The sequence below is a fragment of the Streptococcus sp. IMAU 99161 genome, assembly GCF_014435245.1.
GTDB classification, from domain to species: Bacteria; Bacillota; Bacilli; order Lactobacillales; family Streptococcaceae; genus Streptococcus; species Streptococcus lactarius.
Map to the genome: position 1 here is coordinate 121,169 of NZ_JAAPAW010000011.1, position 91,364 is coordinate 212,532.

The window sequence follows — 91,364 nt, forward strand, 5'->3', positions numbered from 1 at the left end:
TCTTCTCTTGGTGGGATTATCCTCGCCTTGATCATTGGTAGTATCTATGCCTTTAGCATGATCTTTCAGTCGACTGAGGTCGTTATGCGGATGAACGGGGCGCGTGAGGTAACTGAGGATCAAGCTCCTCAACTCTACCACATTGTCCAAGACATGGCCATGGTAGCTCAGATCCCCATGCCTCGTGTCTATATTGTAGAGGATCCGTCCATGAATGCTTTTGCGACGGGTTCCAACCCTCAAAATGCTGCCGTTGCAGCCACGACAGGGCTTCTAGCGGTCATGAACCGTGAGGAACTCGAAGCGGTCATTGGACATGAAGTCAGTCATATCCGTAATTACGATATTCGTATCTCCACGATTGCAGTTGCCTTGGCCAGCGCTATCACGATGCTCTCTAGTATTGGTGGCCGGATGATGTGGTGGGGCGGTGGCCGTAGACGGGATGATGATCGAGAAGGTGGTAGTGGATTGGAAATTATTATCCTGATCCTTTCCATACTAGCGATTATCTTGGCTCCTTTAGCAGCAACCTTGGTGCAGTTAGCCATTTCTCGTCAGCGAGAGTTCTTGGCAGACGCCTCAAGTGTCGAATTGACACGGAATCCTCAAGGGATGATCAATGCTCTTTTGAAACTGGATCATAGTGAGCCCATGCAGCGACATGTTGATGAGGCAAGTAGTGCCCTCTTTATCAATGATCCAAAAAAAGAATCAGGCTTTCAAAAGCTCTTTTATACCCACCCACCAATTGCAGAGCGGGTGGCACGTTTAAGAAAAATGTAAAAAAAGGCTGGGCAGTTTTTGCCCAGCCTTTGATGCTTGATAGAGATAACTATAGGACGCAGTGGTTGCTTTGTCCAAGCACTACTTTGAGATGGGGGATAAGATTTTCCAAGAAAATTTCCTAAGTCTTTGTTTCCTTTATCAGTAACCTCTAATAGTCTCACTGGTAATTTCAATTACGTCCACTTTTTTCTCTCATTAATTGGACATAACCCTTTGTTTCTATTTTTGAATTTAAAAACGAGAACTCTCCGCACATTTTATCATAAAAATGATTATAATCTTCTTGAGAAAAATCTCCTAAAATCTCTATTTCAAGATAAAATCCAAGACCATCAATTTTATCTAGATTAATCGTTTTATTTTCTAGAGCGTTATGATAAGTCTTTCTATATTTACTTATTGTGAAGACATTTGAAAAACCAGTTTGCAACATCTTCCTTACAAATTCTAATTTTTCAGACTCCAACTCTATTTCGCTTTCATTCCACATTCCTTGTTTTATCGTATCTTTTCTTGTGAAAATACATGATACATTGTCATCTTCTTGACGAATCCTGTATATAAAACTTCCTACCTCATCATTTTCAAATTCTCTTCCTTTTGCTTTAAAATATTCATCAACTTGTTTATTTTCACACTTAAATTTATATTGTTTTTCTAAGTATGAGATAGCCTTATTATAATCTCCCTCATCATTGAGTGAGAATCTAACTTCTAATTCATTCATTTATTTTACCTCTCAATTCTTCAATGGATGGAATCTCTTTAAATCCACTCAGTCTATAGTAAGCTTCTAGAGATGTTTTATAAACACAAAGCCTAATGTTGTAATTATCAAGCAAATTTTTTAATTGTATTCCATAAAAACATATACTTCATCTGCATTTTTCCTAATTATACAATATATAAATATATCATACAAGTGTTTTTAAATCTATCTTACTAATTTATTTGCTAGACAAAAGGACGGTGCCGAAACCGAGAATGGCAAACATTCCCCAGGCAATAGGAAGGCTCCAGATAGCGAGACCAGAGAAGAGGGCTGTTCCAAGTGGCATAGCAAAGCTGACCATCAGTCCCAAAAAGCTAGAGGTAGAGGCTAATTTTTCAGCTGGCAATTTGCTCATTAAAAGACTGGAAACTTTTGGATTGATTTTTGCAACAAGATAACCGAGGAAAGTGACAAGTAGAAGGCAAAGGATATCCCAGCGAACCAGAATATTTGTGAGCCCAAGCGTGGTTAGGCCACCTGCAATCCATAGGAGGATATGATGGAGCGATTGCTTGGAAAAATAGTCATGGGGTGTCAGGCTAGCCCAGACCATACTGAGGATAGTGACAACTTCAAGGACGAGGAGGGACTGGCTATAACTGAAGTGAAAGAAGGGATGATGGAGAAATTGAAGATTGTAAATCCCAGAAATGGATCCGCCTAAAGCATTGATGAAAACTAAGGATAGGAGAAGTCTTCCAAAGTTGTGAACCTCTTCATCTGCAAAAATAGTGGTAACATTGCGATACATGTCTCGACATTCTTGAAGAAAAGAAACTTTCTGACGAGCATCCACTTGAATCGGTTCGTGGGTCAGTTGACTGCGTCGGATGAAAAGACAAGTGGAAGACAGAAGAAATGCCAGGGCATTGATCGAAGCCACAAGTGCAAAATTTTGGTGACTGATAGCTAAAAGCCAGACTCCCAACGCTTGACCTGAAATAGAACAAACCATACTAAGCAGTTGATTGAAGGAATAGGCTTCCATCAGATCCTCACTAGGGATGTTCTTCTGCATAATGGGAAGTTGCAAGCCTCCGCGGTAATCACTTAAACTATCTGACACAATATTCAAGAAGCAAACGATCGAAAAGGCCAAGTAACCCGGAATCTTCGTCATCAGTGCAATGAAGACGAAAAGGATAGCTTGCAGAAAGCCCATTCGGATCAGCCAGTCAGCTTTTTTAGCGGTGTGATCGGCCTTCATTCCAATGAAAATGGTGAAAAGGCTTGGGATAAAAACAATGAGATTGGCGATCCCAACTGCCAGACTAGGGTGAGGCATGCTAGCCGCAAAGACCACAAAGACTAGGTTGTAAATCGCAGCACCAAGGGTATTCAAAAAACGTGAAAGACTCAGTAAAGCAAAGATGTGATTGCGAAATAAGAGTTTCATAAGCTTTTCTCCTTCTGTTTAGCAGAAACAATAACTTCTCTTAAACGGTGCACCACCTGCTTGAGAAGAAACAGTTTCTCTTCTTCCGTCAGTTCTAATTTTTCCTCTTTAACATAAAAACTAGTCTGTTTAAGGAAATAATGAAGGAGATAATTTTTTAGTCTGGTGATCATGCGGGGACTTCTTTCTTTTTTTGATGATCCTATTGTAACCCCTAAAAGCAAGAAAATTTACATGTTGCATATTTTCAACAAAAAACTCATAGAATAAATCTGTGAGTTTTTCAGGATTCCTTGATAAGTTCTTGCATGCCCTGTTTGTAGTAGTTGGCACTAACCTTGCAATCAAGGATGGATAGAACCTGAATGGCCTGCTCCATCTTTTCTAGACCAGTTTCTTTTTCTCCCTTTCGATAAAGAAGTTCCCCTTTGGCATAGAGATAAACCGTCCGAAGGTAGGCTTCGTTTTCAGAGTAAAAGTGGTCCTTGATCAGCTGATCAAAATAGGTTGCATCTTCAAATTCTTTTGAACTAATGGCCAGAAAAAAGCCATTGAGAAAAATAGAGTTGAGGGCAGGCAGAGAAGAGTCTAGGAGAAGCTTGAAGTCCTCCCGTTGGACCAATTCCTCTGTGTATTGTCGATAGAGCTGACTAGAGAAAAGAGGAGAGGTCAGTGAAAATAGGCTTAACTCAAAATTTCCCCAGATCATGACAGAGAAGAGATAGTCATAGAGGAAATCTAGTTCCTCTTGGCTAGCGGCCAACTCTACCTCAGGATAGTTGCCAAGCATTTGGGCCTTGAGAATAATGCTGGCTAAGAAGTCTTCTTTTTTGTGATCTTTCTGATAGGCTAGCTGATAGCGTTGGTACAAGGCTTGATTATGTTCCAAGCTCATGTTTTCATAGTGCTCTTTCAACAAGTTGGGAATAAAGGAGTGCTGATCAATCCCTGCTAGATGGGAGAACTCACTGAGGCTGGTTTTGATCTGTTGAAGGGCCCGAAAAAACCGTTGCGTGGTTAGGTCATTTTCTCCTCTTTCAAATCGAGACAGCATGGAGCGTGAAAATTCCCCACCTGTAGCTTCTTCTAATGAAATATGGCGACTTTCCCGTATTTGCCTAAAAACAGCTCCGATATCTTTCATCTTTTCTCCTCGTTTCAGCCCTAGTATAGTTCATCTCCAGCAACGATTTCCGGTCAGAGAGCTTGTATTTTCTCTCTTTCGTTCTACATTTTTAGAATAGGATTTGCTGGCTTATTCATGATTATATCAAATTTTTAAAGAGACTTCTTGGTTGGAGGACATCTTCATGATATACTAGTAGTATCTAGAAAAATCGAGGACAAATGAATGAATTTATCTACACAAGAAATCCGTAAAAATCCTGAAGGTCTTGCTTTCGACCAAGAATTGCTGCTGTTAGAGGAATTGCAAAAGCGTAATCCAGAAATTCTTGATTTAAAAGATGTCAAAGCGACAGGTCAAGTAACTTACGATACTGGTCTCTATGTCTTGGATTACCAATTGACCTACACCATCGTTCTGGCATCTAGCCGGAGCATGGAACCTGTTGAGATCAACGAAAGCTATCCTGTGACAGAAGTGTTCGCTGAGAATGTAGAGTCTGATGCAGATATCGAAGCCTTAGAAGAGGATTTGATCCTGCCAATCGAAGGGGGCAAGATTGACCTGAGTGAGAGTGTAGCAGATAATATCCTGCTCAATATTCCTCTCAAAGTCTTGACGCCTGAAGAAGAAAAAGGCCAAGGATTTCTGACTGGACATGATTGGCAAATCTTATCAGAAGAAGAATACCAAGCTGCACAAGCTGTCAAAAAAGAAGAGAATAGTCCTTTTGCAGGTCTAAATGGCTTGTTTGACGAATAATGGGACAAAAAAGAAGGAACATCCGTAAGAAGAATATCTTTTCATCTTCCGGAGTGTTTCTTTTTTGCTATCCCCAGCATCAAAAGGAAGCTAGAGGAGTGTCCAATCGTTATTTTCTACTTTCAATTGGAGCCAAAAAATGATAGAATATAGGCAAACTATAAAGAGGAGTGTCACATGACTAAAGCAAACTTTGGTGTTGTTGGTATGGCCGTAATGGGTCGTAACCTTGCCCTTAATATTGAATCTCGTGGCTATACAGTTGCCATTTTTAACCGTAGTAAAGAAAAAACGGAAGACGTGATTGCTTGCCATCCAGATAAAAACTTCGTGCCAAGCTATGATATCGAAAGCTTCGTAAACTCTATTGAAAAACCACGTCGGATCATGCTTATGGTTCAAGCTGGACCTGGTACAGACGCAACGATCCAAGCCCTTCTTCCACACTTGGATAAAGGGGATATCTTGATCGACGGAGGAAATACTTTCTACAAAGATACCATCCGTCGAAACGAAGAATTGGCGAACTCAGGGATCAACTTTATCGGTACTGGTGTCTCTGGTGGGGAAAAAGGTGCCCTTGAAGGACCATCTATCATGCCTGGTGGACAAAAAGAAGCCTATGACTTGGTAGCGGATGTTCTTGAAGAAATCTCAGCTAAAGCGCCAGAAGATGGCAAACCATGTGTGACTTACATCGGTCCTAATGGAGCTGGTCACTATGTGAAAATGGTCCATAACGGTATCGAATACGGTGATATGCAATTGATTGCTGAAAGCTATGACTTAATGCAACACTTACTTGGTCTTTCTGCAGAAGACATGGCTGAAATCTTCACTGAGTGGAACAAGGGTGAGTTGGACAGCTACTTGATCCAAATCACAGCAGATATCTTGAAACGTAAAGACGACGAAGGTCAAGACGGACCAATTGTAGACTACATCTTAGATGCTGCAGGTAACAAAGGAACTGGTAAATGGACGAGCCAATCAGCACTTGACCTTGGTGTTCCATTGTCACTGATTACAGAGTCTGTATTTGCCCGTTATATTTCTGCCTACAAAGAAGAACGCGTTCACGCTAGCAAGGTGCTTCCAAAACCAGCTGCCTTCAAATTTGAAGGCGACAAGGCTGAATTGATTGAAAAGATTCGTCAAGCTCTTTACTTCTCAAAAATCATCTCATATGCACAAGGTTTTGCCCAATTGCGTGTCGCTTCTAAAGAAAACAACTGGAACTTGCCATTTGCGGACATCGCATCTATCTGGCGTGATGGATGTATCATCCGTTCTCGTTTCTTGCAAAAGATCACAGATGCTTACAACCGTGATGCAGATCTTGCTAACCTTCTTTTGGATGAGTACTTCTTGGATGTAACAGCTAAGTACCAACAATCTGTTCGTGATATTGTAGCTCTTGCTGTTCAAGCTGGTGTACCCGTACCAACCTTCTCAGCAGCTATTACTTACTTTGATAGCTACCGTTCAGCGGATCTTCCAGCGAACTTGATCCAAGCACAACGTGACTACTTTGGTGCTCATACATACAAACGTAAGGATAAAGAAGGCGTCTTCCACTATTCTTGGTATGACGAAAAATAATCTTGCTTTATGGTCAAACGAGTCCTACTAGTAGAAAATGAGAAGCAAATCGCTCGCTTTATCGATTTGGAATTGCAAAAACAAGGCTACCAAGTGGATCTCGCCGAGGATGGCAAGACCGGTTTAGCCTTGGTGACTGCAACCAAATACGATCTGATCTTGTTTAATTACGAGCTATCTGATATGTCTGGTGAAGCGTTCGCCCAAGAGATCGGTCGGATTCGGCCTGCCTCTGTTTTGATTGTGTTGGATAGACGCGAAAAAATTGCTGAGCACAAAGAGAGCATTCAGCAGTTTGCTGTTTCCTATATGGTCAAACCTTTTGTGATCAGTGACTTGGTGGATAAGATCACAGCTATCTTTAGAGGTCGTGATTATATTGACCAACACTGCAGTCAGATGAAAATTCCAACTGCTTACCGCAATCTGCGGATTGATGTAGAGCACCATACGGTCTATCGCGGAAAAGAGCTGATTAGCTTAACACGAAGAGAATACGACCTCCTAGCAACTCTGATGGGAAGCAAAGGAGCGGTGACACGCGAGCAGATATTGGAAAGCGTTTGGAAATATGAGAGTACGGGTGAAACCAATATTGTTGATGTGTATATTCGCTACCTCCGTGGGAAAATAGATCTCCCAGGACAAAAAAGCTATATCAAAACCGTTCGTGGGATTGGCTATGCCATGCAAGATGAATTGGATTAAATCTAAATTGATCTAAACATGTTCCTTGTGTGAGCACGGCAGGTAGTTGAAATAATCCAGTGGATGAGTTCAATCAGTCCAAGTGCCTGAAACTAAAAGTTTTCAGGCACTTTTTTATGGTTGAGAGTTTTAACTAATCTCCTAAGGATAGAGAATTGTGATTGTTACAGAATCGCTTAGCGTAGTTCATCTCATGACAAAACAGTCGACGGACTTCTAATTCGGACCCGTTAGAGGTCTGAATTTTATGTATGTAGAGAAAACGTTTGCGTTAGTTTGCTAAGATCCTGACACCCAAATTTCCTCAAAAAATGCGGTATCTTTTAAAGAAATTTAGAAAAAGTTAGTTGAAAGTGTTTACAATTTCAAAAAATATGGTATACTAGTAAGTAATTAAGCGCAAACGTTTTCTCAAACCAAAGCCTTAAACAATATAAGGAGGTTGAATGATGAACAAAGGATCATTCAAAAGTTTATTTAGCTTTGAATTCTGGCAAAAGTTCGGTAAGGCCTTGATGGTTGTTATCGCTGTAATGCCAGCAGCCGGATTGATGATTTCTATCGGGAAATCTATCCCAATGATCAATCCAAATTTCTCTCCACTTGTCATTACAGGTGGAATCTTAGAACAAATTGGTTGGGGGGTTATCGGGAACCTTCACATCCTCTTTGCCCTCGCTATCGGTGGAAGTTGGGCTAAGGAACGTGCAGGCGGTGCCTTTGCAGCTGGTCTCTCTTTCATTTTGATTAACCGTATTACTGGTGCCGTTTTTGGAGTGACATCTGCTTTATTGACTCAAAAAGGTGCTACCGTTCATACACTTTTTGGTGGTTCAATTAAAGTTGCAGATTATTTCATTAGCGTTCTTGAAGCACCTGCTCTAAATATGGGGGTATTCGTAGGGATTATCTCTGGTTTTGTAGGAGCGACTGCTTTCAACAAATACTACAACTACCGCAAACTTCCTGAAGCTCTTTCTTTCTTTAATGGGAAACGCTTTGTACCATTTGTCGTTATCGTTCGTTCTATTATTACAGCTTTGCTTTTAGCAATCATTTGGCCAGTCATTCAATCAGGAATTAATGGTTTTGGTGTTTGGATTGCCAACTCGCAATCAACTGCTCCAGTCTTGGCGCCATTCTTGTTTGGTACCTTGGAACGTCTTCTCTTGCCGTTTGGACTTCACCATATGTTGACTATTCCAATCAACTATACTCAATTGGGTGGTACATACCATGTATTGACAGGTGCTGCCAAAGGAACAACTGTATTTGGACAAGACCCACTTTGGTTGGCTTGGGTAAATGACCTTGTTAACTTGAAAAAGGCTGATCCTAGCCAATATCACCACTTGCTTCAAGCTTACACACCAGCTCGTTTCAAAGTTGGTCAAATGATCGGATCATTTGGTATCTTGATGGGGATCGTGGTTGCGATCTACCGCAATGTTGATTCAGATAAAAAAGAAAAATACAAAGGGATGCTCTTTGCAACAGCCCTTGCAACCTTCCTTACAGGTGTAACAGAACCAATTGAATACATGTTCATGTTTATTGCAACACCGTTGTATATCATCTATGCCTTTGTACAAGGGGCAGCCTTTGCAATGGCGGACTTGGTTCACCTTCGGGTTCACTCATTTGGTTCCATCGAATTCTTGACACGTACTCCAATGGCGCTCAATGCTGGATTGGCAATCGATATCTTTAACTTTGCATGGGTAACGGTCCTCTTTGGATTTATCATGTACTTCATTGCCAACTTCATGATCAAGAAATTCAACTATGCAACTCCAGGACGTAACGGAAACTATGAGCAAAATGATGATGCAGCTTCAGGAGACGGTGCAGCAGCAGGTGCTACTACAAGCTCAGCAAGCTCACAAGTGATCAACATCATCAACCTTCTTGGTGGACGTGCCAATATTGTCGACGTGGATGCATGTATGACGCGTCTTCGTGTAACCGTTAAAGATGCTGAAAAAGTCGGTAATGAAGAACAATGGAAAGCAGAAGGGGCTATGGGGCTTGTCATGAAAGGACAAGGTGTCCAAGCTATCTACGGACCAAAAGCTGACGTCTTGAAATCAGATATCCAAGATGTACTCGATTCAGGTGAAGTCATTCCTGAAACACTACCTAGCCAAATGACTGCCGTTCAAAAAGCGGAAGCAACATTTAAGGGTGTGACAGATGAAGTGCACTCAGTGGCAGATGGTCAAGTCATCACTATTGAAAATGTAAAAGATCCAGTCTTTTCACAAAAAATGATGGGAGATGGATTTGCAGTTGAGCCTGAAAATGGACATATCGTCTCTCCAGTCGCTGGTAAGATTACCAGTATCTTCCCAACCAAACATGCCCTTGGTTTAGTAACCGAAAATGGTTTGGAAGTTTTGGTTCACATCGGTTTAGATACTGTTAGTCTAGAAGGAAAACCATTTGAGGTCAAAGTGTCTGAAGGCCAAACAGTGGCTGCAGGTGACCTTTTAGTAGAAGCAGACTTGGATGCGATCCATGAAGCAGGTCGTGAAACTACAACAGTTGTTGTCTTCACCAATGCGGATGCCATCAAGTCAGTCTCAGTCCAACATACTGGTCAATTGGCAGCAAACGCGCCAGTCGCAACAGTAGAATTATAAGAGATTTTGGCAAAGAAAATGAGGTTGGGACAGTGTTCCCGGCCTCTTGCCGTTTCTCGTTTTTGAAAAAGGAGAAATCAGGGAATGAAATTTTTAACCTTAAATTCCCATAGTTGGATGGAAGAGAATGCCCAAGAAAAATTTGAGATTCTCAAGGAGCAAATTTTAAAAGCTGAATATGATGTGATTTGCTTTCAAGAAGTCAATCAAGAGATGGCCTCTGAGGAAGTTGAAACAGATGGGTATTATCAGGCTTTACCGTCAGCTGTAGCCATTCATAAGGATCATTTTGTACGGGTTTTGGTTGAGGAGTTGGCTGCTCAAGGGCTCCACTATTACTGGACTTGGGCTTACAACCATATTGGCTATGACCACCTAAATGAAGGAGTAGCGGTTCTTTCGCGTCAACCATTGAGAGCCGAGGAGATCTTAGTATCCAATATGGATGATCCTAAGGACTACCATACCCGTCGAGTAGCAGTAGCTCATACGACGGTCGATGGGAAAGAAATTGCGGTTGCCAGTGTCCATCTTTCATGGTGGGACAAAGGATTCCAGTTTGAGTGGCCACGCATTGAGAACTATTTCAGCCAAGTGGGAAAACCGTTTATTTTAGCTGGTGATTTTAATAATCCCGCAGGTCAAGAGGGCTACGAAACGATTTTGTCCAGTCCGTTTGTCCTTCAGGATAGTTTTATCGAGGCCAAAGAAACGAGAGGAACCTATACTGTAGGTCCAGGAATCGATGGTTGGACGGACAATCAAGTGCCTTTGCGAATTGATTATGTATTTGCCAGCCAAGAATGGGACATTCAGAACTTACACGTGATCTTTGATGGCCAAAACCTACCACTGGTGAGTGACCACTATGGTCTAGAAGCCGTCTTATCTTTGTAATTCAAAAGGAGAGTCGATAGAAGCCGTTTTGTTTGAACACCTTCTATTCGAACTCTTTTTTGCTGTATTTTAGGAGTTTTCGAGGCGAACCTTTGCTCCTCTTCTGCTTTCTTTACGATTCAATTTATGGTAAAATGAAGTGTTAAAACAGTTTAAGGAGGTAGCAAATGCGTTGTCCAAAATGTGGTGGAAGTAAGTCCAGTGTGGTAGATAGTCGACAAGCTGAGGATGGAAAAACCATTCGCCGTCGTCGGGAATGCGAAGAGTGCCACTATCGCTTTACTACCTACGAACGAGTAGAAGAACGAACCCTGGTCGTTGTCAAAAAAGATGGAACGCGTGAGCAATTTTCTCGTGATAAGATCTTTAATGGGATCATTCGCTCGGCTCAAAAACGACCGGTTTCAAGTGATGAAATCGAGGAGATTGTGAACCAAATCGAACAAAAGGTTCGCAGCCAAAGTGAAAATGAAATTAATAGTGAGTACATTGGTTCCTTAGTGATGGATGAATTAGCAGACCTAGATGAGATTACCTATGTGCGTTTTGCTAGTGTTTACAGGAGTTTCAAGGATGTCGGTGAATTGGAGACTCTCTTGAAGCAAATTACCAAGGGAAGCAAGAAGAAAAAGGAAAAATAAATGAAGCCCAATACTCCTTTCGCATTTTTAAAAAATCAATCTCTGCCACCAGCAGGGCCTGCGCTGGAGCTGTATTATTTGCCGATTTTGGGGCTGGAAACCGTTTCGGTTTATCGCTACCTAGTGGCCAGTTATGATCAAGGTGAAAAGCAACACCTCTTGGCACAGATTCTCAATCATATAGATCTTGGCTTTCCTCAACTGCTACTAGCTTTTGACCGTTTGATTGCGATGGGCTTGATGGATATTTTTGAGGAAGAAGATGCACTCACTATTCAGTTGCATGCTCCTCTTGAGAGTCCGTCTTTCTTTTCAAATGCTGTTTACAAACGCTTGCTTGAAAAAAAGATTGGAGAGAAAGCTCTAGAAGAGTTACTTCCAGAGCATTCACTAGGAACCAAGCGCCAGGTGTCCTTCTCACAAATTTTCGGTCTGGGAGAAGGAGAGAGTGCGGTTGTACCAAGTAAGAAACAAGCATTTGATATGGAAATGTTCAAACGCATGATGCGTCGAGATGGCCTTCGCTTTGAAGATGAAGGAGAGGCAACCTTGGCTCTCTTTGCAATAGCTGAAGAACAACATTGGACCTGGTATGAAACTTATCTCCTTGCCAAAGAAACTCTTGTGGATCGGACCATTTCACCTAAACGAATGCGGCAAAAATTGGCCCAAGGAAACCAAGAAAATCCACGTCTGTCCTATAGTCGTCAGGAAGAGACAATCCTGAAGGAAGCCAAGCAAAAAACAAGCCTGCAATTTTTGGCTGAGATCAAGAAGGCCCGCAAGGCAACCATTACACAGAGCGAGCGCAAAACCTTGACTAAACTAGCTGAACTGGGCTTGCTGGATGAAGTCATCAATATTATTTTATTGCTGACCTTTAACAAAACCCAGTCGGCGAATCTCAATGAGAAGTATGCCTTAAAGGTGGGCAATGATTTTTCTTACCAAAAGGTCAATAGTGCAGAAATGGCGATTCTCAAGGTTCGAGAGCGCCAAGAGCAGGCGAAGAATCAAGGGAATAAAGGTGGAAAGGCGACATCTCCAAAAGATAGACCAACCAATGTTCCTAAGTGGAGCCAGCCAAACTACCAAAATCAAACCAGTCAAGAAGAAAAAGTGGATCTTGCAAAAGAGAAACAACGTCTATTAGAAAAATTAAATCAAGGAGGTGAGTAGATGGAAAGTGTCGGTCAAACCATGTCTCACATGAACCGTGCTCGTCAATTCAACTATGAGGATTTGGTGGCACAAATTTTAGCGGATCAGGAAGTTGCGGCTTTTATCAAGGAACGTTCCTTGTCTGAGCAAGAAATTCGTCGCAGTATTTCAAAATTTAATCAATACATTAGTGAGCGCAACCGCTTTTTGCTGGGAGATCCCGATTATATTGCCAAAGGATATAAGCCTGTCTTAACCATGAATGAGGGCTATGCGGATGTGGCCTATGAAGAGACCCCTGAATTGATTGAAGCCCAAAAACGAGCTGCGATTAACCAACGTCTGAACCTGATCAATCTACCATCAACCTTGAAAGAGGCAAGTCTCGCTAAGGTTGACCTTGATGACAAGGGACGCTTTGTGGCCTTTGAAGAATTAGCCAATTTTGTGGCCAAGTATCCCGACTACCAAAAAGGGATCTACCTTTATGGTGATTTTGGGGTAGGAAAGAGCTACATGATGGCGGCCTTGGCCCATGATTTGTCTGAAAAGCGTCAAGCCTCTACCACTCTTCTTCATTTTCCTAGCTTTGTGATTGATGTCAAAAATGCTATTAGCTCAGGCTTGGTCAAGGAAATGGTCGACCAGGTCAAGAAAGCTGAAATTTTAATTCTTGATGATGTCGGCGCAGAACAGATGTCGGCCTGGGTGAGAGATGAAGTGCTGCAAGTGATCTTGCAACACCGGATGCAGGAAAATCTCCCTACCTTCTTTACCTCTAACTTTAATTTGAAAGAGCTAGAAGCTCACTTTTCGGCCTCGCGCAATGGTGATGAAACCTGGCAGGCCAAACGCCTGATGGAGCGCGTGAAATTCTTAGCTAAGGAAATCCATTTGGAAGGAGTAAACCGCCGATGAATGAAACCATCCGTTTAATGAAGTCTCATTTTTCTGTTCGTCGTTTTAAGGATGAAGCCATCAAGGAAGAAGATCTCAACGAAATTCTGACGGCTGGCCAGATGGCTTCTAGCTGGAAAAATTTTCAGTCTTATTCTGTGATTGTGGTCAAGAGCAAAGAGAAAAAAGAGGCTCTCTACGACTTGCTTCCTCAAGAAGCCATTCGTCAAGCAGCGGCCTTCCTTCTATTTGTTGGAGATTTAAATCGAGCTGAAAAAGCTGTCCATCTGCATGAGAAGGACTTCCATCCGGAAGGTGTGGACAATTTGCTGATCACTTCAGTGGATGCTGCCTTAGCTGCTCAAAATACGCTTTTAGCAGCAGAAAGTCTGGGCTACGGAGGTGTCATTATTGGCATGTTACGCTACTGTGCAGAAGAAGTCGCAACACTTTTTCATCTGCCAGATTATACCTATCCTGTTTTTGGGATTGCGCTAGGAGTCCCGAATCAAGACCATCCTGTGAAACCACGCTTGCCGTTGGAACAAGTCGTATTTCAGGAAGACTATCAAGAGCAGGATCCGTCTTTTGTATCTGCTTTTGATCAGGTGCAGGCTGATTATGCTGGCGCGCGTGCAACGGATAGTTGGAGCGAGCGGGTGGCAACTCAGTTTGGTCAACCTGAAGAAGCAACGACCAAAGCCTTGTTAGAAAAACACAAACTATTATAAACATTTCGTTAGAAGAAAAGAGGAAATCATGGCCCTACCAACTATTGCGATTGTAGGCCGTCCCAATGTCGGAAAATCAACGCTTTTCAACCGGATTGCCGGTGAGCGGATCTCCATCGTTGAGGATGTGGAAGGAGTCACTCGGGACCGCATTTATGCAACAGCTGAGTGGCTAAACCGAAAATTTAGTATCATTGATACTGGAGGAATTGATGATGTGGATGCCCCATTTATGGAGCAAATCAAACATCAGGCAGAAATTGCCATGGATGAAGCAGATGTGATCGTCTTTGTCGTTTCTGGTAAAGAAGGGATCACAGATGCCGATGAATATGTCACTCGTATTCTCTACAAGACTCATAAACCTATTATCTTGGCAGTAAATAAAGTCGATAATCCAGAGATGCGCAATGACATCTATGATTTTTATGCCTTGGGACTGGGTGAGCCCCTTCCAGTATCCTCTGTTCATGGGATTGGAACCGGTGATGTACTTGATGCCATCATCGAAAATCTTCCAATTGAAACAGAAAAAGAAAACCCAGATTTGATTAAATTTAGCTTGATTGGCCGTCCAAATGTCGGGAAATCTAGCTTGATTAATGCGATTCTTGGTGAAGACCGGGTGATTGCAAGCCCAGTAGCTGGTACAACTCGGGATGCCATTGATACCCATTTTACGGATGCCGAAGGCCAAGAATTTACCATGATCGACACGGCCGGTATGCGTAAGTCTGGAAAAGTCTATGAAAACACCGAAAAATACTCCGTTATGCGTGCCATGCGTGCCATCGATCGTTCCGATGTCGTCTTGATGGTGCTCAATGCCGAAGAAGGAATTCGCGAGTACGACAAGCGGATTGCCGGTTTCGCCCATGAAGCTGGTAAAGGCATGATCATCGTGGTCAATAAGTGGGACACCATTGAAAAAGACAACCATACCATGAAGCAGTGGGAAGAGGATATTCGCGATCAATTCCAGTACCTTTCCTATGCTCCGATTGTCTTTGTGTCCGCTCTTACCAAACAACGTTTACAAAAATTACCAGAGATGATCAAACAGATTAGTGAAAGCCAAAACACTCGAATTCCATCAGCGGTCTTGAATGATGTCATTATGGATGCCATTGCCATCAACCCAACACCTACTGATAAAGGAAAACGTCTCAAGATCTTTTATGCAACACAGGTTTCCACCAAACCACCGACTTTTGTCGTCTTTGTCAATGAAGAAGAACTCATGCATTTCTCTTACTTGCGTTTCTTAGAAAATCAAATTCGCAAGGCCTTTGTCTTTGAAGGCACTCCGATCCATTTGATTGCTCGTAAACGAAAGTAGGTAAAATGCGAAAAACAAATCGTTTTGTAAGATGAATTTTTGCCAGCTTTGTCTTTATTTTATTAACAGCTTGCCAGTCAATACGCCAAGAGAAGTATCAGGGGTCCTAGGGTAATGGGGATGAATCCGTTATTCTAACTATAAAAAATAAGGAAATCCTTAAAACGGAGTTCTGGAAAGAATTACCCGATATTGATGCTTCTGATTCATTATCATTTCATTCAGCGAAAGATAGTTTGCTTGAACATTATGGTCATATAAAGGGAATGGACTATTCTGTTGAAAAATCCAAGTCAGGCCATTTACAGATACATATCGTGACAGATTTTTCGAAATTGGATCTTAAAGCTTGGAACAAAGCCTTTAAAACAGATAGAAAATTAAAGGATGTAACCGACTATAGAAAAACGAAAAAAATATTAGAAGATAATGGAATGGTCAAAGTCCGGTGAAAGAATAGGATTGAAAATAACCAAAGAGGACTCCTTGTCAACTTCAACAGGTAGAAAAAGGGTCCTTTTTTCTATGAAAATTTGATATACTAAAACGTTAGAGGAAAAAGTAGGATATTTTTTTATTAAAAGAAAAGAAGGGGAAGCAATGTCTGGTACAGAATTACTATTGTTTGTTTCTTTGTTATGCTTATTGGCACTTGTACGTGTCATGAGAGGAGTTTTTAATAATGCTTTGGTCTTTTGGGGGTTGGCCATCCTTTATGGAACTTCACTGATACTAATCATTTGGGAATGGGTGATCATGACATCATCCATGACATTTTATGGAGAGATTGTCAAAGAAAGTTATGACTCTCTATTCGTTAAAGGATTAGCTGTCCTTCAAATTCTCTGGTCCTTCATTAAATTGTTATGTTTGGGCAAATTGTACATGATAATCGGGAATGCCTTAATGAAAAACAATTCACAAGATCAAGTGGCTGACTAATGGAAAAGGATTTGGAAAAAGGAATAGGGAACAGCACGTGAAAAAGCAGTTTCATGTAGTCTTTTACCAGTAGTCAGAAAGATGAGCACATCTGCCTAGCTCCAAGAGCCTGAGAATTGTTGGGGTAGGTAAAGGAAACATGGTTTCGTCACCAGAGGTTTTCGTTAGAGCACAAAAGCGAGCAAAGACTTAGGAGACTTGCTTCTCAAGTCCTATCCACCACCTCAATGCAGTTCGTTTAGCAATCAACCACTGGATCATATAGTTGTTTCTATTAAACCTCAAAGAGGCTGGGACAAAAGTCCTAGCCTCTCAATTGTCTTTGGATTGTCGAGCAAGACGCAGTGGTTGAGTGGGCTCTACTACGCTGATTTCATCAGCTTCAACAGCCCTACTCAAAACTGTGCGGAGGTGGGACAACGAAATCGAATTCTAACGAATGACTGATTTCTGTCCCACTCTCTCTTTTTAGAATCGAAAAACAAGAGATAGGTTTACAAGGAGACCTTTCTTGTTACGAAATCAGTTGAAAAGCTGGGACAATCTGGTCTCAGCTTTTTTTATCTAAAATGGGCTAAAATCCTTTCAAGATGATGACTATCTTTTCCTATTTTTCTATGGATATGGTATAATAAAGGGATGAATATAAGGTGGTAAACATGGCAAAATTAATTCCTGGGAAGGTTCGTTCACAAGGGAGCCTTCTCTATGAAGCAGGGAAAGTTTCCCTTCAGGAAGTGAAAGATAAGTACCTCTATTTTCGAGTAGAAGACGAAAATTTGCGCTACAGTTTAGATGACGAGGCGATCTTTTGTAGTTGTGCCTTCTTTCAAAAGAAAAAATTCTGTACGCATTTGGCAGCTGTTGAGGCCTACTTGAAAAATGACGACAAGGGGAAAACAGCTCTTACCAGTCTGGAAGAAGATGCGAGCGCGACCGAAGAGACCCAAGAAAAAGTCTCTTTTGGCCGTTTATTTTTAGATCAAGTCCTTCCAAAAATTGAAAAAAAAGAAACTCGCTATGTCTTATCAACCGTTGGACATGAGGATGATTTTTCTGGTCAATTTTTATGGAGTCTTCGTATCCGTCGTCTGCCAGACGAACGTTCTTACGTGATTCGTGATATCTTAGCTTTCTTGCAGACCCTTCAAAAAGAAGGACATTTTGCGATTGGTAAAAGCTACTATGAACCGATTTCTTACTTGGAATTTGATGAAGCCAGCCAAGATCTGATTCGTTTTCTACAGGGCTTGGTCATTGATCGTACGACCAAAGAGCAAGATTTTTTCCCCAATGCAGGACGTCATCTTTATTTTCCGCCTAGTCTCTTTGAAGAAGCTGTGGACTTACTAATGAGCCTAGACTCTTTTCTCCTACAATACAGCTTGTATGATTTTCAAGAAGTCTTTTTTCAAGATATCCATGGTGACGAAGCTCTCTTTAACTTTCAAGTAGAGGATCATGGAGAATATTATGAATTGATGATTACGGAGCCTCAGGTTAAGGTGGTTGAAGCGGGGGATTATCTTTTTCAAAATGGAATTTTTTACCATTTGACTCCGCAACAAAGGACACTCTGGAAGGCGATCCAAGACTTACCAATGGATCAGGATCAAAAGAAACGCCTGCATTTTGATCCGGCGGACCAGACAAAGCTGGCCTATAGTTTAAAAGAGTTTAAAAAACTGGGTCCTATTCAGGCGCCGACCAGCTTTTTGATCCATGATTTTACGCCGGAATTCTATTTTGATTTGGCTCAGGATCGGACCATTTTATTGGATATGGTTTTTCGCTTTAAGGATCGTAGGGTGAGTTCGCGTGAAGAACTGCTAAACCTCCCTTATTCTAGTGATTTTGATAAGGAGCAAGAGGTCTTTTCAACTATGCTGGCTGCAGGCTTTACAGATGATTTTTCTTCCCAAAGAGGTTCGTTGTCGAGTGAGCAAATCTACCCCTTCTTTCACCAGCAAATTCCATCCTTTGAAGCGATTGGCGAGGTGACACTATCGGATCGCCTCTTGGAGCTCTATCAAGTCGAACGTCCTAAAATTGATGTCCAGACCAATGGTCGCTTGCTTGAAATTGGTTTTGATTTTGCAAGTATTGATCCGGCTGAGGTAGACCAGGTCCTAAAAGCTTTAGTGGGCCAAGAAGACTACTTTGTCAGCCATACGGGAAAGGTACTTGTCTTTGATGAAGAGACGAAAAAGATCAGTCGTTCCTTAGTCGAGTTACGGGCAAAAATGACCAAGGGTGGCAAACTGCAGACGCAACGAATTGCGGCCTATGAACTAACAGGATTATTAGAAAACCAAGCGAATGTCCATTTTTCTGAGGAATTCCAACACCTAGCTCATGATTTAACACATCCTGAAGACTACTCGCTCCCTCAGATGGCTATAACAGCCACTCTTAGAGATTACCAAGAAACGGGAATCAAATGGTTCTCTATGCTGAATCATTACGGTTTTGGCGGTATTTTAGCGGATGATATGGGGCTTGGGAAAACCCTCCAAACCATTTCTTTTTTGACGAGCATTGTTCAAAAAGATACCAAGATTTTGATTTTAGCGCCGTCTAGTCTCATCTATAACTGGAAGCAAGAATTCTCAAAATTTGCTCCTCAATTGGAGGTTGCGGTTGTTTATGGCCTGAAGCAGCATCGTGATGAAATCATTGCGACGAATCCACAGGTCGTCATCACCAGTTATGCTTCATTCCGCCAAGATGTGGAAGAATACCAAAAGAATCAGTATGAATACCTGATTTTGGATGAAGCTCAGGTCATGAAAAATGCCCAAACAAAAATTGCTCAACACCTCCGAGGCTTTGATGTAGCGCATGTTTTTGCCTTGTCTGGGACACCAATTGAAAATCACGTAGGAGAACTTTGGTCCATCTTTCAGATTGTCCTCCCAGGCCTATTTCCAGCGAGAAAAGAATTCCAAAAATTAAGTCCTGAGACCATTGCCCGCTTTGTCAAACCATTTGTGATGCGGCGGAAAAAAGAAGAGGTGCTGAAGGAACTACCTGATTTGATTGAAACCACTTATCACAATGAGTTGGATGAAGCGCAAAAAACGATCTATTTGGCCCAATTAAAGCAGATTCAAGATCGAGTAAGAACGTCAAGTGATGAAGAATTAAACAGAAGCAAGGTAGAAATTCTGTCTGGTCTCATGCGTTTGCGCCAAATTTGTGATACACCGGCCCTCTTTATGGAGGACTACCAAGGTGAAAGTGGTAAATTAGAAAGTCTTCGAGACCTGCTGGCGCAAATCCAGGATAGCAATCATCGCGTCCTTATCTTCTCCCAATTTAGAGGTATGTTGGACATTTTAGAAAAAGAAATCGTGAAATTGGGGATGACCTCCTTTAAAATTACAGGATCGACTCCTGCTAAAGAACGTCAGGAAATGACCAATGCCTTTAATAGTGGAGAACGCACTGCCTTTCTCATTTCTCTAAAAGCTGGAGGGGTTGGGCTCAATCTAACAGGTGCTGATACCGTTATTTTAGTTGATTTGTGGTGGAATCCTGCCGTGGAAGATCAGGCGATCGGCCGTGCCCACCGAATGGGGCAAGACCAAAATGTAGAAGTCTATCGAATGATTACCAGAGGGACCATTGAAGAAAAAATCCAAGAGCTTCAAGCTTCTAAAAGACACTTGGTCTCAACAATTCTGGACGGAACGGAAACACGTTCCAGTCTATCTGTGGAAGAAATTCGTGAGATTCTTGGAATTCAATCAGAATAGCTTGAAAAATTCTGTGAATAGTTTATAATAAATGGAGTGTCGAAAGGAAGAAAGCATGACAGAAAAATATTTTCCTCAGGTAGGGGATAATGAGGTAATGTTAACAGAGATGCCCCACATGAACCTCTATGATGAGACGGACTTGATCAGTAACATCACGGGAGAGTACGTGGATAAAAATTATTTGGAGTGGCAGCCAATTGCCCAAAATACCAAGCCTAAGCATCCCTATCATCAACCGCTAGAGGAGCCTCTACCAAAAAGACGTCCTGTTAGAAAACCGGATTTTAAAGAACCGATAGATAAGAAAAGCCCAGCCAATCGCTATGCAGAAGAAGCAAGAGAGCGGGCGCGTGAGGATCTGAAAAAGAAACGCACGGCACCTTATCTGACTACAGATCCATCCTCTACAACGGCCAATCGAAAAAAACCGTTCATTTCAGAGCGCAAATCTACTCAACCAACGGCTCCTTTTCAAAAAGAAAACCCTGGTGAATTATTGAAGTACAGTAAACGGTTGCGACAAGACCAGCTGATCCTTGCCAATATTGAACCAGCCAAGGAAGAGGAAGTAGTAGATCCTACTGATAAGAAAAAAAATAATTACGACTTCTTAAAAACCAGTCAGATCTACAATCACGATCAAAAGAAGCTAAAACCTCAGCCAATCAAACAAGAATTGGATCTGACGCATCTAGATGAAGAATAAGGAGAGAACATGTCTAAAACATACCATTTTATTGGAATTAAAGGAGCTGGTATGAGTGCTTTGGCGCTCATGCTTCACCAAATGGGACATACTGTTCAAGGGTCAGACGTTGACAAGTATTACTTTACACAACGTGGCTTGGAACAGGCAGGAATTCAAATCTACCCATTTGATGTGAAAAACCTAGAGGGAGACAAGATTCTCATTGCCGGAAATGCTTTCCGTCCGGACAACAATGTTGAGATTGCTTATGCGGATGAACACGGTTTGACCTATAAACGTTACCATGAATTCCTTGGAGAGTTTATGCGTGACTTTGTTAGTATGGGGGTTGCAGGTGCACACGGCAAAACTTCAACGACGGGGATGCTCTCACACGTTCTATCGAACATTACAGACACCAGCTACTTGATCGGAGATGGGACTGGTCGTGGTTCTGCCGCAGCCAAATACTTTGTCTTCGAATCAGATGAGTACGAACGTCACTTTATGCCTTACCATCCAGAGTACAGCATTATCACCAATATTGACTTTGACCACCCAGACTACTTCACGAGCTTAGAAGATGTCTTTAATGCCTTTAACGATTATGCCAAACAAATCAGTAAGGGTCTCTTCATCTACGGAGAAGACAAGGAGTTGCGTCGGATTACCTCTGAAGCACCGATCTATTACTATGGTTTTGACAAGGGAAACAACGATTTTGTAGCGAGCAACCTTCTTCGTTCCACAACCGGATCAACCTTTAGCGTGCATTACCATGGGGAAGATTTGGGTCAATTCCATATTCCAACCTTTGGTCGCCACAATATCATGAATGCAACAGCTGTCATTGCCTTGTTGTACATTGCTGGCTTTGACTTGAACCTTGTTCGCGAACATTTGAAGACCTTCGCGGGAGTGAAACGCCGTTTCACTGAAAAGGTGGTCAATGGAACCGTTATTATTGATGACTTTGCGCATCATCCAACAGAAATTATTGCAACCTTAGATGCGGCCCGTCAAAAATACCCAAGCAAGGAAATTGTAGCCATTTTCCAACCACACACCTTTACACGGACCATTGCCCTCTTAGATGAGTTCGCAGATGCCTTGAACCAAGCAGACGCGGTTTATTTGGCTCAGATCTATGGTTCTGCGCGTGAAGTAGACCATGGTGATGTCAAGGTGGAAGATCTGGAAGCCAAGATTGTGAAACGCTCAGCCGTTATCACAGCTGAGAATGTCTCTCCTTTGCTGGATCATGACAATGCAGTCTATGTCTTTATGGGAGCCGGGGATATTCAAACCTATGAATACTCATTCGAGCGTCTCTTATCAAGCTTGACACATAGTGTACAATAAAAAAAGTGAGTCTGGAATCGCGTGATTTCAGGCTCACATTGCTGTCGGACACAAAAAATGAATCCAGCATTTTCTGGTATTTGCTAGGGATTAAAAGGAAAAGAAATTGAAAGAAAACTTGACCATTCGACAAGCTCGACTAGATGATTTGGATGCTATTGAGCGTATTGAACAGGAGAATTTTTCTGCAGAAGAAGCAATAGCACGTGAGATTTTACGAGATCACATTGAAACCATTCGCTCGACTTTTCTAGTAGCAGAGAGCAAAGGCCAGATTTTAGGCTATCTAGAAGGTCCTGTTAGACCAGAGCGCTATTTGATCGATTCCTCCTTTTCAGAGGTAGAAGATCTGAGCCATATCGAAAAAGGCTTTATTTCTATTACCAGTCTGTCCATTGCCAAAGAAGCCCAAGGATTGGGTCTTGGTGGGGCCTTGCTTGAGGCGATGAAGGAGATTGCTATCAAGGATGACCGTCAAGGGATCAATCTAACCTGTCATGATTATTTGATTCCTTATTATGAGAAACACGGTTTTACAAATGAAGGACTGTCTGACTCTCAGTATGCGGGAGAAGTATGGTACAATCTGGTTTGGGAAAGGAAAAACCTTGATTAACTAGGTGTTTTCAAGAAGAAGGGCGATTTGTATTGCTTTTCTAAATCTTTTAAGATATAATATTAAGGATTATGATGAGGGAGGTCAATTATTTGACTGATAAATCACAAGATAGTGAGAAGGGATTAAGCTTCAAAGAGCAGATCCTCAGAGATTTAGAAGAGGCCAACGAGCAGATTTTAAAGATTGAAAAAGAGTATGATCTACCAGATAGAAGTATTGAAACCCCTTCTTCACCGAAAGAAGATGAAGCATCCACACCGCCTCCAAAAAGAGAAGAAGTGGAACAACAGCCTGAGGCTAGTCCTGCTGTGGCTGATGAAAAAGGGAGCGAGCCGTCAAAAACGACTCTTAAAGAACCAAGTCAAAAGCCAGTAGAAGACAAACTATCACGCTCAACACGTCATCAAAAGAAAAAGAAACAAAATAAGATTGCCAAACGCATTGTCCGGACGGTGGTCACCATCTTATTGGTTGTGATCGTTGCGACGGGGATCTTTGCTGCGACTTATGTCAATTCAGCTTTGAAACCTATGGATAAGAATGCAACAGAGTTTGTGACGGTTGAGATCCCAGCTGGTTCTAGTAATCGTGAGATTGGAAGCATCTTAGAGAAAAAAGGTCTCGTGAAAAACGGCCAGTTCTTCAACTACTACACCAAGTTTAAGAACTACAGCAATTTCAAATCTGGATATTTCAATTTGCAAAAGAGTATGGATTTAGAAACCATCATTCAAAAATTGCAGGAAGAAGGGACCAAAACCCCTCAACCTCCAGTTCTTGGTAAGGTGACGGTTCCTGAAGGTTACTCAATCGATCAGATTGCGGAAGCCATCACTACGGATGTCTCCACGAAGAAGAAAGGCAAGACACCATACAAGAAAGACGATTTCTTGAAGGCAGTCCAAGACGAAGCTTTTATTGAGAAGATGGTAGCGAAGTATCCTAAGCTCTTGGCCAATCTTCCAAGTAAGGATTCAGGTGTTCGTTACCGCTTAGAAGGTTATCTGTTCCCAGCTACATACAATTATGGGAAAGATACCAAAGTGGAAGATATGATCGAGCAGATGCTTGCAGCGATGGATCAAAAATTAAGTTCCTATTATGATACACTTGAAAGCAAGAACCTCACCGTCAATGAAGTCTTGACTCTTGCTTCCTTAGTTGAAAAAGAAGGAGCAAACGACCAGGACCGCAAAGATATCGCAAGTGTCTTCTATAACCGCTTAAACCAAGATATGCCACTGCAAAGTAACATTGCCATTCTTTATGCGCAAGGCAAACTTGGTCAAAAAACGACCCTAAAAGAAGATGCAACGATTGACACAGAACTTGATTCTCCATTCAATATTTACAAAAATACTGGATTGATGCCTGGACCTGTTGACAGTCCAGGGGTATCAGCGATTGAAGCAACGGTGAACCCAAGTAAAACAGATTACTTGTACTTTGTCGCAAATGTTGAGACAGGTGAGGTCTTCTTTGCAAAGACTTATGAAGAACACAATAAAAATGTAGAAGAACACGTCAATAGTAAATTGACGCAAGCAAGTTCAAACTAGGAAAAGCATGTGGCGCGTCCACAGCTTTTTCATTCAAATATAGAAAGAGAAGAAACATGGCAGAAAAAACATACCCTATGACCTTAGCAGAAAAAGAAAAATTGGAACAAGAATTAGAAGAGTTGAAATTGGTTCGTCGTCCAGAAGTGGTCGAACGGATCAAGGTAGCTCGTTCTTATGGAGACCTCTCAGAAAACTCTGAGTACGAAGCAGCCAAGGATGAACAGGCTTTTGTTGAAGGACAAATTTCTAGCTTGGAAACAAAAATTCGTTATGCTGAAATCGTTGATAGTGACGCTGTAGCGGTAGATGAAGTCGCTATTGGTAAAACCGTAACGGTTCAAGAAGTTGGAGAATCCGATCAAGAAGTCTACAGTATCGTAGGATCAGCAGGAGCGGATGCTTTTGCTGGGAAGATCTCAAATGAAAGCCCTATTGGACATGCCTTAATTGGTAAGAAAACAGGCGACGTAGTCACAGTTGAGACACCGGTTGGAAGTTACCAAGTGAAAATTTTGAACGTAGAAAAAACGGTGTAAGATAAAAAAGTAGGTTCTCGAGGAGAGCCTTCTTTTTTGGCTTTAAAAGAGAAGGGTCTCTTTGTGAGAGTGAGGATTCTTGTGACTGGCTGAACGGTATCAAAAAAGAGAGTGGGACAGAAAATGGTCATTCGTTAGAATTCGATTTCGTCGTCCCACCTCCGCATAGTTGAGTAGGGCTGTATAAGCTGATGAAATCAGCGTAGTAGAGCCCACTCAACCACTGCGTCTTGCTCGACAATCCAAAAATAATTAAGAGGCTAGGACTTTTGTCCCAGCCTCCTTTGTATGCTACTAGAATTTAGTATGTTTTCTATTTTCGATTGCGTTGTTTTCCTGCGTTGCGGTTGCTTTTTGGCTTGTGTTGGAGTTGTGTTGTCGCAGTTGGGGTAACGTCTTTTTTCACACGGTGACTGGTTGCTTTTGGAGGATTATTTTTGTATTCCTCAGCGACACGTTTGCGAAGATTTGGACGAATCAGGTAATTAACGACAAATTGTTGGATGATTTGGATGACCCCACCGACTACCCAATAAAGGGTCACTCCAGCAGTATTTAGAACAGAGAAGACAGCGATCATAATTGGACTCATCAGCGATGCTTTGCGCATGCTTTCTTTTTGGGTTTCATCTTCGATCCCATGAAGTGAGAGCACACTTTGAATGTAGTAGAGGACCGCAACGATCGCTGTCAAAAGCAAGCTGGGCTTACCAAGAGGAATTCCAAGGAAGGTCTGTCCAGCAATCCCTTTGGTGTGTTGAGCCGCAAAGAAGAGAGCTGAGAAAAATGGCATTTGGATCAATAGTGGCAAACAACCAATGCCTCCAAACATGCTGACTCCATTCTCCCGTTGGGCCATCATCAATTCTTGTTGAGCTAACAATTTTTCTTCTTGAGTTTTAGCTGTTTTCATCCGATCTTGGATAGGACCAAGGATCGGCTTTAAGTAGTTCATCTTTTCAGATTGGTAAGTTGCCTTCCACGATTGGTACAAGCCAAGTGGCAAGATAATCAAGCGGACAATCAAGGTCACAATAATAATGCCAAGTCCAAAGCCTAAGCCGAGGTTGTTGGCAAAGAATTTAATGGCTTCCCCCATTGGACGTCCAAGGACATTCCAGATGAATCCAGTTGGATTGCCAGTTTTACGATCGATGCCGACACACCCTGACAAAAAGACCAGGGAAGTGAGAGCCATCGTTGCCAGTAATACGAATTTATTTTTTTTCACAAATAGTTCCTCTTTTAAAAAATAATACTTCTCTATTCTACTGTTTTTTTTGAAAATACACAATAGGTCGATCGTCTTAATTTGTAATTTTGAAATTGGAGAAGTTTTCAAAATTTGCCAAATTGACATCCAAATAGGACACCTTTGAAAAAGGAGTTGGCCCTTTGCGGATTTCTTGAATGAATTTGGCCATTTGTTGACTGGTTTCAGCCTGAGCTAATATGCCAACCGTTCCATCATCGTTGTTCCAGACACGCCCTGTGATGCCACCGATCTCAAGAGCAAGAGCATAGACACCCCAACGAAAGCCAACCCCTTGAACACGCCCTTGGGCAATCATTTTTACCTTTTGCATTTCTTTCCTCCTAGGCACAAAGAAATCCATCTGAAGCAGATTTCTTTGTGATATAATAGTCCTATGAATATTATAACGTCTAAATCCAATAATGGGATCAAAAATGCAAAAAAATTACATCAAAAAAAATATCGAACCGATTCCTACCTGATTGAGGGCTGGCATCTCTTTGAAGAAGCAGTGAACTATCAAGCCCCTATCCGGCAGATCTTTGTTTTAGAAGCGTTTTTGGATCTGGTAGAGGGGATGGATCAGGTAACAGTAGTGACACCCGAGATTTTGGAACTGTTAGCTGATTCCAAGACCCCTCAAGGGATTGTGGCAGAGATTGCTCTTGAGCAACCCGTCCTTCCTGATCAGCTACAAGGACGCTTCCTCTATTTGGAGGATGTACAAGACCCTGGAAATGTGGGAACCATGATTCGTACAGCAGATGCTGCAGGCTTTGATGGTGTCATTCTATCAAAAGCTTCCGCTGATATATACAGTCTCAAGGTCCTTCGCTCCATGCAAGGAAGTCACTTTCATCTTCCTATCTGGAAAATGGACCGAGCTGAGCTGTTTGAGCGTGCTTCCAAATCCAATACTCCGGTCCTTGCGACGACCTTATCGAAATCGTCAATCGATTACCGTCAGCTTCCTCAGATGGACCTGTTTATCCTGGTCATGGGCAATGAAGGACAGGGCATCAGTTCGGAAATGGCGGCTCAAGCAGACCAGCTCGTACATATCACGATGCCAGGTCTGGCCGAGAGTTTAAATGTTGCGGTGGCTGCTGGAATTTTGATGTTTTATTTAAGGTTTTTTTGAGAAAAAGCAGTATACTGAAACTGTAAGGAAAAGTTGTTGGAGATCTGATTGGGAGAACTCATCGATGAAAGGTGGTTAGCTAATGCATTATGATCACGACAAAGAATATATGACCTACGTGGGACACTTGATCCAGCACCCGAAGGTTCAAAAATTATCCACTATTCCCCACCATATTCATTCCAACCGCTTGGAGCATTCCATTCACGTCAGCTACACCAGCTACAAGGTGGCCAAAAGATTTGGTTGGGATGCCAAAAGCGCGGCTCGGGGTGGTCTCTTACATGACCTATTTTATTACGATTGGCGTGAGACCAAGTTTACAAAGAGCCACGCCTGGGTTCATCCACGCATTGCTGTAAGAAATGCGCGAAAGATTACAGAACTCAATGCTAGGGAAGAAGATATCATCGTTAAACACATGTGGGGGGCTACCCTTGCTCCGCCTCGTTACAAAGAGTCCTTCGTGGTGACTATGGTGGATAAATACTGGGCGATCAAGGAAGCCTCCAAGCCGTTACGACATAAGATGGCTAAAAAGAGATTTTTTCACCGAAAAATGTTAAAATCGTAGTAAATAAATTTGAAAGGAAGTTTATTAGATGTATAATGACTCTATAATCCAGGAACAAAGTGGATTGAATGCTTTTTATAATAAAATCTATTCCTTAGTAGGGATTGGTGTTGGGATTTCGGCCCTTGTGTCTGGTCTTATGATGACCGTTTTTCAAGACTTTTTCGTTCAAATCCTGACAACTGCGCCAATGGTTTATTACATTGCTATTGCGGCAGAATTGATCTTGGTCTTTGTTGCAAGTGGGAAGGCTGTTAAAAACAGTCCGTCTGCCCTTCCAATTTTCCTGATCTACTCAGCTTTGAATGGATTTACTCTCAGCTTTATCATTGCCCAATACATGCAAGCGACTGTCTATAAGGCTTTCTTGGTCAGCGCCTTGATGTTTGTTGTCATGGGAGCTATTGGACGCGTTGTGAAAAAAGACCTTTCAGGTATGGGACGTGCCTTGATGGGCGTCTTGATCGGTGTGATCATCGCATCTGTCGTCAATATTTTCTTGAGAAGCTCTGGAATGGATTATATCTTGAGCATTATCTCCGTCTTCCTCTTTGCAGGATTGACAGCTTGGGATAATCAAAAGATCCGCTATGTTTATGATCAATCGAATGGTCAACCTGCAACAGGCTGGGCTGTTGCCATGGCTTTGGAACTGTATCTTGATTTTATCAACCTCTTTATCAGTTTGGTTCGAATTTTTGGAAGAAACGACTAATGAAGATGGATGAAGCTGGGGCAGTTGCCTCGGCTTTTTTTGTTCCCAAACTTGTGCTATACTAGTATGGACTAAAGAATAGAAATGAGTGCTTATGAAAACACCCTTTGTAACCCGTGAACAATTAGACCAGTTGATCCAAGAATTTCCAACGCCTTTTCATCTCTATGATGAAGCAGGGATTCGTGAAACAGCACGAGCGCTTCACAAGGCTTTTGCATGGAATGAAGGCTTTAAAGAATACTTTGCGATCAAAGCCACACCCAATCCATCTATTCTAAAAATTTTGCAAGAAGAGGGCTGTGGAGTCGATACTGCCAGCTACGTTGAATTGTTAATGGCGGATAAGTTGGGTTTTAGTGGAAAAGAGATCATGTTTTCTTCGAACAACACCCCAGCCAATGAATTCGTCTACGCTCGGGAATTGGGAGCAACCATCAATCTGGATGCCTACGAAGACATTGCCTTCTTAAAATCAGTTGCCAGCATTCCAAAGGTGATTTCCTGCCGCTACAATCCTGGTGGAGTCTTTGAACTGGGAACCGATATTATGGACAACCCAGAAGAAGCGAAGTTTGGGATGACCAAGGAGCAATTGATCCAATCCTTTAAGGAGTTAAAGGAGTTGGGTGTGGAAGAGTTCGGGATTCATGCCCTCTTGGCCTCGAATACCGTATCGAACGATTACTATCCTGAGTTGGCACGTCAGCTCTTTGAATTGGCAGTAGAAGTCGTCGAAAAAACAGGGGTTCACTTGGGCTTCATCAACCTATCTGGTGGTGTCGGGATTAACTATAAACCGGAACAACGTCCCAATGATATTGCTGTAATTGGCGAAGGGGTGCACCGTGTGTTTGATGCCATTCTTAAACCTGCAGGTCTGGGTCATGTCAAAATCTATACGGAGCTTGGCCGCTTTATGCTGGCTTCTAACGGTCTTTTAGTGACGACCGTGACCCATAAAAAGAAGACCTATCGGACCTATGTTGGTGTTGATGCTTCAGCTGTCAATCTTCTTAGACCAGCTATGTACGGAGCCTACCACCATATCACCAATATGGACCGTCCGGATGGACCAACAGAAGTGGTCGATATTGTTGGAAGCCTTTGTGAAAACAACGATAAATTTGCCAAACAACGAGAACTCCCAGTGACGGAGATTGGAGATGTCTTGGTCATTCATGATACGGGAGCTCACGGCTTTTCAATGGGCTATCAATACAATGCCAAGTTGCGTTCAGCAGAAGTCTTGCTTCAAGAAAATGGGCAAGCACGCTTGATTCGACGGGCAGAAAAACCAGAGGATTATCTGGCAACTCTCTATGGCTTTGACATTGAAAAATAAGCGATTGTCTGCTATAATAATAGTTATGTAAAAATAATGGATCGGAGAAAAATGTATGAATCTCTTTTTAGGAATTTTGTTGATTATTTTGGCTTTCTTTGGTGGAATGGTTGCAGGTATGTTCTTGCTTCGTCGTCAATTTGAAAAAGAATTTGCATCAAACCCCCGTTTGAATGTTGAAGCAGTTCGGACGCTTTTAGGTGCTAGTGGCCAACGTCCAAGTGAAGCAAAAGTTCAACAAGTCTATCGCCAAATTATCAACCAACAAAAATCTGCAATGGCGAAAAATAAGAAAAAATAAAGAGTGGGACAATCTCACGAGAATAAATGAGAGGGGCTTGGAGGAATTTCTTAGTCCCTCCTTTTGGAAGGAAGAGATATGGATAACCGACCGATTGGTTTTTTAGATTCTGGAGTAGGTGGCCTGACGGTGGTTCGCGAACTGCTCCGTCAACTGCCTCATGAAGATGTTGTCTATATTGGGGATTCGGCGCGTGCCCCTTATGGTCCTAGACCAGCAGAACAAATTCGCGACTATACTTGGCAGATGGTAAACTTCCTTTTGACAAAAAATGTGAAGATGATTGTCTTAGCCTGTAATACTGCAACGGCTGTTGTCTGGGAAGAAGTCAAGGCCAAACTCGATATCCCCGTTTTGGGAGTGATCTTGCCGGGAGCTTCTGCAGCCATCAAATCAACGACCCATCAAAAAGTTGGAGTGATTGGGACACCGATGACAGTCTCGTCTGGAATCTACCAAGAAAAAATCCAACACTTAGCTCCAGATATGGAAGTCACCAGTCTAGCTTGTCCCAAATTTGTCCCCTTGGTGGAGTCGAATGAATTAACCTCCAGCGTTAGTAAAAAGGTGGTCTATGAGACCCTAAAACCACTAGTTGGAAAGGTTGATACCCTTGTTTTGGGATGTACCCATTATCCACTCTTGAAACCCATTATCCAAAATGTGATGGGACCATCTGTTAAATTGATTGATAGTGGGGCAGAGTGTGTTCGGGATATTTCCGTATTGTTAAATTATTTTGAGTTGAACAAAAGCCGTGAACTAGCGGGGCAAAACCATCGTTTTTATACAACGGCAAATGCCAATAGCTTTGCAGCGATTGCTGAAAAGTGGCTAGAGCGTTCGGTGAATGTGGAGCATGTGAATTTATGAGTGACAAACTATTTGAATACAAAGATTCCCAAGATTGGTATATTGCCCAATGGGGAGAAGATGCAGACTACAACCAATTTAGTCAAGTTCCTGCGGAAGCTTCCACTCTGTTAGACCAGCTGGAACTTCTCTTTGAAAAAGATTCCCAAGGTTTCCCCCTTAATCTATCGGTGATGCGCTATGGATCAGCTTTTCGTTTCCTGACTTTTTTGACGGAAGTCTTAAATGAGGTCAAGGGAAGAGCTTTTGAGATTGTCCAACGTCAAGGGGCCTTGCTCTTGGTAGAGAAGGGCAGCTTACTTTATGTGCATCTACCAAGTGAGGGTGTGAACTTAGAAGCTTTTTTAGGGCAAGATAAGGTGAAAGATACCATCCTTATTGCGACTCGTAATGAAGGAAAAACCAAGGAATTCCGCAATATGTTTGAAAAATTAGGCTTTGAAGTGGAAAACCTCAATCAACATCCAGAGCTTCCAGAAGTGGAAGAAACAGGGATGACCTTTGAAGAAAATGCCCGCCTCAAGGCTGAAACAATCGCTGAATTAACCGGCAAAACGGTCTTGGCAGATGATTCAGGCTTGAAGGTGGATGTCTTAGGTGGCTTACCTGGAGTTTGGTCTGCTCGCTTTGCGGGAGTTGGCGCGACGGATGCGGAAAACAATGCCAAGTTGTTGCATGAGTTGGCCATGGTCTTTGAGTTGAAGGATCGTTCAGCCCAATTCCATACGACCTTGGTGGTTGCAAAACCTGGTAAGGAAAGCCTAGTAGTAGAAGCGGATTGGCCAGGCTATATTAATTTTGAGCCTAAGGGTGAAAACGGCTTTGGCTATGATCCTCTCTTTTTGGTTGGGGAAACTGGCCGTGCTGCTGCGGAATTAACCCTTGAAGAAAAAAATACACAATCGCATCGTGCTTTAGCTGTTAAAAAATTATTGGAGGTATTTCCATCATGGCAAAGCAAACAATCATCGTAATGAGTGACTCGCATGGAGACCGTTCCATCGTAGAAGCAATTAAAGACAAATACCTAGGTCAGGTCGATGGTATCTTTCACAATGGGGATTCTGAACTAAAAAGTGATGATCCTGTCTGGGAAGGGATTCACGTTGTCAAAGGAAACATGGATTTTTATGATGGCTATCCAGAACGCTTGGTGACCCAACTAGGGCCAACACGAATCATCCAGACCCATGGGCATCTCTTCCAGATCAATTTTAGTTTTCAAAAATTGGATCTGTGGGCCCAAGAGGAAGAAGCAGATATCTGTCTTTACGGCCACCTTCATATCCCAGATGCTTGGAAGGAAGGTCGGACCCTCTTTGTGAATCCTGGTTCGATCAGTCAGCCACGTGGTCCTATTCGAGAGTGCCTCTATGCTAAAATTGAGATAGATGATTCCAATTACAAGGTAGAGTACTACACGAGAGACCATGTATTGTATCCGGAATTAACAAAGGAGTTTAGCAGATGATCGCAAAGGAATTTGAGCACTTCTTGCTGGCGCAAGAAGAAACATTCCTAACCCCTGCCACAAACTTGGCGGTCTTAATTGACACCCATAATGTGGACCACGCCGTCTTGCTCTTAAGTCAGATTAGTTATAGTCGGATTCCAGTGGTTACTGCTGAGCGCAAGTTTGTAGGGACCATTTCTCTAACGGATATTCTATCGTATCAACTCCAACACAACATTCCTGAGGAGACTTTTGCTTCTATGGATATTGTGGATATCGCAAAAAAAGAGGTTGGGATCATCGGAGTAGATTTTAATCTGACAGAAGTCCTCCATAAACTGGTGGATGATTCCTTCTTATCGGTGGTGGACCAAGCAGGGATTTTCCAAGGAATTATCACACGAAAATCCATTCTCAAAGCCATCAATTCGCTCATGCATAATTTTTCAAATGAATACGAGATGATTCCAAAATGAAAGAATTTATTGCAAGTTTTATTGATCAAAAAGAGCTGAGTGAAAATTCTCAGTCGGCTTATTTCTATGACTTGGACCAATTTATTGAGTCCATCCATGGAAAAGTGACACCGACAAATTTGAGAATTTACCAAGCTTCTATTAAGGATTTTAAGCCGGCTGTCCAAAAACGGAAGTTATCAGCCGTCAACCAATTCCTTTACTATCTATATCAAGAACATCATATTTCAGAGTACCATCGCCTTGTCTTGCCTAAAATTCATGTCGTCAAGACCCATGATCGAGAGTTGATGGATTTGACCCATTTTTGGGACGCATCAACCAACCCACAGGGACGTTTGATGGCCTTATTGATTCTGGAGATGGGCTTATTGCCAAGTGAAATTCTTCAAGTCAAGGTTGCAGATATTCAGATGGACTTTCATGTCATTCGAGTGGGCAAGGATGGTCAAAAACGGGTCTTAAAAGTACCAGAACCTCTACTGGATGAGTTGCAAGTCTTCTTAGATGGGGTTTATCTCTTTGATAATAAAGGCAAATCCTACTCACGGCAGTGGGGATTTCGACAATTAGAGGCTTTCTTGATCGAAAAAGGCCACCAAGATTTATCCGCACAATCGATTCGCGAACAATATATTTTGAAGCAAAGAGAACTGGGTGTAGATCTCTTTAGTATTGCGCGTGAGCTGGGTTTAAAGACCATGGTGACATTAGAAAAATATAAATAATGGATATTAAAATTAAAGATTTTGAAGGGCCCTTGGACCTCTTGCTCCACTTGGTCTCCAAGTACCAGATGGATATCTATGAGGTTCCTCTGATTGAGGTGATTGAACAATATCTGGCCTATCTTGCGACTCTGAAGGCCTTAAAGCTAGAGGTAGCAGGGGAATATATGCTCATGGCTAGTCAGCTGACTTTGATCAAGAGCCGCAGACTCCTGCCAAAGGTCGCAGAGGAGCTGGAGGAAGCAGAAGACCTGGAGCAAGACCTCCTTTCTCAATTGGAAGAGTACCGGACCTACAAACAATTAGGGGAATTGATGGCCTCTCAACACGAAGAACGGGCCCTCTATTATTCAAAACCCAAATTGGAATTGGTCTATGATGATACGGAATTGCTTCACGATCGCACTACAGTGGACCTTTTCTTGGCCTTTTCAAAACTATTAACCAAGAAAAAGGAAGAATTCCGTCAGAACCATACGACCATTGTCAAAGATGAATACAAGATTGAAGATCTGATGGACCAGCTGCGCCAACAATTACAGAATCAATCGCAAATTCTCTTGCAAGATTTGTTTAACAAAGCAGCTAATCTCCAAGAGGTGATCACCTTATTTCTTGCAACGCTTGAGCTGATTAAGATCCAAGAGGTGACAGTGGTACAAGATACTGCTTTTGGAGAAATTTACGTAAATAGGATGGAAGATGAGCAAACTAGCTGAAATTGAAGCACTTTTATTTGTAGCAGGCGAAGAAGGAATTACTGCTAGGCAAATCGCCGATATTCTGTCTTTGCCTCCTACGGGCGTGGTGCAAAGTTTAGATAAATTAAGCCAAAAATACCAGAACGATGAAGAGACTAGTCTTTGCTTGATGGAGACGGCCTCTCATTATAAATTGGTAACAAAGGCAGACTATGCAACGGTTCTACGTGACTATTCTAAAACGCCCATGAACCAAAGTTTGTCCAGAGCTGCTCTTGAAACCTTGTCAATCATTGCTTATAAACAGCCGATCACTCGTGTCGAGGTCGATGATATTCGGGGGGTCAATTCTAGTGGTGCTATTGCCAAGCTTCTATCATTTGACCTGATTCGTGAGGATGGGAAAAAAGAAGTCCTCGGGCGCCCCAATTTGTATGTGACAACGGACTATTTTTTGGATTACATGGGTGTCAATCATTTGGAGGAATTGCCAAAGGTTGAGGATATAGAACTAGATCCAGTAGAAGGTCAATTATTTTCAGAGAGAACAGAGGAACTAGATGAGAATTAATAAATACATTGCCCATGCAGGTGTAGCGAGTCGTCGCAAGGCTGAGGAGTTGATCAAGCAAGGCTTGGTAACGGTCAATGGTCAGGTTGTACGAGAACTAGCAACCATCATTCAATCAGGGGATAAGGTTGAAGTTGAAGGAACTCCAATCTATAACGAAGAGAAGGTCTACTATCTTTTAAATAAGCCGCGAGGGGTGATCTCCAGTGTATCGGATGATAAAGGCCGAACGACTGTGATTGATCTCTTGTCTCAAGTTCCAGAGCGAATCTACCCTGTGGGGCGTCTAGACTGGGATACATCTGGTGTCTTGATTTTGACCAATGATGGTGACTTTACAGATGAGATGATTCACCCACGTAATGAGATTGATAAGGTCTATGTGGCGCGTGTCAAAGGCATTGCCAACAAGGAAAACTTGCGTCCCTTAACACGTGGAGTGACCATTGATGGGAAGAAAACCAAGCCAGCGACTTATGAGATTTTAAAAGTAGATGCGGATAAAAATCGTTCGGTGGTGCAGTTGACCATCCACGAAGGGCGCAATCACCAGGTCAAGAAGATGTTTGAAGCCGTGGGGCTCTTGGTGGATAAGCTCTCTCGGACCCGATTTGGAACACTGGATGTGACTGGACTTCGTCCAGGTGAATACCGCCGCTTGAATAAAAAAGAAATCAGCCAACTGCACAATCTAGCAGTGACCCGGTCGAAAAAAGCATGAAGAAAATCTTGATCGCCATGGTGAGGGGCTATCAAAAGTGGATTTCCCCCCTTTTTCCGCCGTCTTGCCGCTTTCAGCCAACCTGTTCTAATTATATGATCCAAGCGATTGAACGCTTTGGAGCAAAAGGGGTCCTGATGGGGATTGCGAGGATTTTGCGATGCCATCCAGGGACTAAAGCGGGACCAGACCCCTTGCCAGACCATTTTAGCCTGAGACGAAATGCTAAGTCAGAACAGAACGATAAAAATCAATAAAAATGAGAGTGGGACCGAAATCGGTCATTCGTTAGAATTCGATTTCGTCGTCCCACCTCCGCACAGTTGAGTAGGGCTGTAAAAGCTGATGAAATCAGCGTAGTAGAGCCCACTCAACCACTGCGTCTTGCTCGACAATCCAAAGACAATTGAGAGGCTAGGACAAAAAGATTTTGATTTTAGGAATTCTTTATTATAAATTTTTAAAATCGATAGATTAGACAAAAAGCGAACAAAAAGAGTATTCTGAATGTCAGAAAACTCTTTTTGTTCGCTTTTTATATTTAAGGTTATACTCCTGTCCCACTCTCATTTTTTTTGTATTCCTTGCTATTCATCAGCGCTTGGACCATGTTCTAGGGAGGAAGAGTAGAATCATTGGGTAGATTTCAAGGCGTCCTGCAATCATGGCCAAGGAAAGTAAGAATTTGGAAATGGGACTAAAGATGGAGAAGGTTTGACCGGTTCCAATCATCGGTCCGATGTTGTTAAAACAGCTAAAGACAGCACTGACGACAGTCATGAAGTTATTATTGTCCAGGCTAACGACAAATAGTAAAGCGATCGTGATAAAACTATAAATCGTAAAGTATTTGAGAATCTTGTGCTGGGTGTCTTTATCTAGTACCGTATCATTAACGTGCAAGGTCACGACCCGATTAGGAGATAAGGTGGATAGGACCTGATTTTTTGCAATCCGCCATAAGGTCAAGCAACGGATGACTTTGAGACCTCCTGCTGTAGAGCCGGCGGACCCTCCAATAACCATTAGCATTAAGAGGATAAACTGTGAGAAGAGAGGCCATTGTTCCGTCGTGCCATAACCAAAACCAGTTGTAGTGATGATATTGGACACTTGAAAGAAAGAGATCTCGAAGCTCTTGGCTACATTGGCATAGAGATGGAGGACATTGTAGGCAATGAGAACACTTGAGACCAGAACGATGGTGATATAGGTCCGCAATTCCTCATCTTTAAAGAAGGCCTTGAATTTTCGGATCATGAGGTAGTAGTAGAGGTTGAAGTTCACCCCAAAGACCAAAACCCCGACACTAACTAAATAGGTGATCAAGCTACTGTTGTAGTGGGCAATTCCATCGTTAAAGACGGTAAATCCTCCGGTACCGGCTGTCCCCATGGCAATAACAAAACTATCAAAAAGGGGCATTCCAGCAAGGAAATAAAGCACTACAAAGAGGAAGAACAAGCCTAGATACAAGAAGTAAAGGATTTGAGCTGTATTTTTTAACTTGGACACCACCTTGCCAAAAACGGGACCAGGCACTTCTGCCTTCATCACTTCAAGGTGACTATTCTTATTATTGTCCATAATGGCTAAGGCAAAGACCAATACTCCCATCCCGCCGATTAAGTGGGTAAAACTACGCCAAAAGAGAAGAGAATGGCTGAGGACACCCACATCATCTAAAATCGTTGCTCCGGTCGTTGTAAAACCAGAGCTGACTTCAAAGAAGCCGTCGATGATGTTTGGAATCTGTCCAGAAAAGACAAAGGGAAGAGCACCGAAGAAGGACCATAAGATCCAACAGAGTGCTACAATCAAAACCCCTTCTTTGGCATAGATGTGAAAATCTTTGGGCTTTTGGAAGCTCCCCAGAAATCCTAGACCTAGCAAAATGGCCATGGTGGCACCAATAGAGACAAAGACCTTAGCAGGTTCATGATAGATGGTAGCAACCACCAAGGGAACAATGAGGAGTCCTGCTTCGATTAAGAGGAGTTTGGATAAGAGGTAACGTATCATACTTTTATTCATAGGGCTTACCTCTCAAGGAGATCGTAGATCTCAGTGATATTTTGGATTAAGGTAGTTACAAGAATACGATCACCAACCATCAAATGGTCTTCTCCATGTGGGAAAATCGCCTTGCCGTTTCGAATAATGGCAGCGATCAACACACCTTTCTTCAGTTTTAAGTCGGACAAGTTCCCCTGGGTCAGTTTGTTTTCTTCCTTGATTTGGAATTGCAAGGTTTCCATTCGGCCGTTGGCCACATGGTGGAGAGCTTCCAGGTTTGAAAAGCGTGCATTGTAACGCCCACGAATAAAGTGCATGATGGTATCCACTGCGATTCGTTTTGGAGTGACGATACTTGTCAGATCCTGATCTCCTATGATTTCAAGAAGACTGGTCCGGTTGACTTTGGTAATATTCTTTTTCACTCCAACAGAATTCAAAAACATCGAAGTGATGATATTTTCTTCATCGACACCCGTCAAGGTTGCGACGGCATCATAGTGTTTGGCACTTTCTTCTAGGAGAATATCTTTTGCAGTCCCGTCGCCGTGAACGATGTAGAGATGAGGGAACTCTTGACTAAAAAATTCCGCCCGTTTCTGATTAATTTCTAAGACTTTCAGATCGATCTTTCGACGTTCATCTTGGAGAATATTGAGGAGGTAATAGGCAATTTTTCCAGCCCCGATAATCATCAGGTTTTTGATCACTTGCGGACGGACACTATTGTGAAAATGGACGACGTCCATCCGATTGCCGGTGATAAAGATCTTATCATTTGGTTGCAGAACAAAGTCACCGTTTGGAATGGTCAATTCATTTTCTCGCTCGATGGCACAAATAATGATATTGCCATATTTCTTCCGAAATTGGAAGAGGCTCATCTCGCAAAGGTGGCTATCGGACTTGATTTTAAACTCCATCAAGGCAACGCGACCATTTGCAAAATGCTCTACAGACAAGGCATTGGGGAAATCAATGCTATTTGCGATATAGCGGGCTGTCAGCAGTTCAGGATTGACAACTAAAGAGAAGCCTAGGATATTTTTTTCCTTGAAGTAAGAATTAGAATATTCAGGATTGCGCACCCGAACAATGGTTTCTTTGGCTCCCATTTTCTTAGCTAGAACAGCAGAGACCATATTGACCTCGTCCTGTTCGGTCAAAGTGATGAAGATATCACAATCTTCAACGTCTGCTTGCTCTAAGACCTTGAAGTTGGCTCCATTGCCCAAAATCCCAATGATGTCAAAGCGTTTGGTAATATGGTTTAAAACAGCTTCATTTTGCTCGATTAAAATGATATCGTGGTTCTCAGCAACAAGAGAACGACAAAGAGCCGTCCCGACCTTTCCACCACCGACAACAATAATTTTCATAGATTACCTCCAGACTATGATTCTATCATACTTTATTTTCACAAAAAATTCATCTGTTTTCTGATTTTAAAAGAGATTTCTAAAGCTAACTTTCTGAAGAACGAATGACAAAACTTTTCTTAAAAAAATCTAAAAAACTATTGACAGGAGTTTTAAAAATGGTATACTTAAACAGTACCTTCGTTGATTTACCTCAAACCTGTTGTGAGTTAAGTTAATGAAGCTGTAACCACGCTGTTTGCTGAGCTTGACTCCGGGCAGTGTGGCTATTTTTTTATCAGAAAGAGTATCACTATGAATATTGAAGAACTGGACTACTAAGAGTCAGCAGCTCAAAATCATATTGTCTTGTTCCAACCTCAGATTCCACAAAATACGGGGAATATTGCTCGGACGTGTGCAGCGACCAATTCCCCCTTGCATATCATTCGCCCCATGGCTTTTCCGATCGATGATCGCAAGATGAAGAGAGCAGGACTCGATTATTGGGACAAGCTGGATGTTCGTTTCTATGATAGCTTAGGAGAGTTTATGGAAGTAGCGCGTGATGGCCAAGTACATTTGGTTTCAAAGTTTGCCAGTCAAACCTATTCGGATGTTTCCTATCAGGATGGGAAGTCTCATTATTTCTTATTTGGCCGTGAAGATAAAGGCCTGCCAGAAGACTTTATGCGCCAGCACGAAGAGAAGGCCATTCGCATTCCGATGAATGATGAGCATGTCCGGAGTTTAAATGTCTCTAATACCGTCTGTATGATTGTCTATGAAGCGCTTCGCCAGCAAGGGTTTAAGGGGCTGGAGTTGAGCCATCGTTATGAGCACGACAAGCTCAAATAAGAACGGAAAATCAAAAAAGCGAACGATGTAATCTATTAAGTTACAAAAACTTGCCACGGCAGGTTTTTTTTGTTATGATTAAGAAGTCTTCAGGGCAGGGTGTAATTCCCGACCGGCGGTGACTTTTACTAGGGAATGTTCTTTTTCTTTTCTACTTTGTTGCCAAGCTTTGCCTAACTAGAAGTTATGCCTAGAGCTTGTCGCCTCATCTAAAAGAAAATCTCCATTTCCATCCTCTAAAAGAAGTCCGCGAGCGCAAGCTGATGTGGTGTGATTCCACAACCGACAGTATAGTCTGGATGGGAGAAGACGAGAGAGGAACAAACCTGTTCTTTGTGATCATCTACTTGATGGAATCTGGTTCTTGATTTGATAGAAAATTTGTTGTCAAGCTTTTTTTCTTGAATCTTCATGCCGTCTTTCTTCAAGTATAAAGGAACTGTTTAAGTTTTCTTTAAAACGATTCGAATAGAATAAGGTCAAGGGAATCTTTCCAACTTCTTCTAATTTTATTGAAAATTGGAGGAACCTATGATGACAAATACACGTAAGCTGACCATATTGGCAGTTTTATCCGCGCTCTCTTTTCTACTGATGATTTTTCAAATGTCAGTCGGGATTGGTTTTTTGAAAGTGGACTTTAGTACGATACCAATCTTACTAGCCTTGGTCCTTTTTGACTTGAGAAGTTCATTTTTGGTGCTGATCGTCCGCTCCGTTCTTCAACTAGCTCTAAATAGTAAAGGCGCTGAGACCCTAGTGGGGATACCAATTAATATTGTTGCAGTATTCGTCTTTGTTTTAGCTTTTGCCCTTATTTGGAATAAAAAGCAAACCTTAAAACGCTTTGTACTTGCTAGCTTAGTGGGAACTCTTGGTATTACGATTGCCATGCTCGTGGTCAATTACTATTATGCAATCCCCCTTTATGCTAAGTTTGTAGGCTTTGATATCGCTGGCAATATTGGTGTTGAGAAGTATCTACTCGGTATGGTAGTTCCCTTTAATCTACTAGAAGGATTGATTTGGGCTGTTTCTTTTTGGATGGTGCACACCCTCATACAGTCCCAACTGAAACTATATGAAAAATAAACAAGAACATTGGGCGAAGGCAAGCTTCGCCCTTCTCATTTTTATGATTCTGGGATATGTGATTCGCTTTTATCCCCAACAATTAACATGTTTTGACAGCACGATTCAATCGACCCTGCGAGGGGATTTATCTGCAGCGTTGACAGCCTTCTTTACCAAGGTGACCCATGTCATGGATACCAAGATCATTGTGATCTGGGTGGGGCTTCTAATGGCTGTTTTTGCCTACAAGAAATGGTATAGTGAAGCTCTTTTATTAGGGAGCAATCTGGTTTTGACGGGGCTATTGGTTCTACTTCTAAAGAATATTTACCAGAGACCAAGACCAGCTATTTTACATCTAGTTGTGGAAAAAGGTTTTTCCTTCCCAAGTGGCCATTCCTTGGCGTCTACCCTTGTTTTGGGTAGCTTGATCATCATGATCGGGCAGCGCTTGAAACATCAGATAGCTCGTTATGTTCTTCAAGGAGTGCTGCTTTTGGGAATCGGAATCATTGTGGCTTCTCGTGTTTATGTTGGGGCCCATTACCCATCTGACGTTCTTGGCAGTATGATCCTTGGACTTGCCGTCTTGCAGTTTGAGTATCCCTTGTATGATCGCTTGCGCTTTCAATGGCGGTTTACAGGAAAGCAAAAATAAGGGAAGACGGTTGGAACTTGCAGAGCATTCCAACACAAGAGGCCCTCTTTAGATCTTTAAGAGTAAGTCAAGGCTTAGGAGACTTGCTTGGCCCGTTTTATCCACCGCATTAAAGCCTTGATTTGAGCAATCAACGACAGAATTATACAGTTAGTTTTATCAAGCATTGAAGAGGCTGGGACAAAAGTCCGGGCCTCTCAATTTTCTTTGGATTGTCGAGCAAGACGCAGTGGTTGAGTGGGCTCTACTACGCTGATTTCATCAGCTTTTACAGCCCTACTCAACTGTGCGGAGGTGGGACGACGAAATCGAATTCTAACGAATGACCGATTTCTGCCCCACTCTCTCTATTTATTTAATTCAAAATTGAAGCAGAATTTTCGAAAAATTTAAAAAATAGTTGAAAAATTCTTGACAGCGAACTGAAAATGGGGTAAGATAAGACCCATAAATAAAGAAAGCAGAAAAATGAACATGAAGCAACAACCGAATTCAATTCAAAAATTTTACTTTAGCTACTTTAGATAGTGTTTGTAGACATGACCTCATGGATGCAAACAACCCAAGCAATTTGTTTGTATCTATGTGGCTAAGATTTTTGAAGTTGGTCCATAGAGCTAGTATCTAAATGGACCAAGGTTTTGTAACTTGTTGGAGAATTTCAGGCATCCGTTTAGATCATGATCTAGGCGGATGTTTATTTATTCTCGCAAAAAAGGAGTATGAAATGAAAGTAGTCAAGAAATTACTAGCACCAGTCCTTGTTGTAGGTCTTTTGTTAACCTCATTAGTGAGTCTCCATCACCTCAAGGACAACAAGAAATCAAATGTCCTGCGAATTGGAATTTCGCAATACATTACGCATAAGTCACTTGATGCCACTCGTAAAGGATTTATTGCTGAGTTGAAGAAAGCGGGCTATGTGGATGGGAAAAATATTCAGATTGATTTCCAAAATGCTCAAGGGGAACAGCGAAATCTGAAAAACATTTCCAAACAATTGGCTGAAGAGAGTGACTTGGTATTTGCCATTGCGACACCGTCTGCTCAAAGTTTGGCCAATACAACTAAAACAACACCGGTTGTCTTCTCAGCTGTCACCGATCCATTGGCAGCGAAGTTGGTGAAAAACTTGAAAGAGCCAGGTGGCAATATCACAGGGACCAGCGATCAGTCAGAGGATGCGATCTCGACTCAAGTCGATTTGATCAAAAAAATCGTTCCAACAGCGAAAACAGTTGGGATCCTCTACACGCAAAGTGAGCCTAACTCAGTTGTCCAAAAAGATAACGCTAAGAAAATCTTAGAAGCCAAGGGTTATCAAGTAGTTGAAAAAACAGTTCTCGATAGTAACAATGTAAAAGCAGCAGCAGACAGTATTATGTCAGAAGCAGATATCGTCTTTGTTCCGACAGATAATATCGTCTCCTCTACGATGGAAACCATTAAACAAGTCTCGCTCAGTCACAAGGTCCCTGTATTTGGTGGTTCAGCTGAGATGGTGGCGATTGGTGGCTTGTACAACTATGGTACCGATTATGAAGAATTGGGACGGCAAGCTGCACGGATGGTGATTCGGATTATGAAGGGTGAAAAACCTGAAAAGATCGCAGTCGAAACACCTGAAAAATTGGAATTGCATGTCAATAAAGAAATGGCAAAAGAGCTTGGGATTGATATCAGCTCATTAAAGATAGAAAAATAGGAGGTATGGGATGAATTTCGTTTTATCAAGTTTATCAGAAGGTTTATTGTGGTCGATCATGGCGATCGGTGTTTACTTAACATTTCGAATTTTAGATATTGCCGATATGACGGCAGAAGGAGCCTTTCCACTTGGAGCGGCAGTCGTTGCTTCACAGATCCAGGCAGGACGCAATCCTTGGCTAGCAACTCTCTTAGCGTTTGGAGCTGGGATGCTGGCTGGGTTGGTTTCAGGGATTCTTCATACAAAAATGAAAATTCCAGCCCTCTTGACAGGGATTGTCACTTTGACAGGACTCTACTCCATCAATATCAAAATCATGGGTGGGGTACCCAACCTCTCTATTGGGGATGCAAGTACGATCTTCAAGAGTGTGATGCATTTGGGTCTTTCAAATGAAGAATCTGTTTTTCTGATCAGTATCTCTTGCTTGATCATTGTATGTCTTGTATTGACCTTGTTGATGAAGACCCAACTCGGCTTGGTCCTTCGTTCAACTGGAGATAATATTCCAATGAGTGAGGCCAATGGGGTCAATGTCGATCATATGAAAATGTTGGGTTACATGATTTCAAATGGATTGATTGCCTTGTGTGGTGCGATGTTTGCTCAAAATGATGGTTTCTCAGATGTCACTTCTGGAACAGGGACCATCGTGGTCGGCTTGAGTGCGGTCATCATCGCAGAAGTCTTGATTCACGATTTAACCATTGGTTGGCGCTTGCTCTCAATTGGAGTTGGTGCAATTGTCTATCGTTTAATTATCTTAAATATTTACGAGATCCCACATCTGGATCAAAATCTGGTTCGTCTCTTTAATGCGATCTTGCTTGCAGTTGTCTTGTTTGCGCCGGAAGTGCAAAAACGTCTTCGCATTCGTGGATTGAAGTTAGGAAATAAGTAGGAGAAAAGTATGGCAACATTATTATCAATTGAAGATATTCATAAGACATTTGAAGCTGGAACGGTTAATGAAAACCACGTCTTAAAAGGCTTGAACTTACAAGTTGAAGAGGGTGATTTCATCTCTGTCATTGGTGGAAATGGAGCTGGGAAATCAACCTTGATGAACATTTTGGCAGGTAATCTAACAGTTGACGAAGGAGACATCCTCCTAGATGGTAACTCGATTAAACATACCAGTGTTCGAAAACGGGCCAAGGATATTGCGCGTGTCTTCCAAGATCCGAAGATGGGAACGGCTTCTCGCTTGACCATTGAAGAAAATATGGCCATTGCCCAACGCCGTGGAAAATCTCGTGGTCTGGGCTGGGGTGTTCGTGAGAAAGATCGTGAATCATTCAGAAAAGCCTTGAAAGAGCTCAATATTGGTCTTGAAAATCGTCTCAAAGTGGATACTCAGTTCCTATCTGGTGGACAACGGCAAGCTTTGACCTTGGTCATGGCTGCCTTGGTTAGACCCAAACTCTTGCTTCTAGACGAACATACGGCAGCGCTTGATCCTAAAACTAGTCAAATGGTCATGGAATTGACGCAAAAGATCGTTGAAAGCCATGATTTGACAACCCTAATGATTACGCATGATATGAATCATGCCATCGAATATGGGAATCGCTTGATCATGCTCTATCAGGGCAAGATCGTCGTCGATGTCAAAGGGGAAGAAAAGAAAAACCTGACCGTTGAAGATTTGATGCGCCTCTTCCGTCAGAATAGTGGAGAAACCTTGGTGAGTGATGAGCTGGTGCTGGGGTAAAGAGAGTGGGACAGAAATCGGTCATTCGTTAGAATTCGATTTCGTCGTCCCACCTCCGCACAGTTGAGTAGGGCTGTAAAAGCTGATGGAATCAGCGTAGTAGAGCCCACTCAACCACTGCGTCTTGATAGATAATCCAAAAAAATTGAGAGGCTAGGACTTTTGTTCCAGCCTCCTTTATTCTCCTAGAATACAGGACAGATCATTCGATTATAGAAACTGTACTAGGACAAGGAAACATTTTGAAAATAACAGATTCTTTTCAAAAAAGAGACCAAATCTCTTTAAAATAGATGGAAATTTGTTATAATAAAGTTATGAAACGTTTTCAAGAGAAGAGGTTCCTCAATGGAAAATGAAACAGTTGACTATGGAAAAGTTACAGGAATGGTACACTCAACAGAAAGTTTTGGAGCGGTAGACGGTCCAGGGATCCGCTTTATTGTCTTCCTGCAAGGGTGTCAAATGCGGTGCCAATATTGCCACAATCCAGATACATGGGCAATGGAAACCAACAATTCTCGTGAGCGGACGGTGGATGATGTCCTAGAAGAAGCTCTTCGCTATCGTGGTTTTTGGGGCCAAAAAGGGGGAATCACTGTCAGTGGAGGAGAAGCCCTCTTGCAGATTGATTTCTTGATTGCTCTCTTTACCAAAGCCCAAGAGTTGGGGATTCATTGTACGCTTGATACCTGTGCTCTTCCTTTTCGAAATACCCCTCGCTATTTGGAAAAATTTGACCGCTTGATGGCGGTGACAGACTTGGTACTCCTTGATATCAAGGAAATCAACGATGAACGTCACAAAATTGTGACCAGCCATACCAACAAAACAATCCTAGCTTGTGCCAAGTACCTATCTGATATCGGAAAACCAGTCTGGATTCGCCACGTCCTGGTGCCAGGTTTGACAGACCGAGATGATGATTTGATCGAGCTTGGAAAATTTGTTAAAACCCTTAAAAATGTCGATAAGTTTGAAATTCTACCCTACCATACCATGGGGGAATTCAAATGGCGTGAGTTGGGAATTCCGTATAAATTGGAAGGGGTCAAACCTCCGACAAAAGAACGAGTCCAAAATGCAAAAAAATTGATGGATACCGAAAGTTACCAAGATTACCTGAAAAGGGTCAAAGGATAAAAAGTATAGACAGTTGGGCCTTCCAGCTGTCTTTTTCTGATGAAAAGCATCACTATTCCCTTTCTTTAAATGGCAAAACGTGCTAAAATAGGGTAAATAGATAAATGAAAATAAAGAGGTAGAAATATGTCAAAAATTCTTGTCTTTGGTCACCAAAATCCTGACTCAGATGCGATTGGTTCATCAGTGGCCTTTGCTTATCTTGCAAAAGAAGCTTACGGTTTGGATACAGAAGCGGTTGCTCTTGGTACTCCAAATGAAGAAACAGCTTTCGTATTGGATTATTTTGGTGTAAAAGCACCACGTGTGATCACATCAGCTAAAGCAGAAGGTGCAGAACAAGTCATCTTGACGGACCACAATGAATTCCAACAATCTGTTTCAGATATCGCTGAAGTAGAAGTTTACGGTGTAGTCGATCACCACCGTGTGGCTAACTTTGAAACTGCCAGCCCACTTTACATGCGTTTGGAACCAGTTGGATCAGCATCTTCTATCGTTTACCGTATGTTCAAAGAACACGGTGTAGCAGTGCCAAAAGAATTAGCTGGTTTGATGCTTTCAGGTTTGATTTCAGATACTCTTCTTTTGAAATCTCCAACCACTCACCCATCTGATAAAGTGATTGCTCCTGAATTGGCTGAATTGGCTGGTGTGAACTTGGAAGAATACGGTCTTGCCATGCTCAAAGCTGGGACTAACTTGGCAAGCAAATCAGCAGAAGAATTGATTGACATCGATGCGAAAACTTTTGAATTGAATGGAAACAAGGTTCGTGTTGCTCAAGTCAATACAGTTGATATTGCTGAAGTCTTGGAACGCCAAGCTGAAATCGAAGCAGCTATCCAAGCTGCAAATGCAGCTAACGGCTACTCTGACTTTGTCTTGATGATTACAGACATCGTCAACTCAAACTCAGAAATTTTGGCTCTTGGTGCTAATATGGACAAGGTAGAAGCAGCTTTCAACTTCAAACTTGAAAACAACCACGCTTTCCTTCCAGGAGCTGTTTCACGTAAGAAACAAGTGGTACCACAATTGACAGAAAGCTTTAATGGGTAATCATAGATGGGGAAGCCCATTGTTAAAAAGGAGTTTCGGCTCCTTTTTTGCTAGGAGGAGACCATGTTAGAAACAGGTGATTTGATTTTTGTAAAGGACCCGTCAGATATGGGACAGGCTATTCAGGCTTCAACAGGGAACTATAGCCACGTGGCTATCTTTTTGGACGGCTTTATTTATCACGCTACTGGAGAAGCAGGTGTTGTCTGCCAAGAACCGGTAGATTTCTTTGAGTCTGATCGAGTCTACGATCTTTATCGCTATCCGGGAATTGATCTCAAAGAGGTCAAAAAGAAAGCAGAGAGCCACTTAGGTGCACCTTATAATACTTCCTTTTATCCAGATGGAACTGGTTTTTACTGTTCCCAATATATTGCAGCCATCTTACCCATTTTTGAGACCATTCCTATGAAGTTTGGCGATGAGGAGCAGGAGATTAGTCCCTTCTGGCTAGATTACTACAGAGAGCTAGGCCTAGCAGTTCCGTTGGATCAACCAGGAACCAATCCTAGTCAGTTGGCAGCATCTCCACTGTTGAAATGTAAAGAAAGGAATCTTCATGATTCGGATTTTTAACCCATCTCGTTTGACGCGACAGGCATTTTTTAAGGACTTGATTAACTATCTGGACCAGCAGGATGATGTGATCCTGCGGCAAATCAAGGCTCAATTTCCAGAGGTGCCAGTGGATAAGCTGATGGAGGAATATATCAAAGCGGGCTTCATCCTAAGGGAAAATAAACGCTACAGACTCAACCTGCCTTTCTTGGAGTCAGCTGATCGGGTTGAACTGGATCAAGAAGTCTTTGCCCGAGAGGAGAGTGAACTTTATCAGGAACTAAAAGCCAGGGCCTTCCAAACGGAACTTCGCAACACGACCAACGCAGCGATTCTCATAGAGGAGACGGACTTCGAGCGAAAGGCACAAACCCTTTCCAATTACTTCTACAAGGTGGCTCATCAATATCCATTGACAGAGGAGCAGGAGAAGCTCTATGCCATTTTGGGAGATGTCAATCCCGAGTATGCTCTCAAGTATATGACTAGCTTCTTGCTCAAGTTCCTCAAAAAAGACCAAGTCCAGCAAAAGCGCAGAGACATCTTTGTTGATAGTTTAGAAGTCTTAGGCTATATCCGCAAAAATGATGAAGGCAAATATGAATTAGCAGTGGACTTGGACAAGGAAAGACTGATGTTTAGTAAACAATAGAAAAGGCTAGGAAATTTTCTTAGCCTCTGATTGAAGACAAAGTCATCTTAAAAACTTTCCTTAGGTGAGTGCGGACGTCAGCGAACTTCTAAGAAGTTCCATGACTTAGTTTTGAACCTAAAGTTTCAAAACTCCCGAGTGCTTGAAACGTAATGTTTCAAGCACTTTTCTCACAGCGGAAAGTTTTGGTGTTTTCTTGATTCATTTTAAAAATTTGAACTGATTTTTTTCTAGAATCGCTTCGCTTATTTTATTTTTAACTAGTTTGTTTACATTACAAGGCTAGGAAAATTTCCTAGCCTTGTTTCGTTTGATTAAAGATAACGTTCAGCAATGGCGGCATCACCTGGATACTCTTCTTTTACGCCATTGACGATTTGGTAGCAGTCAGCTCCTTTTCCTGCGATAATGACGGCATCTTCAGGCTTGCTGGTAGTTGCCATAGCCAGTTGAATGGCTTCTTCGCGATCTGCGATTTTCTCAACAGGGCGCGTGATAAAGCTGCTAATCTCTTCAGCGATTGCCAAAGGATCTTCGTGGTTGGGGTCATCCGCTGTGAGGAAGACTTGGATCTCAGGATGGTCTTCTAAGAGTAAACCAAAGTCCTTGCGGCGGCTCTCTCCTTTGTTCCCAGTTGATCCAAGAACCAGTGAAATGGTCCCCGTTTGATGAGTTTCGACGACTGAGAGCAGTTTTTTCAAGCTATCTCCATTATGGGCGTAGTCGATGAAGACCTTGGCTCCATTTTTCTGAGTCAGCACTTCCATACGACCGGGAACACGAGTTTCGGCTATCCCTTTTTGGATATCCTCGAGGCTCGCACCTAGACGAAGACAGGCAAGACCTGCTGCTACAGCATTTTCTTGGTTGAAGCGACCAATCAGTTGGATGTCATAGCCTCCAGCTAATTTACCAGTAGCTGAGAAACGAAAGGCTTTGGAGTTTTCAATTTGATTCTCAGACTGACTACCATAAAAGTCATGCTCTTGGTCTTCGACTTGTTCTTTCAAGACGGAAAAATGATCCATATCGCTATTGATGACAACTGCTCGGCTATTTTTCATCAAGAGACGCTTGTGGTAGAAGTAATCTTCAAAGGTCGGATGTTCAATTGGCCCGATATGGTCCGGACTGATGTTTAGGAAAACACCAACGTCAAAGGTCAGACCATATACCCGTTTTACCAGATAAGCTTGACTGGAAACTTCCATAATGAGGTGGGTTCGATCATTGGCAACAGCCTGAGCCATCATGGCAAAAAGATCCAAACTTTCAGGCGTTGTCAGGCTCGATTTAAAGAAATGCTTACCATCCAGTGTCGTATTCATGGTAGACAACATAGCTGGTCGATAACTTTGTGTCAATATATGGTAAGCAAAGTAAGCTGCCGTTGTCTTTCCCTTGGTCCCTGTGAAAGCTAACAGTTTTAATTGTTTCTCAGGGTGTCCATAAAACTCCATGGCAATTAAGCTCATGGCTTGCTTGATGTCATTTACGAGGATAGCAGGAATAGCGACCTCATAATCTTTTTCAGAGACGTAAAAGCCGAGTCCATCTGAAATAGCTTGTTCAAGGTATTCTTTTTTAAAAGTCGCCCCCTTGACAAAAAAGAGGGTACTAGCAGAAACCTTGCGACTATCATAGCTAATGGTATCAAAACTTGTGCCTTCTAAACGGTAGTAGTACTCACCGTTTAGAAGGATTTCTCGGAAATTTTGGTCGTTTTTTAGGATTTGTAGGGTTTGTTCAATTGTAATCATACAACTATTTTAAACTTAAAGTCTCTATTTTACAAGTGCCATGGAAAAGTTTATAATGTAGAGAAGAAGAAAGGAAAGAGGACACCAATGAGTCACGAACAAAATGACCAGCAAGCCCAGATGCTTCGTGGGACTGCTTGGATGACAGCCAGCAACTTTATCAGCCGTTTGCTAGGAGCCGCTTATATTATTCCTTGGTATATTTGGATGGGAACATATGGCCCTCAAGCCAACGGATTATTTACAATGGGGTATAATATCTACGCTTGGTTTCTCTTGATTTCGACAGCTGGAGTACCCGTAGCCGTTGCCAAGCAAGTAGCCAAGTACAACACCCGGGATCAAGCAGATCACAGTTTTGCCTTGATTCGTAGTTTCTTAAAATTCATGGGAATTCTAGGTCTTGGCTTTGCCATTCTCATGTATCTCTTGTCCCCCATCTTTGCCAGTCTTTCAGGTGGAGGAAAAGAGCTCGTTCCAATCATGCAGAGTCTTTCTTGGGCTGTTTTGATTTTTCCTTCGATGAGCGTGATTCGCGGATTTTTCCAAGGCTTCAATAACATGAAACCCTATGCTATTAGCCAGATCGCAGAGCAAGTCATCCGAGTTATTTGGATGTTGCTTACGACCTTCTTCATCATGAAGATTGGCTCAGGAGATTATGTGCAGGCCGTTACACAGTCGACTTTTGCTGCCTTTATCGGTATGTTAGCGAGCCTTCTAGTTCTCTTTTATTACCTTGGGAAAACAGGCCTTCTCTCTTCTATTTTGAAAAAGCAAGAGAATAGTGAAGGGATTGATACCCGGGCCCTCTTGATCGATACGATTCGAGAAGCCATTCCTTTTATCATCACTGGTTCTGCCATTCAGCTCTTTCAAATTGTGGACCAGATGACCTTTATCAATGTCATGTCTTGGTTCACAGATTATAGTCAGAAGCAGCTTCTGGTCATGTTTAGTTATTTCTCTGCCAATCCAAATAAAATCACCATGATCCTGATTGCGGTGGCGACCTCGATTGGGGGAGTGGGAATTCCTCTTTTAACGGAGAATTATGTCAAGGGCGACTTAAAAGCTGCTGGAAAGCTCGTACAAGATAACTTGACCATGCTATTAGCTTTCTTGCTTCCAGCAACAATTGGGGCAGTAGCCGTAGCTAAGCCGCTCTATACGGTTTTTTATGGACAACCCGATTCTTTAGCTTTAGGCCTCTTTATTGTGGCTATGTTGCAGACCGTGATTTTAGGAGTTTATACTGTCTTGTCTCCGATGATTCAGGCCCTCTTCCAAAACCGCAAAGCCATTCGCTACTTCCTCTATGGGGTAGCTGTAAAATTGGTTTTACAAATTCCATTGATTCTGGTCTTTCGTTCCTATGGGCCACTCTTGTCAACGACCATCGCTTTAATGGTGCCCATCGTTCTTATGTATCAGGAGATCCAAACCATTACCCAATTTAATCGCACCATCGTCTTCAAACGCACTCTACTGGGCTCTATCCTAACCGTCGTGATGCTGCTTGGGGTCTTGATCGCAGGATTGATTCTTGGCTGGATTTATCCACCAAATAGTCGGGTATCGAGCATGGTTTATCTCATCATCATTGGTGGTTTGGGAGTAGCGATCTATGGAGCTTTAGGACTATGGCTACGCTATTTTGACCGCTTTATTGGAGGTCAAGCCGCACGTCTTAGACAAAAATTTCGCATCAAATAAACCTGAGAGGCTGGGACAAAAGTCCTAGCCTCTTCTTGTTTTTGGATTGTCGAGCAATACGCAGTGGTTGAGTGGGCTCTACTACGCTGATTTCATCAGCTTTTACAGCCCCGGAGGTGGGACGACGAAATCGAATTCTAACGAATGACCGATTTCTGTCCCACTCTCTTTTCTTATAGTTTGAAACTATAGCTAGGTCTTGAAAATGAGAAAACCGCTGACCCTATAATAGTGATAAAATAGTAGGCAGTTAGATTGTATAATTATTGGAGGGTCATATGAGTAAACAACGCAATATCAATACTATTTTAGCACAGGCAGGAATCAAGTCAGATACAGCTACTGGGGCTTTGACCACGCCTTTGCATTTCTCGACGACTTACCAACACCCAGAATTTGGTCAGTCTACAGGTTTTGACTATACCCGTACGAAAAACCCAACACGTGCGACTGCTGAAAAGACCTTGGCAGCTATCGAAAGTGCGGACTATGCTTTGGCGACAAGCTCTGGAATGTCAGCCATTGTGCTTGCTTTTAGCATTTTCCCTGTTGGATCGAAAGTTTTAGCGGTTCGTGACCTTTATGGAGGCTCTTTCCGCTGGTTTAACCAACAAGAGCAAGAAGGTCGTTTCTCTTTCACCTATGCCAATACAGAAGAAGAACTGATCAAACACCTAGAAAAAGATCATGTGGATGTCCTCTATATTGAAACGCCTACCAACCCATTGATGTTGGAATTTGATATTGCTCATTTAGCAAAATTGGCCCACGCAAAAGGTGCCAAAGTCGTGGTGGACAATACTTTCTACAGTCCTATCTACCAACGCCCAATTGAAGAGGGAGTGGATATTGTGCTCCATTCAGCAACTAAGTACCTAGCTGGTCACAACGATGTCTTGGCTGGTGTTGTCGTGACAAATGATGCAGACTTGTATGACAAGCTCTTTTACAATTTGAACACGACAGGTGCTGTTCTTTCACCATTTGACAGCTATCTCTTGATTCGTGGTCTCAAGACGCTCTCTATCCGGATGGAGCGCTCCACAGAGAATGCACGCAAAGTGGTCGAATTCTTAAAATCCTCCCCTCAGGTCAAAGAAGTCCTCTACACTGGAAAAGGTGGAATGATCTCCTTTAAAATTCAAGATGAGAAAAAAATTCCCAACTTGCTGAATTCCCTTCAAGTCTTTACTTTTGCAGAAAGTCTTGGCGGAGTGGAGAGCTTGATCACTTATCCGACCACTCAAACCCATGCAGATATTCCTGCAGAAGTTCGTCATTCATACGGCTTGACAGATGATCTACTTCGTTTGTCCATCGGAATCGAAGATGTGAATGATTTGATTGAAGATTTGAAACAAGCATTGGAGGCTTAAGATGACTAAGTATGATTTTACGACCTTACCCAATCGGTTGACCCACCATACCTACAAATGGAAAGAGACAGAGTCGGATCCAGAGATCATTCCGGCTTGGATCGCGGACATGGATTTTAACGTGATCCCAGAAGTGAGAGAAGCTGTCATCGGTTATGCAGACCAAATGGTCTATGGTTATACCTATGCAGCAGACAGCCTCTACCAATCGATCCTTGATTGGGAAAAAGAAGAGCATGGCTATGCCTTTGACAAGGAAGCTGTCGTCTTTATCGAAGGTGTTGTTCCAGCTATTTCAACAGCCATTCAAGCCTTCACCAAGGAAGGGGATGCTGTCTTAATCAATACACCAGTCTATCCTCCGTTTGCACGAAGCGTCAAGCTCAATCGTCGAAAATTGATCGAAAATTCGTTGATCGAAAAAGACGGACTTTTTCAAATTGATTTTGATCAGTTGGAAAAAGATATTGTGGAGCAAGAGGTTAAACTCTATGTTTTGTGCAATCCGCACAATCCTGGAGGCCGTGTATGGGATCGTGAAGTACTGGAAAAAATCGGCCATCTCTGCCATAAACATGGGGTGCTACTCGTTTCAGATGAGATCCACCAAGATTTGGCCTTATTTGGCCACCGTCATATCAGCTTTAACACAGTTGATCCAAGCTTTAAAGACTTTAGCTTGATCTTAACCAGTGCAACCAAGACTTTCAATATTGCAGGAACAAAAAATTCCTATGTGGTCATTGAAAATCCAAAGCTTCGTACGGCTTTTAAACAACGGCAATTGGCCAATAATCAACATGAAATCTCAGGCTTGGGCTATATTGCTACAGAAGCGGCCTACCGCTATGGCAAGCCTTGGTTAACAGAGCTCAAGCAGGTTCTTGAAAAACATATTGATTATGTGGTGAAGGAATTGCATGAAAAGACCCAAATCCGTGTCATGAAACCCCAGGGAACCTATCTTCTTTGGTTGGACTTTTCAGCCTATCCTTATACGGATGATGAGCTGCATGCTAAAATCCATGACCAAGCTAAGTTGATTTTAAATCGTGGTACCGATTTTGGAAAAGAAGGGAAATTGCATGCCCGTCTCAATGTCGCAGCCCCCTTCACTCTTATTGAAGAGATCACCAAACGATTGGTGGAAACTTTTCATAAATAGGTGTTGACTTTCTGCTCATGAAGGAGTACAATAAACTCGAAAAAACGGTAGGTGAGGCTACCGCAAGGATACGGATGACTACCGCAAAGCAGTGGAGACACTACTCGTTGGTCAACAGTCCTGATCGCAAAGGTCAAGACTAAGCTCATTTCATTGCCTTGCGGAGCTAAAGCTTGGACGGTCTATTTTTTGAGAGTTTAGTTTGAAAAATAAATGACGAGTTTCAGGAGTCCTACCGATCAAGGGTAGGACTCTTTTTGGTGCCTACCCAAAAAAGAGAAAGGAGAGAACTATGATACAAATCGATGACCATCCCGAACCGTACCCGACCAGCCAATTGCTGATTTGTGTCATAGGGACTCGAGAAGTGATTGGCTCCTAACTGAGAAAGGAGACACCAATGCAAACAAATAAAGAAAGACTCCATGCAGCACTTCAAGAACCGCTTGAAAAGACAGTTGCTCAATACAAAACAAGTGCTCATGGTTTAATTGAAGAACAAGTAGAAGAAAACCGTGATCTCTATGGTGATAATATCATCACCAAAGGCCAAGAAGATTCCATCCTCAAAAAGATCTATGAATCGATTATCAACCCCTTTACGGTGATTTTGTTGGTCATCGCCCTGGTTTCCTTCATCACCAATGTCTGGTTAGCAAAACCAGGTGAGCAAGATCCAACGACCTCTATTATCATTGTGACCTTGGTCTTGATTTCTGGTGGGATTCGCTTTATCCAAGAGTTGCGAAGTGACAAGGCTGCAAGCAACCTGTCTCGTATGATCGTCAATACAGCGACGGTCCTTCGAGATGGCTCTGAACAAGAAATTCCCATTGATGAGATTGTCGTAGGGGATGTGGTGAAACTCAGTGCCGGTGATATGATCCCGGCAGATGTGGTCCTTCTAGATTCCCGTGACTTCTTTGTCCAACAATCAGGTCTCACAGGAGAAAGTGATGCCGTTGAAAAGGTATGTCTTAGCAAGGCTGAAGGTCAAAATCCAGATAGTCTCTTGGAGAGTGAAAGCTTGGCCTTTATGGGGACCAATGTTATTTCAGGACGAGCGACTGCCTTGGTTCTGGTAGTGGGTGATGAGACGATGATGGGCGCGATTGAGCAAACCATCAACACCTATGATGAACCTACTTCCTTTGAAAGAGAAATGAACACGGTTTCCTGGCTCTTAATTCGGCTCATGTTGGTCATGGTGCCAGTTGTCTTTGTCATCAATGGCTTAACCGATGGTGACTGGCTAGAAGCTGGTGTCTTTGCCCTTAGCGTTGGAGTCGGTTTGACGCCAGAAATGCTGCCAATGATTATTACGGCGAGTCTAGCCAAAGGTTCTATCATCATGGCCAAGGAAAAAGTCGTCATCAAAAAACTCAATGCCATTCAGGACTTAGGGGCTATTGATATTTTGTGCACTGATAAGACAGGGACCTTGACACAAGATGAAATCGTCTTGGAATATCCTCTGGATATCCACGGAGATCTAGATTTATCAGTCCTCCGTCGGGCTTACCTGAATTCTTATTTCCAAACTGGGTTAAAAAATCTGATGGACCGGGCTATTATCAAGCGGACAAAAAAAGAAGCCAAAAAGCATGAAATTGTTCGCAACCTAGATCAAACCTTCCAAAAGATTGATGAATTGCCATTTGACTTCGAGCGTCGTCGTATGAGTGTCATCGTTAAGGATGCAGACGGGGTTGTCAGCATGGTCACCAAGGGTGCCTTGGAAGAAATGCTTTCTGTATCGACTTATGTTGAGTATAAGGGAGAGATTCAATCCCTAACCAATTCCATCCGTCAAGAAGTTCTCGCAGAAGTGGCTCAATTAAATGAACAAGGTCTTCGTGTACTGGGAGTCAGCTACAAAACCGAACTCAATGAAGACCAGGCCCTTAGTGTGGAAGATGAACGAGATATGATCCTAACGGGTTACCTGGCCTTTCTGGATCCACCAAAACCTTCTGCAGCCCCAGCTATTAAAGCACTGGCTGAATACGGAGTGACGACCAAGATCTTAACCGGTGACAATGAAAAGGTCACACAAGCAGTCTGTGAAAAAGTAGGACTGGATGTCGAGCGAATTCTTTTGGGAAGTGAAATTGACACCATGACAGACCAAGAGTTGGCGCACGTTGTGGAAACCACAACGGTCTTTGCTAAACTCTCGCCCGATCAAAAAGCGCGGATCATCCTGAGCTTGAAAAATAATGGCCACAAAGTGGGGTATATGGGGGATGGGATCAATGATGCCCCATCCATGAAGGTGTCAGATGTCGGGATCTCAGTGGATACAGCAGTGGATATTGCCAAAGAAACAGCAGATGTGATCCTTTTGGACAAAGACCTGATGGTCCTCGAAAAAGGCTTGGTCGAAGGTCGCAAGGTCTATGCCAATATGACCAAGTACATCAAGATGACCGTCTCTTCTAATTTTGGGAACATCTTCTCCCTACTCTTTGCCAGCATCTTTTTGCCTTTCCTTCCGATGGCGCCTGTTCATTTGATTGTGCTCAACCTTGTCTACGATATTTCCTGTATTGCTCTTCCATTTGACAATGTTGATAAAGAATTTCTCAGAGAACCTCGGATTTGGGAAGCCAATTCCATTATGCGCTTCATGGCATGGATCGGTCCGATCTCATCTATCTTTGATATTCTCACCTATATGCTCCTCTACTTTATCGTTGTCCCAATGATTCTAGGGCACGGGTATGTTCATGGAGCAGCCGATGCGGCAACTTTTATCATGATTTTCCAAACCGGATGGTTTATCGAATCCATGTGGTCGCAAACCATGGTAATTCATATGTTGCGATCACCAAAACTGCCATTTATTCAAAGTCGTCCGGCCTTCTCCGTTGTGGTGACCACCTTAGTCGGAGCCTCTTTTGTGACCTTCCTACCCTACAGCCCTTTGGCTAGGTTATTAAAATTAAGTCAATTAAATGGGCTTTATTTCGTCTTATTGCTTGGCGTTATTGCCCTTTACATGCTAAGTGTCACACTCGTTAAACACTTCTATATCAAGAAATACAAGGAATGGTTATAAGTCCTCCATAGAAAAAGAGAGTTCAAACTTAAAAATTTTAAGTGTAAGGGCTCTCTTTTTGGAACAAAATTTGGTATAATAAGACGACTATAAAGTTGGAAATGATGGTTTCCGATGGTAACTTGTTTTCAAAGATGGAGTGATAAAGAAATGGGTCAGGGTTAGCCACATTTCTTGCTCTGATTTGAAATAGAGTAATTAGAAAGAAGGATCTCAAACATGGGAAAATTAGAAGTCATTAAACACCCTCTTATTCAACACAAATTGTCTATTTTACGTCGCACAGATACCTCAACCAAAGCTTTTCGTGAATTGGTAGATGAAATTGCGATGCTGATGGGTTATGAAGTGTTGCGCGAATTGCCTCTTGAAGATGTAGAAATTGAAACACCGATCACTAAAACCGTTCAAAAACAAATTGCAGGGAAGAAATTGGCTATTGTTCCAATTCTTCGTGCAGGGATTGGGATGGTCGATGGTCTCTTGAGCTTGGTACCAGCCGCAAAAGTTGGCCATATCGGAATGTACCGTGATGAAGAAACGTTGAAACCAGTTGAATACTTGGTGAAATTGCCAGAAGATATTGACCAACGTCAAATCTTTGTGGTAGATCCAATGTTAGCAACCGGTGGATCTGCAATTTTGGCAGTGGATTCCTTGAAAAAACGTGGCGCTAGCCATATCAAGTTTGTCTGCTTAGTAGCAGCGCCAGAAGGTGTGAAAGCTCTTCAAGAAGCCCATCCAGATGTTGATATCTTTTCAGCAGCCCTTGATGACCACTTGAATGAACATGGCTACATTGTTCCAGGTCTTGGGGATGCAGGGGACCGCTTGTTCGGTACAAAATAAAGAGAAAACCATTCATTGTGGGTCAGAAAGATACTTTAGATTTGACCTTTTTTGACCATTAGTTTATAATAACACATAGAATAAGAACCTCACTCATAGTGAGAATGAATGGATACTAAAGGAGAAGAATAGATGATTCCAGTAGTTATTGAGCAAACTAGCCGTGGAGAACGTTCCTATGATATTTATTCCCGTCTGTTGAAAGACCGGATTATCATGGTAACTGGGCCGGTTGAGGACCAAATGGCCAACTCAATCATTGCGCAGTTGCTCTTCTTGGATGCCCAAGATAATACCAAAGATATCTATATGTATGTCAATACCCCAGGTGGATCAGTTTCTGCAGGTCTCGCCATTGTCGATACAATGAACTTTATTAAATCTGATGTTCAAACCATCGTCATGGGAATGGCTGCTTCAATGGGAACCATCATTGCTTCAAGCGGTGCCAAAGGCAAACGCTTCATGTTGCCAAATGCAGAGTACATGATTCACCAACCAATGGGTGGTACTGGTGGTGGTACTCAACAAACAGACATGGCCATTGCAGCAGAACACTTGCTCAAAACACGGAACAACTTGGAAAAAATCCTCGCGGATAATTCAGGTCAACCAATTGAAAAAGTGCATGCTGATGCGGAACGTGACAATTGGATGAGTGCCCAAGAAACACTTGAATATGGCTTTATTGATGAAGTAATGACTAATAACAATTTGGGTTAATTGAGTGAATAGACAAGGCTGGATGAAAGGTCCGGCCTTTTTGCTCTTCTAAAGAGTAGTTCTTTTTCTGGAAATTTGATATACTAGTAGGAGAACGAGAAAGGGTTTGGCTATGTTTGAGAAACAAAAAAGAACGGGACTGATCGTCAAATTGTACTACAATCGAGATGGGAAAAAACTACAGTCTCTTGGGGATGTCCTTTACCATTCAAAGAAATGTCGCTATGTTCAGTTGTATGTCGATAGTGACAAGGCGGATCAAGTCATGGAAGAGTTGAAGAAAGAACGCTTCGTAAAAAATGTCCTTCCCTGTTATATCAAAGATTTGGATACGGATTTTGTGGGGAGTTTGCAACGTTTGGAAGTCCAAAAACAGGTCACAGAGTTTTAGAAAACGCAATCATTTTACAGATTGTGCTTTTTTTATTGACAATTGTCAGATAATTCGGTATATTCTTAATGTATTTATTTTAAGATTCATTTAAGGAGATCAAAACAAATGAAGAAAAAATTAGCTCTTTCATTTTTAACAGTAGCAAGTGTCGCTCTTCTTGCTGCATGTGGAGAAGTTTCTACTTCCGGTTCAAATACAACTGGTAACGAAATCGGCAAAGAATTGAAAGTCGGTTTTAACTTTGAAAAAACTGGTGATGTAGCAGCATACGGTAGCGCTGAACAAAAAGGTGCTCAATTGGCCGTTGATGAAATCAACGCTAAAGGTGGAGCTGACGGTAAGAAGATCGTTGTCACAGATAAAGATAACAAATCTGAAACTGCAGAAGCAGCAACCATCACTACAAACCTTGTTACGCAATCAAAAGTGAACGCTCTTGTAGGACCTGCAACATCAGGTGCCACTGCAGCAGCGGTTGCAAATGCTGGTAAAGCAGGTGTTCCTTTGGTAACACCTTCAGCAACTCAAGATGATTTGACAAAAGGTCAAGATTACCTCTTCCGTGCTACCTTTATTGATAGCTTCCAAGGAAAAATCATTGCTAAATACACAACTGATAACTTGAAAGCGAAGAAAGTTGTTCTTTACTATGACAATTCATCTGACTATGCGAAAGGAATTGCAGAAGCCTTTAAGAAATCTTTCAAAGGTGAAATCGTAGCGACAGAAACCTTCCAATCTAAGGATACGGATTTCCAAGCTGCCCTTACAAAAATCAAAGATAAAGACTTCGATGCCATTGTTCTTCCAGGTTACTACACTGAAACTGGTAAGATCGTAAACCAAGCACGTGGTATGGGAATTGATAAACCAATCATCGGTGGAGATGGATTTAGCGATGAAAAATTCGTTGAACAAGCAACGCCTGCTGCAGCTTCAAACGTTTACTACGTAGCTGGCTTCTCAACTGAAGGAAAAATGACTGACAAAGCTAAGAAATTCGTAGAAGCTTATAAAGCAAAATACAAAGAAGACCCTTCAATGTTTGCAGCTTTGGCTTATGACTCAGTTTACATGATTTCTGAAGCATCTAAAGGTGCTAAGAACTCTGTCGAATTGAAAGACAACCTTGCTAAGTTGAAAAACTTGGAAGGTGTGACTGGTACAATGTCAATTGACAAGGACCACAACCCAGTTAAATCAGCTCTGATGATTGGCTTGAAAGATGGTAAAGTTAAATCCGTTGAGTCTGTAAAACCTTAATTATCATTTGTTGTTTGTACAAGAGGCTAGGAGAATAAAGATTCCTGGCCTCGATCTTTATTGTTAGAAAGGATGGTTCATATGCTCCAGCAATTAGTGAACGGTCTAATCTTGGGAAGTGTCTATGCGCTCTTGGCCCTAGGTTATACCATGGTGTATGGAATTATCAAATTGATCAACTTTGCCCACGGTGATATCTACATGGTAGGTGCCTTCATGGGTTACTTCTTATTAAACTCATGGAAAGTCAACTTCTTTGTAGCCTTGCTTCTAGCCATGGTTGGAACTGCGATTTTAGGGGTTGTGATTGAATACTTGGCTTATCGTCCGCTTCGTCACTCAACTCGGATTGCTGCCTTGATCACAGCGATCGGGGTTTCCTTCTTTCTAGAATACGCCATGGTCTTCTTTGTAGGAGCCAATACTCGTTCCTTCCCTCAAGTCATTCACACGGTTCGTTATAATGTAGGCCCTATTTCCATCTCGAATATTCAGTTGATGATCTTGGGAGTGTCTGTTTTCTTGATGGTCGCTCTTCAATTTATTATCCAAAAGACAAAGATGGGGAAAGCCATGCGTGCCGTGTCTGTGGATAGCGATGCCGCTCAATTGATGGGGATTAATGTCAATCGGACCATCAGTTTTACCTTTGCTTTGGGATCAGCCTTGGCAGGTGCTGGTGGTGTCTTGATCGGTTTGTATTATAACTCGATCGAACCTTTGATGGGGATGACACCAGGGATCAAAGCCTTTGTCGCAGCCGTTCTTGGAGGGATCGGGATCATTCCAGGTGCCGCTCTTGGTGGATTTGTCATCGGACTTTTGGAAACCTTCGCCACAGCGATTGGTCTTTCAGACTTCCGTGATGCCATTGTGTATGCCATCTTGATTGTGATCCTGCTCATTCGTCCTGCAGGGATCCTTGGTAAAAATGTGAAAGAGAAGGTGTAAGCCATGAAAGAAAATTTAAAAGTGAATATAGTCTGGCTTGGTCTTTTGGTCGCAGGTTTTGCCTTGATCCAAGTCTTGGTTGCAGCAGGTGTGCTCAACCTCTTCTATATCCAAATTTTGGAACAGATCGGGATTAATATTATCCTTGCAGTTGGTTTGAACCTTATCGTAGGTTTCTCAGGCCAATTCTCACTGGGACATGCCGGATTTATGGCGATTGGTGCCTACTCTTTGGCTATTATCGGATCCAAATCACCAACTTATGGAGCCTTCTTCGGTGCAATGCTCTTGGGTGTTCTAATTTCTGGTATTGTTGCCCTGATCGTTGGGGTTCCAACCCTTCGGTTGAAAGGGGACTACTTAGCGATTGCAACACTGGGTGTTTCTGAAATTATCCGGATTTTGATCGTCAATGGTGGTTCCTTGACAAATGGTGCCGCAGGGATTCTCGGTTTGCCAGCCTTTACAACTTGGCAATTGGTCTATATTTTCGTCGTGATTACAACCGTCTTTACCATTAACTTCTTGCGCAGTCCGATTGGTCGCTCCACTCTTTCTGTTCGTGAAGACGAAATCGCAGCAGAATCAGTTGGGATTCATACAACGAAAGTCAAAGTGATTGCCTTTGTATTTGGTGCAATGACTGCGGCGATTGCTGGGACTCTTCAAGCCGGATTTATCGGTTCAGTTGTGCCAAAAGATTATTCCTTTACCAACACCATTAACGTCTTGATCATTGTCGTATTTGGTGGATTGGGATCAATGTCAGGAACAGTTGTTGCCGCTATCGTTTTGGGAATTTTGAACATGGTCCTTCAAGACTTCTCAAGCATCCGTATGATCATTTACTCTCTTGCCTTGATTCTTGTGATGATCTTCCGTCCAGGTGGTCTTCTTGGAACATGGGAATTTAGCTTGAAAAAACTATTTTCAAAAAAGGAGGCTAACTAATGGCACTTCTTGAAGTAAAAAATTTAACGAAAAACTTTGGTGGTTTGACAGCTGTTGGGGATGTAACCATGGAACTCAATGAAGGGGAATTGGTTGGTTTGATCGGACCTAACGGTGCCGGTAAAACAACTCTCTTCAACCTTTTGACAGGTGTTTATGAGCCAAGTGAAGGCACCATCACCTTGGATGGTCACCTCTTAAATGGGAAAGCTCCATATAAAATTGCGGCTAGTGGTTTTGGACGTACCTTCCAAAATATTCGTCTCTTTAAAGATTTGAGTGTGTTGGACAATGTCTTGATTGCCTTTGCTAACCACCACAAACCACATGTTTTTGCAAGTCTTTTCCGTTTGCCAAGCTATTACAAAAATGAAGAAGCATTGAAGGCAAAAGCCCTTGATTTGTTGTCAATTTTTGGGTTGGAAAAAGAAGCAGATACCTTGGCTAAAAACTTGGCCTATGGACAACAACGTCACTTGGAGATCGTTCGTGCCCTTGCCACAGAGCCAAAGATCCTCTTCTTGGATGAACCTGCTGCAGGGATGAACCCTCAAGAAACAGCAGAATTGACCCAATTGATCCGTCGGATTCAAAAAGAATTCAATATCACGATCATGCTAATCGAACACGATATGAGCTTGGTCATGGAAGTAACGGAACGGATTTATGTATTGGAATACGGTCGCTTGATTGCCCAAGGTACGCCGGATGAAATCAAGAGCAACAAACGCGTGATCGAAGCTTATCTTGGAGGTGAAGCCTAATGTCTATGTTAAAAGTTGAAAACCTCTCTGTCCACTATGGCATGATTCAGGCTGTCCGAGACGTCAGCTTTAAAGTCAATGAAGGAGAAGTTGTATCTCTTATCGGTGCCAATGGTGCTGGGAAAACATCCATTCTTCGTACGATTTCAGGCTTGGTTCGTCCAAGTGCTGGGAAGATCGAGTTCTTGGGTCAGGAGATTCAAAAGGTTCCGGCTCAAAAGATTGTAGCAGCAGGACTCTCCCAAGTTCCAGAAGGACGCCACGTTTTTCCTGGTTTGACTGTTATGGAAAACTTGGAAATGGGAGCTTTCTTGAAGAAAGACCGTGAAGAAAATCAAGCCAACTTAAAGAAAGTCTTTTCACGCTTCCCACGTTTGGAAGAGCGGAAGAACCAAGATGCAGCGACCCTATCTGGTGGGGAACAACAGATGCTCGCAATGGGTCGTGCCCTCATGTCGGCGCCAAAACTCTTGCTTTTGGATGAACCTTCTATGGGATTGGCCCCAATCTTTATCCAAGAAATCTTCGATATCATCCAAGATATTCAAAAACAAGGAACAACCGTTCTCTTGATTGAACAAAATGCCAACAAGGCCCTTGCCATCGCAGACCGCGGTTATGTTTTGGAAACAGGGAAAGTGGTTCTATCCGGAACAGGAAAAGAACTCTTAGCCTCAGAAGATGTCCGCAAGGCCTACCTTGGTGGATAAGATTTTTAAGATTCGTTAGAAGCTAAAAAAGAGGCTGGGACAAAAGTCCTAGCCTCTCAATTGTCTTTGGATTGTCTAGCAAGACGCAGTGGTTGAGTGGGCTCTACTACGCTGATTTCATCAGTTTTTACAGCCCTACTCAACTGTGCGGAGGTGGAACGATGAAATCGAATTCTAACGAATGACCGATTTCTGTCTCACTCTCTTTTTTCATCTTGCTTGTTTGATTTTTCTAAATTTTGAAAACAAGAGAAAACTGCTGAAAGCGTTTGAAATCAAACTTAAAATCAAGTATAATAATACTAATAAAAGCATAGGAGAACTTGTTATGGCTGTAAAAGATTTTATGACGCGGAAAGTCGTCTATATTAGTCCAGATACCACAATTGCCCATGCGGCAGATATCATGCGTGAACAAGGTTTGCACCGTTTGCCAGTCATTGAAAATGATCAATTGGTCGGCTTGGTGACAGAAGGTACGATTGCAGAAGCCAGTCCTTCCAAAGCAACCAGCTTGTCGATCTATGAAATGAACTATCTCTTGAACAAGACCAAGGTCAGAGATGTTATGCTTCGAGAAGTCATTACCGTATCTAAGTTTGCCAGCTTAGAAGATGCAGCCTACCTCATGTATAAGAATAAGGTGGGAATCCTTCCAGTTGTGGACAATGATCAAGTGTCCGGAGTGATTACAGACCGTGATATTTTCCGTGCCTTCCTTGAAGTTTCCGGTTATGGAGAAGAAGGAGTTCGTGTCCGCTTCCTTACAGAAGACAAGGTTGGTGTCTTAGAACAAATCGTTCACTTGATTGTGGAAGAAGGCTATAATATTGCCAATACAGTCAATATCCCAACCAAGGATGATCAAGTAGTGATCGAGGTTCAGATTGATGGCGTGACAGACCTTGATGCCATTCGGACTAAATTTGAAGCCAATGGTTTGAAAGTAGATGAAATCACTCGAACAACCGCAAAAGTTATCTAATAGAATAAAACAAGAGGCTGGGACAAAAGTCCTAGCCTCTCAATTGTTTTTGGATTGTCGAAGCAAGATGCAGTGGTAGTGTGGGCTCTACTACGCTGATTTCATCAGCTTTCACAGCCCTACTCAACTGTCCCACTCTCTATTTTTTTGATTAACGAACGATGGGTTGTTTCTGTTCGTCTAAGGTGAAGCCTTCACCAAGAATTTCGTGGGCTTCCGTAATTGTGATGAAGGCAAATGGATCGATTTTATTGATGATATCTTTCATTTGCTTCATTTCATTCCGAGAAACCACGCAGTAGATAATATTTAAATCCTTACGGCTATAGTAGCCCATTCCTCGAATAAAAGTGACTCCACGATCCAGATCTTTGGTGACTTTTTGGGCAATCTCTTCGGGTTTGGCAGTCACAATGAGGAAGCCTTTTCCAGCAAAACCACCCTCTCCAATCAGGTCAATGACCATGGTGTCAATCAAAATAAAGAAGAGTGTGTACATGGCTGTTCGAACATCCTTAAAAACAATGACAACTGTAAGAAGGACAAGCGCATCTACGATTAACATCAGCTTTCCCATTGTGAAGGAAGTGTATTTATTAAAGATGCGAGCGAGGATATCGGTTCCCCCCGTAGTTCCTCCAGCATTAAAGATGATACCAAGACCAAGACCAAGCATAACCCCTGAAGCGATACAAGCAAGGAGAATATCTCCTTTGAAGGCTTGAAAGATGAAACGATGGTAGTGGTGGCTGATGGGGAATGCCTCAAAAATAGCCATCCAAGCAGAAACTGAAAAAGTTCCAATGAGGCTCAAATAAAGAGATTTCTTACCTAGTAATTTCCAAGCGAGAACAAACAAAGGAATATTGATTAGTAAGTTCATCAAGGATACGGGGACCTTAAAGAGATAATAGGTGATCAAGGTGATCCCAGTAACCCCACCTTCATAAAAGTGAAAGGGAATGACCAAAAAATAGATCCCAAATGAAAAAATGCCGGCACCAAGAATGATTGCCAGAATATTTTTGAGTTTAAACATGACAGTTAATCTCCTAAAACTTTATAAGAATATTGTATCAAAAATGTGAAAAAATGAAAATGCATTTGAAACATTTTCTATCCTTAAATGCAAGATTTTTACCCTTATTTTTGGTAAAATAAAAAGAAGAAAGTCAGAAAGAGGTCATTATGGTAAACGGTACATTAATTTCATTCGAAGGTCCAGAAGGAGCGGGAAAATCATCGGTCCTAGAAGCCATTTTGCCTCTACTTGAAGAAAAAGGAATTCCTTATATCACTACTCGTGAGCCAGGTGGGGTCGACATTGCTGAAAAGATCCGTCAGGTTATTTTGGATCCAGACCATACTAGTATGGACGCTAAGACGGAGTTATTGCTCTATATTGCCAGTCGACGCCAGCATTTGGTGGAACGAGTTTTGCCGGCGCTTGCTGCTGGGAAGGTCGTTTTGATGGATCGCTTTATTGACAGTTCGGTGGCTTATCAAGGCTATGGACGTGGTCTGAGTGTGGAGGACATCGAGTGGCTCAATCAATTTGCGACCGATGGACTCAAGCCTGATCTGACCCTCTACTTTGATTTGGATGTGGAAGAAGGCTTAGCTCGGATTGCTCGCAATCACGAGCGGGAAGTCAATCGTTTAGATCTGGAAGGACTAGAGCTTCATTATAAGGTAAGAAAGGGCTATCTAGCCTTAGCTGAAAAAGAGCCAGAGCGTATTGTGAAGATTGATGCCAGTCAATCTTTTGAGGCCGTCTTGGCAGATGTCCTGACGATTCTAGAAAAACGCTTGGGGACTCTAAAATGAAGCTAGAAGAGATGAAACAGCTTCAGCCAGAATTGGTTGATCGCTTCACCCACATCTTAGAGAATGGACATCTTAGCCATGCCTATCTCTTTACAGGCTCTTTTGCCAGTTTTGAGATGGCCCTCTTGCTAGCTCAAAGTCAGTTTTGCGAAGATTTGCAAGGAGTCTGGCCTTGTGGCAAATGCCGGTCCTGTCGCTTGATTGCGGATGAGGAATTCTCAGATGTCAAGATCGTGCGTCCAGTTAATCAAGTCATTAAAACAGAGCGGATTCGTGCCCTGGTGCAAGATTTTTCACAGTCCGGATTTGAAGGAAGTCGGCAGGTCTTTATCGTCCAAGATGCGGACAAGATGCACACCAATGCAGCGAATTCCCTCCTGAAAGTTATGGAAGAACCTCAGAGTGAGATCTATCTCTTTTTGTTGACCTCTGATGAAAACTTGATTTTACCGACCATCAAGAGTCGGGCCCAGCAGGTCCATTTTCCAAAAAATCAAGCCTATTTGACAGAGCTTTTGGAAAAAGAAGGTTTGGTCAAATCGCAAGCAAGGTTGGTGGCTCGATTTAGTTTTAGTCTTGAAGAGGCAGAACTACAAAAAAAGAATGCCTTATTTTTTGAATTGGCAAAAGTTTGCGGGCAGTTCATAGACCGTTGCCAATCTAGTCACAATCGTGCTTATTTGGAAGTGACCCGCCTAGTGAGTTTGGCAGATGATAAGGAAAAACAAAGCCAGGCTTTTCGATTGATGGAGTTGGCTTTAGAAGAGCAGTTGCGCTTGAGTCGCGCCCAGCAATTGTTAGAGAAATTAAGCCTTGCTCGCAAGATGTGGAGGGCCAATGTTTCGTTCCAAAATGCTCTGGAATATATGGTTTTGAGCTTAGAAAGTTAAGGAGACAGAATGAATAAAAAAGAATTATTTGATGCTTTAGACGGCTTTTCACAGAATTTACTGGTCACCTTGGCTGAGGTCGAAGCTATCAAGAAAAATTTAAAAGAAGTGATCGAAGAAAATACAGCTCTTCGCTTAGAAAATGACAAATTGAGAGAGCGCTTGGGGGAAGTTGAAAAGACTTCATCGGCTAAATCTCAACATCATGGTCGTGAAAATTTGCAACGAATTTACAATGATGGTTTTCATATATGCACCTATTCCTACGGCCAACGTCGTGAGAACGATGAAGAGTGTATGTTCTGTGACGAGTTGTTATTTAGGGAGTAAGCATGCAGATCCAACGAAGTTTTAAAGGGGAAAAGAAAACAGGAGTGCTTTATCTTGTCCCAACACCGATCGGCAATCGCGAGGATATGAGTTACCGCATGGTCCAGACCTTAAAGGATGTGGATTTGATCGCAGCGGAGGATACCAGAAATACAGGCCTCTTGCTCAAGCATTTTGAGATTAGGACCCCTCAGACTAGCTTTCATGAGCATAATGTCCAGGAGAAAATTCCAGATCTGATCGCTCATCTAGAATCTGGTAAGGACTTAGCACAAGTTTCAGATGCAGGACTCCCTAGTATCTCTGACCCTGGTCATGATTTGGTCAAGGCAGCGATTGAACGCGAGATTCCTGTCGTAGCTGTTCCTGGTCCAAGTGCAGGGATTACTGGTTTGATTGCCAGTGGCCTAGCCCCTCAACCTCATATTTTTTATGGATTTCTGCCTCGCAAAGAGGGGCAACAAAAGGCCTTTTTCCAAGAAAAAGTAGCCTATCCGGAGACCCAGATTTTTTATGAGTCGCCCCATCGAGTGAAGGCGACCTTAGAGAATATGTTGGCTGTCTATGGGGATCGTCCGGTTGTCCTCGTTCGTGAATTGACCAAGATCTACGAAGAATATACTCGCGGCAGCATTTCAGAGTTAGTCGCATTTCTTGAAGAAAATCCCCTCAAAGGGGAGTGCCTCTTGATCGTCGAAGGAGCCAAAGAAGAAGAGTTAGACCTAGAAGAGGTTGACTTGATCCAAGAGATCGATAGCTTGGTCCAAGAGGGGATGAAGAAGAATCAAGCAATCAAACAGGTCGCCAAACAATATGGCCTACAAAAGAGTGAGCTCTATGCTCAGTACCACCAAGAATAAGAAAGGACAGGTACAGGATGGAAATTAGAATGGCTTATCCCAATGAGATCCAGCGAATTATGGAAATTATCCAAGATGCCAAAGAAAGCCTAGAGCAAAGAAAGGTTGACCAGTGGCAAGATGGATATCCAAATGAAGACATTATTTTTGAGGATATTTTAGAAAGTCGTGGCTATGTAGCCGTTGAAGATCAAGAAATCGTCGCCTATGCGGCAGTCTACAAGGGAAATGAAGCAGCCTATAATGAGATTTACGATGGCAAGTGGGAGCATGACAACTATATGTATATCACGTTTCACCGCGTCGCTGTGGCCAAAGAAGCTACTGGAAAAGGGGTAGCTCAGACCTTCCTTCAAGGCTTGATCGAAGGTGAAAAAGGCCCTGATTTTCGTTGCGATACCCACCCAGATAATCTGGTCATGCAACATTTGCTTGAAAAATTAGGCTACCATTATTGTGGAAAGGTCCCAATTGATGGCGTACGTCTGGCTTATCAAAAGATCAAGCGAAAAGCAGAAACCAGTTTATTCCAAGTGGTCTCAGAAGAGGACCGCTGGGACCAAAGAGCAGAAGTAGCCTCCAATGACTCTTTATCTTAAACAGTTCTATGAAAGCCCTATGGGACTTCTTTCGATGATTGTCAGCGAGGAAGGCCTTGTAGAACTTGATTTTTATGATCCGAAAGAGGCTGCGCCTGATCCTTTTGGGGCGCTGGAGCGGTTTCATCCCTATCATAAACAGGTGAAAGAGTGGTTGGACCATTATTTTGCAGGGTATCCGATTGCCATCAGCTTTCCACTAGCACCGCAAGGGACAGCCTTTCAAGAGCGGGTATGGCAGTTATTGCGAGAGATCCCATATGGTGAGACCAAGACCTATGGCCAACTTGCCCAGGATCTTTCTTGTGGCTCAGCCCAAGCAGTGGGACAAGCTGTTGGACGCAATCCCTTGACTATCCTAGTTCCCTGTCACCGCGTGATGGGAAAAAATGGAGAATTGACAGGCTATGCGTCTGGACTCGATCGTAAACGCTGGCTCTTACAACACGAAGGAATTACCTGGAAGGAGAAATGAAATCAATGTACACCTTTATTGAATACCCAAAATGTTCGACTTGTCGAAAGGCTAAATCAGAATTGGACGGTCTCCAATGTGAGTTTCAAAGCCAAAATATTGTCACAGAAACACCGACTAGCAAAGAATTGCAAGACTGGATCAAAGCATCTGGACTGCCAATCAAGTCTTTCTTTAATACTAGCGGGATAAAATATCGGGAACTCGGTTTGAAAGATAAGGTGGATCAACTGACAGTGAAAGAAGCAGCGGATCTTTTGGCTAGCGACGGTATGCTGATCAAGCGCCCCCTACTTGTCAAAGACGGAAAAGTGGTTCAAGTAGGCTACCGGAAACCATACGCAGACTTAGATTTGTAAAAGAAAAGGGAGTTGGACTCCCTTTTCATTTTGAGTTGAAGATGATATAATCATACGAGTGAAATCAATGAAAGAGAGTCAATCATGAGTATTTTAGAGGTAAAAAATTTAAGCCACGGCTTTGGGGACCGTGCGATTTTTGAGGATGTGTCCTTTCGTTTGTTAAAAGGAGAGCATATCGGTCTTGTCGGGGCCAATGGTGAGGGAAAATCAACCTTCATGAGCATTGTGACAGGCAAGATGCAACCTGACGATGGAAAAGTCGAGTGGTCTAAGTATGTGACGGCCGGCTACCTGGACCAGCATGCTGTCCTAAAAGAAGGACAAACGGTTCGCGATGTTTTACGGACCGCTTTTGATGAGTTGTTCACAGCTGAAGCGCGCATCAATGACCTATATATGGCCATGGCAGAAGAGGGAGCTGATGTCGATGCTTTGATGGAAGAGGTTGGGGAACTCCAAGAACGTCTAGAAAGTCGTGATTTCTATACCTTGGATGCCAAGATCGATGAAGTGGCGCGTGCTCTTGGGGTCATGGATTTTGGGATGGAGACGGATGTGACCTCTCTTTCAGGTGGGCAACGGACCAAGGTCCTCTTGGCCAAACTCCTCCTTGAAAAACCTGATATCTTGCTACTAGACGAGCCGACCAACTACTTGGATGCAGAGCACATTGATTGGCTCAAGCGCTATTTGCAAAATTATGAAAATGCCTTTGTCCTCATTTCCCACGATATTCCTTTCTTGAACGATGTGATCAATATCGTCTACCATGTGGAAAATCAGCAGTTGACCCGCTATTCAGGAGACTATTACCAATTCCTTGAGGTCTATGAAATGAAAAAATCGCAATTGGAAGCGGCTTATGAGCGTCAGCAAAAAGAAATTGCTGATTTGAAAGATTTCGTAGCCCGTAATAAGGCGCGTGTGGCAACGCGGAATATGGCCATGTCTCGTCAGAAGAAGCTGGACAAGATGGAACTCATTGAGTTGCAAAGTGAGAAACCAAAGCCATCCTTTGACTTTAAAAATGCCCGTACTCCTGGACGCTTTATTTTCCAGGCCAAGGATCTCCAGATCGGTTATGACCGTCCTTTGACCAAGCCTTTGAACTTGACCTTCGAGCGCAATCAAAAGGTGGCCATCATCGGAGCCAACGGGATCGGGAAAACCACTCTCTTGAAGAGCTTGCTAGGGATTATTCCACCAATCGCTGGTGAAGTCGAGCGCGGAGACTATCTTGAGCTTGGCTACTTCGAGCAAGAGGTCGAAGGGGGCAATCGTCAGACACCGCTAGAGGCAGTCTGGAATGCCTTTCCAGCCCTCAACCAAGCAGAGGTTCGTGCAGCTCTTGCCCGCTGTGGATTGACCACCAAGCATATCGAGAGTCAAATCCAGGTCTTATCCGGTGGGGAGCAAGCCAAGGTACGCTTCTGTCTCTTGATGAACCGTGAAAACAACGTCTTGGTACTGGATGAGCCGACCAACCACTTGGATGTGGATGCTAAAGATGAATTGAAACGGGCCCTGAAAGAGTATAAGGGATCTATCCTGATGGTTTGCCACGAGCCAGACTTCTATGAAGGATGGATGGACCAAATCTGGGACTTTAATGAATTAACGTAAACACAAAAAGAGAACCGTATGGTTCTCTTTTCAGATTGAAGTTAAAGACTTCTTAGAAACTTTCCTTAGGTGAGTACGGACGTCAGCGAACTTCTACGAAGTTCCATGACTAATTATTGAGCCTAAGGTCTCAATAATTCCGAGTGTCTGAAACTGTATTGTTTCAGACACTTTTCTCACAGCGGAAAGTTTCAGTAGATGAATGTCTTAAATAATTAGAATTCATTTTATTTACCAATGAATCTATTAGCTAATTTTATGTAAAATGTTTATCAATATCTTAAAAAGAGAACCGTTTGGTTCTCTTCTCATTATTTCTTGAAATCATAGTCTTTTAAGATTTCAATTTTTTCAATTTTGATATCTGTTTTTGGTTTGTCCTTACCGTCAGTTTCGGTAGACGCAATTTTATCGACGACATCCATCCCATCGATCACTTGGCCAAAGACAGTGTAGTTGCCACCATCAAGGGTTGGATTTCCACCATTTTTATAAGCATCGATGATCTTAGCTGGGAAGCGGTCAGTCGGGAGCTTGCTAGAAATATCTTCCTTATTTTGGTTGATATAGAATTGACTACCGTTGGTATTTGGACCAGAATTGGCCATGGCAAGGGCTCCACGAAGATTGTAAAGGTATGGAGAATACTCATTCTCAAAACCAGTACCTGAATCTTTAGATTTGTCTTTGCCCTTCCAGATGGATTCGCCACCCGTACCGTCTCCTTTAGGGTCACCCGTTTGGATCATAAAGTTGTTGATGACACGGTGGAAAAGTAAGCCATTGTAGTAACCTTCTTTTGCATGGGTCAAGAAGTTCTCAACTGCAAGTGGGGCATATTTAGGGAAGAGCTTCACAGTAATATCCCCTTCAGTTGTCGTGATTTTAACCTCTGCTTCGTCTTTAGCCACGTCAGTTGATAGTTGTGGGAAGACCGCATTTTCATTTGTCATGGCATCGTTAAAATCTTTGCGCAGTTGTTCTAATTTCTTTTGATCTTTTTCACTAGAGCTAGAAGTTGATGTCTGCTCGGTCTTTTCTTTGCTTGAGCTTGAAGAGCTAGCGTCTGTCTTATTGGACGAACAAGCTGTCAAAGCCAAGCCAGAAAATAATAGTAGGGCGATTAATTTTTTCATATTCTTCCTTTCCAACATCGTTGTCTTTCTCTATTGTACCTTAATTTTACGATACTTTCAAATCTAGACGGAAATCTCTCTTCACTAAAGTTGGTTAAATATTGTCAATGCTTGATAAATCACTAATTAAGAGGGAAGTTGCGTAGAGATAGAAAATCCGGTATGATGGAAAGTGCTTTTAGAGCTGTGAAATAGATTTTTAAAGAGGAGGAACGTCATAAATGAAACAACCACGTAAATTTTATATTTACTCGAGAAGTTCACTATATTTTTTGATCTTTTTGGCGGTGACGACGCTCATCGCCATCATACAATTACTGATTGAAGATAATTTTTTTGAAAACTTAAAAGTCTTATTAGCTGCTTTGTCTCTTCTAGTGACAGTTGGATGAATTCTATTTGCATCAATGGGAAGAATAGAGATTAGGAACTCGGAAATAGTGGTAGATCGTAATTTCAAGCGCTATCGTCTAGACCCATTAACCATTGTGGTCCGTTTAGGAGAAAAGGACTCGACGCGAGGGATCACCAATTATCCAATTTATGTGGAAGGAAAGGTCGTGGGGCATGGGACTTTTGGTCGTTCAATTACACTTAAATTTCTTGGTACGAAACGGAAAAATAAGGAATTACTGAAGTACTATCAAGAGCATCTTCAAAACCTAGTAGAAGCAAATAGATCTCTTGAGCAGGAGCCTACGGAAGTGGACTTTGAACAGATTGTGTTAGCATCGAATGATCGACAAAAATTCCCTTTACGCGATTTGGTCGAATTCGGTGCAGATCAAGGAGATCTCAAAAAAACAGTATTTTATCATCCTAAAGAAAATAAACTATATGTCGGAAAAAGTGTTCCATTTCCCACTATCTTTACTCCAAGTGGCGTCCTTTTTTATGGTATTTATCTGTTAACGGATCGAGTATCCTTTCATGGACTCATCCCACTAGTGCTATCGTTCGCATTGATGCTTGTCATCGCTATATGGCAATTGAAACACAGAAAACAAAAATATACAGTGAATGTCATTCCTTATGAAATGTCTGAGCATTATTTTCAAGTACAGAAGTCAAATGGAATGAAAACCTATTTGCTAATTTTTGTTTTTGGACTTATCACTTTAGGATTATCCCTCTTATATCTTGCCTTCGGAAGCTTTCTGTTGTTGTTTGTAAGTTTTTTGATGTGGTATTTCTTTGTTGTATTAACATTATGTGGCCAATTCAAGAAAACACACTATTTAAAAATTTTGGAAAAGAAATAGTTTCCTTAATTCTTTAAAGCAATATTCACCCGTATGGGTGATTTCTTTTTGGCCTAAATTACTAATTAAGAAGGAAGTTGCATATAGATGGATAATTCGGTATGATGGGAGATAAGTTGTTTTGTTGGAAAATAAACGAATTCCCTCAAAAACGGTATCATGAATAGGAGGATACAAATTGGATTATAAAACTCTACGAAAAAACTATAGACTCTATATTAGATCTGCTGGCTTGTTGGCAATGCTTCTGATTATTTGTATAGGATTATTGGTCAGAGATACCCTTCTTCAGACTGCTGGTCTCTTATTGGTCCTTGCAGGCTTGTTTTTATTCATCCAATTGCTTAAGAAGAGCTACACCAACAAGTGCAGCACCTTGCTCCATGTAGACTTAGATTTAGATTTTTGGCAGCAATACCTTCAGTTGAACAAGAATGTGAAAAAGCCCATTTTGCAGATAGATATGAAGCTAACATCGGTCGCCTATTCTTTTATGATGGGAGATTTCGATGCTGTCATAAAGGAAGCTAGGGAGGCACTTAGTCAGAAGGAACTACCGCAGAAATATAAGAACTTTTTTGAGAGTTACCTCATGCGATCGACTGTCCTGACAGATCCTGATTTGACTAGAGAAGAGCTAGAGGCTCAGTTAAATGAATTGACCATTACAGACCCTACACTGGCTGAGAAAACAAAAGAGGTCTGTCTCGCTCTTTATGATTTAACCATTGCGCATCAAAGCAATGATTATTTCGAAGACTTAAGCAATGACTTCAAGTACCAGCAGTTGGAAATCATCTACTACCAAGCCTTGAGTGCCACTCTTAAAGGAGATAAGCATAGAGCCGATGATCTCTTTCACAAGTTAGTTTCAGAAGATGAGTCGCTCTATATCGTTCGAAAGGCTCAACAATACTTGAAGGATGAAGACAGTCATCTGTAAATCCTCCAATCGAAATAGAGATTAATTGGAAGTAACTAAAGAAACATAAGGAGTTATTGGAAGGAAAGAATGAAGAAATCAATCTTTAGGGCCGGTTTTTATGAGAGCCGTCGTTTGCGTCACGATGGCTTTATCGATTATATGGTCAAGGACACAAATAGTCGCAAAATCTACACAAAGCCATTTAGTATTGCGAGGAAACTATTTTCATTTTTTGGGATATTATTCATGTTTGGATTTTCTGCATTAATGGAGACGCAAATTCATCACCCTGATCCTGATGCACCATTTGATACTTGGGGGATCAATTTCTATCCACTTTGGCTGTTTTTCTTGTGTTGGTTTTTATGGTTTCTTGTTTGTAGAAAAAATCTGCGTAGAAAATATGATGCAAAGATTCCTTATACTAGTATCTTGAATTTGAATCTGTATCTGATTTGGATGGTGCTTGCTCTTAATTTGTTTTTTATCACCGTCATAGGTAGATACCTTACGATTTTGGGTTTGGTTTTATTCTATGTTCTTACCGGAATCATATTGTTTATGATTGTCCAATTTAGAATGAAATCGCTAAAAATTCGTCTTTATGGAGTGCAGGATCCTAGTGTAACTGCTAGACAGAAAAAGTTTATAGAAGTCATTACTGGACTAGGTGGAATAATTGTAGCAGGTTGGATGGTTCTGAAATTTCTTTTCCCCAAAATTGGAGAAGTAAAAGGTGATTTTTTAGGAACCATCTCATTTATAGGAATGGTATTTTTTGCAAATATTATTGTTTTGAGTATGGAAGTAGTGATGATGTTACCCTATTCACTGTATGGTTATTATCGAAATAAATATTCAGAGGAATATCGCGAGTTCGAAGGAAAATCGCTGGAAGAGTGGTATGGTAAGAAGTACTTGAACAAACACAAGGAGTTATTGGAAGATAAGAATGAAGAAATCAATTTTTAAAGCTAGTTTTGAAGAGAGTTTAAATATACAGGATGATAGCTTTGTACAATATCAGACTAGCGATGTTTTTTCTAAGCTAGAAAAATATTATAAAGAGGGAAAAGCTACAATAAGTTTACATATCTGGAATCTGATCGGGGTTATGATTGGGCCAATATTTTTTAATTTTATGATTTTTGTTTTTTCACTTTCCTTGCATGATTCTGATTCCAAGGATTTAAGATTCCCTATTTCAGGATCCCCAATATTGACAGCCGATGTTTATTTAATTTGCTTTTTACTTTGGTTATTTATTATATTGGTTGGAAAAGGACTGAAAAGGGCCTACATACTACCTTATCGTAATCATTTTCACGTTTTAACTTATATTATTTGGTTAGGTCTTGAATTTAACCTTCTAATGATTGATATTTGTTTATCAATTCTATCTGTCTGGGTCATTATTTGTATTTTAGTATGTACATTTATTTTATCTCTTTTTATGGTCTCGTTTAAAATCAACAGCGTCAAGGAAACGATGTATGGCGAAAGGAATGAACCTACTCTTCATAGTAAATTATCTAAAAAGATATTAACTTACGGAGGAGGTGTTTTAGGATTTGCTGTTATTACCAATTTTATATTAAAAAGTTTTTCTATTAATGTTTCAGATTCGATGGGAGTCTTTGGAGTTTTATTAATCTGGATTATAATGAATATTGCTTTGCTTTTTTTGCTGATTTTTATCGAATTTCCAACTTACTTACTAGCTTTATACAAATGGAAATATCCTGAAGAATACCGCGAATGGGAAGGTAAGTCTGTCGAAGAGTGGTATGGTAAGAAGTACTTGAAGAAACACAAGGAGTTATTAAAAAATGAATAAAAATTTTAACGAGATGTCGTTTGATGAATTGAAATGTTACCGCAGAGAAGGTCTTTGGAGATCTTTGGGACAATTACTGGTCATTATTTTAGTAATTACGGGCATGGTCTTGATGGAAGTGAACCATGTTTCTCCTTCCAATCAGAATCGTTTTCGAGTTATTGGTTTGACCACGGTCGTTGCGCTCTTTGGCTACCTTATGCCTCTGATGGCAGCAAATCGCGTGATGCGAGACCATCCGGATTGGGTCAAGAAATCAGGTTTCCGAGCGAAAATTCCCTTGCCAATGGATTGGCATGCCAAAAGGCTTTGTGTTCTTGGAGCGAGTCTCTTGGTGATTGGAGTAGGATTTGTCTCGTCATACAAACCACAAGTTCAGCAGACAAATCTACAAGATCAAATTGATATCATTCAAATGGATCATGACTTGGAAAGAGAGCAAAAATTCGACCAAGTTCTAGATACCATCACACCGGAGGGTAAAAAATATGAGTAAGATCCATTTTGAAATTTGAACATCATTGAATATCGTTCTAAAAAGTTATAAAGAACAGTGCCCACTCGGTGCTGTTTTTCTGCTTTCTGCTCCAAATTTTCGGAAATGATTTTACTAGAGAACTAGCTTGGAAATGTGGTATAATAAAGGTTATGGCAAACAATAATCAATCAAAAAATACACGGTCGACGAGACGACTGTCCAAAGCAGAATTAGAAAGAAAAAAAGCGATTCATCGCATGATTACAACCATTCTCATCAGTCTGGTTTTAGTCTTTGCGGCCTTGAAATTAGGGGCTGTGGGAGTCTTAGCTTACAACTTGATCCGTCTTTTTGTTGGAAGTTTGGCTTATTTGGCTATTTTAGCGACCTTCTTCTACCTCTACGCTTTTAAATGGCTGGACAAACACGAGGGAATTATCTCAGGCTTTCTCAGCTTTTTTGTAGGGCTGCTCTTGATGTTTCAGGCCTTCTTTGTATCCTCCCTTCAATTAGACAATAATGGGGTCAAGGTCACCTTTTCAAGAATCATGGCAGACCTGCTTCACTTGAGGGTGGAGAGCTTTGCTGGTGGAGGCATGATCGGTACCCTTCTCTATGCTCCGACTTCCTTCCTCTTTTCAAATATTGGCTCTTATTTTATTGGCCTTCTCTTTATCGGTTTGGGGATCCTCTTGATGAGCCCTTACTCCATCTATGACCTATTTGAAAAAGCTTCAGAAGCCATCCACGCTTCTATGGAAAAACGAAAAGAGGTCCGTGAGCAGAAATTCCTTGAAAAAGAAGCGAGAGCTGCTGAGGAAGCTGCGGCTGCTGAAAGAGAGCAAGAAGAAGCAAGGGCAGCCCTTCCAAGTCCTTTGTCAATGGAAGGGCATCCTGTAGATCCTGAAACGGGAGAGGTGTTGGCGGGAGAGCCGTTTACAGAGTCCTTCCCAGAAGCTGAGATTGTTGCACCAGCAACACCAGAGATCTACCTGCCAGATGAAGAATGGCCGGAAGAACCTGAAGCATCCGAAGAGCTTCCGATAGCCCAAGAATTCGAAGACGATGGGGAGGAGGTTCAAGTAGATTTTACACCTAAGGAACTCCTTCAGTACAAACTCCCAACGATTGATCTCTTTGCGCCTGATAAACCCAAAAATCAATCCAAAGAGAAAAACATCGTTCGCCAGAATATCCGTATTTTGGAAGAAACCTTTGCAAGTTTTAACATCAAGGCGACAGTGGAGCGGGCGGAAATCGGTCCTTCTGTTACCAAATATGAAGTCAAGCCAGCTGTCGGTGTGCGGGTCAACCGCATTTCCAACCTAGCAGATGATTTGGCCTTGGCCCTAGCAGCCAAGGATGTGCGGATCGAAGCACCGATTCCAGGGAAGTCTCTGGTCGGGATTGAAGTGCCAAACTCTGAGATTGCGACCGTTTCCTTCCGTGAGTTGTGGGAGCAGTCGAAGACAGACCCCGCTAAACTCCTTGAGATTCCTCTTGGGAAGGCCGTAGATGGCTCGGCTCGGACCTTTGATTTGGCCCGAATGCCTCACCTCTTGGTAGCGGGTTCGACCGGATCTGGTAAGTCGGTTGCGGTCAATGGGATCATTTCGAGTATCTTGATGAAGGCCCGTCCGGACGAAGTCAAATTTATGATGGTTGATCCAAAGATGGTGGAGCTTTCTGTCTACAACGATATTCCTCACCTCTTGATTCCAGTGGTGACCAACCCACGCAAGGCCAGTAGAGCCCTACAAAAAGTCGTCGATGAGATGGAAAATCGCTACGAGCTCTTCTCAAAAGTGGGGGCTCGGAACATTGCTGGTTTTAATGCCAAGGTTGCGGAGTACAATGCCCAGTCTGAGATGAAGCAAGTACCACTTCCATTGATTGTGGTCATTGTCGATGAGTTGGCAGACTTGATGATGGTCGCAAGTAAAGAAGTGGAAGATGCCATTATTCGTCTTGGACAAAAGGCGCGTGCGGCAGGGATCCATATGATCCTTGCGACCCAACGGCCATCGGTTGATGTTATTTCAGGTTTGATCAAGGCCAATGTGCCTTCTCGTGTCGCTTTTGCGGTATCATCCGGAACCGACTCACGGACCATCTTGGATGAAAATGGAGCAGAGAAATTGCTCGGTCGCGGAGACATGCTCTTTAAACCGATTGATGAAAACCACCCGATTCGTCTGCAAGGCTCCTTTATCTCAGATGATGATGTTGAGCGGATTGTCAACTTTGTCAAGGAGCAGGCAGAAGCCGATTATGATGATGCCTTTGATCCAGGCGAAGTATCCGAATCGGACTTTGATGGAGGCATGGGTGGCTCTGACGAAGGCGATCCTCTCTTTGAAGAGGCCAAGGCGCTCGTGGTTGAAACTCAAAAGGCTAGTGCGTCGATGATTCAGCGCCGCTTGTCAGTTGGCTTTAACCGAGCGACTCGCCTCATGGAAGAGTTGGAAGCAGCCGGTGTGATTGGACCTGCTGAAGGAACCAAGCCTCGGAAAGTATTGCAACAATCAGTCTAGGGGGAAGAGGGCACTTGCCCCACTCCCTTTTCTTTTTATAGAAAATAGAAAGTAGGACCAGATGAAGTTAGACATGATTCATCATATTGCCATCATTGGACGAGATCACGATGCCATGTTGCATTTCTATGTGGACCAGTTGGGCTTTGCGATTGTCAGTGAATATGACCGTCCTGAACGCGGAGATATCTTGATCAATCTCCGTCAGGGGCAATTGACTTTAGAGCTTTTTATCAAACCAACGGCTCCAGAACGACCTAAGATCCCCTTGCCAGAGCATGCGGGGCTTCGTCATCTGGCCTTTAAAGTGGAGGATGTGGAGGCGTATCTAGCTAGATTGGATCAGCTAGGTATTGCAAACACAGGCCTTCGCTACGATGACTTTGATGGCAAGAAAATGGCATTTTTCTTCGATCCAGAAGGACTGCCCTTGGAAATACATGAGTGAGGAAAGCAATGAATAAATTAGAAGGACTCAATCAGGAAGAAGTAGCAAGAAGGATCCAAGAGGGCAAGCAAAATAAGGTCACGATCAAGACAGAAAAAAGCCTAGGACAGATCATTCGAGACAATGTCTTTACCTACTTTAATCTGATTTTCCTGGTTTTGGCTATTTTGCTGGTAGCTGTGAAGTCTTGGAACAATCTCTTGTTTGTCCCGATTGTAGTGGTCAACTCCTTGGTAGGAATTGTACAAGAAGTCCGCTCCAGACGGATCTTGCGTCAGATGCAATTTCTGCATATGAGTGAGGCGATCGCTCTTCGCGAGGGCAAAGAAGTTACCCTGCCTATCGATCAACTGGTAGAGGATGATCTGGTTCGCTTTCGAGCTGGAGACCAAATCTATGCGGATGGGGTCTTACTGGAGGGCGACTTAAAAGTCGATGAGTCGCAATTAACCGGTGAAGCGGACGAAGTCAAAAAAGGAGCGCAAGACGCGCTCATGTCAGGTAGTTTTGTGATTGCTGGTCAAGGGGTAGCCCGATTGGAAAAAGTTGGGAATGACTCTTATATCAACCAATTGAGCCTGGAAGCTAAACAGGTCAAGTCTCATGAGGAGTCTGATATGGTCCATGCAGTCAACCGTATCGTGGGGATCATTGGTCTCCTGATCATTCCGCTAGGTTCCCTCCTTTTTCTTCGGAGCTATATCAGCCTAGGGGATAGCCTCAAGCTCAGTGTGACTTCGACAGTCGGAGCCTTGATTGGGATGATTCCAGAAGGCTTGTACCTTTTGATGACCTTGGCGCTGGCGCTGGGTGCTGTCAGATTGGCCAAGGAAAAGGTCTTGCTCAATAGCATGAAGGGGATTGAGACCTTATCGCGCGTGGATGTCCTTTGTGTCGATAAGACAGGGACTATTACAGAGCCGGGGATGGAAGTGACAGAGATTCGTCCAGCAAAAGACGCTCAAGACTTGGAAGCTCTAGCTCAGTATGTAGAAGCTAGTATGGATCAAAACGATACCATGGATGCGATCCGAAAATTCCACAAGACATCAGTCAGCCAGCCTTGGAAGGCTCTTGAAATACTGCCCTTTACGTCCAAGAAAAAGTATGGGGCCATTGCCTTTGAATCGGGGATCTATGTATTAGGCGCACCAGAATTTGTTTTACGAGAAAGCTTCTCTGAGGTTGAAAAAGAGATCGCCCCTGCTACGCAGGCAGGTAATCGGGTCTTGGCCTTTGGAAAATATAGGGGAGAAGACCTTAGAGAGACGTTAGAGGCTCCTGTAGATTTAGTAGCCTGGATCATTCTCTCCAATCCTTTGAGAAAAAATGCCAAAGACACCTTCGCCTACTTCAAACAACAAGGAGTGACCATCAAGGTTATTTCAGGAGACAACCCAGCTACCGTCTCTGCTATTGCACAAAAAGCAGGCATTGAAGGAGCAGAAGACTTGATTGATGCCAGAACCTTGCAGACGGAAGAAGCCTTGCACCAAGCGGCGAGCCAATATATGGTCTTTGGTCGGGTGACTCCAGAGCAAAAGAAAAGCCTTGTAGAAGGCTTGCAGGCAAAGGGGCATAAAGTGGCTATGACCGGAGATGGAGTCAACGATATTTTAGCTTTAAAAACAGCGGATTGTAGTATTGCGATGGAGTCTGGAAATGATGCGACCAAAAAGATGGCGCAAGTGGTCTTACTGGATTCTGACTTTGGGAAGATGCCGTCTGTCGTGGCAGAAGGTCGTCGGGTGGTCAATAACATTCAACGATCAGCCAGTCTCTTTTTGATCAAGAATATCTTCTCCATTTTGTTGGCCATCTCAGTGACGCTCTTAGCCTTTACCTATCCCATCATGCCGTCGCAGATGTCTTTGATCAGTGGTTTTACAATTGGGATTCCAGGATTCTTCCTAGCGCTTGAGCCTAACAGTGAGCGTATCAAGGGACGCTTTATCGAAACGGTCTTTAAACATGCCTTGCCTGCAGCCTTGACGGATTTTATACTGATCTTTAGTCTGGTTTTATTCTCTTCAGCATTTGGTATGAAATCGGAAGAACTCTCGAGTGCAGCCATCTGCTTGATGGCCTTCGTCGGTTTTGCCATCATCTATCAAGAATCCCAGCCTCTCAATCACTACAAGAGACTGGTTCTTCTAGGAAATATCCTGGCTTTTATGGTATCAAGTAGTATCCTAGGAAAATTCTTTAACATGAGCCCCTTGAGGCTTCAAACGCTACTTATCTGCGCCATCATGGCAGTTCTTGCTCTCGTCTTGATTCAGGTTTTCAAGAAGATGGTGGGCTGGCTCTTTCATCGGAAAAAATAAAAGAAAAGAGCAAAACAGATAAAATAGTTTCGATTGGATGACGATATTCTTACTGTTCAGTTAGTTCTAGAAAATAGGCATCCCATTCTTGTGCTTCGGATTTTGAAAGCAACAATGAAACCGAATGGATCACATCATTATGGAGAGATCTCCCTTGCTTTGGATCTTCCCAAATACTTTGATAGATGGCCTTTAATTCTAGTAAGTATAATTTTTGAAATGCAAAATAGTTAGGGAAATGTTTTTCGAATAGAAGTGTTAGCAGTTGTTTGCTAGCACTTTTTTCTTTTCTACTGATTAAGACAGATACTAAATTTAAAATCGTATCGATTTTGATTCGATCTAGATTGTTCTTAAGTTTGTCCGGTGTATTTTCCAAAATTGTATCCGTAAAGAGAACAATAGCCTCAGTTGTGAAATAGGAGACCACACTTCCCATTAACCCAATGTCAAGATTGGTCCAATAATCTAATGAAAAAAAGTAATCCGTCAGTTCATTTATTGCCTGCTGTGAAACGGTTTTGTGCTGTTTTTCTGCAATGATAATCTCTAAAACGAGGGAGAGGATGTGGTAAATGTATTGATGCTTTGAGATCGCTAATTCTTGCAAATCATTTTTTATTTGAAGAAGTGATGGCCAATCCGAGTTTTCCATTGCCTCATCCATTCGTTTTTTCAAGGTTAAAAACTCAGCACTATGGAAATCACTCCAATCAAAGATCTCATTAATCTCCACAATCATGTACCCCAATAATTGAAGCAATATATCATTGGATAGATTGGTTTTCCCATTTTCAAAATCAGAAATACTCGAAGCAGAACCAGCGATATTCCCAAGTTCTCTTAAGGAGATTTTTCTTTGTTTTCGAATTAATTTAAATTTTTCTCTAATGTCCATTTGTTCGGATTTCCGTAATTTTTTATATACTATTTTTTTATATTATATACTATATCTATAAAAAGGGAAAGGAGAAAAATAAGATGCAAGTCATTCTAAAAAGTTTATCTAAATGGAAATTGATGTTGTATGTTCTATTTGCTGTTTTGTACTCACTTCAAGGGCTTTTGTTATCGTTTATTATTCAGTTTGCAGGTGAAATTAATCCGCGAGATAAGGGAGCCTTACTTGTCTTTGGTATAGGAGGAATTGCTCTATTTGTATTGATCTATGCATGTATGTATATCGATAATCTTCTAGTTCGATCGATCATCAAAGAATTCAACATATTGATCTCGGAGAAAACTTTAACCTACTTTCATCTAAAAAAATTAGAGTATACAGAGGCAGAGTTAAACTCATTTTTAACACAGGATATTCCGATGTTTTGGCAAGAATTTTTGACTCCTATGCTCATTTATCCAGTATTTGGCTTATCCATTCTAGCATCTATAGTCTATCTTATCATGCAGAACTTTTTTATTGGTTGTCTCTTTACAATAGGTGGTTTCTTGATGATTATTCCTCAGTTTGTATTTAACAAACTCCTACAAAAACGTGGGGAAGAGCTAAGTAAGGCAAGAAAGAAAAGTTTATCCAGTATCACCGATTTCAGCAAAGGAATTCAAACCATCCAAAGCAATCAAGCGGGAACTGAATTTTCTCAACATGTTCTAAAAGAAATTAGTGAAACGGAGCATCAACAATATACCTACTATACAACACACAATTTAGTCATGTTTTGGACGGGTCCTTTAAAAGGATTAGGACTGCTTGCTCCCTTGTTAACGGGTTTATTGCTTCTTCCTTCTACGACCCTGTCTCTGACAACCCTCATCGCCATGATGACGGCTTCTATGAATCTAATCTCCCCTTTGCAACAATTATTAGAAATGACCTCTAATTTGCAAGGATCAATGGTTGTCAAAAAGAAAGTTGTGTCGATTTTGAAAATGCCTGAAGTGGATGAGACGACAACCATTTTAGAACCTTTGGCAGAAAAGCTCAGTATTCAGATCGATGATTTAACAAAGACATTTGGAGATCATTTGATCTTTAGAAATACAAACCTGACGATTGCTGCTTGTCAGAAAGTACTGCTCACGGGTGCCAGTGGCAGTGGTAAAACTTCCCTGTTTCACTTATTATGTGGAGAAGATAAGGAATATAGTGGAAGTATTGAGTTGATAGATAGAAAAGGAAAATCTTGCTATCCTTCTTACGACAGGGTCAATCTCATTCATCAAAAACCTTATCTATTTAAGGGGACTGTAAAAGAAAATTTGACCCTATTTCAGGAGTTTTCAGATGACCAACTTCAAAAAGCTTTAGAATCTGTTCATCTTTGGGACGAATTAGCTGGTGATTTAGGGTATCAAGTAGATCCACAGAATTTATCTGGAGGGCAAATGATGAAACTAGAATTGGCAAGGTGTATTCTCCGACCAAAACCCATTTTATTAGCCGATGAGGTGACAGCAGCATTGGATGAAACAAATGCAAGAGAGATTCGAAAAATATTGGCTCAACAAAAGTGTACCTTGATAGAAATAGCTCATAAATACCAGAAAGAAGATTACGATTCTATTTATCAGATTGTCGATCATAAAATTGTAAAAACGAATCATTAACAATGGTAAAGACTTACTAGTTCATTCAAATCGTCGTAGTTGGTTAAAAAAAGATACCACCTTGAAATGAAGCAAGATGGTATTTTTTTCAGTATTAGATAAACAAACTAGCAGTTAAGATCAGATAGAGTAAGAAGGTAACTAGAAATCCAGCGCGCCAGAAGTATTTGATAAATTTCGGATAATAAAAGCTCTTTTTCTTTTTTAAGAAATAAATCGTTAGCCCCAAGGCTAAAAGCGAAAGGCTTAAAGCTAGCAGCGGTAAGAGGCTGTGATAAAAGGCGCTGTCTGAAATCAGGTAGTACTCTAAGGCAAATAAAGGAAAGGCAATATCGGTCGATCGCCATCCTCTTTTTTGAAGCTTAAAGAGGTGAACAATGATGCCGCTCAGAATCAGCGTTAAAAAAATAAATAATACAGAAGCAACTTTGATTAACATAGCTTCATTCTATCATAAAACGGAAAAAAAGTTTACTATATTTTGATTTTTTCTTGCAAAAAAAGAGAAATCGTGTATAATAGAAAGGTATGCACAAAGCATACTTGTGGGAGGTAAAAATCTGTAATTACCGCCAAAACCACAAAGGAGGATTTAAGAAATGGCTAAAAAAGTCGAAAAACTTGTAAAATTGCAAATCCCTGCTGGTAAAGCTACTCCAGCTCCACCGGTTGGTCCAGCGCTTGGTCAAGCAGGTATCAACATCATGGGATTCACTAAAGAGTTTAACGCTCGTACAGCTGATCAAGCTGGTATGATCATCCCAGTTGTCATCACTGTTTATGAAGACAAATCATTCGATTTCGTTACAAAAACACCACCAGCTGCTGTTCTTTTGAAAAAAGCTGCAGGTGTTGAAAAAGGTTCAGGTACACCGAACAAAACGAAAGTTGCAACTGTAACTCGTGCACAAGTACAACAAATCGCTGAAACTAAGATGCCAGATTTGAACGCTGCAAACATTGAGTCTGCAATGCGTATGATCGAAGGTACTGCTCGTTCTATGGGATTCACTGTTACTGACTAATTGTAACAATCCTATTTGCCCGCAATACACTTGATCAAATGACGAGTGACGTGGGAGATGAAAATCGATATGACCACATTACAAGGAGAAAGATAAAATGGCTAAAAAAAGCAAACAACTTCGTGCTGCTCTTGAAAAAATCGACAGCACAAAAGTCTACAGCGTAGAAGAAGCTGTAGCTCTTGCAAAAGAAACTAACTTTGCAAAATTTGACGCAACTGTAGAAGTTGCTTACAACTTGAACATCGACGTGAAAAAAGCTGACCAACAAATCCGTGGTGCAATGGTATTGCCAAACGGAACTGGTAAAACAGCTCGCGTACTTGTATTTGCACGTGGTGCAAAAGCTGAAGAAGCAAAAGCTGCTGGTGCAGACTTCGTAGGTGAAGATGACCTTGTTGCGAAAATCAACGATGGTTGGTTGGACTTCGACGTAGTTATCGCTACACCTGACATGATGGCTCTTGTTGGACGTCTTGGACGTGTCCTTGGACCTCGTAACTTGATGCCAAACCCTAAAACTGGTACAGTAACAATGGATGTTGCGAAAGCAGTTGAAGAGTCTAAAGGTGGTAAAATCACTTACCGTGCGGATAAAGCAGGTATCGTTCAAGCCATCATCGGTAAAGTTTCATTCGATGATACTAAATTGGTTGAAAACTTCAAAGCTTTCAACGATGTTATTCAAAAAGCAAAACCAGCTACAGCTAAAGGTACTTACGTAACTAGCTTGACTTTGACAACAACTCAAGGTCCTGGTATCAAAGTGGATGTTAACTCACTTTAATGAAAATGAAAGGCTGCCTTCGGGTAGCTTTTTTGTTGCCATTTTCTCTTTAGGATGGTTGATAAGATTAGTCGGAGGGAAAAACAAAAATTTTGATAGATAGGACTATATAAAAAGCGTAATTTATGGTAAAATAATACAGATCAAAAAAGGAGAGAGAAAATGGTAGAACCTAAGTATAAACGTATCTTAATCAAGCTATCTGGTGAAGCCCTTGCTGGCGAACGTGGCGTCGGAATCGATATCAAAACTGTCCAAAATATGGCGCAAGAAATCAAGGAAGTTCACGAACTTGGAATTGAAATTGCCTTGGTGATCGGTGGTGGAAACCTTTGGCGTGGAGAACCTGCTGCTGAAGCAGGGATGGATCGTGTCCAAGCAGACTACACAGGCATGCTCGGTACTGTCATGAATGCCCTTGTGATGGCTGATTCGCTTCAACAAGTTGGCGTGGATACCCGTGTTCAAACAGCGATTGCCATGCAACAAGTCGCAGAACCTTATATCCGTGGTCGTGCCCTTCGTCACCTTGAAAAAGATCGGATCGTGATCTTTGGTGCAGGGATCGGTTCTCCATACTTTTCAACAGATACGACTGCAGCCCTTCGTGCAGCTGAGATTGAAGCAGATGCCATCCTTATGGCGAAAAATGGGGTTGATGGTGTTTACAACGCCGATCCGAAGAAGGACAAGACAGCTGTGAAATTTGAGGAATTGACTCACCGTGATGTCATCAACAAAGGTCTTCGAATTATGGACTCAACGGCCTCCACGATCTCCATGGACAACGACATTGACTTGGTTGTCTTTAATATGAATGAACCAGGCAATATCAAACGAGTTGTCTTTGGTGAAAATATCGGTACAACCGTATCAAATAACGTAGAAAAATAATAGAAAATAGAGGAAAATTATGGCAAACCCAATCGTAGAAAAAGCAAAAGAAAGAATGACCCAGTCTCACCAAAGTTTGGGACGTGAATTTGGTAGCATCCGTGCTGGACGTGCAAACGCAAGTCTTTTGGACCGTATTTTCGTAGAATACTACGGAGTAGAGACTCCATTAAACCAATTGGCATCTATCACCATTCCAGAAGCGCGTGTCTTGTTGATCACACCATTTGATAAATCATCTTTGAAAGACATCGAGCACAGCATCAATGCATCTGACCTTGGTATCACTCCAGCCAACGATGGATCTGTTATCCGCTTGGTCATTCCCGCTTTGACAGAAGAAACTCGTCGTGACTTGGCAAAGGAAGTGAAAAAAGTGGGCGAAAGTGCCAAAGTAGCAATCCGTAATATCCGCCGTGATGCTATGGATGAAGCCAAGAAGCAAGAAAAAGCAAAAGAAATCACAGAAGATGAATTGAAAGGTCTTGAAAAAGAGATCCAAAAAGTAACGGATGATGCGGTTAAACATGTGGATGAAATGACAGCGCACAAAGAAAAAGAATTGATGGAAGTTTAATCCATCTCAACTACTACAGGAGAGAAAGACTCAGTTGGCAGTGCTGGCTGGGTTTTATTTCCATTATTCTTGTGAAGAGGCAAGAGGAAAGAAGGAAACATGAATACGAATCTAGCAAGCTACATCATGGGAATGGTTATTGATGATAATGATCACTTCTATTTTGTTCAAAAAGATGGCCAAACCTACGCGCTTGATAAAGCAGAAGGTTCGCATCAAGTTGGAGAAAGTGTCAAGGGCTTTGCCTATGCGGATATGAAGCAAAAGCTCCGACTCACGACACTTGAAGTCACAGCAACTCAAGAAAGCTTTGGTTGGGGGACGGTCACAGAAGTGCGCAAGGATCTGGGAGTCTTTGTGGATACAGGGCTACCAGATAAGCAGATCGTTGTCTCTTTAGACATCCTACCGGAGATCAAAGACCTATGGCCTAAAAAGGGCGATCGTCTCTATATTCGTTTAGAAGTTGATAAGAAAGATCGTATTTGGGGGATCTTGGCCTATCAGGAAGATTTCCAGCGTTTGGCTCGTCCAGCCTACAACAATATGCAAAACCAAAACTGGCCAGCCATTGTCTATCGCTTGAAATTGTCTGGGACCTTTGTTTACCTTCCAGAGAACAATATGCTAGGCTTTATTCACCCGAGTGAGCGCTATGCAGAACCCCGCTTGGGACAAGTCCTAGATGCCCGGGTCATTGGATTTCGTGAGGTAGATCGGACCTTGAATCTGTCTTTGAAGCCACGCTCCTTTGAAATGTTGGAAAACGATGCCCAAATGATTTTGACCTATTTGGAAGCCAATGGAGGCTTTATGACCTTGAATGATAAATCCTCTCCAGAAGAGATCAAGGCAACTTTTGGGATTTCAAAAGGCCAGTTCAAAAAGGCTTTGGGTGGGCTGATGAAGGCCAAAAAAATCAAGCAAGACCAATTTGGAACAGAGATCATCTAAGAGGAGGCTTATGAGAAAATCATTTTATACTTGGCTGATGACAGAGCGCAATCCCAAAAGCAATGCGCCTAAGGCCATTTTAGCGGATTTGGCTTTTCATGAGTCTGCTTTTCCCAAACATACAGATGACTTCGATGAGGTCAGTCGCTATCTGGAAGAGCATGCTAGTTTTTCCTTTAATCTTAGTGATTTTGATGCGATTTGGGAAGAATACCAAGCCCATTAGAAAAGGACAGGTCGAGGATGGTTTTTTCTCGGCCTCTTTGCTATAATAGAAAAAAACACAGGTAGAGAGGTTCTTTTTTTGCAAGAACATTCAGTTGAAATTACATTAACGCATCCAGACGATCTCTTTCATTTGTTTGGATCCAACGAACGCCATCTCCGTTTGATGGAGCAAGAATTTGGGGTGACTATTCACGCCCGGACAGAAATCGTCCAAATCATTGGGGAAGAAGAAACCTGCGAGCAGGTTCGTCAGGTCATTCAGGCTCTCTTGGTCCTCGTCAACCGTGGCATGACCATTGGAACGCCAGATGTGGTGACCGCCATTACCATGGTGAGAAATGGGGAATTGGATAAGTTCATCGCTCTCTATGAAGAAGAGATTATCAAGGATAGTTTCGGCAAGCCCATTCGGGTTAAAACACTTGGCCAAAAGATCTATGTCGATAGTGTCAAAAATCATGATGTGACCTTTGGAATCGGACCAGCGGGGACAGGGAAAACCTTCCTAGCTGTGACCTTGGCCGTCACAGCTCTTAAGCGCGGTCAGGTCAAGCGCATTATTTTGACACGGCCAGCTGTAGAAGCAGGAGAAAGCCTTGGTTTCCTTCCAGGGGATCTCAAAGAAAAAGTAGACCCTTATCTCCGTCCAGTCTATGATGCTCTTTACCAAATACTGGGGAAGGACCAAACCACTCGGATGATGGAGCGCGAGATTATCGAGATAGCGCCTTTGGCCTATATGCGGGGGCGGACCTTGGACGATGCCTTTGTCATTCTCGATGAAGCGCAAAATACTACCATCATGCAGATGAAGATGTTTTTGACCCGTCTTGGTTTTAACTCCAAGATGATTGTCAATGGAGACACCAGCCAGATCGACCTTCCGCGAAATGTTAAATCCGGTTTGATTGATGCTCAGGAGAAATTGAAGAACATTTCTCAAATTGACTTTGTGCATTTCTCTGCCAAGGATGTCGTGCGCCATCCAGTCGTCGCAGAAATTATTCGGGCCTACGAGCCAATCCCAAATCCAGTGCTCAAAGAAAAACTGGATGTGGAAGAAGAAACGGAATAAAAGAGAGGGAGGCAGAAATCGGTCATTCGTTAGAATTCGATTTCGTCGTCCCACCTCCGCACAGTTGAGTAGGGCTGTAAAAGCTGA

General features: G+C 42.2%; 91 protein-coding genes, 1 pseudogene and 2 riboswitches (1 of these 94 cut by a window edge). Of the genes and pseudogenes, 80 read left to right on the forward strand and 12 right to left on the reverse strand.

Going from position 1 to position 91,364, the window contains the following annotated elements:
• Positions 1-786: the 3' portion of a zinc metalloprotease HtpX gene (gene htpX / locus HA044_RS06150; RefSeq protein WP_187540213.1), read on the forward strand. 111 nt of this gene lie to the left of the window's left edge; only the last 786 of its 897 coding nucleotides appear in the window; its start codon lies off the left edge, out of view; its stop codon occupies positions 784-786.
• Between the two features lie 172 nt (positions 787-958).
• Here htpX and HA044_RS06155 read toward each other — a convergent pair whose 3' ends face one another.
• The 3 genes from HA044_RS06155 to HA044_RS06165 form a co-directional block, all read right to left on the reverse strand.
• Complete coding sequence (locus tag HA044_RS06155; protein WP_187540221.1) at positions 959-1,516, reverse strand: CYTH domain-containing protein; 558 nt, start codon at positions 1,514-1,516, stop codon at positions 959-961.
• A gap of 220 nt (positions 1,517-1,736) precedes the next feature.
• Positions 1,737-2,957: a transporter gene (locus HA044_RS06160; RefSeq protein WP_187540223.1), complete on the reverse strand. Its 1,221-nt coding sequence runs from the start codon at positions 2,955-2,957 to the stop codon at positions 1,737-1,739.
• Positions 2,958-3,240: 283 nt separating this feature from the next.
• Positions 3,241-4,101 carry a helix-turn-helix domain-containing protein gene (locus HA044_RS06165; RefSeq protein WP_187540225.1) on the reverse strand — a complete coding sequence of 287 codons (861 nt, stop codon included), beginning with the start codon at positions 4,099-4,101 and terminating at the stop codon, positions 3,241-3,243.
• A gap of 207 nt (positions 4,102-4,308) precedes the next feature.
• On the opposite strand from HA044_RS06165, the gene HA044_RS06170 reads away from it, so the two are divergent.
• The 17 genes from HA044_RS06170 to greA all read left to right on the forward strand — a co-directional run bounded on the left by HA044_RS06170 (position 4,309) and on the right by greA (position 24,933).
• Positions 4,309-4,845, forward strand: a complete 537-nt coding sequence (locus HA044_RS06170; protein ID WP_187540226.1) for a DUF177 domain-containing protein — start codon at positions 4,309-4,311, stop codon at positions 4,843-4,845.
• Positions 4,846-5,022: 177 nt separating this feature from the next.
• Entirely contained in the window at positions 5,023-6,447 is a 1,425-nt protein-coding gene (gndA, locus tag HA044_RS06175) for an NADP-dependent phosphogluconate dehydrogenase (protein ID WP_187540228.1), read from the forward strand.
• Between the two features lie 9 nt (positions 6,448-6,456).
• Complete coding sequence (locus HA044_RS06180; RefSeq protein WP_187540230.1) at positions 6,457-7,155, forward strand: response regulator transcription factor; 699 nt, start codon at positions 6,457-6,459, stop codon at positions 7,153-7,155.
• Positions 7,156-7,604: 449 nt separating this feature from the next.
• A complete protein-coding gene (locus HA044_RS06185) occupies positions 7,605-9,797 on the forward strand; it encodes a PTS transporter subunit IIBC (protein WP_187540682.1) in 2,193 nt (730 codons plus the stop codon).
• 84 nt (positions 9,798-9,881) lie between these two features.
• Complete coding sequence (locus HA044_RS06190) at positions 9,882-10,694, forward strand: endonuclease/exonuclease/phosphatase family protein (RefSeq protein ID WP_187540231.1); 813 nt, start codon at positions 9,882-9,884, stop codon at positions 10,692-10,694.
• A gap of 167 nt (positions 10,695-10,861) precedes the next feature.
• Positions 10,862-11,335, forward strand: coding sequence for a transcriptional regulator NrdR (gene nrdR / locus HA044_RS06195; RefSeq protein WP_187540233.1), 474 nt, complete (start codon positions 10,862-10,864; stop codon positions 11,333-11,335).
• Entirely contained in the window at positions 11,336-12,514 is a 1,179-nt protein-coding gene (locus HA044_RS06200; protein ID WP_187540235.1) for a DNA helicase, read from the forward strand.
• Entirely contained in the window at positions 12,515-13,414 is a 900-nt protein-coding gene (gene dnaI, locus HA044_RS06205; protein ID WP_187540237.1) for a primosomal protein DnaI, read from the forward strand.
• Positions 13,411-14,124 (forward strand): NADPH-dependent oxidoreductase, encoded by a 714-nt coding sequence (locus HA044_RS06210; protein ID WP_187540239.1) that lies wholly within the window; start codon positions 13,411-13,413, stop codon positions 14,122-14,124. Before dnaI ends, HA044_RS06210 begins: the two co-directional genes overlap by 4 nt.
• Positions 14,125-14,152: 28 nt before the next feature.
• Entirely contained in the window at positions 14,153-15,463 is a 1,311-nt protein-coding gene (der, locus tag HA044_RS06215; RefSeq protein ID WP_187540241.1) for a ribosome biogenesis GTPase Der, read from the forward strand.
• 600 nt (positions 15,464-16,063) lie between these two features.
• Positions 16,064-16,405 (forward strand): hypothetical protein, encoded by a 342-nt coding sequence (locus tag HA044_RS06225; RefSeq protein WP_187540243.1) that lies wholly within the window; start codon positions 16,064-16,066, stop codon positions 16,403-16,405.
• Between the two features lie 659 nt (positions 16,406-17,064).
• On the forward strand, positions 17,065-20,163 hold the full coding sequence (locus tag HA044_RS06230) for a DEAD/DEAH box helicase (protein WP_187540245.1): 3,099 nt from the start codon (positions 17,065-17,067) through the stop codon (positions 20,161-20,163).
• Between the two features lie 55 nt (positions 20,164-20,218).
• A complete protein-coding gene (locus HA044_RS06235) occupies positions 20,219-20,872 on the forward strand; it encodes a cystathionine gamma-synthase (protein WP_187540247.1) in 654 nt (217 codons plus the stop codon).
• 9 nt (positions 20,873-20,881) lie between these two features.
• Positions 20,882-22,216 carry a UDP-N-acetylmuramate--L-alanine ligase gene (gene murC, locus HA044_RS06240; RefSeq protein WP_187540249.1) on the forward strand — a complete coding sequence of 445 codons (1,335 nt, stop codon included), beginning with the start codon at positions 20,882-20,884 and terminating at the stop codon, positions 22,214-22,216.
• A 118-nt stretch (positions 22,217-22,334) separates the two neighbouring features.
• Positions 22,335-22,832 carry a GNAT family N-acetyltransferase gene (locus tag HA044_RS06245; protein WP_316250442.1) on the forward strand — a complete coding sequence of 166 codons (498 nt, stop codon included), beginning with the start codon at positions 22,335-22,337 and terminating at the stop codon, positions 22,830-22,832.
• 71 nt (positions 22,833-22,903) lie between these two features.
• Entirely contained in the window at positions 22,904-24,394 is a 1,491-nt protein-coding gene (mltG, locus tag HA044_RS06250; RefSeq protein WP_187540253.1) for an endolytic transglycosylase MltG, read from the forward strand.
• A 56-nt stretch (positions 24,395-24,450) separates the two neighbouring features.
• Positions 24,451-24,933, forward strand: a complete 483-nt coding sequence (greA, locus tag HA044_RS06255; protein WP_187540255.1) for a transcription elongation factor GreA — start codon at positions 24,451-24,453, stop codon at positions 24,931-24,933.
• Positions 24,934-25,246: 313 nt separating this feature from the next.
• Here the strand turns inward: greA and yidC are convergent, their stop codons facing one another.
• Positions 25,247-26,164 (reverse strand): membrane protein insertase YidC, encoded by a 918-nt coding sequence (gene yidC, locus HA044_RS06260; RefSeq protein ID WP_187540257.1) that lies wholly within the window; start codon positions 26,162-26,164, stop codon positions 25,247-25,249.
• Between the two features lie 76 nt (positions 26,165-26,240).
• The gene (locus tag HA044_RS06265) at positions 26,241-26,519 is read right to left on the reverse strand and encodes an acylphosphatase (RefSeq protein ID WP_187540259.1); all 279 of its coding nucleotides are present in this window, start codon (positions 26,517-26,519) and stop codon (positions 26,241-26,243) included.
• A gap of 63 nt (positions 26,520-26,582) precedes the next feature.
• Here HA044_RS06265 and HA044_RS06270 point away from each other — a divergent pair, with 63 nt between their 5' ends.
• From HA044_RS06270 to yidD, 14 genes are all read left to right on the forward strand, one after another.
• Positions 26,583-27,329 carry an RNA methyltransferase gene (locus HA044_RS06270; RefSeq protein ID WP_187540261.1) on the forward strand — a complete coding sequence of 249 codons (747 nt, stop codon included), beginning with the start codon at positions 26,583-26,585 and terminating at the stop codon, positions 27,327-27,329.
• 82 nt (positions 27,330-27,411) lie between these two features.
• The gene (locus HA044_RS06275) at positions 27,412-27,903 is read left to right on the forward strand and encodes an HD domain-containing protein (protein ID WP_187540262.1); all 492 of its coding nucleotides are present in this window, start codon (positions 27,412-27,414) and stop codon (positions 27,901-27,903) included.
• Positions 27,904-27,931: 28 nt separating this feature from the next.
• Entirely contained in the window at positions 27,932-28,618 is a 687-nt protein-coding gene (locus tag HA044_RS06280) for a Bax inhibitor-1/YccA family protein (protein WP_187540264.1), read from the forward strand.
• A 94-nt stretch (positions 28,619-28,712) separates the two neighbouring features.
• Positions 28,713-29,963: a diaminopimelate decarboxylase gene (locus HA044_RS06285; RefSeq protein ID WP_187540266.1), complete on the forward strand. Its 1,251-nt coding sequence runs from the start codon at positions 28,713-28,715 to the stop codon at positions 29,961-29,963.
• Between the two features lie 55 nt (positions 29,964-30,018).
• On the forward strand, positions 30,019-30,264 hold the full coding sequence (locus tag HA044_RS06290) for a YneF family protein (protein ID WP_187540268.1): 246 nt from the start codon (positions 30,019-30,021) through the stop codon (positions 30,262-30,264).
• Between the two features lie 78 nt (positions 30,265-30,342).
• Entirely contained in the window at positions 30,343-31,137 is a 795-nt protein-coding gene (racE, locus tag HA044_RS06295; RefSeq protein ID WP_187540270.1) for a glutamate racemase, read from the forward strand.
• Entirely contained in the window at positions 31,134-32,111 is a 978-nt protein-coding gene (locus HA044_RS06300; protein WP_187540272.1) for a nucleoside-triphosphate diphosphatase, read from the forward strand. Before racE ends, HA044_RS06300 begins: the two co-directional genes overlap by 4 nt.
• Positions 32,087-32,608: a metallophosphoesterase gene (locus HA044_RS06305; protein WP_187540274.1), complete on the forward strand. Its 522-nt coding sequence runs from the start codon at positions 32,087-32,089 to the stop codon at positions 32,606-32,608. Before HA044_RS06300 ends, HA044_RS06305 begins: the two co-directional genes overlap by 25 nt.
• Entirely contained in the window at positions 32,605-33,066 is a 462-nt protein-coding gene (gene cbpB, locus HA044_RS06310; protein WP_187540276.1) for a cyclic-di-AMP-binding protein CbpB, read from the forward strand. The genes HA044_RS06305 and cbpB overlap by 4 nt, the downstream gene beginning before the upstream one ends.
• Positions 33,063-33,794 (forward strand): site-specific tyrosine recombinase XerD, encoded by a 732-nt coding sequence (xerD, locus tag HA044_RS06315; protein ID WP_187540278.1) that lies wholly within the window; start codon positions 33,063-33,065, stop codon positions 33,792-33,794. Before cbpB ends, xerD begins: the two co-directional genes overlap by 4 nt.
• Entirely contained in the window at positions 33,794-34,513 is a 720-nt protein-coding gene (locus tag HA044_RS06320) for a segregation/condensation protein A (protein ID WP_187540280.1), read from the forward strand. Before xerD ends, HA044_RS06320 begins: the two co-directional genes overlap by 1 nt.
• Positions 34,497-35,066, forward strand: a complete 570-nt coding sequence (scpB, locus tag HA044_RS06325; protein ID WP_187540281.1) for an SMC-Scp complex subunit ScpB — start codon at positions 34,497-34,499, stop codon at positions 35,064-35,066. The genes HA044_RS06320 and scpB overlap by 17 nt, the downstream gene beginning before the upstream one ends.
• Complete coding sequence (locus HA044_RS06330; protein WP_187540283.1) at positions 35,056-35,787, forward strand: pseudouridine synthase; 732 nt, start codon at positions 35,056-35,058, stop codon at positions 35,785-35,787. The genes scpB and HA044_RS06330 overlap by 11 nt, the downstream gene beginning before the upstream one ends.
• On the forward strand, positions 35,784-36,044 hold the full coding sequence (gene yidD / locus HA044_RS06335) for a membrane protein insertion efficiency factor YidD (protein ID WP_187540285.1): 261 nt from the start codon (positions 35,784-35,786) through the stop codon (positions 36,042-36,044). Before HA044_RS06330 ends, yidD begins: the two co-directional genes overlap by 4 nt.
• A 337-nt stretch (positions 36,045-36,381) precedes the next feature.
• On the opposite strand, the gene HA044_RS06340 is transcribed toward yidD, so the two are convergent.
• A complete protein-coding gene (locus HA044_RS06340; protein WP_187540287.1) occupies positions 36,382-37,821 on the reverse strand; it encodes a TrkH family potassium uptake protein in 1,440 nt (479 codons plus the stop codon).
• Between the two features lie 5 nt (positions 37,822-37,826).
• Complete coding sequence (trkA, locus tag HA044_RS06345; RefSeq protein ID WP_187540289.1) at positions 37,827-39,182, reverse strand: Trk system potassium transporter TrkA; 1,356 nt, start codon at positions 39,180-39,182, stop codon at positions 37,827-37,829.
• A 342-nt stretch (positions 39,183-39,524) separates the two neighbouring features.
• Here trkA and HA044_RS06350 point away from each other — a divergent pair, with 342 nt between their 5' ends.
• The 10 genes from HA044_RS06350 to HA044_RS06395 all read left to right on the forward strand — a co-directional run bounded on the left by HA044_RS06350 (position 39,525) and on the right by HA044_RS06395 (position 48,588).
• On the forward strand, positions 39,525-40,019 hold the full coding sequence (locus HA044_RS06350) for a tRNA (cytidine(34)-2'-O)-methyltransferase (RefSeq protein WP_316250443.1): 495 nt from the start codon (positions 39,525-39,527) through the stop codon (positions 40,017-40,019).
• 81 nt (positions 40,020-40,100) lie between these two features.
• Positions 40,101-40,334: riboswitch (FMN riboswitch) on the forward strand.
• 219 nt (positions 40,335-40,553) lie between these two features.
• Entirely contained in the window at positions 40,554-41,111 is a 558-nt protein-coding gene (locus HA044_RS06355; protein ID WP_187540684.1) for an ECF transporter S component, read from the forward strand.
• Positions 41,101-41,751, forward strand: coding sequence for a phosphatase PAP2 family protein (locus HA044_RS06360; protein WP_187540291.1), 651 nt, complete (start codon positions 41,101-41,103; stop codon positions 41,749-41,751). The genes HA044_RS06355 and HA044_RS06360 overlap by 11 nt, the downstream gene beginning before the upstream one ends.
• A gap of 727 nt (positions 41,752-42,478) precedes the next feature.
• Entirely contained in the window at positions 42,479-43,456 is a 978-nt protein-coding gene (locus HA044_RS06365; protein ID WP_187540293.1) for an ABC transporter substrate-binding protein, read from the forward strand.
• 10 nt (positions 43,457-43,466) lie between these two features.
• Positions 43,467-44,360: an ABC transporter permease gene (locus tag HA044_RS06370; protein ID WP_187540295.1), complete on the forward strand. Its 894-nt coding sequence runs from the start codon at positions 43,467-43,469 to the stop codon at positions 44,358-44,360.
• A 9-nt stretch (positions 44,361-44,369) separates the two neighbouring features.
• Complete coding sequence (locus HA044_RS06375; protein ID WP_187540297.1) at positions 44,370-45,173, forward strand: ABC transporter ATP-binding protein; 804 nt, start codon at positions 44,370-44,372, stop codon at positions 45,171-45,173.
• 348 nt (positions 45,174-45,521) lie between these two features.
• Positions 45,522-46,316, forward strand: a complete 795-nt coding sequence (gene pflA, locus HA044_RS06380) for a pyruvate formate-lyase-activating protein (RefSeq protein WP_187540299.1) — start codon at positions 45,522-45,524, stop codon at positions 46,314-46,316.
• A gap of 126 nt (positions 46,317-46,442) precedes the next feature.
• Positions 46,443-47,378: a manganese-dependent inorganic pyrophosphatase gene (locus HA044_RS06385; RefSeq protein WP_187540301.1), complete on the forward strand. Its 936-nt coding sequence runs from the start codon at positions 46,443-46,445 to the stop codon at positions 47,376-47,378.
• A gap of 63 nt (positions 47,379-47,441) precedes the next feature.
• Positions 47,442-47,954 (forward strand): YiiX/YebB-like N1pC/P60 family cysteine hydrolase, encoded by a 513-nt coding sequence (locus tag HA044_RS06390; RefSeq protein ID WP_187540303.1) that lies wholly within the window; start codon positions 47,442-47,444, stop codon positions 47,952-47,954.
• The gene (locus HA044_RS06395) at positions 47,938-48,588 is read left to right on the forward strand and encodes a DUF1803 domain-containing protein (RefSeq protein WP_187540305.1); all 651 of its coding nucleotides are present in this window, start codon (positions 47,938-47,940) and stop codon (positions 48,586-48,588) included. The genes HA044_RS06390 and HA044_RS06395 overlap by 17 nt, the downstream gene beginning before the upstream one ends.
• A gap of 314 nt (positions 48,589-48,902) precedes the next feature.
• Here HA044_RS06395 and HA044_RS06400 read toward each other — a convergent pair whose 3' ends face one another.
• Positions 48,903-50,348 carry a UDP-N-acetylmuramoyl-L-alanyl-D-glutamate--L-lysine ligase gene (locus HA044_RS06400; protein ID WP_187540307.1) on the reverse strand — a complete coding sequence of 482 codons (1,446 nt, stop codon included), beginning with the start codon at positions 50,346-50,348 and terminating at the stop codon, positions 48,903-48,905.
• An 87-nt stretch (positions 50,349-50,435) separates the two neighbouring features.
• Between HA044_RS06400 and HA044_RS06405 the strand changes: the two genes are divergently transcribed.
• From HA044_RS06405 to HA044_RS06465, 13 genes are all read left to right on the forward strand, one after another.
• Positions 50,436-52,064 (forward strand): polysaccharide biosynthesis protein, encoded by a 1,629-nt coding sequence (locus HA044_RS06405; protein ID WP_187540309.1) that lies wholly within the window; start codon positions 50,436-50,438, stop codon positions 52,062-52,064.
• 278 nt (positions 52,065-52,342) lie between these two features.
• A complete protein-coding gene (locus HA044_RS06410) occupies positions 52,343-53,440 on the forward strand; it encodes a cystathionine gamma-synthase (RefSeq protein ID WP_187540311.1) in 1,098 nt (365 codons plus the stop codon).
• Position 53,441: 1 nt separating this feature from the next.
• Positions 53,442-54,605, forward strand: coding sequence for a MalY/PatB family protein (locus tag HA044_RS06415; protein ID WP_187540313.1), 1,164 nt, complete (start codon positions 53,442-53,444; stop codon positions 54,603-54,605).
• 36 nt (positions 54,606-54,641) lie between these two features.
• Positions 54,642-54,798, forward strand: a riboswitch (M-box (ykoK) riboswitch).
• 207 nt (positions 54,799-55,005) lie between these two features.
• The gene (mgtA, locus tag HA044_RS06420) at positions 55,006-57,666 is read left to right on the forward strand and encodes a magnesium-translocating P-type ATPase (protein WP_187540315.1); all 2,661 of its coding nucleotides are present in this window, start codon (positions 55,006-55,008) and stop codon (positions 57,664-57,666) included.
• 219 nt (positions 57,667-57,885) lie between these two features.
• Positions 57,886-58,515 carry a uracil phosphoribosyltransferase gene (gene upp, locus HA044_RS06425; protein ID WP_187540317.1) on the forward strand — a complete coding sequence of 210 codons (630 nt, stop codon included), beginning with the start codon at positions 57,886-57,888 and terminating at the stop codon, positions 58,513-58,515.
• Between the two features lie 132 nt (positions 58,516-58,647).
• Positions 58,648-59,238, forward strand: a complete 591-nt coding sequence (locus HA044_RS06430) for an ATP-dependent Clp protease proteolytic subunit (RefSeq protein WP_187540319.1) — start codon at positions 58,648-58,650, stop codon at positions 59,236-59,238.
• Positions 59,239-59,350: 112 nt separating this feature from the next.
• Positions 59,351-59,629: a DUF2129 domain-containing protein gene (locus HA044_RS06435; protein WP_187540321.1), complete on the forward strand. Its 279-nt coding sequence runs from the start codon at positions 59,351-59,353 to the stop codon at positions 59,627-59,629.
• Between the two features lie 108 nt (positions 59,630-59,737).
• Positions 59,738-60,895 carry an ABC transporter substrate-binding protein gene (locus HA044_RS06440; RefSeq protein ID WP_187540323.1) on the forward strand — a complete coding sequence of 386 codons (1,158 nt, stop codon included), beginning with the start codon at positions 59,738-59,740 and terminating at the stop codon, positions 60,893-60,895.
• 81 nt (positions 60,896-60,976) lie between these two features.
• Complete coding sequence (locus tag HA044_RS06445; RefSeq protein WP_187540325.1) at positions 60,977-61,846, forward strand: branched-chain amino acid ABC transporter permease; 870 nt, start codon at positions 60,977-60,979, stop codon at positions 61,844-61,846.
• Positions 61,847-61,849: 3 nt separating this feature from the next.
• Positions 61,850-62,797, forward strand: a complete 948-nt coding sequence (locus tag HA044_RS06450; RefSeq protein ID WP_187540326.1) for a branched-chain amino acid ABC transporter permease — start codon at positions 61,850-61,852, stop codon at positions 62,795-62,797.
• Positions 62,797-63,561: an ABC transporter ATP-binding protein gene (locus tag HA044_RS06455; RefSeq protein ID WP_187540328.1), complete on the forward strand. Its 765-nt coding sequence runs from the start codon at positions 62,797-62,799 to the stop codon at positions 63,559-63,561. Before HA044_RS06450 ends, HA044_RS06455 begins: the two co-directional genes overlap by 1 nt.
• Positions 63,561-64,271, forward strand: a complete 711-nt coding sequence (locus tag HA044_RS06460; RefSeq protein ID WP_187540330.1) for an ABC transporter ATP-binding protein — start codon at positions 63,561-63,563, stop codon at positions 64,269-64,271. Before HA044_RS06455 ends, HA044_RS06460 begins: the two co-directional genes overlap by 1 nt.
• Before the next feature lie 328 nt (positions 64,272-64,599).
• Complete coding sequence (locus tag HA044_RS06465) at positions 64,600-65,256, forward strand: CBS domain-containing protein (RefSeq protein WP_187540332.1); 657 nt, start codon at positions 64,600-64,602, stop codon at positions 65,254-65,256.
• Positions 65,257-65,407: 151 nt separating this feature from the next.
• On the opposite strand, the gene HA044_RS06470 is transcribed toward HA044_RS06465, so the two are convergent.
• A complete protein-coding gene (locus HA044_RS06470) occupies positions 65,408-66,295 on the reverse strand; it encodes a YitT family protein (RefSeq protein ID WP_187540334.1) in 888 nt (295 codons plus the stop codon).
• 149 nt (positions 66,296-66,444) lie between these two features.
• On the opposite strand from HA044_RS06470, the gene tmk reads away from it, so the two are divergent.
• The 8 genes from tmk (at position 66,445) to HA044_RS06510 (ending at position 72,222) form a co-directional block, all read left to right on the forward strand.
• Complete coding sequence (gene tmk, locus HA044_RS06475) at positions 66,445-67,083, forward strand: dTMP kinase (protein WP_187540336.1); 639 nt, start codon at positions 66,445-66,447, stop codon at positions 67,081-67,083.
• Positions 67,080-67,973 carry a DNA polymerase III subunit delta' gene (locus HA044_RS06480; RefSeq protein WP_187540338.1) on the forward strand — a complete coding sequence of 298 codons (894 nt, stop codon included), beginning with the start codon at positions 67,080-67,082 and terminating at the stop codon, positions 67,971-67,973. Before tmk ends, HA044_RS06480 begins: the two co-directional genes overlap by 4 nt.
• 9 nt (positions 67,974-67,982) lie before the next feature.
• Complete coding sequence (gene yabA, locus HA044_RS06485) at positions 67,983-68,303, forward strand: DNA replication initiation control protein YabA (RefSeq protein WP_187540340.1); 321 nt, start codon at positions 67,983-67,985, stop codon at positions 68,301-68,303.
• A 2-nt stretch (positions 68,304-68,305) separates the two neighbouring features.
• On the forward strand, positions 68,306-69,163 hold the full coding sequence (gene rsmI, locus HA044_RS06490; RefSeq protein ID WP_187540342.1) for a 16S rRNA (cytidine(1402)-2'-O)-methyltransferase: 858 nt from the start codon (positions 68,306-68,308) through the stop codon (positions 69,161-69,163).
• Between the two features lie 17 nt (positions 69,164-69,180).
• The gene (locus HA044_RS06495; RefSeq protein WP_187540344.1) at positions 69,181-69,762 is read left to right on the forward strand and encodes a GNAT family N-acetyltransferase; all 582 of its coding nucleotides are present in this window, start codon (positions 69,181-69,183) and stop codon (positions 69,760-69,762) included.
• Positions 69,746-70,237, forward strand: coding sequence for a methylated-DNA--[protein]-cysteine S-methyltransferase (locus tag HA044_RS06500; RefSeq protein ID WP_187540346.1), 492 nt, complete (start codon positions 69,746-69,748; stop codon positions 70,235-70,237). The genes HA044_RS06495 and HA044_RS06500 overlap by 17 nt, the downstream gene beginning before the upstream one ends.
• 5 nt (positions 70,238-70,242) lie before the next feature.
• Positions 70,243-70,596, forward strand: a complete 354-nt coding sequence (locus HA044_RS06505; protein WP_187540685.1) for an arsenate reductase family protein — start codon at positions 70,243-70,245, stop codon at positions 70,594-70,596.
• A gap of 84 nt (positions 70,597-70,680) precedes the next feature.
• Positions 70,681-72,222: an ABC-F family ATP-binding cassette domain-containing protein gene (locus tag HA044_RS06510; protein ID WP_187540348.1), complete on the forward strand. Its 1,542-nt coding sequence runs from the start codon at positions 70,681-70,683 to the stop codon at positions 72,220-72,222.
• Positions 72,223-72,533: 311 nt separating this feature from the next.
• Here the strand turns inward: HA044_RS06510 and HA044_RS06515 are convergent, their stop codons facing one another.
• Positions 72,534-73,358 carry a peptidylprolyl isomerase gene (locus HA044_RS06515; RefSeq protein ID WP_187540350.1) on the reverse strand — a complete coding sequence of 275 codons (825 nt, stop codon included), beginning with the start codon at positions 73,356-73,358 and terminating at the stop codon, positions 72,534-72,536.
• Between the two features lie 221 nt (positions 73,359-73,579).
• Between HA044_RS06515 and HA044_RS06520 the strand changes: the two genes are divergently transcribed.
• The 9 genes and pseudogenes from HA044_RS06520 to HA044_RS06560 all read left to right on the forward strand — a co-directional run bounded on the left by HA044_RS06520 (position 73,580) and on the right by HA044_RS06560 (position 83,169).
• A complete protein-coding gene (locus HA044_RS06520) occupies positions 73,580-73,750 on the forward strand; it encodes a hypothetical protein (RefSeq protein WP_187540352.1) in 171 nt (56 codons plus the stop codon).
• A 48-nt stretch (positions 73,751-73,798) separates the two neighbouring features.
• Entirely contained in the window at positions 73,799-74,620 is an 822-nt protein-coding gene (locus HA044_RS06525; protein WP_187540354.1) for a hypothetical protein, read from the forward strand.
• 178 nt (positions 74,621-74,798) lie between these two features.
• Complete coding sequence (locus HA044_RS06530) at positions 74,799-75,563, forward strand: hypothetical protein (RefSeq protein WP_187540356.1); 765 nt, start codon at positions 74,799-74,801, stop codon at positions 75,561-75,563.
• Between the two features lie 69 nt (positions 75,564-75,632).
• The gene (locus tag HA044_RS06535) at positions 75,633-76,517 is read left to right on the forward strand and encodes a hypothetical protein (RefSeq protein WP_187540358.1); all 885 of its coding nucleotides are present in this window, start codon (positions 75,633-75,635) and stop codon (positions 76,515-76,517) included.
• Positions 76,498-77,382, forward strand: coding sequence for a hypothetical protein (locus HA044_RS06540; RefSeq protein ID WP_187540360.1), 885 nt, complete (start codon positions 76,498-76,500; stop codon positions 77,380-77,382). Before HA044_RS06535 ends, HA044_RS06540 begins: the two co-directional genes overlap by 20 nt.
• Complete coding sequence (locus tag HA044_RS06545) at positions 77,375-77,878, forward strand: hypothetical protein (protein ID WP_187540361.1); 504 nt, start codon at positions 77,375-77,377, stop codon at positions 77,876-77,878. Before HA044_RS06540 ends, HA044_RS06545 begins: the two co-directional genes overlap by 8 nt.
• 554 nt (positions 77,879-78,432) lie before the next feature.
• Positions 78,433-80,394 (forward strand): annotated as a pseudogene (locus HA044_RS06550) (DNA translocase FtsK); the annotation flags it as partial.
• Positions 80,395-80,455: 61 nt separating this feature from the next.
• The gene (locus HA044_RS06555; protein ID WP_187540365.1) at positions 80,456-80,842 is read left to right on the forward strand and encodes a VOC family protein; all 387 of its coding nucleotides are present in this window, start codon (positions 80,456-80,458) and stop codon (positions 80,840-80,842) included.
• An 8-nt stretch (positions 80,843-80,850) separates the two neighbouring features.
• Positions 80,851-83,169: an HAD-IC family P-type ATPase gene (locus tag HA044_RS06560; protein ID WP_187540367.1), complete on the forward strand. Its 2,319-nt coding sequence runs from the start codon at positions 80,851-80,853 to the stop codon at positions 83,167-83,169.
• Between the two features lie 49 nt (positions 83,170-83,218).
• On the opposite strand, the gene HA044_RS06565 is transcribed toward HA044_RS06560, so the two are convergent.
• On the reverse strand, positions 83,219-84,067 hold the full coding sequence (locus HA044_RS06565; protein WP_187540368.1) for a helix-turn-helix domain-containing protein: 849 nt from the start codon (positions 84,065-84,067) through the stop codon (positions 83,219-83,221).
• An 83-nt stretch (positions 84,068-84,150) separates the two neighbouring features.
• Here HA044_RS06565 and HA044_RS06570 point away from each other — a divergent pair, with 83 nt between their 5' ends.
• On the forward strand, positions 84,151-85,737 hold the full coding sequence (locus HA044_RS06570; RefSeq protein ID WP_187540370.1) for an ABC transporter ATP-binding protein: 1,587 nt from the start codon (positions 84,151-84,153) through the stop codon (positions 85,735-85,737).
• Positions 85,738-85,831: 94 nt separating this feature from the next.
• Here HA044_RS06570 and HA044_RS06575 read toward each other — a convergent pair whose 3' ends face one another.
• On the reverse strand, positions 85,832-86,176 hold the full coding sequence (locus HA044_RS06575; RefSeq protein WP_013903943.1) for a DUF3397 family protein: 345 nt from the start codon (positions 86,174-86,176) through the stop codon (positions 85,832-85,834).
• Positions 86,177-86,336: 160 nt separating this feature from the next.
• On the opposite strand from HA044_RS06575, the gene rplK reads away from it, so the two are divergent.
• The 7 genes from rplK (at position 86,337) to HA044_RS06610 (ending at position 91,277) form a co-directional block, all read left to right on the forward strand.
• A complete protein-coding gene (gene rplK / locus HA044_RS06580) occupies positions 86,337-86,762 on the forward strand; it encodes a 50S ribosomal protein L11 (RefSeq protein ID WP_003005369.1) in 426 nt (141 codons plus the stop codon).
• Positions 86,763-86,859: 97 nt separating this feature from the next.
• Positions 86,860-87,549: a 50S ribosomal protein L1 gene (gene rplA / locus HA044_RS06585; protein WP_187540372.1), complete on the forward strand. Its 690-nt coding sequence runs from the start codon at positions 86,860-86,862 to the stop codon at positions 87,547-87,549.
• A 162-nt stretch (positions 87,550-87,711) separates the two neighbouring features.
• Positions 87,712-88,443 (forward strand): UMP kinase, encoded by a 732-nt coding sequence (pyrH, locus tag HA044_RS06590; RefSeq protein WP_187540374.1) that lies wholly within the window; start codon positions 87,712-87,714, stop codon positions 88,441-88,443.
• Positions 88,444-88,462: 19 nt separating this feature from the next.
• Positions 88,463-89,020 carry a ribosome recycling factor gene (frr, locus tag HA044_RS06595; RefSeq protein ID WP_187540376.1) on the forward strand — a complete coding sequence of 186 codons (558 nt, stop codon included), beginning with the start codon at positions 88,463-88,465 and terminating at the stop codon, positions 89,018-89,020.
• Between the two features lie 99 nt (positions 89,021-89,119).
• Positions 89,120-89,974: an RNA-binding virulence regulatory protein CvfB gene (cvfB, locus tag HA044_RS06600; protein ID WP_187540378.1), complete on the forward strand. Its 855-nt coding sequence runs from the start codon at positions 89,120-89,122 to the stop codon at positions 89,972-89,974.
• A gap of 10 nt (positions 89,975-89,984) precedes the next feature.
• On the forward strand, positions 89,985-90,200 hold the full coding sequence (locus HA044_RS06605; protein ID WP_049507495.1) for a YozE family protein: 216 nt from the start codon (positions 89,985-89,987) through the stop codon (positions 90,198-90,200).
• A 78-nt stretch (positions 90,201-90,278) separates the two neighbouring features.
• Positions 90,279-91,277, forward strand: coding sequence for a PhoH family protein (locus HA044_RS06610; protein WP_187540380.1), 999 nt, complete (start codon positions 90,279-90,281; stop codon positions 91,275-91,277).
• The last annotated feature ends 87 nt before the right edge of the window (positions 91,278-91,364 follow it).

Coding starts and splice junctions, on each gene's coding strand:
- HA044_RS06155 (WP_187540221.1), bottom strand. CDS start 1,516: ATGAATGAATTAGAAGTTAGATTCTCACTCAATGATGAGGGAGATTAT.
- HA044_RS06160 (WP_187540223.1), bottom strand. CDS start 2,957: ATGAAACTCTTATTTCGCAATCACATCTTTGCTTTACTGAGTCTTTCA.
- HA044_RS06165 (WP_187540225.1), bottom strand. CDS start 4,101: ATGAAAGATATCGGAGCTGTTTTTAGGCAAATACGGGAAAGTCGCCAT.
- HA044_RS06170 (WP_187540226.1), top strand. CDS start 4,309: ATGAATTTATCTACACAAGAAATCCGTAAAAATCCTGAAGGTCTTGCT.
- gndA (WP_187540228.1), top strand. CDS start 5,023: ATGACTAAAGCAAACTTTGGTGTTGTTGGTATGGCCGTAATGGGTCGT.
- HA044_RS06180 (WP_187540230.1), top strand. CDS start 6,457: ATGGTCAAACGAGTCCTACTAGTAGAAAATGAGAAGCAAATCGCTCGC.
- HA044_RS06185 (WP_187540682.1), top strand. CDS start 7,605: ATGAACAAAGGATCATTCAAAAGTTTATTTAGCTTTGAATTCTGGCAA.
- HA044_RS06190 (WP_187540231.1), top strand. CDS start 9,882: ATGAAATTTTTAACCTTAAATTCCCATAGTTGGATGGAAGAGAATGCC.
- nrdR (WP_187540233.1), top strand. CDS start 10,862: ATGCGTTGTCCAAAATGTGGTGGAAGTAAGTCCAGTGTGGTAGATAGT.
- HA044_RS06200 (WP_187540235.1), top strand. CDS start 11,336: ATGAAGCCCAATACTCCTTTCGCATTTTTAAAAAATCAATCTCTGCCA.
- dnaI (WP_187540237.1), top strand. CDS start 12,515: ATGGAAAGTGTCGGTCAAACCATGTCTCACATGAACCGTGCTCGTCAA.
- HA044_RS06210 (WP_187540239.1), top strand. CDS start 13,411: ATGAATGAAACCATCCGTTTAATGAAGTCTCATTTTTCTGTTCGTCGT.
- der (WP_187540241.1), top strand. CDS start 14,153: ATGGCCCTACCAACTATTGCGATTGTAGGCCGTCCCAATGTCGGAAAA.
- HA044_RS06225 (WP_187540243.1), top strand. CDS start 16,064: ATGTCTGGTACAGAATTACTATTGTTTGTTTCTTTGTTATGCTTATTG.
- HA044_RS06230 (WP_187540245.1), top strand. CDS start 17,065: ATGGCAAAATTAATTCCTGGGAAGGTTCGTTCACAAGGGAGCCTTCTC.
- HA044_RS06235 (WP_187540247.1), top strand. CDS start 20,219: ATGACAGAAAAATATTTTCCTCAGGTAGGGGATAATGAGGTAATGTTA.
- murC (WP_187540249.1), top strand. CDS start 20,882: ATGTCTAAAACATACCATTTTATTGGAATTAAAGGAGCTGGTATGAGT.
- mltG (WP_187540253.1), top strand. CDS start 22,904: ATGATGAGGGAGGTCAATTATTTGACTGATAAATCACAAGATAGTGAG.
- greA (WP_187540255.1), top strand. CDS start 24,451: ATGGCAGAAAAAACATACCCTATGACCTTAGCAGAAAAAGAAAAATTG.
- HA044_RS06265 (WP_187540259.1), bottom strand. CDS start 26,519: ATGCAAAAGGTAAAAATGATTGCCCAAGGGCGTGTTCAAGGGGTTGGC.
- HA044_RS06270 (WP_187540261.1), top strand. CDS start 26,583: ATGAATATTATAACGTCTAAATCCAATAATGGGATCAAAAATGCAAAA.
- HA044_RS06275 (WP_187540262.1), top strand. CDS start 27,412: ATGCATTATGATCACGACAAAGAATATATGACCTACGTGGGACACTTG.
- HA044_RS06280 (WP_187540264.1), top strand. CDS start 27,932: ATGTATAATGACTCTATAATCCAGGAACAAAGTGGATTGAATGCTTTT.
- HA044_RS06285 (WP_187540266.1), top strand. CDS start 28,713: ATGAAAACACCCTTTGTAACCCGTGAACAATTAGACCAGTTGATCCAA.
- HA044_RS06290 (WP_187540268.1), top strand. CDS start 30,019: ATGAATCTCTTTTTAGGAATTTTGTTGATTATTTTGGCTTTCTTTGGT.
- racE (WP_187540270.1), top strand. CDS start 30,343: ATGGATAACCGACCGATTGGTTTTTTAGATTCTGGAGTAGGTGGCCTG.
- HA044_RS06300 (WP_187540272.1), top strand. CDS start 31,134: ATGAGTGACAAACTATTTGAATACAAAGATTCCCAAGATTGGTATATT.
- HA044_RS06305 (WP_187540274.1), top strand. CDS start 32,087: ATGGCAAAGCAAACAATCATCGTAATGAGTGACTCGCATGGAGACCGT.
- cbpB (WP_187540276.1), top strand. CDS start 32,605: ATGATCGCAAAGGAATTTGAGCACTTCTTGCTGGCGCAAGAAGAAACA.
- xerD (WP_187540278.1), top strand. CDS start 33,063: ATGAAAGAATTTATTGCAAGTTTTATTGATCAAAAAGAGCTGAGTGAA.
- HA044_RS06320 (WP_187540280.1), top strand. CDS start 33,794: ATGGATATTAAAATTAAAGATTTTGAAGGGCCCTTGGACCTCTTGCTC.
- scpB (WP_187540281.1), top strand. CDS start 34,497: ATGAGCAAACTAGCTGAAATTGAAGCACTTTTATTTGTAGCAGGCGAA.
- HA044_RS06330 (WP_187540283.1), top strand. CDS start 35,056: ATGAGAATTAATAAATACATTGCCCATGCAGGTGTAGCGAGTCGTCGC.
- yidD (WP_187540285.1), top strand. CDS start 35,784: ATGAAGAAAATCTTGATCGCCATGGTGAGGGGCTATCAAAAGTGGATT.
- HA044_RS06340 (WP_187540287.1), bottom strand. CDS start 37,821: ATGAATAAAAGTATGATACGTTACCTCTTATCCAAACTCCTCTTAATC.
- trkA (WP_187540289.1), bottom strand. CDS start 39,182: ATGAAAATTATTGTTGTCGGTGGTGGAAAGGTCGGGACGGCTCTTTGT.
- HA044_RS06355 (WP_187540684.1), top strand. CDS start 40,554: ATGACAAATACACGTAAGCTGACCATATTGGCAGTTTTATCCGCGCTC.
- HA044_RS06360 (WP_187540291.1), top strand. CDS start 41,101: ATGAAAAATAAACAAGAACATTGGGCGAAGGCAAGCTTCGCCCTTCTC.
- HA044_RS06365 (WP_187540293.1), top strand. CDS start 42,479: ATGAAAGTAGTCAAGAAATTACTAGCACCAGTCCTTGTTGTAGGTCTT.
- HA044_RS06370 (WP_187540295.1), top strand. CDS start 43,467: ATGAATTTCGTTTTATCAAGTTTATCAGAAGGTTTATTGTGGTCGATC.
- HA044_RS06375 (WP_187540297.1), top strand. CDS start 44,370: ATGGCAACATTATTATCAATTGAAGATATTCATAAGACATTTGAAGCT.
- pflA (WP_187540299.1), top strand. CDS start 45,522: ATGGAAAATGAAACAGTTGACTATGGAAAAGTTACAGGAATGGTACAC.
- HA044_RS06385 (WP_187540301.1), top strand. CDS start 46,443: ATGTCAAAAATTCTTGTCTTTGGTCACCAAAATCCTGACTCAGATGCG.
- HA044_RS06390 (WP_187540303.1), top strand. CDS start 47,442: ATGTTAGAAACAGGTGATTTGATTTTTGTAAAGGACCCGTCAGATATG.
- HA044_RS06395 (WP_187540305.1), top strand. CDS start 47,938: ATGATTCGGATTTTTAACCCATCTCGTTTGACGCGACAGGCATTTTTT.
- HA044_RS06400 (WP_187540307.1), bottom strand. CDS start 50,348: ATGATTACAATTGAACAAACCCTACAAATCCTAAAAAACGACCAAAAT.
- HA044_RS06405 (WP_187540309.1), top strand. CDS start 50,436: ATGAGTCACGAACAAAATGACCAGCAAGCCCAGATGCTTCGTGGGACT.
- HA044_RS06410 (WP_187540311.1), top strand. CDS start 52,343: ATGAGTAAACAACGCAATATCAATACTATTTTAGCACAGGCAGGAATC.
- HA044_RS06415 (WP_187540313.1), top strand. CDS start 53,442: ATGACTAAGTATGATTTTACGACCTTACCCAATCGGTTGACCCACCAT.
- mgtA (WP_187540315.1), top strand. CDS start 55,006: ATGCAAACAAATAAAGAAAGACTCCATGCAGCACTTCAAGAACCGCTT.
- upp (WP_187540317.1), top strand. CDS start 57,886: ATGGGAAAATTAGAAGTCATTAAACACCCTCTTATTCAACACAAATTG.
- HA044_RS06430 (WP_187540319.1), top strand. CDS start 58,648: ATGATTCCAGTAGTTATTGAGCAAACTAGCCGTGGAGAACGTTCCTAT.
- HA044_RS06435 (WP_187540321.1), top strand. CDS start 59,351: ATGTTTGAGAAACAAAAAAGAACGGGACTGATCGTCAAATTGTACTAC.
- HA044_RS06440 (WP_187540323.1), top strand. CDS start 59,738: ATGAAGAAAAAATTAGCTCTTTCATTTTTAACAGTAGCAAGTGTCGCT.
- HA044_RS06445 (WP_187540325.1), top strand. CDS start 60,977: ATGCTCCAGCAATTAGTGAACGGTCTAATCTTGGGAAGTGTCTATGCG.
- HA044_RS06450 (WP_187540326.1), top strand. CDS start 61,850: ATGAAAGAAAATTTAAAAGTGAATATAGTCTGGCTTGGTCTTTTGGTC.
- HA044_RS06455 (WP_187540328.1), top strand. CDS start 62,797: ATGGCACTTCTTGAAGTAAAAAATTTAACGAAAAACTTTGGTGGTTTG.
- HA044_RS06460 (WP_187540330.1), top strand. CDS start 63,561: ATGTCTATGTTAAAAGTTGAAAACCTCTCTGTCCACTATGGCATGATT.
- HA044_RS06465 (WP_187540332.1), top strand. CDS start 64,600: ATGGCTGTAAAAGATTTTATGACGCGGAAAGTCGTCTATATTAGTCCA.
- HA044_RS06470 (WP_187540334.1), bottom strand. CDS start 66,295: ATGTTTAAACTCAAAAATATTCTGGCAATCATTCTTGGTGCCGGCATT.
- tmk (WP_187540336.1), top strand. CDS start 66,445: ATGGTAAACGGTACATTAATTTCATTCGAAGGTCCAGAAGGAGCGGGA.
- HA044_RS06480 (WP_187540338.1), top strand. CDS start 67,080: ATGAAGCTAGAAGAGATGAAACAGCTTCAGCCAGAATTGGTTGATCGC.
- yabA (WP_187540340.1), top strand. CDS start 67,983: ATGAATAAAAAAGAATTATTTGATGCTTTAGACGGCTTTTCACAGAAT.
- rsmI (WP_187540342.1), top strand. CDS start 68,306: ATGCAGATCCAACGAAGTTTTAAAGGGGAAAAGAAAACAGGAGTGCTT.
- HA044_RS06495 (WP_187540344.1), top strand. CDS start 69,181: ATGGAAATTAGAATGGCTTATCCCAATGAGATCCAGCGAATTATGGAA.
- HA044_RS06500 (WP_187540346.1), top strand. CDS start 69,746: ATGACTCTTTATCTTAAACAGTTCTATGAAAGCCCTATGGGACTTCTT.
- HA044_RS06505 (WP_187540685.1), top strand. CDS start 70,243: ATGTACACCTTTATTGAATACCCAAAATGTTCGACTTGTCGAAAGGCT.
- HA044_RS06510 (WP_187540348.1), top strand. CDS start 70,681: ATGAGTATTTTAGAGGTAAAAAATTTAAGCCACGGCTTTGGGGACCGT.
- HA044_RS06515 (WP_187540350.1), bottom strand. CDS start 73,358: ATGAAAAAATTAATCGCCCTACTATTATTTTCTGGCTTGGCTTTGACA.
- HA044_RS06520 (WP_187540352.1), top strand. CDS start 73,580: ATGAAACAACCACGTAAATTTTATATTTACTCGAGAAGTTCACTATAT.
- HA044_RS06535 (WP_187540358.1), top strand. CDS start 75,633: ATGAAGAAATCAATCTTTAGGGCCGGTTTTTATGAGAGCCGTCGTTTG.
- HA044_RS06540 (WP_187540360.1), top strand. CDS start 76,498: ATGAAGAAATCAATTTTTAAAGCTAGTTTTGAAGAGAGTTTAAATATA.
- HA044_RS06545 (WP_187540361.1), top strand. CDS start 77,375: ATGAATAAAAATTTTAACGAGATGTCGTTTGATGAATTGAAATGTTAC.
- HA044_RS06555 (WP_187540365.1), top strand. CDS start 80,456: ATGAAGTTAGACATGATTCATCATATTGCCATCATTGGACGAGATCAC.
- HA044_RS06560 (WP_187540367.1), top strand. CDS start 80,851: ATGAATAAATTAGAAGGACTCAATCAGGAAGAAGTAGCAAGAAGGATC.
- HA044_RS06565 (WP_187540368.1), bottom strand. CDS start 84,067: ATGGACATTAGAGAAAAATTTAAATTAATTCGAAAACAAAGAAAAATC.
- HA044_RS06570 (WP_187540370.1), top strand. CDS start 84,151: ATGCAAGTCATTCTAAAAAGTTTATCTAAATGGAAATTGATGTTGTAT.
- HA044_RS06575 (WP_013903943.1), bottom strand. CDS start 86,176: ATGTTAATCAAAGTTGCTTCTGTATTATTTATTTTTTTAACGCTGATT.
- rplK (WP_003005369.1), top strand. CDS start 86,337: ATGGCTAAAAAAGTCGAAAAACTTGTAAAATTGCAAATCCCTGCTGGT.
- rplA (WP_187540372.1), top strand. CDS start 86,860: ATGGCTAAAAAAAGCAAACAACTTCGTGCTGCTCTTGAAAAAATCGAC.
- pyrH (WP_187540374.1), top strand. CDS start 87,712: ATGGTAGAACCTAAGTATAAACGTATCTTAATCAAGCTATCTGGTGAA.
- frr (WP_187540376.1), top strand. CDS start 88,463: ATGGCAAACCCAATCGTAGAAAAAGCAAAAGAAAGAATGACCCAGTCT.
- cvfB (WP_187540378.1), top strand. CDS start 89,120: ATGAATACGAATCTAGCAAGCTACATCATGGGAATGGTTATTGATGAT.
- HA044_RS06605 (WP_049507495.1), top strand. CDS start 89,985: ATGAGAAAATCATTTTATACTTGGCTGATGACAGAGCGCAATCCCAAA.